Raw genomic sequence first — 83,392 nt, 5'->3', positions numbered from 1 at the left:
AGCGCTTTATACGCTTCGCTTTCAAATGTAATAACTTCCATAACAAACTTAATTTTCTGTGTTTGCAGCAAAGGAATAACAATAAAAGGCAGCGCATGGGATACTATACGTGTACTACACCATGTTTTTTCGGTTCAGCGAAAAGGAAGGGGAACTGACTCACATAAACGGCAGTATTGAGGCGGACGGCAATGCTGTAGGACTGATGCAGCATCCGCCCGGTGCAAGGGGCAAACCTATCTATATATAGGTTCGCCCCTTGCACCGGGAATCTTTTTTTAAAGATTTAATAATCAAATGCTTGGAAAATAAAAAGTAATATTCTATCTTTGCGACATCAGAGAACGGCTGACAAACGAATGCCTCACACTGACAACAAGCGTTCCTATAAATCGTTACTAATTCGTTACGGTACGATTTTTCAAGGTTTACAAGAGCTTAGAAATCAAAGAAATAGACTGCTGCGGTGAAAGCCCCAGGCGGATCACCAAGAAGCTGGACAAAACCAGACAAAGAAAAGACAACTCCTACAATATCAAGGTATTGCAGGAGTTTTTTCTTTGTATAAAGTCCGTGACCTAAGACACGAAATGGTCACAAAAAGACATACTTTCGTGACCAATTCGTGACCTGTCCGACCTTTCGGATTTTAGGTCACGGAATGTCTGAAATTGTCGGTTTGTTGTCTTGATTTGTCCGTACTGCAAATATCTCATTTTCAGTTCATCAATTTAATTTTGTAACTAAAAAAGAGATTATGAGAAGTACTTTCAAGCTACTCTATTTCGTCAAACGAAATGCAGTAAAGAAGAACGGCAACGCACCGATTATCGCACGTATCACTATCGACCAAGTTGTAGCCCAGTTCAACACCAAACTGGAAATAAATCCGGCTCACTGGAGCGTGAAGTTAGGCAAGGCTTCCGGCAGAACCGCAGAAGCCGTACATATCAATTCTATGCTGGAAAGCATCCACAGCACGGTACCCCAACAAGACTAAATGGTTGATTTATAATATTGAAGCAATATAATACTAGCGAAAAGAAAAACAGAAGTTTGTCATTTACTATCCTTCGTCCATTCGTTTGACTAAGCTGTCTTGCAAACGGCTAAGATATGCCGTCCAATCCTTCTTCCGTTCTTTCATGGCAATATAAGCGGCATAATAATCGCCTAACTCCATTTAGAGCACCGTACTGAGAAAATTCATCATTTCTTTTATTCCCACGTTGCCATTGTTAATGCCACCCGAAGAAACAAGGTTGAGAAATTCAGGTCTTTATCGAATTGTGCGCTATCGGTACATAGGCGTAAATCAAACTTTCCACGAACAACATAATATTCATCATACAAGGTCGAATGAAAACGATAATATTGGTAAAAGTCCAGATTACGGTTAAAGAAGCAGGTCAGGTTATCCAGTTCTTTACTTAATATAGTTTCTGATTACATCATTACTACCATCGGGGCATTGTGTTTCTATCCGATAAATCTTATAGAAGGAATGAATTTGCAGTTTTGTTTTTAAATCATTGAGAACCGCTTGCAAACGACGCACTATTGAAAGAAAAGTTTCAACAATATCATAACCGTAGAGGTCGATTTCAGATATATTGACCTCTATTTCAGCTAACATGTTATTAACCAGTTCTTTCATTTTACTACTTTAATAGTTTTGTAAATTTAGACTCAGTACAAATACTTAAATCCGTAGTTACAAACTTCCCATTGTAAAAAAGAGAAAATATAGTAGCTGGTGTAGGAGAGTTTTGTGCTTGCTCTCTCGTTTCCAATTTAATTACTTTCAAAGGAATATTTATTTCTTGCGCAAGAACACGCAACACTCCATTTACATAATAATCCGTATATGGGCAACGATTAGAATAATAAGCCACTATTCCCAGTTTGTCGGGGCATTCTCCACTTTTGACGCAATCATTAAAATATGGAACTGCACTATTCTCATGAAAACTCATTACCAACAATGAAAATCCATTTGGAAGTTTTTCTATTTCCTTAAAGCCATGTTGCAGCAACCATTTCGTATCACTCATAAAATGGTTCTTTTTTGTACCTACAACAGTAACCAATCCATTTTTTTGTTGCTTTTTTGCATCTTCAATCACAAATTGGAGCAAATTATATCCATGCCCTTGACCTTTATACTGCCCTGAAACCCAAAAACAATTAATCATTAAATAATTAGGGGCAGTAACCGGAAGCCACGCATATTCAGCAGGAACATATTCTATAAAAACTTTGGCTCGTGCATCAAGCCGCCTAAAAACATAGCCATTAGCAAATTCCTTTTTTAGCCATTCCTTTTTGGACTCATATCCTTCCAAGCATTTTTTGTCAGAGAATGCGCAGCAGATATGTTCTTTATCTATATTATCCTCTGTTAGAGTTATATATTTAGGTAAACTATTTTCCATGCTTTTATTTATTTTATCGGTATGTAGATTTTTGTGATACTCTCTTTTTTATTTTCTTTTGAATAATTGATATACTCCTCAAAAGACATCCCATGACGAAGTGAATATTCTTGGCTTACGTTAATGATGTTATACCAGTCCTGCAAATCTGTATAATACCCCTGCAACGTATAGACCGCATATTTACCTTGTGGTAGCCGGATTGTACCAAATTCACAAGTAGGCATAATTTCCTTTTGTACCGATGCACAAGCATAGAAACGACATTGATTAGGGTTTGTCACATTAGGGTCGTCAAAACTTAACCCAATAAAACGTGTATCGGGCAGAAGTAAGTCATTGCTCTTTAAGAAATGTATCAATTTACTCCATACTGTTTCATAAGGTTCTTCCTCTCCGTACTTACCCCATATACGGATATATACTAAATTTAATCCCTCGAAATTGTAGACTTCAGAATGCAATTCGCACTCCTTTCCATCATGTTCGCACTCTTTTAATCGCATCCTTAATCTGCTGATATATGTTTTGGGAGAGATACCAAATTGTTTCTTAAATGCTTTGGAGAACGATTGCGGATTATCGTAGCCGACTAACCCAGCCAAATTCTGTAAACTCATGTCTTCAGTTTGCATATATAGTACAGCTCGTTCTACTCGTTGCCTCGCCACATAAGAGTATAATGGTTCATCCAAAGCAGAACTCATCATACGGAGCAATTGCCGTTGAGACATATTTACTATGTCGGCTATTACATTCAATTGCAATGGCTGATGCAGATTAAAATTTATGTAATCAATTACTTGATTGACTTTCTGTTTGTATATATTTTCAGTGCTACTTTTCATCTATAACGATATAATTTGCAAATATATAGAGTTCATACAAATGTATGATTGTCCAATCTCGCCAATTTTAGAAATCTTAGGTTACGGTTTTAGGAGGTTATGTCAAAACGTTGGCACAACCTCGTTTTTTTAAAGGCATCTACGACGTAATGAGTTGGCTGGAAACTTTATAAGCATACCGATGCTTCAGAACAAAAAGCAGAATCACAATGATTGTCAAAGCCTCCGAGAGTGGCATTGCCAACCAGATTCCCGACACACCCAAGAACTTCGGCAACAAAATAAAACTCGGAATAAGGAAAACAAAGCCACGCAACAAAGCAAAAATCGTAGCTGGCTTTATTCTTTCAACACTCTGAAAATAACCTACCACAGCAATATTCACAATGAAAAAGACAAAGCCGCTTGCAAAATAGGGGAAACCGTGTATCGCTATCTTCGCCGCTTCACTGTCAAGACTGATGAAAAGGCCAACCAGCAGATAAGGATAAACAGTGAATGCCACCGTTGCAACCACACCGCAGACCACAGCCGTCAGCAACGCAATACGTTCCGCCGTCATCACTCTTTCCTTGTAGCCCAGTCCGAAATTATAGCTGATAATAGGCTGGGCAGATTGTGCAATAGCATTACCTACCATGAAAACAAAAGGAATATAATAGCACGCTATACCGAATGCCCCTACGCCATCGTCCCCCAGATAGGACATAAATACCTGGTTCCCGACGAACATAAGAACAGCAAGCGTTGCCTCTCCCAATAAGGCAGAAGGACCGATACGGCACTGGTAACCAATATTCCGCACGGAAAGCCGCAGGCTCTTGACACTCCATTTGAGTGGTTGTAAACGCAAATGCCGAGCATAAAACAGTAGATAGACCATCGCCACCAGTCCGCCGGCCATGATGCTGATGGAAGTGGCAAATGCTGCTCCCATGACTCCCCAGCCAAAAGGAAAGATAAACAGCCAGTCGAGCACCACATTGATTACAGCCGTAATCAGGCTGCACAACATAGCCAGCTTTGGAGCACCGTCCAGACGAATGACGAACAGCGGCACCGTTATCCATATCTGAAAGACCCATGACGGAACAAACCACAGCAGATAATCCGTCACCATAGGCAACAGATGTTCGGAAGAGCCGAGCATCCGGGCTGTTTCTGCCGGAAAAGCCATCATCAAAGCAGAGGGTATCAAAGCAACAATCGTTACAAACAGTAATGCTTGTGTCACATTCAACCGAGCAGACTTGCTTTTGCCTCTCGACAATTGGATAGAAGCGACCACAGAACACCCGGCACCAACCATAAGCCCGATTCCCGTAAGAAGCATCAGTAAAGGGACACAGATATTTACGGCCGCAATCCCGTCGCTACCTACTCCATGCCCGACAAATATCCCGTCAATCGCTGTTACGGCCGACATACTGAGCATACCCAGCAACGTAGGAACAAAATATTTCCGAAACAATGTAAACACATTCAGTGTACTCAAATCAATTGCATCTCTTTTCATGTTCAACTATATTTATAGGTTATTGTCTTGCCCAAAAGCAAAAAAATGCCGGATAAAATGATTGGTTTTACCCAGTCATCTTATCCGGCATTTTTACAGCCCTCCGATGAGGATTACAAAACTCTTTTGGTTTTCTAATTCGCGTGCAAAGGTGGGACTTCTTTTTCAAGTATCCAAATATTCATGATTTCTTTCACTGAAAAAGCAGCAAAACATGAACATTATCCACTACCATATCACTCTTTTGAAGGTAGACACACAGCCAATGAAAGACAGTCTATCAGTCTTTCATTGCTCTAACATAGGCTGTCAATACACTGAATAAATGATAGTTAGGCATGCGCACTATTGTGGTACGACTTCTCCACAAGCATGAAGAAGCCGTACCACAATAGTGAAGAAACTGCATCACAACCGTGCACAATAGTCATTAATAAGCTTTTAGTAGGAGAAAGAGCTGTTCTTTGCGGAAAGAAGACCAGCCATTTGCACAAGAAAAAACAGCATGCAAGCAAAGTTTGCCTACATACTTGCATGGCATCTGCTTACATACTGTAAAATGCGGTATAACAAACAATTAGAAAGCACCATGCAAGCATGTAAGCAAAATGTGTGGTAAACCTATTGTATCTCTTTTCATTTTGCGATGACTCCATAGTAAACCATGTTATCAATACGCTTCTGATAAATCTGGTTATTCTGCAGCAGATACCCCAAGGCCAAACACAAATCCACATCCCTGAACTTCGTCAGTTTCTGCAATTCAAAGATTGTACACTTCTTAAGATTGCACAAAATGGAATATACCATTTTCATATTATTGGTCGCCTTCTCAATACTCTTCATATTATTATCTTATTATTAGTCTTAAAATGATATCCTATATTATCTACTCAAATATAAGATAAAGACAGAGCAATGACAAACATTGCCCATTCTTTTCATTTCAGATAACATTCTTTGAACTACATATACCTAAAATCTGCAAAAAATATAGAACTTTATAAATATCAACACTTTATAGAAAGGTATATTCACATTATACTATATCCGGAAACGATTATGTTGGTATAATCAAGGTACTATTATATGCTTGCCTTCGGGAGTGACTACTACCGAGCCCATTTTGATGTAATGTTTCCCTTCCGGCGAAACTATTACCTTTGTTTCGCTACTCTTGTCGGAAGATTCTTTTTTCTCATTCATGAAACTCTTGTCCCGCGAAGTGGTAACCGGATAAGTATCCTCCAGATAGCTCTTCATTTCGTCCACTTTTCCGTCTTTGAACCACACCTTGACAGCCGACCACCCCGCAGGAGTATAAGCGCGGAATGTCCAAGCCTCTCCCTCCTTATTCAAATCTCTAAATGCAGGCTCTCCTAAAATGGTACACACCTCTTTAAAGCTCATACCACGTTCAATGCTGCTCAACTGCTTATAATCAAACCCGTAGCTTTCATAAATGCCACAGCCCATCACCAAGACAGCGAGTAACAAGCCTAAAACAACTGACATCTTTTTCATAATAGAAAGTTTTAGTATTTATCCATACAGCAAATGTAGTATGATAAAAACCTCCTTTTCCGTGATTCTCTCTATTTATACATAGGGATTTCCCTATCAGTTTATCTGTATCTTTACAACCTATAAAGAATATCATCCCAGCCCCGTTCCAATGAGCAATATCAAGTCGGAAGGGGCCACCACCGTATGGTTGGCAACCGGCAAAGACAGTCTTAAAACAAAGGTGCAGCCAATCCGAAAGCAGGTTTGTGCTTTCAGGAAGAAGGAAACAGCGTAGTGCTCACCGGTAAGGTGGAGATAAAGGCCCGGCAGCTCCCAATTATGTATTACTGAAATTCAAAGGACACCATGCCACCATTTGGATTGACGGACATTTTGTACGCAGAAATCTTTAAGAAGAGCATTCAGTTCCTCATCTGATGTCTTGCATGGGGGGGGATGAAAACTATAGCCCCTTCGTTATCACCGGCAATCCGAAACCTCCTTTCTGCAAAGTCAGGACTTTCGGTTTGCCTTTTCGTGCTTTGTTGTATGTGGCTGTGGAAACATGCAAGGTCTCTATCGCTCCATCCTCGAAAGCCACCTTTAAGTAATATTCCTTACGTACTCCGTCCGACACATAACGATGCTTGCCTACTTTACGTCTCTTTTCATGTTCTTTTATCAGCTTCTCAAGTACGGTAACCGTCACCTCCTTTGTCGAAGCAGGAGCCGCCATCCGATAATTCCCTACCAGAAAAAGCGAACAACTGATGACACCCACGCACACCACATGGCACAATATATTCACTGCCTTTTGCTCCATCGTTGTCAGCCATATCCATTTTTTATATAGAGGAAGTGTAACGACTGCCACCACAAGTCCTACCCCTACGGGTATCCACACAGCAGCCAACGTATCTTCATAGATGTTATATCCGATGCAGCCCAAAGCTACGACCAGTACAAACATCAGAAAACGGAGTATTTTTATAAACAGTTCTTTCATTGCCGCGTTTATATTTTTTGCAAATATAGGAAAAATATCATTCGACCGACTGTCAAATCTGTTCAATCTACATGAACTTACTTGCTTGATAGAATGTTATAACTACAATAACTAAAACAGAAAATATCATGGAAAAGAGCTTAATTCATAGTAATGAACTGCATTTTATCAGTAAGAAACGCATTCATCAAGCAGTAGAGAAAATGGTTGAGTCATTGGATTTGGCTGCGGGTTCCACAACCGGCTTCAACATCTATGCAGTAGTGGAGAGCTATTTCACGGATTTGGAAAAACGAAAAGAAATCAATCAGCTGCTCAACCTGGAGCAAGATGTCTGCGAAGAAATAGAGGCAGAATTAAGTTATAAATAAATTACGGAGTTACCGACTACTATTAAGTTACGGGCTACAAGTGTCCTGCAGTATGATAATGCAGTACACTTGTAGCCCGTAACTTATAGTAGCTGATAGCCAGTAAATTGAAACTTGTAGCCCACTCAGTCTTTCGCCTGATGCACCGTCAACTGCGGGAATGGGAAGTCGATACCTTCCTCATTGAATACGGAGTAAATCTTCTTGTTCATATCAAAATAAACGCCCCAGTAGTCTCCGCTCTTCACCCAAACACGAATCACCACATTCACACTGCTGGCATCCAAGGCATGAAGAGCTACAAACGGTTCGGGAGTATTCAAGATACGGCTGTCTTCGGAGATGATACGACGCACGGTGCTCTCTACCTTGTCATAATTCTCACCATATTCTACACCGATCACCCAATCTACACGACGCGTATCCTCACGGCTGTAATTAGTCACTGTACCACTGCTCAACGCACCGTTAGGGATATAGATTACCTTATTGTCGGCTGTGGTCAGAATCGTATGGAAGATTTGAATCTCACGTACCGTTCCGGACACTCCCTGGCTTTCAATCCAGTCGCCTACCTTGAAAGGACGGAACAACAGTACAATCAATCCACCCGCAAAATTCTGCAAGTTTCCGGAAAGTGCCATACCGATAGCCACACCGGCAGATGCCAACAAAGCTGCAAAAGAAGTAGTTTCCACTCCCAATTTGCCGATAACGGCAATAATCAGCAGAATGGTCAGCAAGATATTGACTAAACTTTTCACAAAGCTCTGGATACTGGCATCCACATGTCTTTTTGCCAATAACCTCGCCAGCATTTTCCTAAGAAAGGAAATCAAGAACCGTCCTACCACAAAGATGATGACAGCTCCAATAATACGTCCACCGGCACTTACGCCCCAATCTATCAATTGCTGAAGGAATATCTGCAGTTTGCTGAAACCATCGTCAGCAACTTGGGCAGCAAAGGCTGCCATGAATAAAGATGATAACATAACTATACTCTTTTTTTAAAATTAATGCTGCAAAATTAACAAATAACTCTGACTTTCGTTCACTTAACTTGCCACTTTCGACGAAAACTCCTACCTTTGCTCCCGATTTCAACTAAGGGGTGCCCTAATACGACGGGCTGAGATCATACCCATTAACCTGATCCGGGTAATGCCGGCGGAGGGAAAAGAAGAAAAGTTCCCCTTTTCTGTATTCATCTAAACGAAACAATTGCAAATGAAGAGACATGCAATGGCGACCTGCCTCCTTATGGCAGCACTGGGTGTCTGTGCGCAGACACAAGAGCAAGACAGTCTGCGGGTGATAAACCTGCAGGAAGTGGAAGTCATCTCCACACGTGCCACAAACAGCACACCGGTGGCATTCACCAATATAGGCAAAGAACAACTGAAAAAACAGAATTTCGGACAAGACCTGCCGTATCTGTTGAGTATGACACCCTCCGCCATTACTACCAGCGACGCCGGTGCCGGGGTGGGTTACACCACACTGAGAGTCCGCGGAACAGATGGCACACGCATCAACGTCACCGCTAACGGTATTCCCATCAACGATGCGGAAAGCCACACGGTATTCTGGGTCAACCTGCCGGATTTCGCCTCCTCCGTCAAGGATATGCAGGTGCAACGCGGAGCTGGTACCTCAACGAACGGTGCAGGAGCTTTCGGTGCCAGCATCAACATGCAGACGGGTGATTTCTCCATGAAACCCTATGCAGAATTCAACGGTTCCTACGGCTCCTTCCATACGCACAAGGAGACGGTGAAAGTGGGAACGGGACTCATCAACAATCATTGGTCGTTCGACGCGCGGCTCTCCAACATCAGTACAGACGGATATATAGACCGGGCGTCTGTGGGACTGAACTCCTATTACCTGCAAGGAGGGTACTACAATGACAACACCTCTATCAAGCTGATAACCTTTGCCGGCAAAGAGCGCACTTACCACGCATGGAACTATGCCAGCAAGGAAGAGATGGAACGTTACGGACGGCGTTATAATTCCTGCGGATTCATGTACGCCACCGACCGGGACGGCCATGTATACAACAAAGAATATTATAAAGACGACAACGGCGAGAAGCATTACCTCACGGACGAAGGAGGTGCACTGCATTTCTATGACGACCAGACCGACAACTATACGCAAAAGAATTACCAGCTGCTATTCAACCACAATTTCACCCCACAATGGAACCTGAATATCGGCCTGCACTACACCAAAGGCGACGGATACTATCAAGAATATAAAGGTGAACGCTCGTTAGCAGAGTACGGCATGTCTCCTTTCGAATACAATGGCGGCAAGGTAGAAGTAAGCGACCTTATCCGCAAGAAGGCAATGGACAACTGGTTTGGCGGTGGAATCTTCTCCGTAAGCTACAAAGCCGACCGTCTGCATGCCTCGCTAGGCGGTGCACTGAACCGCTATGACGGCGACCACTTCGGAAAAGTGCTTTGGGTAAAGAACTATATCGGCGAACTGAACCCCGACCACGACTACTACCGCAACAACGCCACAAAGAACGACGGAAATATTTATCTGAAAGTCAATTATGAACTGGTAAGCGGCCTCAGCGCCTACCTCGACCTGCAATACCGCCACATCAACTACAAGATAAACGGACTGAACGACAAGTACAACTGGACTGCCGCCACTCCGGGAATGCAAAAATTGGACATTGACGAAGATTTCGACTTCTTCAACCCGAAAGCCGGACTGTCCTGGCAAATCGACCGCAACCACCGCCTATACGGTTCGTTCAGCGTAGCCCATAAAGAACCTACGCGCAACAACTACACCGACGGCTACTTCACCGAACATCCCAAGGCTGAGCGTTTGTTCGACTACGAACTGGGATATACCTTCGCCAACTCATGGCTCCATGCGGGTGCCAACTTCTACTATATGGACTATAAAGACCAGCTGGTACTGACGGGAGAGCTGAACGAGATAGGCGAAGCCATGGCCAGCAACGTGCCCGACAGCTACCGTACGGGTATTGAACTGATGGCTGGCATCAAACTGGACTGCGGCTTGCAATGGGACATCAATGCCACACTCAGCAAGAACCGTGTGCAGAACTTTACCGAGACACTTTTTGAAAACGAGGAGGCTGGGTCGGAAGCATGGGTCATCAAACACGGGGATACCCCCATCGCATTCTCTCCCGACTTCATACTGAACAACCGCTTCGGCTATACGTTCAAGGGATTCGAGGCCTCGTTGCAGTCACAATATATCAGCAAGCAATACATGAGTAACGCCAAGCGAGAGGAGTGCACACTGGATGCTTATTTCGTAAGCAACCTGAATCTGTCCTATACCTTCAAGTTGCCTAAAGTAAAGTCGGTAACCATAGGGTGCACCATCTATAATCTGTTCAATGAAGAATACGAGAATAACGGATACGCAGGCAGCGGATACTATCTCGACGATAACGAAGGAAAAGTCCGTTACAACTATGCCGGCTACGCTGCCCAGGCGGGAACGAATGTATTGGGACATATAGCAATCAATTTCTGATGGAACATATTCTTGAGATTACAGGCACTGTGACCGGGCTCCTCTACCTCTGGTTGGAGTACCGGGCAAGCATTTATCTTTGGATAGCGGGCATCATTATGCCTGCCGTCTATATTTTTGTCTACTATGATGCGGGGTTGTATGCAGATTTCGGCATCAACATCTATTATCTGGGTGCTGCCATCTACGGCTGGATGATGTGGAAGTACGGAGCTGTACTACGACGTACTATCTTGAAACGGAAAGATGCCCCACAAAGGGGAGAGAACAACAGAACAGAAGAACAAAAGCAGGAGCTTTCCATTACCTATATGCCGACGCGCTACTTGCTGCCGCTTACAGCCGTATTCACCGCCGCCTTCCTCGGCATTGCCTGGATATTGATAAACTTCACGGACAGCAATGTGCCCTGGCTGGACTCCTTCACCACCGCACTGAGCATCGTCGGCATGTGGATGCTGGCACGGAAATATGTAGAACAATGGTGGGCATGGATTGCGGTAGATGCCGTCAGCTCCGGACTGTACATCTACAAAGGACTTGATTTTACAGCCGGACTATATGCCCTTTATACAATTATAGCTATCTTTGGCTACTTCAAATGGAGAAAAATGATGAGCAAAGACGAAGGATTAGAGATTAGGGATTAAGAAAGACATGAAAGACGAACTATCAACGAGCAACGAGCAATTATCAACTATTGATGCCGTAGTTTTGGCGAATGGGGAATATCCTGCCGGTCCCCTGCCTTTGAAGATATTGGCGGAAGCGCCATACGTGGTTTGCTGCGACGGTGGAGCGAACGAATACATCCGCCGGGGCCATACTCCCGACGTAATCATCGGCGACGGTGACTCCCTCAGTGATGAAAACCGCCGGAAGTTCGGACATATCCTACACCGTATCAGCGACCAGGAGACCAACGACCAGACTAAAGCCGTCAATTTCCTGCTGGCGCAAGGCAAACGCCGCATCGCCATCATCGGTGCCACGGGCAAGCGTGAAGACCATACACTGGGAAATATCAGCCTGCTCATCGACTATCTCCGTGCCGGAGCCGATGTACGTACCTATACCGATTACGGCATCTTCATCCCCTGCCGGAGTACCCGCACCTTCCCAAGCCATCCCGGACAGCAAGTATCCATCATCAACTTCACTGCACACGGTCTGCATGGCAAAGGACTGGTCTATCCCCTCAGCGATTTCACCAACTGGTGGCAAGGCACACTCAACGAATGCACCAGTACAGAATTCACCATCGAGGCGGAAGGGGAATACCTGGTATTCGTCACTACTTCTTCGCTTCCGCCACTTCAACAAAGTACACGCTGATACAAATCATGGCAATGGCAGCGGCTTGCGTCCAACTGAAACGGTCTTGCCCCAAGGTGAGGGAAACAACGGTAGTCACCACCAGTATCAGATAGCTGTACATGGCTACAACCGTCGTCTTGAGATACTTCAAGCCCACCGGAACCAGAAAGTAGCTGAGGTAAGTAGGGAAAACCAGCACAAAAGCCAGCACCGCCCACGGCACCCAGTGCCACTCCCCATGCAAGGCATCCGTAAGCAAGGGTGCATCCCAGCCTATAATGGACGACACAATCAATCCCGTTACTGCCGCACCGCCAAAGATGTACTTCATCATCGTCACTACCCCGACCTCTTCCAGCAGTTTCTTGCTCACAATCAGGTAAACGGCAAAGACCAGCGAGCTCACCATGCAGAGCATGTTGCCCGTAAACGCATCGTGCGCCAGGTCATCACTGCCTTGCGTAAGGATACACAACAACGCACCGCCAAAACCCAGCGCTATGCCGATTATCTTCATCAGCGTAGCCTTTTCGTGCAGGAAAAAGACAGATATCAGAAAGACCCAAATGGGCTGCATGGAGTTGAAGATGGCACTGGAAACCGGAGTCGTCTTACTGATGCCCAGCAGATAGCAGAACATGAACCCGTAGAGTCCGAAAGCTCCCAGACAGAACAGCCCTATCCGCTGCCGCCTTGTGACCGGTGCCTCCTTTACAAACCAGCTTGTTATCCAAAATGCCACGGCAGCAAAGACACAACGCACCGTGACACCTGTCAATGCACCCAGCCACAAAGGGAGCAGAAATTTCAATCCATTCATATTCAACCCCGCCATGACGCGCGATGCAACCATACTGAGATTGGCTTCCAGTTTCTTATCTTTCATCAGCTTCGTATTTTTCCCCTCAAACAATTCATTACTTTGAAATGTTTTAAGGAAAAAGGAGATAACGTTATGGCAAAAGTTAAAGAAGAGCAATCGTCCCAGCAAACAAAGCAAGTCCTCGCATTCTCCACCCGGCTACGCCATGACCTTAAGAAAGCCTGCCGGCAACTGGATGAGGGAGAAGGACAAGAGGATGTCACAATCAGTAAGGAGGTGGAAGCATGGCTAAACAAATAATCTGGTCGCCACTTGCCAAAGAAGCTCTGAAGGACCTGCTGATTTCCTCGCAAGAAAGAGATGGCAACAAACGGTGTGGCGGGACTCTGTACACCTTGTTCCAAAATGCATTGTACCGTGTCACGCTGAATCCGTTTATCGGACAGCCCACCGAAGCAGAGAACATACGGTACATCATTCCGCATCCCGACTATACGCTTCTTTACCGGCACAGTCTCCGGAAGATTGAAGTGCTTGTGCTATGGAACAACCATCATAAGTTGGGCAGCATGATAAACATCATCCGGGAAGAACCCGATACAGAATAAAGCAGCCAATCTTGTCAAGAGCAGATTTATGGAAGATTAACGGAACAGACGCATGATCGTCCGTTCATATAGCCGGAACAAACCATGTATCCGTCCCGAACATATCATCCGTTTATCCTCGACACACCATCTGTCAGCGCTGAATATATCATCCGAAAGCTCGGAGCTTTTCATCCGAAACATCCGGACTTTTCGTCAAAACCGCCGGAATTTTCCAAGCAAATGCCCACCATTCCGCTTGCTGAAGTGGAGGATTAAATCTGCAAAACACTGGTTTAGGAGAGTAAACCCTAAGCTTTGGCTAATGAAGTGACGGAAGAACACAACAAAAAAGGAGAAGCGACGCCTCTCCTTTTATGCTAATTTAAAATTGAATCTGAACTAAGATTGCAGTTACAAAGATACAACATCCGAAAGGCAATGTCAAGCAATCCGGTGTTTTTCTTTACTGACGTCCCATTCTTTATACATGCATCAGATATTGCTTGAAGTCCGCAAAGTCCTTCGACATTGGCAGGCTCTTCTTCTCGCCGCGCATAAAGGCCTGAAGCTTGGCAGGTATTTCTACGGCTTCACCGATAATCTTCTCCACTGTATCCTTGAACTTCGCCGGATGGGCCGTTTCCAAGAATACGCCCGTTTCGCCGGGTTTCAGTCCTTCGGCCAGGGCCCGGAAGCCGCAGGCTCCGTGCGGGTCGAGCAGGTAATGGTCCTTCTTCCACACTTCCCGCATGGTTTCGGCAATCTGCTCGTCGGTATAAGTGGCACCGCTGATTTCGGCAGAGATGGCGGCATGGCTGCCTCCGTAAAGGTCGAGTACGCGGGCAAAGTTGCTCGGGTCGCCCACATCCATCGCGTTAGCAATGGTAGCGATACTGGGACGCGGTGTATAAACACCCGTCTGCAAATATTGGAAGAAGATATCATTGCGGTTGTTGGAAGCGATAAAGCGTTCCACGGGTAGTCCCATACGCTTGCCGAAGAGGCCGGCAGTGATATTGCCGAAGTTACCACTGGGTACACAAATGACGGCATTGTCTCCCTTACCGGCACGCTTCAGTTGAGCATAGGCATAAAAGTAATAGAATGCCTGCGGCAAGAAACGCGCCACGTTGATGGAATTGGCGCTGGTCAGTTGCAGGTGCTCGTTGAGTTCCCCGTCCATAAAAGCGGATTTAACCAGAGCCTGGCAATCGTCGAACGTGCCATCGACCTCAATGGCCGTGATATTCTGCCCTAAGGTAGTAAACTGTTTCTCCTGGATTTCACTGACTTTTCCCTTCGGGTAGAGCACATAGACGTGTATGCCTTCCACACCGAGGAAACCATTGGCAACAGCACTCCCCGTATCACCGGAAGTAGCAACGAGAACATTGACTTGCTTCTTGCCCTCTTTCTTGATAAAGTATCCCAGCAAACGCGCCATGAAGCGACCGCCCACATCCTTAAAGGCAAGCGTCGGACCATGGAACAGCTCAAGCGAATAAATATTCTTTGTCACCCGGACCAGAGGGACATCGAAACTGAGTGTGTCATAAACAATCTGTTTCAGCGTATCGGCAGGAACATCCTCGCCAAAGAAAGCATCTGCCACGCGATAGGCTATCTCCTGAAAGCTGAGTGTATCGATGCTATCGTAAAACTCTTGTGGCAGAGTTTTGATTGTAAAGGGCATGAAAAGCCCCTTGTCTGCGGCAAGCCCCTTTACCACGGCCTCTTCAAGAGTGGCTTCGGGGGCTTGTTTGTTGGTGCTATAATATTTCATTGCGGTATTTTTTTATTCACCACAGAGTCTCACAGAATTCTCTATAAATAAAACCCCGTAAAACTCTGTGTTACTCTGTGGTGGAACTCATAAATTCATTAATAAACTCGTCTTCTTTCATCAGTCCGTAACTGCCTTCGCAGGCTGCCACTTCATCAAATGTCCGTACTTCGTCAGCCTCGATACCCGGATGCCAAATGAGGAACGGGATAGGTTCGGCCGTATGCGTACGGAGTTCGCAGGGAGTGGGATGGTCGGGCAATACGGAGATAGCAACGGGTTCCTCCCAATCCTTCACAGCCTCGTAGATAGGACCTACGGCACGGCTGTCCAGATTCTCAATCGTCATAATCTTCAAGGGGACATTTCCTTCGTGACCGGCCTCATCACTGGCCTCGATATGCAGGTAGACAAAATCATCCGTCCGCAATGCATCAAGGGCGGCAGCCACCTTATTCTCATAGTTGGTATCATAAAGCCCCGTCGCACCTTCTACGGTGATGCGCCGCAATCCGGCATAGTAGCCGATGCCGTTAATCAAATCCACGGCAGAAATCACAGCACCACGCTTCACCTGCGGGAACTTGTCTGAAAGGCGCTCCATCTGCGGACGATAACCGGGACTCCACGGCCAGATGCTATTGGCAGGGTCCTTACCCTCGGCCTTCCGCTTCATGTTGACCGGATGGTTTTCCAGCAACACTTGCGAACGGAGAATCAAATCATTAATCAAATCGGCAGTCTGCTTCGGAGTAAGCTCTGCACCGCCTTCGGGGACCGAAATATTCTCCGTACCCTCCATCGGCTTCACCATCAACGGACGGAAAGGCCTCAAAGGGACATCGTGGGGCGGCGTACAGTCAATGCGCTTGTCCCCTCCTTTTATTACCAGCAGATGGCGGTATTGCACGCCCGTATGGAAATGCACGCGGTCATCACCCAAATGCTCCTGAAGGTATTTTACCAACACATCCGCTTCCTCTGTAGTAATGTGTCCGGCAGAATGATTCTTGATATTGTCTCCCTCGATGCAGATAATGTTGCAGCGCATCGCCATCTCACCCGGCTGCAAGTCCACACCGATACTCGCCGCCTCCAATGGACCGCGGCCTTCGTACACCTTCGGCAGGTTATAGCCCAGAACGGACATATTCGCCACCTCACTGCCGGGATGAAATCCCTCAGCCACCGTCACCAGCCTTCCCACACGTCCCATGCGTGCCAGCTTGTCCATATAGGGAGTTGCAGCCGCCTGCAGCAAGGTTTTACCTCCCAGAGCCTTCACGGGCCAGTCGGCCATACCATCACCCAATATAATGATGTGTTTCATCTTTCTATATTACGATTTGGATTAAACGTTTGCAATGCTCATAATATCCGCAAATACCCCCGCAGCCGTTACACCCGCACCGGCTCCGTAGCCTTGTATCATCATCGGATATTCCTTATAGCGTGCCGTGGTCAGCAGGATGATGTTATTGCTGCCTTCCAGCCCGTAGAACGGATGGTTGGCGCCGACTTCCTGCAAACCGACAGATGCTTTGCCATTTTCCAGCTTGGCTACGAAACGCCAATGCTTGTTCTCGGCTTCCAACACCTTGCGGCGGGCTTCGAAATCGGCATCGAGGCTCGGCACTTTCTTCCAGAAGTCATCCAGGGAGCCTTCAAAGAAGTCATCGGGCACAAAGAGGTTCTTCTCAACATCGCTCTGTTCCAAACAGTAACCGGCCTCGCGTGCCAGAATCACCAGTTTGCGGATAACATCCTTTCCGCTGAGGTCGATACGCGGATCGGGCTCGGAGTAACGTTCCTCCTGCGCCATCTTAATGGTCTTGCTGAAAGGAATGTCGGCACTGATTTTATTGAAGATATAGTTCAACGTACCGCTCAGCACGGCTTCAATCTTCAATATCTTATCACCGCTATGGATAAGGTCGTTAATGGTATTGATGATGGGGAGTCCGGCACCTACATTGGTTTCAAACAAGTACTTCACACCGCGTTGGCGGGCAATCTGTTTCAGTTCACGGTAGTTCTCGTATTCGGAAGAAGCGGCAATCTTGTTAGCAGCCACTACCGAAACATTGTGCAGCAGCAAGTCCTTGTAAAGGGAAGCCACGCCTGCACTTGCCGTACAGTCCACAAAGACAGAGTTAAAGATGTTCATACCGATAATCTCATTACGCAGCGTTTCCAGAGAGCTGTCCTTTCCCTTCTCCTGCAGTTCTTCACGAAAACGTCCCAAATCGAAACCTTCGCGGCTGAACATGGCTTTGTTTGCATCGGCAATGCCCACTACATTCAGCTGCAGGCCGTTCTCCTGCATCAGCTTCTGGCGCTGGCTGTGAATTTGCTCTATCAAGCTGCCGCCTACGGTTCCTATGCCGCAGATAAAAAGATTCAGTACCTGATATTCCGACAAGAAGAAAGAATCATGGATGACATTCAGCGATTTGCGCAATGATTTGCTGTCCACTACAAACGAGATGTTGGTTTCCGAAGCACCCTGCGCACAAGCAATCACATTGATACCGTTACGCCCCAACGTACCGAACAGCTTTCCGGCAATACCCGGCGTATGCTTCATGTTCTCGCCTACGATGGCCACGGTAGCCAGGTTCTTTTCTGCCTGAATAGGAGAAATTTCTCCCATCTCTATTTCTTTGGCAAACTCCTCGTTCAGCACCTCGCAAGCCAGATCAGCATCCGCATTGCGCACACCGATAGACGTTGAATTCTCCGAAGAAGCCTGGGACACAAGGAACACACTGATGCCATTCTTTGCCAGCGCCTTGAAGATACGGTAGTTCACACCGATGACACCTACCATACCAAGGCCTTGCACTGTAATTAGGCTCGTATCATTGATGGATGAAATACCCTTGATGGCCTTGCTTTGCGGGTCGGAAACCTCTCGCTTGATGACAGTTCCCACACCCTCCGGATTGAAGGTATTCTTCACCAGAATGGGGATATTCTTGTGGCAAACCGGATAGATTGTAGGCGGATAGACCACTTTCGCACCGAAGTTACAAAGCTCCGTAGCTTCCACATAGCTCAATTCATTGATAGTGTATGCCCTGGAAATCACACGCGGGTCAGCTGTCATGAATCCGTCTACATCCGTCCAGATTTCCAGACTGTCGGCATCCAGTGCAGCAGCAATGATTGCCGCCGTATAGTCAGAGCCACCTCTACCCAGGTTCGTTACCTCTCCCGTCATTTTGTCTGTGGAGATAAAACCCGGAACCAATACGCGTTTGGGCAGGCTGCTGAATGTCTCGCGCACCAACGAATTTGTCAGCTCCGTATCCAGCACATGCTTGGAATGCTTCTTTTCCGTCTTGATAAACTTGCGTGAGTCAAACCACTCCGCTCCCGTCAACTGGGCAACGATGATAGATGAAAGACGTTCGCCATAGCTCACAATCGTATCGGACGTCTTCTGCGAAAGGTCCTTTATCAGATAAATGCCCTGAAAGATGTCCTTCAGCTCGTTGAGCAGCTCACCAATCTGGCGTTGCAAGGCAACCTGCGCCTCGCCTGCCGGAATCACTTCCTTAATCATTTCCACATGACGATAGACAATCTCCCGGAACTCATTCTCGTAAGAAGCATCACCGGCTGCCGCCATTCTAGAGGTGTTTATCAACTTGTCCGTGATGCCGCCCAATGCGGACACCACCACGATAACCGGTTCATCGACTGCTTCTACAATTCTCTTGACGCTCAAAATACTGTTCACGGAACCTACGGACGTTCCGCCGAATTTCATTACTTTCATTTCTCTTTATATTGTTGAGATGGTTGATACAATGTGTCGGAAACAAGCTGCTACGGCTTGCATTGACTTTAATTAAATGGAAAAACTGCTTGAAAATGGTGTAACACGTAGAAACACAAAATACTATCCCTAACCCCTAAGGGTCATGGTCCACATGGATGTGACTGTATGTTGATAGTACTTGTTCATAGTCTCTTGTTTCTATCATTTATGATAAGTGTTGCAAAAGTAACAATAAAAACATTCAATCTATCACTTTTTGCGACTTTTTTGCGATAAAAATGCAGAAAGCCTCTAAAAAGGCAAGAAATATGCACAACTTACGGCTTACACTTTCACACTTTCCATACCTTTTTTCTGTATATCCGTTTATTCTTTTCTAACATTTTGCTATCATTCTCAATATATATCATTATATTTGCATGGAAAACATGAAAGAAAAGTGCGCATGAACCCAGAAAACACTTCCGTTTTGCTAATATACACCGGTGGAACTATCGGAATGATAGAGAATGCAGAAACCGGCGCCCTGGAAAGCTTCAACTTCGAGCAGTTGCAGAAACATGTTCCCGAACTTCAGAGATTTGCGTTCCGTATCGACACTTATCAATTCGACCCGCCCATGGATTCCTCGGACATGGACCCCGATGCCTGGCGCAAACTGGTACGCATCATCAGCAACAACTACAACCAATATACAGGCTTCGTCATCCTGCATGGCACAGACACCATGGCCTACACAGCTTCTGCACTCAGCTTCATGCTTGAAGGGCTGAACAAGCCCGTCATCCTAACCGGCTCGCAACTGCCCATTGGCGTGCTCCGCACAGACGGCAAGGAAAACCTGCTGACCAGCATCGAAATAGCCACCGACCGCCACTCCAACGGACAGCCCATCGTACCCGAAGTCTGCATCTTCTTCGAAAACCACCTGATGCGCGGCAACCGTACCACCAAAATGAACGCGGAGAACTTCAATGCTTTCCGTTCCTTCAATTATCCGGTACTCGCTTCCGCCGGTATACATATTAAATATAATAATGTGCAAATTCATACGCACGGCACTCCCCACGAACTGGAGCCTCATTATCTGCTTGATACCAACATCGCCATACTGAAGCTTTTTCCAGGTATTCAGGAAAATGTCGTGGCAGCCATACTTGCCACTAAAGGACTGAAGGCCGTAGTCCTCGAAACCTACGGTTCCGGCAACGCTCCCCGAAAGGAATGGTTTCTACGCCGCCTGCATGATGCCTGCGAACAAGGCATCATCATTGTCAACGTCACCCAATGCAGTGCCGGCACTGTTGAAATGGAGCGCTATGAAACCGGTTACCAACTGATGCAGGCAGGAGTTGTCTGCGGATATGACAGCACAACGGAATCTGCCGTAACCAAGCTGATGTTCCTTCTGGGGCACGATTATCCGCCTGCCGAAATACGCGAACTGATGGGACGACCGCTGGCAGGGGAAATTACCGTGTGAAGCACAACTATCACTGCACCGGGGTCAATTCTCCCGTCACAGAATCTATTATGAAACCGCTGACATTGATATCATTCGGTATCAGCGGATGATTGATAATAGCTTCCACCGTACCTTTTACCGATTTCTCCGTATCTTCGAATCCATACAGCCAAGACTCGAAATCCACTCCGCAGAAACGAATCATATCAATCGTCTCTTGCTTGATGCCCCGGGCCTTCATATGCTCTATCATCTGGGCGCTGCTCATGTGGCACGCACCGCAATCGGAGTGGGCAATAACCATCACTTCCGTCACGCCCAACTCGTAAATGGCCACCATCAGGCTACGAATGACACTACCGAACGGATGTGAAATGATTCCACCCGCATTCTTTATCATCTTCACATCGCCGTTCTTGATGCCCAAGGCTGCCGGCAGTAAAGCGGTCAAACGGGTATCCATACAAGAGAGGATGGCAATCTTCTTATCCGGGTATTTATTCGTGATGTATTTCTCATACCCCTTCTCGGCTACAAAACGCTTGTTGTATGCAAGAATATCTTCTATCATGGCTTTTATAACATGTTATTGTTTTCTACTCACAAAAATAAAAAAACTCTATGGGAGTCTGCAAGCCCTGCATCGAAAAATTGTACCTTTGGGCAATCATTTTAGAAGAGAATGCACAACTATGGCTAAAGAGAAGACGGTTTATGTATGCAGCAACTGCGGACAAGACTCTCCCAAATGGGTAGGCAAGTGTCCGTCGTGCGGAATGTGGAACACGTATGTGGAAGAGGTGGTACGGAAAGAAGTGGTGAACAAGCGTCCCGTATCGGGCATAGAGACCGCCAAAGCCAAACCCATAACCCTCCATGAAATTGTAGCCGATGACGAACCGCGCATTGACCTCCATGATGCCGAACTGAACCGGGTACTAGGTGGTGGTCTTGTACAAGGATCTCTTGTTTTGATTGGCGGCGAACCGGGCATCGGGAAATCCACCCTGGTGCTACAAACCGTACTCCGCATACCGGAAAAACGCATCCTCTACGTCTCCGGCGAAGAAAGTACCCGCCAATTGAAACTGCGTGCCGACCGCTTGACAAGTGCTTCCAGTGATTGCCTCATCGTATGCGAAACTTCCCTGGAACAGATTTACGTCCATATCAAGAACATCCGCCCGGACATCGTCATCATCGACTCCATACAGACGATTTCTACCGAAACCCTTGAATCGTCGCCGGGGAGTATTGCCCAGGTACGGGAATGTTCCGCCTCCATCCTGCGCTTTGCCAAGGAAACGCATACGGCGGTCATCCTTATCGGGCATATCAATAAGGAAGGAAGCATAGCCGGCCCCAAGGTACTGGAACATATCGTGGATACCGTACTCCAGTTCGAGGGCGACCAGCACTACATGTACCGCATCCTGCGTAGCATCAAGAACCGCTTCGGAAGCACTGCCGAACTGGGTATTTACGAAATGCGGCAAGATGGATTACGGCAGGTGAGCAACCCATCCGAACTACTGCTGAGCCAGGACCATGAAGGTATGAGCGGCATAGCCATCGCCTCCGCGATAGAAGGCATCAGACCGTTCCTCATCGAAACGCAGGCATTGGTCAGCAGTGCCGTATATGGTAACCCACAACGCTCTGCCACAGGGTTCGACATCCGCCGCATGAATATGCTGCTGGCCGTATTGGAAAAACGTGTAGGCTTCAAGCTGGCACAGAAAGACGTCTTTCTCAACATTGCCGGCGGATTGAAAGTGAACGACCCGGCAATAGACCTTGCCGTCATCAGCTCTATCCTCTCCAGCAACATGGACACGGCCATAGAGCCGGAGGTGTGCATGGCGGGAGAAATAGGTCTGTCAGGTGAAATCCGCCCAGTGAACCGCATAGAGCAGCGCATCGGAGAAGCAGAGAAACTTGGATTCAAGCGATTCATACTTCCCAAGTATAATATGCAAGGACTGAACACGAAGAAGATTAAAATGGAATTGATACCGGTACGGAAGGTGGAAGAAGCATTCCGTGCCCTATTCGGATAATCATTATGATACAAGAATACCAACTGCGCGTATTGCCCGAAGTAGCGGCAAACGAGCAACGCCTGAAAGAGTACTTAGTACATGAGAAAGGACTGAATGCACGGGAGATAACAGCAACGCGCATCTTGAAGCGCAGTATCGATGCCCGCCAACGGACAATCTATATCAACCTCAACGTACGGGCATATCTGAACGAAATGCCGAAAGAGGACGAATATCAACATACCTTATATAATAATGTAGAAGGAAAGCCCCAAGTAGTAGTGGTAGGCGCCGGTCCCGGAGGACTCTTCGCCGCCCTGCGACTGATAGAGCTCGGTCTGCGCCCCGTCATTGTGGAGCGTGGAAAGGACGTACGGGAACGCAAGAAAGACTTGGCGCAAATCAGCCGCCAGCAACTCGTCAACCCGGAGTCCAATTACAGCTTCGGAGAGGGAGGTGCCGGAGCTTACTCGGATGGCAAGCTGTACACACGCAGTAAGAAGCGTGGCAATGTAGACAAGATTCTGAACGTCTTCTGCCAACATGGAGCCTCCACTTCCATTCTGGTAGATGCACATCCGCACATAGGTACAGACAAACTGCCGCGTGTCATCGAAAACATGCGGAACACTATCATCCAGTGTGGTGGCGAAGTCCACTTCGAAACACGCATGGACGCCCTACTCATAGAGAAGGATGAAGTCAAAGGCATTGAAACAAATACCGGCAAGACTTTCCTTGGCCCGGTGATACTTGCCACCGGTCACTCTGCCCGGGACGTATACCGCTGGCTTGCCGCCAACAATGTAGAGATTGAAGCTAAAGGCATTGCCGTAGGCGTACGACTAGAACACCCTGCCACCTTGATAGACCAAATACAATATCACAACCGGAACGGACGGGGAAAATATCTGCCTGCCGCCGAATATAGTTTTGTAAACCAAGTGGACGGACGAGGAGTATATAGCTTTTGCATGTGTCCCGGCGGCTTCGTTGTGCCCGCCGCCAGCGGTCCCGAGCAGATTGTAGTCAACGGGATGAGTCCCAGCAACCGCGGTTCCCGTTGGAGCAATTCGGGAATGGTGGTAGAGCTACGCCCGGAAGACATAGAGCAATTTACTATTGACAATCTACAATTTACAATTTCTATGCAGCACGACAGCGCGGCTAATTGTCAATTGCCAACCGTCAATTCCCAATTAAGCATGATGTATTTTCAAGAGTATCTGGAGCGCCTCTGCTGGCAACAAGGCAATATGAAGCAGACAGCACCGGCACAGAGAATGGCAGACTTCACTAAGAAAAAACTGAGTTACGACCTGCCGGAAACTTCGTATGCACCGGGACTGGTTTCCTCACCTCTCCACTTCTGGATGCCCTCTTTCATTGCAGAACGCCTGAGCAAAGGTTTCCAGCTATTCGGGAAATACAGCCGTGGTTTCTTGACGAACGAGGCGACAATGATTGGAGTGGAAACCCGTACTTCGGCGCCGGTACGCATAACAAGAGACAAGGAGACACTGCAACATGTACGCGTAAAAGGATTGTTCCCTTGCGGAGAAGGCGCCGGATATGCCGGAGGCATTGTTTCTGCCGGAATTGACGGCGAACGATGTGCGGAAGCGGCAAAGGCATTCTTTGATTAAGCTATAATATTTACATCCAAATTTTGATTTTTCACTTTTTCTCGTTTAATTTGTAAACTATTATCACATATATGTTGTTATATTGTATTTATTATGAGGTTCATCATAAACATTGTATGCTTTCTATTCCTTTTGCCTCTCATAGCTACGGCGCAAACATATAAATACATAGGGGTGGAAAACGGATTGAGCAACCGCAGAATCTTCGACATTCAAAAGGATTCGGTAGGTTACATGTGGTTCCTCACCAACGAAGGCATAGACCGGTACAATGGAAAAGACATCAAGCATTATAAATTAATAGAAGAAAACAAAGAGTCAAGTTTCCCCATCCATCTCGGTTGGCTATATTTTGAAGAGAAAGGGAAATTATGGGTCATAGGTAAAGCCGGTCGCATTTTTCAATACAACCAAGAACACGATGTGTTCAACAGAGTATATAAACTGCCCAAGACACCGGTCAATATCAGCTACGGCTATATGGACTGCAATCACAGGATTTGGCTCTGCAGCAGATACAGCATCGCTCTCTACGACACACAAACCGGAGAGGTCCATCAAATGTCCAATGAACTGAAAAGCAGCATTACAAGTATCGAACAAGTGGACAATAACCACTTCTTCATGGGTACCGACAAGGGATTGCGATATGTCAAACTCGAAAATGAGACATTGCAGATTGTCCCTCTTGAACCTCTTGACAAAATCCAGGCCCAAATCAGTTCACTCTATTTCCACCAAGAATCACAAAGACTTTTCATCGGTACTTTTGAAAAAGGCGTCTTTGCCTACGACATACGGCAACAACGGATTATACACTCCAATACGGATTTGAGCGATGTAAACATTGCCCGAATCAAGCCTCTGAACCAGACAGAGCTATTGATAGCGACAGAAGGTATGGGTATACACAAAATCAACATGAACTCGTGTATCTCGGAACCGTACATCGTCTCCAGCTACAAAAGCCACAATGAGATGAACAGCAATAACATCAATGACATTTATATTGATGAAGAAAAGCGGATATGGATAGCCAACTACCCGGAAGGAATTACCATTATAGACAACCGGTACAAAAGCTACAACTGGATAAAGCATTCTATCGGAAACAGACAATCGCTGGTCAACGACCAGGTACACTCTGTCATTGAAGACAGTGACGGAGACCTATGGTTCGGAACAAGTAACGGAATCAGCCTTTATCAATCGAAAACCGGGCAGTGGCATTCATTCCTGAGCTCCTTCGACCATCAACTGAAAAACAAGAATCACATCTTCATTACGCTATGCGAGGTATCACCCGGCATTATTTGGGCAGGAGGATATACTTCGGGAGTATACAAAATAAATAAAAGGACACTCTCGGTAGAATATTTCTCCCCTTACCTGCTCAATCCGGACAACATTCGTCCTGACAAGTATATCCGCGACATTGTAAAAGACTCCAAAGGATATATCTGGTCCGGAGGGTTCTATAATCTGAAGTGCTTCGATTTGTCCCTGAATTCCGTCCGTCTGTATCCCGGAATAAATTCCGTCACCGCCATTACAGAAAAGGACGACGGACACATGTGGATTGGGACAAGTGCCGGACTGTATCTGCTGGACAAAGAGTCGGGTAGATTCCAATATGTCGCCTTGCAGGAAGAGACGACCTACATCAACACACTTTACCAAGCGGAAGACCTCTCTCTATATATAGGAACAAACGGCTCCGGAGTGGTTGTCTACAACGCAAAGGACAGTACGTTCAAGCATTATCACAAGGACAATTGTGCCTTGATTTCAAACAACATCTACACCATACTCCCCGAGTCGGACGGGCATATCCTGATGAGTACCGAAAACGGAATCAGCTGTTTCCACCCTACGGAGAAGACATTCCACAACTGGACTAAAGAGCAAGGGCTGATGTCCTCCTGCTTCAGTGCCTCTTCCGGAACGCTACGCAAGAACAAGGGTTTTGTCTTTGGCAGCACAGACGGAGCCATCGAGTTTCCCGAAGGAACCCGTTTGCCCAAGTACATCTACTCTCCTATGATACTCAGCGATTTTCAGATACTCTATCAGACAGTCTTTCCCGGCAGTCCGAATTCCCCCTTGAAGGAAAACATCAACCAGACAGACCGGTTAAAGCTGAAATATAACCAGAACACTTTTTCCCTCAGTATTTCATCCATCAATTATGACGCGCCGGACAATGTCACTTTCTACTGGAAGCTGGAAGGCTTTTACGATGACTGGAACCGCCTGGGTGAAGAAGGGCATCTCCGCTTCACCAACCTTGCCTCGGGCGATTACAAACTTTACATACGGGCGGTATCCAAGGAAGAGCCTTATCTTTATTTTGAAGAGCGAAGCATCGACATCAGCATTGCGCGCCCCGTCTGGTTCAGTTTTTGGGCCATAGCCTGCTATGTCCTGCTGACAGTACTGATGTCCGTTGTCGGTTTCCGTGTCATGGCACTGAGAAAACAGAAAAAGATATCCGATGAGAAAACCCGTTTCTTTGTCAATACCGCGCATGATATCCGCACGCCATTGACACTGATAAAGGCACCTCTGGAAGAAATGCTTGAAAACAAGACACTGAACGAAGCCGAGACCAACAATATGCACATGGCACTGAGAAATGTCAACTCCCTCCTGCGCATGACTACCAATCTGATAAACTTTGAACGGGCAGAAGTATATTCCCCTCATCTGTACATAGCAGAATATGAATTGAATACTTACATCAAGGAGATATACAACAATTTCCAGACCTATGCCACCATAAAACATATCACTTTCAGATACGAAAGCAATTTCAGCTACATGAATGTATGGTTCGACAAAGAGAAGATGGACTCTATCCTGGAAAATGTCATATCCAATGCTCTGAAGTATACTCCCCAAAATGGCGATATACTCATTTCTGTTTATGACATGAAAAGCTCCTGGAGACTAGAAGTCAAAGATAATGGAATAGGAATTCCCGCCAAAGAACAAAGAAAACTGTTCAAGATGCACTTCCGTGGAACAAATGCCATCAACTCCAAAATAACGGGAAGCGGTATCGGTCTGATGCTGGTGCGGAAGCTGGTAAGCCTGCACAATGGAAAAATATACATTGAGAGCACCGAATGCCAAGGCAGTACTGTCAGAATCATCCTTCCCAAAGAGAAAGAACAGTTCAAGAACTTCACTCTGTCCGTTAAGGATAAGAAGACCTTCTATGAACCGGATGTCCCCACCGTTCCTTTGAAACTTGCCGGAGAACTCCGGACTGAAGACAATGACAAACTGCATCGCATCTTGATTGTAGAAGACAATGACGAGCTGCGCAACTATCTCTTCCAGTCGTTCTCTCCGATTTACAATGTACAAGTATGCAACAACGGCAAGGAAGCGCTGACCATTGTAAAACAATTCTGGCCGGGACTGATTCTTTCCGACATCATGATGCCGGAAATGCGAGGCGACGAATTATGCATCGCCATCAAGAACGATATTGAAACATCCCACATCCCGGTAGTACTGCTGACGGCACTGGGAGATGAAAAGAACATTCTCGAAGGACTCCATATCGGTGCGGACGAATATATTGTAAAACCTTTCAGCATAAACATACTGAAAGCCAGCATTGCCAATCTGCTTGCCAACCGCGCATTGCTGCGCAAGAGATATGCGGATTTGGAAATCAATACAGAAGAAGAGCCCTCCACAACTACCACTTGCTCCAACAGTCTCGACTGGAAATTCATGTCGAATGTAAAGAGACATATCGAGGAGAACATGGATAATCCCGATTTCACAGTAGACGTATTGTGCTCGCTCCTGAATATGAGCCGTACCAGTTTCTACAGTAAACTGAAAGCGCTGACCGGCCAGGCACCGGCAGATTTCGTACGGAATATCCGTTTGAAACATGCTGCCGAGCTATTGAAAGAAGGGAAATATTCCGTGACTGAAGTAGCAGAAAGAACCGGTTTCTGCGATGGGAAATACTTCCGGGAAGTCTTTAAGAAATATTTCAATGTCAGCCCCAGCCAATATGCGAAAGGAGACACTCCCCGCTCCCCAAAAGGAGAGGGAGAATAGTTCTGCATAGGAGAATTTTTCATTTTGCAGCCCCGCACAGACAAACCCTAAAAAATAATCCGTATTTTTGCAGAAACAAAAAAACGAGAATGACTCCTGAAATAGCAATCGTCGACTCCAACACCCTCTCCTGTCTGGGACTGCAGAACTTGCTGGAGGAAATCATCCCGACAGCCATCATCCGCTCTTTCCGTTCCTTTGGCGAACTGATGGATGATACGCCTGACATGTATGTGCATTATTTCATCTCTTCACAGATTTACTTCGAGCATACCGCTTTCTTTCTGGAGCGCAAGCCCAAAACCATTGTGCTGGTCAATGGTGAAACCGTCCCCCAACTGTCGGGCATGCCGACGCTAAACATCTATCAGGACGAACAAAATCTGGCAAAAAACATTCTGCAGCTGCGCCAATACGGAAACCAATACAGACAAAACCACGGAAAGCCGGCACCCGCCAGACACTCGGATATGGCAATAAATACAGCCGCCGGGCACGACCTTTCCGCCCGCGAAATAGAAGTGCTGGTGCTGATTACCAAAGGTCTCATCAACAAGGAGATTGCCGACAAACTGAACATCAGCCTGACCACCGTCATCTCACACCGCAAGAATATCACCGAGAAGCTGGGTATCAAGTCCGTGTCCGGGCTGACTATCTATGCCGTGATGCACGGATATGTGGAAGCGGACAGAGTATAATCCTACAACCGGATACATCAGAAGCGAAGTCTTTTCAGAAAGACTTCGCCCCAATTAGTGTGCTAATGTGCTAACATCTAATCGTTCCTCCGTGGGGTAAAAATCGTTCCACCATGGTGGAACGATTTTTACCCCACGGAGGAACGATATTTTTTGCATGATGGAACGATTTAAGATTAGCACTCCAGGAACGAAATCCTAATAAATGAGGATTGTCCCTTCCGCAAGAATCCCTTTACTTTGCAGGTGCTTAAAAAAACAGTTTATGAACAGATATAGAATCTTAGCCGGTATCTTCTGCCTCCTGGCAACCGGCAACGTACTTGCCGAAGAGGCAGACACCTTGAAAGTGGTGGATGTAGAGGAAATAACCGTCATTGCCGCCCCCAAAGAAAACCGGAAACTGCGCGAACAGCCCGCCGCCGTCACCCTGCTTTCGCAGCAGGACATGCAGAACGCACAGGTGAACTCCATCAAGAATCTGACATCCGTAGTGCCCAATATGTTTATCCCCGACTACGGCTCGCGACTGACTTCGGCAGTCTATATCCGCGGCATCGGCTCGCGCATCAACACTCCCTCCGTAGGACTTTATGTAGACAATATACCTTATATAGACAAGTCAGCCTTCGACTTCAGCTATGCCGACGTAGAGCGCATCGACGTGCTACGCGGTCCGCAGGGCACGCTCTACGGGCGCAATGCCATGGGCGGATTGATTAAGGTGCACACCAAATCGCCCTTCTCCTACCAGGGGACGGACTTCCGCATGGGGGCAGGTACGTACAATGCCTATAATACCTCGCTGACCCACTATCACCGCCTTTCGGAACGGTTCGCCTTTTCCACCGGAGGTTTTTACGATTATCAAGGAGGATTCTTCCGCAACACGGTGAGGGACGAGAAAGCGGACAAGGGGCAATCGGCAGGCGGACGCATCCGCGCCATCTACCTCCCCTCGGACAACTGGAAGGTGGACCTAAACATCAACTACGAATACAGCGACCAGGGTGGCTACCCGTATTTCTACCAAGGCAGCCTGGCCCCCGAAGCACAGAGCGAGCCGCTGAAGCCCTACATCGGAAAAATCTCCAATAACGCCCGTAGCAACTACTACCGCAACCTGCTGAACACGGGTCTGAACCTGGAATACCAGGCACAGCACTTCACGTTGAGCATGGTCACCGGCTACCAGTTTCTAAAGGACTGCATGGACATAGACCAGGACTTCACCGCCAACGACATCTATACCCTGCAACAGAAACAACGCTCCCACGCACTGAGCGAGGAAATCATCTTGAAGAGTAAAAGCGGTAGCCGCTGGCAATGGACCACCGGCGCCTTCGGCTTCTACCAATGGCTGAATACGGAAGCTCCCGTCACTTTCAGGGAAGCCGGAATGGGGATGCTGAATCAGATGTTGGGCAGTGTCATCCCATCGCAAATACAAGTAGAGATGGGACCATCCATGAGTATGAATATCCTGCCCTCACTGGGCATCAGCAGCCGGACCATGCCCATCGGGGGCAGTTTCGACACTCCGCTGCTGAATGGGGCACTCTTTCATCAATCCACCTTCAGAGATTTATTCGGGCTGAAAGGAGTGTCGTTCACTGCCGGGTTACGCCTGGATTATGAGCGTATGAAGATGGATTACAACTCCGGCACCAGCCTGGACTACAAGGTGGGCATCAAGGGAGAAATGAAGCGGGGCGACGTCGTCATCCGCGAAATAGAGATGATGCCGGAGACGGCGCTGACCGTAGAGTCGCGCTACCAAGGAAACATTGATAAGGATTATCTTCAGCTGTTGCCCAAGTTTGCTTTGCAGTATGACTTTGCGCGAAACAGAGGAAATGTGTATGCAACGGTCAGCAAAGGTTACCGTTCGGGAGGTTACAACGTGCAGATGTTCTCCGACCTGCTGCAATCCAGTTTGAAGAATGACATGATGCGGCAAAGCAAAGAGGCGATTATGCCCAACGTGCCGGATGCCTACAAAGAGCTGGTGGGTAAATACTTCCCCGATGCGGGAGAGAATCCGGATGCAAAATCCGCCACCGTCTACAAGCCCGAACAGACCTGGAACTACGAAATAGGAACACACTTGAATCTGCTGGACGGACGTCTGCATGCCGACGCCGCCATCTTCTGGCTGGAAACCCGCGACCAGCAGATTTCACGCTTCGCCCCAAGCGGACTGGGACGCGAAACGGCAAATGCCGGCAAAAGCCGCAGCCAGGGGGCAGAGGTTGCCTTGACGGCTGCCGTTGCTACGGACTTCACGCTGAATGCAAGTTATGGTTATACCTATGCCACCTTTAAGGATTACATCACCAACGAGAAAGTGAATGGGGAGCTTCAGGAAATCAGCTACAACGGCAAGTACGTACCCTTTGTTCCCAAGCATACCATGAACGTGGGCGGTCAGTACATCTTCCGCATCCGTCCGGGGCACTGGCTGGACTGCATCCAGCTGAACGCCAACTACACCGGTGCCGGGCGCATCTACTGGACCGAGAAGAATACCGTGAGCCAAGCCTTCTACGGCACGCTGAACGGACGTATCAGCTTCCAGAAAGGACATGGACAGATTGATTTCTGGGTGCGCAATGCACTGGACAAAGAGTATGCTTCGTTCTATTTTGAGAGTATGGGGAACGGATTTATGCAGAAAGGACGGCCTGTGCAGGCGGGAATAGAGTTGAGGTGCAGGTTCTGATTGGAGAGCTTTGTCCCTCCGAAAGTAAAGGAAAATAGAAACGGTCGTTCGGGTACTTACACATTGCATACCCGAACGACCGTTTCTATGTTTCTATCTGACAGAGGAGAAGTTATCCTCTATGTACCCAGTTTTCAATTTCAATATTAGGTATTCTTTCCAGATGTTTCTTGTTTTCAGTAACCATTATCATTTGGTTAGCCACCGCTGTACATCCTATAAATAAGTCCAAATCCTCAATGGGAGTTCCTTGACTATATAAGGCAGCCTTACTCCGGGCATAACAACATAAAGCCGAGGACAAAGGTATTACCTTGATATCTTGGCAGAAATCAGTAACAAGCTGCAAGTTTCTCTCCACATTATTACTTCGCTCTGCACCGAACAACAACTCTGCTACCGTAACCTCCGAAATGCAACAATGTTCCCAGCCCACCTTTTCAATATGTTCGTCTACTCCAAATTTCTGACGCATGAAGCGAACACAAATATTAGTATCAAGCAAATATCGTTTCATTCGTCAAAGGGGCTAAAGTTTTCTTCTTTTCGAGAAAGGCGTGATGCATATATATCATCATTGATTTCATCAGAATCACGATTGTCCTTCCAACTACCGGCATACTTTGCAAGCATACGCTTAGTCAGCAATTTGCTATCTGCCGCTGTCGGAATGGAATGACTATTCTTATTCAAAACCTCCTTCATATATTTTCTGAGGCTCTCCAATGCAGTACTGCTATTGATATTGACTATCTCACGAATCAACTCCAATTTTCCGGCTTCCAACTCCAAACTACTCATAATCAATTCCTCCTTTTAAAAGTTCAACTACAAAGTTACATTTTCCTACTGAATATGGAAAAGTTACAAAGCTTTTTTATTCATTGATAGCTCCGCAATGCGGGCAGACTCCCTTCTCCCTCAGTTTCTGCCCGCATCTGCCGCAACGATAGCGTGAAGCCAGCAGCGAAATGCGAAGCCTTTTGAGGAATACCCATACAAAAGCGGTCAAAAACAAGTATCCGACGTAGATAGATGTAGTCAGGATAAAGAAAAAATAACAGAAGATGCAGCAGGAGGCCAGCCCCAACAGATAGAATACGGCCGCCGCCGGACTTAACTGGCGAAACAAATCGTCGAGTACCGCCAGCAACACCACTATAAACAGCCAGATACCCATCAGAAAAGCAGAAAGCACAAGCGGTACCTTGAACGGCGACAAGGTAGGATTAAAATAGAAGTGTTGCCACGTCTCCGGCGCAAACACTTGTATAGATTCGTAAATAGTGGCACAGAACGCCATCAGCAGACATAGCAACAACGGATAGAGACTGTCTATATCATTAAAGTACACCATCCTCAACTGCTTGCGCCGAAAAGCCCGGAACAGCCAGACTGCCACAAACAAGGCAAAAATAATGATAAAATAAGAGGCATGGGTATCACTGAACAAGTAGATGGCCTGCGAAATGCTGTCTGTAGGAACAAAGGCATGCATCATTTCGGACTCCCGCAACCAACCCTGCACTTCCTGCGAATGGGCAAGCTTCACCCATACACTATCCACACTGTCGGCAGGATGGATGGCGAACTCGGCAACCACCACGCGGTCTCCCCGATAAAGCATATTATAGCAGTCCTTCACGGGCAGACAAGCCAAATTCACAGAATCTGCCAGCACTTCCAGATTGGTATTCCAAGTATAATGCCGCTCAAAAAGATAGGCCAGCGAATCACGCGTCTCCTTAGACAGATGTTCATCTTCAAGATTAGGACGGGAATAATGGCAGGAAACTAAAGCAATGAAGCATGAAAAATAAAGAATGCAGAATAGGAGGGAACGCAGTGAACGCAAAGGATGTTTGTCCCTGCCCGCTTCCCGGTACCGGTCATTTGCCAGCCTTTCATTATGTGCCCGTTCCTCACTCCTCATTTTCAAGTCTTTATTAGTAATTCCTCATTCTTCATCCTTCATTAAAGCGGCTCTTCATGAGCAATGACTTTCATCTGGCAATTCTTGCAATCAAAAGACAAGCGGAAACGCTTGCCGTCCGTCCCAACCAAATAATAAGGTTCCCTATAAGGAGAATGTCCTTTCTGATAGGTGGGACACCATCCCATACTGAAACGCAGGCAATGTTTGCAGAACATGAGTACAGCATCCGGAACCGCTTGTGCCTCGTAAGCAGGTGCTATGGACGACAACCCGTGCTCACGGTAGAAACTCCGGGCAGCACCGTTCATCACATTACCCAGATAGGTCAGCGAAGTAGCCGGGAAAGCATGGCTGGTCGGTTTCCAAACAGCCAGCTCACGACGATAAGTAACACGCCGAGCCGCAATCAGCTTATCTATCACCTGCCGGCGCCAGTCCGCCACCGCAGAAGCAGGAAGGAACCAGTTAGCAGAAAGATTGAGCCTGATGCCCGAAGCATCTTCAGACAAATATCCTGCTATCTCAAAAGGAGTATTCCCCAACTTGCCCAGCTGATTACGCAGATTATCCACCTGCGGTGTACGTGCCAACTCTTTCGGATAAGGGAAAGAGAGCGTCACGCGGTTATCATCCTCGTCCGCAGCCGTCAGGCTAAACCCGAAAGAAGTATCTGCCAACTCCCAACAAACACCGATTTTGCGTTCGGAGGATTTACGGGTAAGGATACGTTCAAACTCCTGGTCGAAATTGCGATAAAGCCGTGTACGAGGTTTGATGCGAGGCACTTCCCCTGCCGGATAGAGTTTGTTACCATCCACCCGGTTGATGCGGAAACCTTGCAAATGTCCCTGCTCATCAAGAAAACAGACACCGTCTCCGTTGTGGAAAGGCTTTACGCCTGCCACCGTGAGATATCCCCCGCGCTGTTCCTTCAAAGTGCCCATCTCCTCTCCCAAAGATTTGGGCGTATCGAACGAAGTGATCTCCCCTCCCCTTCCTTGCAGGAAATAATGGGTGAAACCGCGGCTGAAACTCTTGTCCAACTGTGGCTGGAAATCGAAACGGCAGGTGCCCGAAGAAGCACGGGCATATTCCTTGCGACGGGCAAAAATGGCATCGAGCTTCCTACGGTAAGCCGCCGTCACATTCTTCACATAGGTCACATCCTTCAAGCGGCCTTCTATCTTCAGCGAAGTGGCTCCGGCATCCAGCAGTTCTTCCAACACCTCGCTTTGGTTGAGGTCCTTCAAAGAAAGCAGATGCTTATTACGCACAATGGTCTTGCCATCGGCATCTACCAGACTGAAGGGTAAACGGCAGAATTGCGCACATTCCCCCCGGTTGGCACTCCGTCCGAAACAAGCCTGGCTGACATAGCACTGCCCGCTATAACTGACGCAAAGAGCCCCGTGTACAAAGACTTCGAGCGGCACGTCGGGACACGCCTCATGGATACCGCGTATCTCCTGCAAAGAAAGTTCGCGTGCCAACACCACCTGACGGAAACCGGCATCGGCAAGGAAACGTACTTTCTCCGGCGTACGGTTATCCATCTGCGTACTGCCATGCAACGGAATGGGCGGCAAATTCAACCGCGTAATCCCCATATCCTGTACAATCAGTGCATCCACACCGATGCGGTACAGCTCCCAAATCATCCTCTCCGTCTCTTTCAGCTCTTCTTCTTTCAGAATGGTATTGACCGTCACATAGATACGGGCATTATACAGATGGGCATGCTCCACCAAAGCGGCAATATCCTCCAAAGAGTTGACAGCAGCCGCACGCGCACCGAACTTGGGTGCACCGATGTATACCGCATCTGCCCCATGATTCACAGCTTCTATGCCACACTCCAAATTCTTGGCAGGAGCCAGCAGCTCTATTTTACGTTGCTTTATCATCGTTTAGTTACGAGTAACTCACCCTATTTCATTAATATTATACGGCGTCTCCTGATATACAAAATAATTCAGCCAATTGGAGAACAACAGATTGGCATGGGCACGCCAACGCACCAGCACTCCTTTGTCCGGGTCATCGTCCACATAGTAGTTACGGGGTATCTCAATGGGCAGGCCCTTATTCAAGTCACGGCGATACTCTGTATCCAATGTCAGCGGGGAGTATTCCGAATGGCCGGTCACGAAGAACTCACGCCCTCCACGGGCCACCGCCATATATACACCAGCATCCTCCGACTCGGAAAGCAGCGTCAATTCCGGAACCTTCTGTATATCTTCCCGGCGCACTTCCGTGTGGCGGCTATGCGGCACATAGAACATATCATCAAATCCACGGAAAATGGGATGCAACGGTTGCAAGGTACGATGTTCAAAGATACCGAACATCTTCTTATCCAGTGCATACTTCGGCACTCCATAATGATGATAGAGCCCTGCCTGCGCCGCCCAGCAGATGTAGAGCGTAGAGGTGACATGCGTACGCGCCCAGTCGAAGATTTCAGTAATCTCATCCCAATAAGTCACCTCCTCAAAATCCATCTGCTCTACCGGAGCACCGGTGATAATCATGCCATCGTACTTTTCACCGCGCATCTTGTCGAAATCCGTATAGAATGTTTTCATGTGTTCTATCGGAGTGTTCTTGGAAGTATGGCTTTTTATCTTCATGAACGAGATTTCCACCTGAAGCGGAGTATTGGAAAGCAGACGCACCAGGTCCGTTTCCGTTGTAATCTTTAGCGGCATCAAGTTCAGAATCACGATACGCAGCGGACGGATATCCTGCTGGGTTGCCCGGGAATTGTCAATGACAAAAATATTCTCCTCTTTCAGCAACTCGATAGCGGGTAGTTTATCGGGTAAATTTAAAGGCATGAGTTTATATCTATGGTTTAACTTATTACTGTCTACGATTTTAGCGTGTAAAGTTAGGCAAAAAATCAGAGTGTGATAAATAAATTATAAAAGTTTTATCGATTTATCCCTCTTCATTTAACACGTTTAATTACATTTGTACCCGAAACCTATTAAAAGTTATTAAAAATAAGATTAAAAAGCACTGCGGCATCAAGCGTGATACTGATAATTAGCATCCAAAAGCGTAAAAGACTTTTCCATACCGGTTATAGCTCTGCTAAATCCATATTTTTAAGACAAGGTTCATTGAGTATAATTGGGAAAGCGGAAAAACCGTTGCCCCACAATAATAATATAATGAAGAAACTTATTCTTGCAAGAGGAGTCTTGGCTGCCTCTTTATTCTGCTGCATGTCCTTAGGGAATACAGCTTGTGTGAACCGGATTGACGAAGAATCAGAAGCGGAAATCGAGGAAGGGACGACACCTATCACGTTCTCTATCAAAATGGAAAAGGCCAGTACCAAGGTCACAAACACCGCCTTTGAAAAAGGAGACAGAATGGGCTTGTTTGCAACCACTTCCTCCGGCTCCATCAAGGGAAAACGGTATATTGACAATCTGGCCCTGGAATATACGGAAGGCTCCACACTGGTTCCCAAAAAGACAGTATTCTATCCGGAAGGAGATGTGTCACTGGACTTTATCAGTTACCACCCTTACCAAACCGAAGGGGTAGCTGCCGGTACACCCGTTCTTCCCGTATCTGTGCAGATAGACCAGAGCAATGAGAAAAACCGCGCACAAAGTGACTTCTTGGTAGCTAAAGCGCAAGGAATCACCAGTAAAACCAAATCTGTAACCCTGGAGTTCCAACACAAGCTGTCCAAACTGGCAATCTCTCTGACACCCGACGCAAGCAACTCTGCCAATGATTTGCTGAAAGCCAATCCGCGTATCATCGCAACCGGGCTCAAGACCTCGGCCGATTATAATCTGGAAGACGGGACTTTCAGTAATCTTACGGGGACACAAGACATCATAGCCTCCGGCGAATGGAGCGTCAAAGACAACAAACTTACCGGCAAGGAATTCATCATCATACCCCAAACGATAAATGATGGCAAGCAATCCTTCATTATGGAGTGGAGCGGACGTATATACAGTTGTGCAATACCCGAAGTGGAAATGAGTAGCAGCACGCAATGTATCATTAACATATCAGCCATGCAGAGCAACAGCAACGTACTGAGCAGTTTTGCCGGAAAAATCAAGGAATGGAGCAGCCTCCCTCCCATCGACACCGACAATATGGAAGATTACACTGCCATACATATCTCCGCTCTCTCCTTTTCTCTTTCAAATGTGTACAGAATTTATCACGAAGGGATACCCATTGCAGAAGTCTGCAAGGAATATCTCAAATCAGCGTCATTGACTTCCAGAGCCGTTATAGCCTATCCCATAGGCGAAAATGAAAAGGCCGACCTGAGCAATGGAGTCATCCTACAGCTTGCAGACCGTAAAGACACCATCTGCGGAGGAAGAATAAGCTGGAATACAGACGACTATGGATTTACCTACACTAAAGGGGAATATACCGGCATAGACAAGCTCTATATAGACAATAACCATAAGCTACTTCTGGATAAACCGGAAAACGCCATCAAAGTGAATGTGGCATGCTACACCCTTCGAGACATCAGAAAAGGAGTGTCTACCGAATACCCCATTGTCAAGATTGGAGCCCAATACTGGATGGGTAAAGAGCTCCATGCCACCACCTACCGTGACGGAGCTCCCTTGAAAAAACAGAGTGACTTGGGAACAGACAAAGCCGGATATTACAAGCCGGACAAATATGACATTTATTTTTACAATGGAGAATCCATACTGGCAGGAGAGCTGGCTCCCGAGGGCTGGAAAATTCCATCGGATGCAGACTGGGAACAGCTGAAAAACTACACCGGCAACGATGCCTCCATACTAAAAGCAGGAGAATGGCAGGCAATGGTATCCGGTGAAGTTGCCCCCGTCAACAACCATACCCGGTTCAATGCTTTCCCGGTAGGAATGTGGTACAACAAAGGACACAACAGCCCCAATAAAATGACCGCCTTTTGGAGTTGGGATCATACAAAGCATACCCTTTCGGAAAGCACCATTTATTTTCTCGGCGAAAGCGACGAGTTTGTATCAAGCGCTGCCCATGTCACCGGTAAGCCCTACTATAAAGCTCTTTCCATCCGCTGTATAAAAGAATAGCCGGCAATTTCGGCATTTCTCATTTCTTTTTTGTATTTTTGTTCCCAATGTGCAAGATTTTTGCCAATCGGACAAAGATAACGAAAGAGAAATGAGAGTAATCGACCTGATAAACAGTAACGAAAAAACAGCTTTTTCCTTTGAAATATTGCCACCACTGAAAGGTACGGGCATCGAAAAGCTGTATCAAACCATAGATACGTTACGGGAATTCGACCCCAAATACATCAACATCACCACGCACCGCAGCGAGTACGTGTACAAAGACCTCGGCAACGGATTGTTCCAGCGAAACCGCCTGCGCCGCCGCCCCGGCACCGTAGCCGTAGCTGCTGCCATCCAGAACAAGTACAACATCACCATGGTGCCGCACATCCTTTGCAGCGGCTTCACCCGCGAAGAGACGGAGTACGTGCTGCTCGACCTGCAATTCCTCGGCATCACCGACCTGCTGGTGCTTCGTGGCGACAAGGCAAAGCACGAATCCTCTTTTATCCCCGTGGGCAACGGTTACCACCACGCCGTCGAACTACAAGAGCAAATCAACAACTTCAATAAAGGTATTTTTGTGGACGGCTCCGAGATGAAAGTTACCAATACCCCGTTTTCATACGGTGTGGCGTGCTATCCGGAAAAGCATGAAGAAGCCCCCAACATGGATACAGACATCTACTGGCTAAAGAAGAAAATGGAAATGGGTGCAGAGTATGCCGTGACCCAGCTCTTCTACGACAACCGGAAATATTTCGACTTCGTGGAACGTGCCCGTCAAGCCGGTGTCACCATCCCGATTATCCCGGGCATCAAGCCCTTCAAGAAGTTGTCACAACTCAGCATGATACCCAAGACGTTCAAAGTAGATTTGCCCGAGGAACTGACCCAAGAGGTTCTGAAGTGCAACACCGATGCGGAAGCTCAGCAAGTGGGTATCGAATGGTGCGTGCAGCAGTGCAAAGAGCTGATAGCCCATGGCGTCCCAAGCCTCCACTTCTACTCGGTAGGAGCTACAGACAGCATCAAGGAAGTAGCCAAACAAATCTACTAAACAATGGACAATCAACAGTTGACAATTGACAATAGGCAGTGTCACAAGTAATAACTTATAACTAATTAACCCGTGTTCAGTTTCAAGGACATAATAGGCCAAGAGGCAGCCAAGCAAAGGCTGATACAAGAAGTGCAGGAAGGACGTATCCCCCACGCACAACTCTTCTGTGGCCCTGCCGGAGTAGGAAAACTCCCATTGGCACTTGCCTATGCCCGCTACATCTGCTGTCCCAACCGGACGGAAACCGATGCCTGCGGTACTTGTCCCTCCTGCGTAAAATGGAATAAGCTGGTGCACCCGGACGTACACTTCGTATACCCTATCGTCAAGAGCGCCAAAGGGAAAAAGGAAGTCTGCGACGACTATATCGCCAACTGGCGGCACCTGTTGCTGAACAGCCCCTACTTCGGGCTGAACCACTGGCTGAACGAGATGGATGCCGAAAACGGACAAGCTATTATCTATGCCAAAGAAAGCGACGAGATAACCCGCAAGCTGAGTCTGAAATCCAGTGAAGGAGGTTACAAAGTCACCATCGTATGGCTACCCGAAAAGCTGCATGAAGTATGCGCCAACAAGCTGCTGAAACTGCTGGAAGAGCCACCCGAGAAAACGATATTCCTCCTCATCTCCGAAGCTCCGGAAATGATACTACCCACCATCCTCAGCCGCACGCAGCGCTTCAACATTCCCAAGATTGAAGAAGCCGACATAGCCGAAGCCCTGCAGCAGAAGTACGGAGTGCAGCCCCGCGACAGCGAGACGATAGCCCACCTGGCAAACGGAGACTTCATCAAAGCATTGGAGACCATCCATCTGAACGAAGAGAACGAACTGTTCTTCAACCTCTTTGTCAGCCTGATGCGACTCTCCTACCAGCGCAAGATACGGGAAATGAAACAATGGAGCGAGCAGCTTGCTGCCATGGGACGCGAACGGCAGAAGAACTTCCTGGACTACTGCCAGCGCATGACCCGCGAGAACTTCATCTACAACCTGCACCGCAAGGAGATGAACTACATGACGCTGCCCGAACAGAACTTCGCCACCCGTTTCGCCCCCTTTGTCAACGAACGGAACGTCATGGGTATCATGGACGAACTAAGTGAAGCGCAACGCCACATCGAGCAGAACGTAAACGCCCGCATGGTGTTTTTCGACTTCTCTCTCAAAATGATTGTTTTATTGAAACAATGAAAAGTGGCAAAATAATGAAATGCAAAGTATCAAATCGTAAATAGTAAATAGTCAAATAGTAAATAAATAGATGATGGAATTTAAACTACATAACGGAAGCGGAGGTCTCTGCTGCAAGAGTTGCGGCAGGCAGGACAAGCAACTGAACACCTACGACTGGCTGGCAGACATTCCGGGCAATGCCGATGAGAGCGAGCTGGTAGAGGTTCAGTTCAAGAATACCCGCAAGGGATATTTCCGCAACAGCAACAAGATACCCCTGGAGAAAGGCGACATCGTAGCCGTAGAAGCCACCCCCGGACATGATATCGGTGTGGTGACCCTGACCGGACGTCTCGTGCCGCTGCAAATGAAGAAAGCCAATATCAAGTCTGAGGCAGACATCAAACGCATCTACCGCAAGGCGAAGCCTGTGGATATGGAGAAGTACAACGAGGCAAAAGCCCGTGAACACTCCACCATGATACGCTCGCGTCAGATAGCCCTGGACCTCAACCTCAACATGAAGATTGGAGACGTGGAATATCAGGGAGACGGCAACAAGGCCATCTTCTACTACATAGCCGACGAACGGGTGGACTTCCGCCAGCTCATCAAGGTACTTGCCGACGCTTTCCGCGTGCGTATCGAGATGAAACAGATTGGTGCCCGCCAGGAAGCCGGACGCATCGGCGGTATCGGTCCCTGCGGACGCGAGCTGTGCTGCGCCACCTGGATGACCTCCTTCGTATCGGTATCCACCAGCGCGGCGCGCTTCCAGGACATTTCACTGAATCCGCAGAAGCTTGCCGGACAATGCGCCAAACTGAAGTGCTGCCTCAACTACGAAGTAGACTGCTACGTGGAAGCACAGAAACGCCTGCCCTCACGCGAGATTACCTTAGAGACCAAAGACGGTGAGTTCTTCTTCTTCAAAGCCGACATTCTGAGCAACCAGATAACCTACTCAAGCGACAAGAACATCCCCGCCAACCTGGTGACCATCAGCGGCAGACGCGCCTTCGAGATTATCGGTTTGAACAGACGTGGCATCAAGCCCGACAGCCTGATAGAAGAAACCCATCGTTCCGAACCCAAAAAGCCGGTGGACTTGCTGGAACAAGAGAGTCTCACTCGCTTTGACCGCAGCCGGAAAGGCAAGAGTGGCAGTGACGGCAACGGTGGCGAGAACAGCAACAACAGCCGTAACAAGAGAAAGAAAAAGAGTGGAAACGGTCGTCCGCAAGGAGGTGAGCAGCAGGGTGCTCCGCAATCCAACAACCAGAGAGAACAATCCAGGCAAGACCGGCAACCGAGACAGAAACAAGACCGGCAAGCACCCAAACAAGGTGAACAGCAACAAGGCGAACGTCAACAACGGAACAATAACAACCGTCGTCCGCCCCGTAACAATAAGCCCAAACCTCAAGGTGAAAGACCTGCCCAAAATGACAAACCGGCTCAAGAATAGGAATCTCTGCCTGAAAGGTATCATACTACTGTTTGTCGCAAGCCTGCTGAGCGCTTGCGACAAACAGACTGTATACCATTCCTTCCAATCCCTTCCCACCGAAGGCTGGCTGCGCGAAGACACGCTCTCTTTCGACGTGAAGGTCACCGACTCACTGACCTACTACAAACTGTCTTTGGAAGTTCGTAACCGAAGCAACTACCCCTATCAGAATCTACCTCTATCCATCTGCTACACCACCGCAGATTCCATTCCGTCACCCACGGACACCATACAGCTAATCCTCGCGGACAAAGAAGGAATCTGGAAAGGTGACGGCTGGGGAGGTCTCTATCAGACTGCCGTCTCCGCAGGAAGCGTTCGAATCGGCAAACCCGGCACCTACCTCTTTAAAGTGGCCTATACGCTACCGGACGAAAGGCTGCAAGGAATCAATGACATCGGCATCAAACTGAAGAGATAGGAACTCCCTATTGTTCTTTATTACCTTCTTCTAACAACCACCTCAGTCTCCCACTCACGTCTCCTTGAAGCGGAAACGGGCGGGGTATCATAACTTGCCCTCTTACCTCGTAGCGTTACGTCTTTTACGCCAGGATGTAACGACCGTTACACCAGCATGTAAAGGGCGTTACAATATAGCGTAAAAGTCGTTACGATACAGCGTAAAGGACGTTACAATGCGATGTAACGGCCGTTACATTACGATGTAAACAATGTGTAAATGCAATGTAATGATAATCAAGTCCATTCGTATGTCCCACAAGGAAACGGTCATAACTAAATTCGGCGATTACGTCCCGCATCAATCCGCAGAAAGATAAACAGCAGGATTGTGAATCCCCAGAGAGAAGAACCTCCGTAACTGAAGAAAGGCAACGGGATACCGATGACGGGGGTCAGCCCCAGCACCATGCCTATATTGATGAATAGATGGAACAAGAATATACTAAGCACAGAATAACCATACACCCGGCCAAAGGGAGATTGCTGCCGCTCGGCCACGACAATCAGCCGTAAAATAAGAATAAGGAACAGTAATAGTACAGCCGTAGACCCTACGAATCCTTCCTCCTCACCCACGGTGCAAAAAATGAAGTCCGTATCTTGCTCCGGCACATACTTCAGCTTTGTCTGCGTACCATTCAAGAAACCTTTGCCGGTCAGCCCCCCGGAGCCGATGGCTATCTTCGACTGGTTCACGTTATAGCCGGCACCAGCAAGGTCCTCTTCCATACCGAGCACCACCTTGATACGTATCTGTTGATGGGGCTCCAGCACTTTATTGAAGAAGTAGTCGCTGGAGTAGAGGAAACCTATCGAACCCAAAGCAAACAGCCCAATCAGAAAATAAGATAAATGGCGCTCGCTTAAAGAAAGAAAGACAAGATACCCGACAACAAGTGCACAAAGCCCCCACTGCACCCACACCAAGTTGAAGGGTACCACATATTCCGAAATCAGATAAGCCACGAGCAGCACTCCCAGCGAACCGCCGATAATATTCCGTGTGGGTTCCCAGCGCTTTTTATAAACCCACACCATACCTCCGGCAAAGAGCAGTACCATCAGCAGTACGGCAAATTCTCCGATAGGCGTCGGTGTATCGGCAATCATCACCGCATCAAAACGGATGCCCACCACAAAGTAGGCCACTGCACATATACCCGAGAACAGTACCACGCCCGGCATTCCCTCCCGATAAAGCATCAGGAAAAATGCAGAGTACACCAATGCCGAACCCGTCTCCCGCTGTAGGATAATCAGCAACATGGGGAAGAGAATCAGGAAAGCCAACATAAGGGAGCTTTTCCAATTCTTCATCGTAAACGAGTAGGCACTCATATACTTGGCAAGCGCCAGCGCCGTGGCAAACTTGGCAAACTCCGCCGGCTGCAAACTGACCGGCCCCAGGATGAGCCACGACCGCGACCCTTTCGTGTCGGGCGCAATGAATATCGTGACAATCAGCAACAGCATCAGCCCTATATATATAAGGTAGGAGAACATGTCATAGAGGGAATCATCCAGCATCAGCAGCACAAACCCCAGCCCGAAGGAACATATAATCCAGACAAACTGCTTGCCGGCACGCGTAGAGAAGTCCAGAAAGTCACGGTCACCATAATCATAACTCGCCCCACAGACACTGAACCAGCCGAATACAATCAGCAGCAGGTAAACGACAATCGTCACCCAGTCCAATGATTTCCATATGCTATCTCTCCTTGTCACCAATTTATTTACGATTTTACGATTTACTATTTACTATTGAAGTCACTCACCGTTCATCCCTAACCCCTAATCCTTAATCCCTAATCATCATCTCTCCTCATCTCCGTAAAGTATCACCCGGTTACTGAATTCTTCCGCCCGTATCTCATTCTCGGGCGACAGCTTTCCATGCAGATACTGGTCCATCATCATGGCACCGATAGGTACGCCATACGTGGCACCGAAACCACCGTTCTCCACATAGACGGCAATGGCTATCTTAGGGTTGTCCATCGGGGCAAAGCCCATAAAGACAGAATGGTCCTTGCCGCGGTTCTGTGCCGTGCCCGTCTTTCCGCAGACCTCCACACCCGGCAGGATGGCTCCCGCCATGCGGCAAGTGGCGCTACCCGTACTTCCGTCTACAGCGGCACGCATGCCTTTCACCACCATTTCATAATATTCGCGGTCGATGGTGGGATAACGGGGATTGCGATAGATGCTGTCCAGTTCATTGTCTTCTATCTCCTTCACGATGTGCGGAGTAATGAAATGCCCCCGGTTGGCAATGGTGGCACCCAGATTGGCTATCTGCAACGGGGTGGCAAGAATCTCTCCCTGCCCGATGGAGATACTAATCACCGTCAGACCGTTCCACGAACCCCGATAGGGCTTGTCGTAGAACTTTGCATTCGGTATCAGTCCACGCTGTTCGCCGGGGAGGTCGGTACCGAGCCGATAGCCGAAGCCCTGCGATACCATGTGGTCTTTCCATACGGTAATGGCATTCTGCGGCGAACCGTATTTTTTATCACCGAACATGCGATACAATCCCCAACAGAAATAGGAATTACAAGAGGTAGCGATGGCAGGAATCAGCGACAGAGGCGAACCATGTCCGTGACATCCCACATGAAGGCCTTTATGATTGAAACCATGCGCACAAGGGAAAGTCGGATAATCTTCGTGGATAATCTCTTCCTGAAGGAAAGTCAGTGCCTGCGCCGTCTTGAAGGTGGAGCCCGGCGGATAAGCTCCCATGATGGCACGGTTCAACAAAGGCTTCCGCTTGTCCATCTGCAGCAGGCGGTGGTTCTTTCCCCGCTGGCGCCCTATCATCAGATGAGGGTCAAAGGTAGGCGAGGAAACCATGCACAGAATCTCACCCGTAGCCGGTTCGATGGCCACAATGGCACCGATTTTGTGTTGAAGCAGCCGTTCGCCCAACATCTGGAGGTCAATGTCGATGCCTAGTGTCAGGTTCTTGCCGGGTACGGAGGAACGGTCCAACTGTCCGTCCATGTAGTGTCCCTGGATGCGCCCGTGAGCGTCACGAAGCAGAATCTCCACCCCCTTCTCTCCACGCAGATACTTTTCATAGGATTTCTCGATGCCTTGCTTGCCTATATAGTCTCCGCGAATATAATAGTCATCGTTCTCAATGTCTTTCTTGGACACTTCGCCGATGTCTCCCAGCAAATGGCCGGCAGAGTTATAGGTATATTGGCGGATAGTACGCCGCTGAATATAGAAACCTGGAAATTTGAACAGCTTCTCCTGAAACACACCGCACTCTTCGGCAGAAAGCTGCGTCATGAACACCTGATGGGTGTATTTGGAATAACCGGGGTTCATCCAGCGGTTCTTGACGTCCTTCATCCGTTTGTCAAACTGCTCACGGGTAATGTTCAAGGCACTGCAAAGGTCGAGTGTATCCAGCTGCGTCACCTCCCGAGGCACAAACGTAATATCATAGGCAGGCTGGTTAAACACGAGCAACTTACCGTTACGGTCGTAGATAGCCCCCCGTGATGGATATTGTATCTTGTTCAGAAAAGCGTTACTGTCCGCGTTCTTCTTGTAGTCATCAGTCATGATTTGCAGGTCGAACAGCCGGAACACGTAAATAAGAACGATGACAATAGCCGCCGCTCCAATTACATATTTCCGCTTTTCCAGTGTATAGTCTTTCATCAATTCCTAATCCTTAATCCCTTTATCCTTTCTTTCTTATTCCCTCAACAGCCATAATGCAGGTCACAGTAAGCAGGGTACTTGCCGCAATTCTCAACAACAGCGTACCAATATGGGCAAAAGAGAAGAATTCGAGGGTAAGCAACAAGCCGTGATGTATCAGCACACTCACAACCAGATATTTCAGGAAAGGAAGAATCCCCATTGTACGGATGGCCGGAACCAGTGTATCCAGCGTGTCACGAGGCACGAACAGCCGCAGGAAAGTGGGGCGCAAGAAAGCCAGCAACACCGTAGCGGCAGCGTTCATCCCCGGTGTGTCGGAAAAGACGTCGACAGCCAGCCCTAAAAAGAATGCCCACAACATCAACGCATTGCGGGGAGTGTCCGACTCAAACTTCAGTATCAAGTAGATATACAGAAATGGAGTGGCATATCCTGCAATATGCACATTGTTCAATATCAGCACCTGCAACAGTACCAAGCCTATGAACCATCCTATTTTATGCAGATAATTAATTAACAACGCTAATGAGTTATAAGTTACGAGTTACAAGTTATTGAGTGTATAAGTTATAAGATATAAAGATGATTAATCCCTAATCCTTAACCCCTAATCCCTAATTTCTTAGTCACTTCTCGTCTGCCCTCGACTCCAATGCCTTTTGTTCATCCTGCCCGTTGCGGGAAATGACGCGCACATTGCTCACCTTTCCAAAGTCCGTAGCCAGCTTTATCTTCAACAGATACGAAAGCCCGTCGTGCGAGTCAGACATGTCATCCACCGTCCCCACCATGACACCTTCTGGAAACACGGTGGAATAGCCGCTGGTCACTACTGTATCTCCCAGATTGAATTCGGCATGCCGGGGCAAATCCTTCAGATAGGCAAAACGGGAATTACCTCCCTCCCACTTCAAATAACCGAAATAATCACTGCCCACAATCTTACAGCTGATGCTTGACTTGCTGTTCAGCAACGGAATGACCAACGAGTAATGGGGAGAGGTCTTATACACAATACCCACCACGCCATTGGCATCTACAACTCCCATCTCAGGACGGATACCTTCTGTTGTTCCACGGTCTAAAGTGATATAATTGTCAGCCTTGTTCAAGCTGTTCTTTATGACATTCGCCTTGAATATCTGATACTCCGTAGGAGCAAGCCGTTCCATGCTGTACAACCTGGCGGAGTCCAATCCTTTCTCCTTCAAGACATTTTCCAGAAACGAAAGCCGCTGCTCCAGCCACATGTTGCGGTCGAGCAGGTCTTCGTTGGCCGTCTTCAAGTGGAAATAGGAAGTGATGCCACCCGATATTTCATAAACCTTCCCCGCCACGCCATTGGCAGAGGTGAAATACACACTCTGCTGGTAATGATTAAAGCGAAATAATAAAATAAAACTGGCAACCTCTAACAGAAGAAAGAGGAACCAGTAATTATATTTAATGAGAAAGTTTAATAAATTTCGCATTACCGCATCAAGAATGAGAAGCGGTCAACGTTCTTCAATGCCACGCCCGTACCTTTGGCAACGGCATGCAAGGGGTCTTCCGCAATGTGGAACGGTATGTTTATTTTATCAGTCAGACGCTTATCCAGTCCACGAAGCAATGCACCGCCACCGGCAAGATAGATACCGTTGTGAACGATGTCGGCATACAATTCGGGAGGCGTATTTTCCAATGCGCTCAAGATGGCTGTCTCAATCTTAGAGATAGACTTCTCCAAGCAATGCGCCACTTCCTGATAGCATACCGGCACTTCCATGGGCAATGCCGTGATGCGGTTCGGACCATGAACGATATAGTCTTCAGGAGCATCCTCACCGAGTTCCGTCAAGGCAGCACCCACATTAATCTTAATACGCTCAGCCATACGCTCGCTGACCTTCACGTTGTGCTGGCGGCTCATGTATTCCTGAATATCGGCAGTCAAGTCGTCACCGGCAATGCGGATGGAGTTGTTACTTACGATACCTCCCAAAGAGATAACGGCAATTTCCGTAGAACCACCACCTATGTCAACAATCATGTTGCCTTCGGGAGCCTCTACATCGATACCGATACCGATGGCAGCAGCCATCGGCTCGAAAATCAAATAAACGTCGCGCCCGCCGGCATGCTCGGCAGAGTCGCGCACGGCACGCAGCTCCACTTCGGTACTGCCCGAAGGAACCCCGATTACCATGCGGAGTGACGGAGAGAAGAGACGGTTACGGTTGTTCACCATCTTGATAAGTCCGCGTATCATCTGCTCGCAGGCATAGAAGTCGGCAATCACACCGTCGCGCAACGGACGGATGGTACGTATGTTTTCGTGGGTCTTTTCGTGCATCATCTTTGCCTTGTCACCCACGGCAATCATCTTATCGGTACGACGGTCCAAAGCCACCACCGAAGGCTCATCCACCACAATCTTGCCATTCGTGGTGATGATGGTATTGGCTGTGCCAAGGTCCATCGCTATTTCTTGTGTAAAGGAGAATAATCCCATTAATATTTACGATTTAACTATTTACGATTTACGATTGATATTCCTCTTGTTTACAATTTGAGATTCAGACTTACGATGTAACTTCAATCGTAAATCGTAAATCGTCAAATCGTAAATCCGAATTAGTGTTTAAAGTGACGGAATCCCGTAGTTACCATGGCAATGCCATGCTCGTTGCAATATTCAAACGAGAGTTCATCCTTGATACTTCCACCCGGCTGGATGACGGCTGTTACGCCTTCATTGCCGGCAATTTCCACGCAGTCGGGGAAAGGGAAGAATGCGTCACTTGCCATTACAGCGCCATTCAAGTCGAAACCGAAGTTTTTGGCTTTCTCGATAGCCTGCTTCAAAGCATCCACACGGCTGGTCTGACCTACACCACTTGCCAACAACTGCTTTCCTTTTGCCAGCACAATGGCATTCGACTTACTGTTCTTCACAATCTTGTTTGCAAAGAGCATATCCTCAATTTCCTGTGCAGTGGGAGCCTTCGTAGTTACAGTCTTCAATTCTTCAGGAGTTTCCACCTTAAGGTCGCGGTCCTGAACCAATACGCCATTCAGCAAAGAACGGAACTGCTTCTTAGGCAGAGCTGCCGGCTTGCGGACCAGGATAATACGGTTCTTCTTCTGACCGAGGATTTCCAACGCATCCACATCATAATCGGGAGCGATAATCACCTCAAAGAAAATTTTATTGATTTCTTCGGCAGCAGCCTTGTCAATCACGGCATTAGTGATGAGCACACCACCAAAAGCGGATACCGGGTCACCGGCAAGCGCATCGTTCCATGCTTCGAGCACAGTGGGACGTGAAGCCAGTCCACAAGCATTATTATGCTTCAGGATAGCGAAAGTCGTATCCTTGAATTCGTCAATCAAGTCAACGGCAGCATTGATGTCGAGCAGGTTGTTATAAGAGATTTCCTTACCGTGAATCTGGTCGAACATAGCATCCAGATTGCCATAGAAATAACCTTTCTGATGCGGATTCTCTCCATAGCGTAAAGTCTTCTGGCTGTTGGCAGAGCAACGGAAAGCGGAACCTTCCTCGCCATCGAAATAGTTGAAGATGGCAGAATCATAGTGTGAAGACACTCCGAACGCCTCTTTGGCAAACCAACGGCGCTCTTCGATGGTAGTAGTGGCACCATGTTCCATCAGCATGTCGCGGAACGGCTGATATTGTGCTTGCGAAGCGATGATAACCACGTCGTTGTAGTTCTTGGCTGCGGCACGAATCAAGGAGATACCACCTATGTCAATCTTTTCGATGATGGCAGGTTCTTCGGCACCACTGGCAACGGTAGCCTCAAACGGATAGAGGTCAACGATGACGAGGTCTATTTCGGGGATTTCATATTTTTCAATCTGTTGCATGTCTTGCTCCAATCCGCGGCGGCAAAGAATACCTCCAAAAACCTTCGGATGCAAAGTCTTCACGCGTCCGCCCAGGATGGAAGGGTATGTAGTGAGGTCTTCCACTGCCTTGCAGGGATAACCCAGGGATTCTATAAACTGACGGGTTCCACCGGTTGAGAGGAACTCTACACCTTCTTCATGCAGTTTGGTAATGATTTCGTCCAAACCTTCCTTATGGTAAACAGATACCAGAGCTGTTTTGATTCTTTTTGTTTCAGACATGGATTTGCGTATTAAAGTATGCGTATATTAGTATTTGATGCGCAAAGTTACAAATTTTGTTTATTCATACATACATTCATACACAATAAATTAGGTATAATTAAAAAAGGCGGCATCTGTTTCCAGTCTGCCGCCTTTTTTTAAGGGTTATTTTGTTGGTTTACCAAATAGATACACGTTTTTCTACCGGCAAGAACATCGGGTCTTTTTCTGTCACGTTGAATGCCTCATACCAAGCACCGATTTGCGGCAATGCACCGTTTACGCGCCATTCGCCCAATGAATGCACATCACTCTTCGTGCGGTTCAACACTTCTTCGGGACGGATATCATTGGCCCATACACCTGCGTATGCCAGGAAGAAACGTTGTTCGGGAGTAAGACCATCCAGCACCGGCAGCGGCTTGGCAGCCGTAGCTTTCTTGAATGCCTGATAAGAAACCTGCAGACCACCGTGGTCGGCAATATTCTCACCCAATGTCATGCGTCCGTTGGCATATACGCCCGGAGCAACCTCGATGCTATCGAAGAAGTTCACCATCACCTGAGCACGCTCGTCAAAGTTCTTGGCATCTTCAGCAGTCCACCAGTCTTTCAGGTTACCGTCCTTGTCGTACTGGCGACCCTGGTCGTCGAATCCGTGAGTCATCTCATGACCGATTACCACACCGATGGCACCATAGTTGAAGGCATCATCCGCATTCATATCGAAGAAAGGATATTGCAGGATACCGGCGGGGAAACAGATTTCGTTCGTAGTCGGGTTATAGTAAGCGTTGACGGTCTGCGGAGTCATCAGCCATTCGTCCTTATCCACCGGCTTGCCGGCCTTGGCTATCATTTCGGCATGGCTCCACTCGTTGGCACGTTCCATGTTTGCCCAGTAAGAGTCGTTTTTGATTTCCAGTGTGGAGTAGTCTTTCCAAGTGTCGGGATAACCAATCTTCACATGGAAGGTAGCCAGTTTCTCCAGAGCTTTCACCTTAGTGGAATCACCCATCCAAGCAAGATTCTGGATACGTTCGCCCAGGCTTTCCTGCAAGTTCTTCACCAAAGTCACCATACGCTCCTTGGCAGCAGCAGGGAAATATTTCTCCACGTACATCTGACCTACAGCTTCGCCCAGCGCGCTGCTTACAGTGCTTACCGCTCTCTTCCAGCGGGGCTGCATCTCCTGTGTACCGCTCATGGTGCGGCTGTAGAAGTCGAAGTTCTGTTCTGCCATAGCATCGTTCAGCAAGCTTGCGGCAGAATCAATCAATTTCCATTGCAGATAAAGGCTCTGCTGTTCAATGGGCAGCGTATCCAGAATATCGGCAGCAGCTTTCAGTGAAGCGGGCTGGCCTACGATGATTTCCTTCACATCCTTCAAGCCCATGGCAGACAAATAAGCATCCCAATCGAAAGTAGGATAATTCTTCTTCAACTCTTCCATGCTCATCTTGTTATAATTGGCATGCGGGTCACGCAACTCCGTACGAGAGCGGAAAGCCTTGGCAAGACGTGTTTCCACATCCATCACCACCTCCATACCTTTCTTGGCAGTAGCCTCGTCGAAACCAGCCAACTGATACATCTTCTGTACATGTGTACGGAAAGCATCACGAATTTTGGCAGTAGCCTCATCATTCTCCAGATAGTATTCACGTTCGCCCATGCTCAGCCCGGTCTGATAGGTCTGTACAGCATTCATGCTACTGTTCATTTCGTCAGCGCCAACATACAGCACGTTGTAGGCGATGATACCCTTCTTCTGCATATCGCCCAGCAAGGCATAAAGCTCCTTCTTGTCCTTCAAAGCAGCCAGCTGGTCGAGTTCAGCCTTGATGGGGGCTACACCGTCCTTGTTCAGCTTCACGCTGTCCATTACGATTTTGTACAAGTCACCGATTTTTTGTGCCACGCTGCCGGCTTCGTGCTGGGTGGCGGCAAGCTCTTCAATCAGTCCTTGAATCTGCTTGCGGTTGTTTTCTGCAAGGATAGTAAAAGAACCGTACTGTGAGTATTCAGCAGGAATCGGATTGTTCTTCATCCAACCGCCACATGCGTATTGGTAAAAGTCAGTTCCGGGTAGAGCCGTTGTGTCAAGATTGGCGAGCTGGATGCCTGCTGTAAGTTCAGCCTGCTGCTTGCCGGTGTTGCAGGAAGCCGTCATCAGACAGAATGCTGCAATGGGTAACAAATGATTTGCTTTCATAAACATATAAAATATAATAGTTAGTGATTCTCCAACTCTACAGTAGCCGCGTCCCACTCTTCCATCACGCGGTCAAGCTGCTCTTTCAGTTTTTGGTGCTGCTCATAAAGCGACATGTCCGAAGCACCTTCCGGTGTGGCCATCCTGGCCTCAAGAATGGCAATGGCAGCCTCCGTCTGCTCTATCTCCGCTTCACAATCGGCAACGCGACGTTCCAGTTTCTTGAGCTTCTTATTAAGCTCCTTCTGCTCCTCATAAGAGAGTTTGGCTGCCGAGGGTTGAACCGGTTCTGCACCAGCATTTCCCGATGCCGCCTTACCGGCAGTGGGCGAAGCGGAAAGTGAAGGGGATTTCTGTAACTCATTCAGGCTCTCTATCTGCTTCTTTTGCAGGAAATCATAAATTCCTCCCAGATGTTCCTTCACCAGTCCGCCACCAAACTCGTACACTTTAGTCGCAAGACCGTCCAGAAAATCACGGTCATGGCTGACTATTATCACCGTTCCGTCAAAATCGCGGATAGCCTCCTTCAACACATCTTTGGAACGCATGTCAAGATGATTCGTAGGTTCGTCGAGAATCAGGAAATTCACCGGCTCCAACAGCAGTTTTATCATGGCAAGCCGGGTACGCTCTCCACCGCTGAGCACCTTCACCTTTTTATCCGAAGCCTCACCGCCGAACATGAAAGCACCTAGAATATCACGGATTTTGAGGCGGATATCCCCTACGGCCACGCGGTCAATCGTATCGAATACAGTCAGGCTCTCATCCAAAAGCTGTGCCTGGTTCTGGGCAAAATATCCAATCTGCACATTATGTCCCAGTGTAAGCTTACCGGTATAATCCGTAATCTCACCCATAATACACTTTACAAGCGTAGACTTACCTTCGCCGTTCTTACCGACAAAAGCAACCTTCTCTCCTCGGTTGATAGTCAAATTCACATCGTGGAAAACAACGTGCCCACCGTAGGATTTCTCCATATCCTCGCAGATAACGGGATAATTACCGCTACGGCTACTGCAAACAAACTTCAGGCGCAAAGAGGAGTTGTCTTCCTCATCCACTTCGATGCGCTCTATCTTTTCGAGCTGCTTGATGCGGCTCTGCACTTGCACAGCCTTGGTAGCTTTGTACCGGAAACGTTCGATGAAATCTTCCGTATCTTGTATCTGCTTCTGCTGATTCTCGTAAGCACGTAGTTGCTGCTCCCGGCGCTCCTTGCGAAGCACCACGAACTCATCGTATTTCACTTTATAGTCGTAAATGCGTCCACAAGTTATTTCGATGGTACGCGTAGTGACATTATTCAAAAAGGCGCGGTCGTGGCTGACAAGCACCACCGCATTGGCACGGGTGGAAAGGAAGTTCTCCAACCACTGGATACTCTCGATGTCAAGGTGGTTGGTAGGCTCGTCGAGCAGCAACACATCCGGACGGCGAAGCAACAGCTTGGCAAGCTCTATACGCATACGCCAACCACCGGAAAACTCGCTTGTAGAGCGGTCAAAGTCCTCGCGGCTGAAGCCCAGCCCTTGGAGCGTGCGCTCTATTTCGGCACGGTAGTTGGTGCCGCCCATCATCAGAAAACGTTCGTTTTCGTGAGTGAAGCGGTCAATCAGTTTCTGGTAATCCTCGCTGTCGTAATCGGTACGTTCGGCAAGTTGCCGATTCATGCGTTCGATGCCCGCCTGCATCTCAAAAATATGCTCGAAGGCAAGTTCAGCCTCCTGCATTACGGTGCGCTTGTCACTGAGTATCATCACTTGGGGCAAATACCCGATAGTACATTCGCGAGGAACGGCAACAATGCCGGCAGTGGGCTGCTGAATGCCAGCCAATATCTTGAGCATGGTGGACTTACCGGCACCATTCTTGCCGACAAGAGCTATACGGTCTTTCTTATTGATAACATAAGAGACGTCTTCGAACAGAGGAGTGGCATTAAATTCTACCTTCAGTCCTTCTACAGATATCATAGTGTCAATGAATTTAGCGTTCAAGACTGCAAAGGTAGCGATTTTCAACGTTATACAATATCATACGCTCACATAATTACATCAAATATCCAAGAAAGAGAACACTACTCCCGCATTTCCTGCGGAAGGACAATTGCAAAGCGGCTCCCCTTGCCAAGAGTTGAAGCCACTTCTATTTTTCCATGAAACCTTTCAACGATAGTCCTGCAAATGGCCAATCCCAATCCCGTGCCCTGCACAAAAGCATCTCCCTTATAGAAACGTTCAAAAATGTGCGCCAGAACTTCTTCCGACATGCCAGTTCCCGTATCTTCCACAAAGACTTCCAATGTAGCAAAGTCCTTCAGCCTATACCCTATGGTTATGCGTCCTTCAGCAGTGAACTTCACCGCATTATTGATAAGATTGTTGACAACTTGCCCCAAACGCGTAGGATCTGTATAGATAACTGCCGCCCGGTCCGGAAGGTCTAGCAGTAACTCCACTCCTTTCCGAAGATTCATCTTCTGCGCACTGTAAATGCTTTCCAATATGCCATTTAAAGAAACCTTCTCAAAATGGAATTCCATCGTGTTCGATTCTATCTTGGACAAATCCAGAATATCTGAAATCAACACCATTAACAACTGGCTGTTCTTTTCAATCAAAGACGTAAATTCCATAATCTCCTGCCGCGACAAGTCGGCATCCCCACAAGCCAGCAGTGTAGAGAAGCCCACAATGGCATTTAGTGGCGTACGTATCTCGTGGCTCATATTAGCAAGAAATACGCTCTTCAACTCATCGCTACGTTGCGCTTTCTGCAAAGCCTCGTTCAATTTATTCTCCGTATCCTTGTATTTCTGCGTACTCATGCAAATACCGATGATACGGAACGGCAAATCCGTCAATTGCCCCACATAGGTAGATTGCGCCTCAAACCACTCCCACTTGCCGTCTCCCCTCCGTAGACGGTATTCCACTGGGCGTTCGTACAAATTACCATGCAACTGTAAAGCCAAAGCATCAAACACTCCCTTCCGGTCGTCCGGATGAATCAGAAATGCGAATTCCTCAGGCGTCAGCGTATAGTCACGCGTAGGAATCCCCAAATATTCAAAATAACGCGGTTCTATAATCATCAGATTATGTTTCATGTCGAAAGACCATTGAAATATCTGGGTGCGGCTCAGCGCAATATTCAGCAAATGCTTCTGTGTCCGTTCTTCCAACACATTCCTGAAATAGAGTACAATCCTCACCAATTGTCCATCTTCATGAATTCCCACCATAGCACCTTGTATCAGAAAACTGATACCACTCTTCAATTCACGTATAAAGCAATTGATATCTAAGGGAATAATCCGCACATCCCTCTCCCGAAGTTGCAGCAAAAGGTCTTCTAACACATTCTTTTTATCACATACCACTTCCAATAAGTCAGTGATACGCCGCCCTATCACATACTCATTCAAATGGAGTTCATTCATCACCTGCTGATTCAGACGCCAGATACAATCTTCCAAATCAATCATAATAATGCTGACGGGCCATGAGTTGAACAACTGCTCGGAGATGGCATTTATTATACGTACTTCTTGAGGAACATTCGGATTCATCAGAATTGTTTTATCATACAAGGAGCAAAGTTCGGGCTAAAATGCTTATGCCACAAACAAACCCTTATAAATCAATATTCCGTTTTAGCATGTATATATTCTATTATTCACAACTTTACCTTATTTAACAGAGACAAATTGAGCGTAATATTGATTTTAACTGTTATCTCTGTCATTTATACATTATTATCCCCCATTTTTGTGTCTTAAAATCTCCAACATGAATATATCCGAATTCAATATAAATGCCGAGTTCATTGCCTGCAATCATATCACAACCAATGAACTGAATCCGCTAGTGGAAAAGCCATACCACACCAAGGCCAGTATCTTCGCTCTATGCACCAAAGGAGTTCTGAAAACCATCATAAACCATACTCAATTCAGGGTTGAAGCTAACACCCTCCTAGTTATTCCTCCCGAGACCTTCGTACAATTGCTACACACGTCAGACGATGCTGAAATATATGTCGTCATATTTTCCCAACAACTTATCCAGAGTTCAGGGGCCGGCAAGGTCATGATGGATAAGTTTCACATTATAGGCAAACACTATATTTTTCCTCTATCGAAAACGGACTTCCAGCTTTATGCCGAGTTCATGACCTATTTGTCACACCTCTACCAAAGAACAGAAAGCCCCTCAAGTCTAGTTTCATTGCAAACTCTACTGACCTATCTGTTACAAGGTATATCCGAACTCTGTCCGGAACGCCCTAGAATAAAAGAGACTCCGGGCAGCAGGCATTTCAACCAATACCGCATTTTTATCCGATTGGTACACACAGACTATGTCCGGGAGCATCAAGTGTCCTATTATGCATTGAAAATGAATATGAGACCGGCAGCTCTTTGCCGCCTTGTCAAAAAGGAATCAGGACATACAGCCATGGAAATCATCAACAATACTATCATCATGGATGCCAAAGCACAACTTTGTACCGCCAACACTCCGATAAAGGATATAGCCGTGAGTCTAGGTTTTAATAATGCGGCCTTCTTCAACAAATTCTTTAAACGTCATACGGGAATACCTCCTCAGAAGTTCCGCACATCCTCAAAACAATAAAATCCACTCAAAACACAAAATGCGGATATTCTGCCATGAGAATACCCGCATTCCTCAATAAGAGAAGTCTGCCATCAATCTACCTTCTTAGCAATAAAAAACACATAACCGTAGAATTCCTTATATTTGCCGTATAGTTCATCCTCAATCATTTGGAGTGAGCTGAACTCTTCGGCAATTTTATTACCGGCATATTTCTTACGGAAAATCTCCTGGGCCGCAACCTTTGAAGCAAAGTAATGCTCTGTCCAGCAATTCTCCGGCAGAATGAATGTAGCAACGGGGAGATAACCCGCCTTGTACAACTTGGTCACCTGATTGGGAAGTGTATCCATTTCAGAGTAAGCGTCCATCCAGAAGTCATTGATTTCCGCAGGGCGTTCGTCCGTAAACCATGAACTCTCGGAGACGGCAATATACCCTCCCGGTTTCAGATACTTACGCCACTCCTTCAAGCCACGTTCAAAGCCAATGTTATAGATAGCACCTTCACACCAAATCATATCCAGCTCCTCCTCACCGAAAGGAAGGGCATCCATTGAACCGACAATTCCTTTTACTCTGTCCTGCAAGCCTAACTGCCTTGCATTACGGTTGAAGATATCAATAAAGCCGGGAAAAAGGTCAATTCCTGTAATCCGCCCCGGCACATGGCCAGCTACTACCATTGTCTGGCCACCCGTTCCACAGCCGATATCGGCAATAAAGGATTCATCGGTAAGACCGTCTACAAAGCTCAATGCCTTCAACGTCGCTTCAGGACTGCCAGGGCCTTGTCGTTCCATATTGGAGAAAAAGTCACAGATTAAATTAAGTTCGAAATCGTGGATAGTTTTATTTTCGTTACTCATTTTCTTACTATATTTTGCATATACGGAAAGTATCACAATACCTTCAGCATAATATGCGGATTAAACTTGAATTATAACAATAAAAAAACACTCTCGAAAGAAGTTATCCGAGAGTAAACGAAAGGGGGACAATCTGTGCAGGGAACACAGATTGTTTACAAAACCAAATCCGATTTAAATGTCTTTGTCATACTGCAAAGATACGCAATATTTTATTTAATCAAAGATTTTACGGTTAATAAAGATTTTCCCTTGCACCGGGCGCATGCTGAAGAACCGCACCTACCACCTGGCAAGTATCCAGTTCCTTACAGTCGCCACAAGTATTGAAACCTTTTTCGTACACACATTTGCGGATAGCACAATAATCGCTGCAATAGGCAAACTTCACCCCGTCTGCACGGCACCCCATACAATGGATGGTTTCCGGCGTAATTTCCGGCGTATTGTTCAGCACACTCCACTCTTTGGCAGTTTTCTCTCTCAGCTCATCGTCATTATTGACAGTGGCTATACGGGCGGCGCAATTTTCGCAATCCAACCCGCAACATGCAATTAATTGTTTCATCACTTGGTTATAACGATTTATGTTTGAGGATATAATGCCCTTTTTCCCGCACATCGATTCAGTAAGCCCAAAACTCACCCCATACCTCGGAACAGACACTCATTTACCGACAGTCCTCAGCGCTTTCTTAACGATATACTTGGTCTCTTTCGTTTCACTTTCCCAACGCCTGCAAAGCTTCCTTACAAATCCGGATTGCGTCTTACTTGCATCATTTAACCAATTCCCTACGCTGTTCCGGACATACTTGGAGTAATCTGATTTCAAAGGTTCCAATATCGGTGAGCCCAATGCAGGGTTCTGTTCCAACATTTCAGTATGCTTGCACCAGACACCTCGTGAACAGAAAACAGAAGAACAAATATAGCTCTGGCAAACGCCTTCCCCATATTTGTCCTTTTGTTCTTTTACCCAAATAAATTAATGCGAATCAAGTTATCCTTCCGTCTTACTTTAGAACAGCTTCGCAGGATACTCACCCGCATCCACCAAAGCCTGAATCTTGTCGACTACACTCTGACGGTCTTCGGGATAAGTCACACCGAACCACTTGCTGGTTGTATCGAGCACTTCGCAGGTAGCAGTGCCATTGTTAATCAGCTTATCCACCATCAGCGGGATGAAGAATTCGCTTTTCAGATTCTCCATATTCTTCGGGTCGCTCAGGAAGCTCTTGAAAAACTCTGCACTGTAAGCAAAGTAATCGGGAGTAAAGCCCCAGAAGTTCATGCTGACCGGAGTCGTCTCGGGAGTGGCAGTCCATTCACCGTTATCATCGATGTACTTCACCTCGCCGTCCATACGCTGAATCTTGGTACGCTCTACTACAGAAGTCAACAAGTTGTTTGCATCCGTTCCGCACAAACCACGGGATACGGTACCGCTTTCGCTCAATGTATTACCGATGCGGAAGCCTACCATGGAATATACATTTTTGGAACCTTCGGGAAGGGCTGCAAGAAATTTGCCCATTACCTGGAAGGAATCACGACCGTAGAAATCGTCGCAGTTGATAACAGCAAACGGTTCCTTTATTACATCGGCACCCATCATTACAGCATGGTTGGTTCCCCAAGGTTTGGTACGGCCTTCGGGGCAGGTGAAGCCTTCGGGAAGGTCATCGATGGACTGGAATACCAGTTCGCAGGGGATATGGCCTTCGTATTTGGAAATAATCTTGTCGCGGAAATCCTGCTCAAAATCTTTACGAATTACGAAAACGAGCTTTCCAAAACCGGCATTGATGGCATCGTAAATAGAATAATCCATGATAGTTTCGCCATTCGGGCCTAGTCCGTCCAATTGTTTCAAGCCACCATAACGGCTGCCCATGCCGGCTGCCAATAAGAATAAAGTTGGTTTCATATTTAGTTATTATTTAAAAAGGTTAGTATATCACAGTTGATAACGGCTGCAAATGTACAAAAATTTATGGCTGACAGAAGGGAGTTTTAGTTCATTCTTTACCACTATCCGTTCAAAAAGGTACATTTAGAACGGATAACCGATGGCAAAATGCAACGCCATGCTGTCCTTGAACTTGGGAATATTATAATACCCCGACTTCCCGGTATCATACGGATCATGCAGCCCGATACCCAAGTCCAGACGAAAAACAAGAAAGTCCAAATCGTAACGCAAGCCAAATCCCGTGCCCAAAGCAATCTGTTTCGGGAAATTCTTCAACGTAAATTCACCATTCGGGCGGTTTTCATCTTTACGCATCAGCCATACATTGCCGGCATCCAGAAACACCGCTCCATGCAAGTCGGCAATCATACGGAAGCGATACTCGATATTGGCTTCTATGCGAATATCACCCACGTGGTTGATATAGGTATATTTCCTATCCGTCTCGGGAGGATAGCCGCCCGGACCTATACTGCGTGCAGAAAAGGCGCGCACACTGTTGGCACCGCCGATATAGAACTGTTCCGTATAAGGTGCGGTCGTAGCGTTGCCATACGACCATATCACCCCTCCGGCAATACGCGAGGCTATCATCTGGTTCTTGTCTATCCGGTAATGGTACCTGAATTCCGAGTTCAGCTTCAAGAACTGTGCAAAAGGTACCCCGAAAAGCTTCTTTCCTTCCTCACTGAACGGCTTGCCGAAAATACGGTAGACGGCAGAAGTCAGGTTACCGGCCGACGCAACGGTGGTCTGCCACCAGATGGGGTTACGCTTGCCGCGCACGGAAGCGTTGTCATAAGTATAGGTGTACTCCATGGCAGGAATGAACTGGTCGCGCAAACTAACGTAGAGTGCCGGATTCTCGGCACGCAACGTATCGAAAGCGGCAGTAGGATTGCGCAGTACATTGAATGTCAACCGGAAAGGAGTTATACTGTGCCTGGAAGTCGATTTGGGCTGGAAGTCATAAGTGACATTACCGCCAAAAGCCAACAGCTTATAATACTTGGCACGGTTCATCTGGTCGGCATATAAACGGAAAGTCGTTGTAGCCGGGAAGTCATACTCACGGTCGCCCATCCTAGGAAACACCACGCGCGGAAAGATAAGCGAAGTGGAGATACCCAGTTCATAACTGTTCATCAAGGAAGAACTTGCCTTGCCCGTCTGCCATTCGTACGAACCGTTCAACTTCACATTCCAGCTTTCACCGCCACCGAAGACATTGTTCTTCGTCACCGTAAAAGCGGCACCCGGTCCCGTCTGGTTATTGCTCTTCATGGTGACATTAAAATCCAACTCCGCATCGTAGGGTTTATCGAGCGCGGCAATGACCCTCACATCCAATGTATCAGACACAAACGCCGTATCACGCGGTATATACTGCATCTCCGCATAACGGAAAATACCGACGCTTGCCAGACGCTCCTGAATACGGGTCTGACGGTACAAACTATACAAACTCTGCATAGAACGCTGGCGGGCAATACCTGCGCTGTCCTGTATCTGACGTTTCCGCCGATAACCTTGATAGTTCAACCAACGGTAAAGCATGTTGGGACGTACCGGAGGTTTGTTGTAGTAATGTATGGTCAAGCCTTTGTAATCCATGCTGTCATTGGGTTCCTGCCCCTGCTTTCCAAGAAGATAGACGGATTTACGCCCCACACGGAACTGCTTCTCGGCTACCTTTGGCATACCGGGAACGGGAATCAAGCGCATCTGGACATGCCCATTGGGAACCATCATGGTATCGGCCTGATAGGTCAGGTAGTCGGGACGGAAATAATAACAGCCCACATTACGCAGCAGGGTACTGATACGGGTACGCTCCCCATCCAAATCAGCCACATTGAATTGTTCTCCCGAACTGATAAGGGAACGTCGGCGTCCCAGCTCCATAATGCGAGTGGTACGCTCGCTGAAACCACGATAATATACCGTATCTATAAAGTAGGGGTTACGCATGTTCACCGTATATTGCAACTTTGCCTTCAGCGAGTCCTTCGGGTCGATAAATGTCTTGTAGCTGACGCTTCCGTTGAAATAGCCATAATCGCGCAACAAGTTAACCGCCGCCTTCTGGCGTATATCGGGATTCACCGTAGACATAAGCACCGGAGTGGCGGCAAATTTATTGAATATCCACTTTCCGAATCCCTTCTCATACTTCTGGAAACCATTGTAAATCCACAGTCCGAAAGGAAAGGGATAGCGGATAGTAGAGCTTCCCAGCAACGAATTGTTCGGTGCCGTAGCAAGGGCGGCTTCCACCTCTTCCATAGCAATCTCACCAACAGACGTTTCACTGCGGTTCAATACAATCATCGGCTTTTGGCCGGTATAGAGTATCTCCCCCTCGGGCAAGTGCTTCGTGGTGGAGCAACCTGCCAGAAATATCAATCCTGCAATATATAATATCAGTCGTTTCATATCACATTCCTACTTTTTCATATCGCTATTTTCAGCCTCCGGTTTTATCTTTTTCTTCCTGAAGATGAAGAGTTCACTCAATCGGTCCATCTTCCGGCGCAGCACAAGGCCGACACCCGTTTCGGTTATCTCACCGTCGAGTATGCTTTCGTAGTTTTTATTATGGAATACACGGACATATCGAGTACCCGACGCATCAAGACGGTATTCCAGCGATATATTGTCAATGAATGATTCCGCATCGTTCGTGGCATTGGCCCCGGTGGACACTTTTCCACCGATGACTATCTGTACGCGGTCGTTGAAGAAACGCTGGGAATAACGAAAACTGAAGTTTTTCTGCGTGTCACCCGTTTCAGCAGAGGTACGGTCTTCCACACCTACACTGATATTGGCCCCTTTTATACCTCCCGCCAAGGAGTTTATCTGGCTCTGAAGCACTGAGTTCAAGGCGGCTCCCATTGACAAACCTCCTCCTTTGGCACCACTGTTCAGGTAAATACCCGTGGCAAGCATGGCAATGGCCTGCTTGCTACGCTCTTCTGCACCCATTGCCTGCAGCTCATTCTCTACTGCGGCATCTTCGGGCGCCGAAATATCGAATATCAAATCGGGAGCGTCAAGCCTGTTCTTGATGGAAATGGAAACATCGAAGTTCACCATGCGCGAACCGTCCCCGTCACCATCGGCCACAGAAGCACGCATACGTTCCGTAGCCTTCAGACTCAGCGTAGGATTCATAATATTCCCCCGCCAATCCACATAACTGCCGGGATTGAACTGGAACTCCTTCAACGGGATGATAGGCAGCGAATATTTCATGACGCCACCCGAAAGGGTATAGCGTCCGGTAAGGCTCATATCCCCTTGGGGAGTATACTGCATATTCAAATCACCGCCACCTTCCAGTTCGATGTATTTGCTGCGGTCGGGACTCAAGTCAGCACGAAGACGGACAGCATCGTCAATATGGACGGACATATACATTTCCAATCCTCCCAAAGACATGGCAGGAACCTCATCTGCTTTTACCGACGTCGTATCGGTGAACGAGGTAAAGGTAACCAGCCCACTGAGACGGTCTTCCACCGTTAAAGGGGAATCGGTCAACACGTAGGTTACGTTGGTATTGCCCAGCAAATTCATGTTTCCACGCATCGTGAGCCCGTCAAGCGGCCCCTTCACCGTGGCATGCAAGTCGACGAACACCTTTCCATACACCAGACTTTCGCGGGTACGCGGTGCATCCAGCAACGTATAGTTCTCTGCCAGCAGATTGAGGTTGGCAGTAGGACGCTCCATATTCCGGAAATCAACCTTACCGTCAATCGTAAACGGATTCTTGCTGGTGGTATAAATGGCAAACTTATCAAATATCAACTGATTGTCCTTTATCTGTACCGGACGGTTGTCGAACCAGTAACGTGCTCCCGCCTGGCGTGCATAGACAGACACACTGTCCAAAACAATATCACCATGCATTTGAGGCTTGTCCAGCGAACCATAAATATAAAGCCCTCCATCAATATCTCCGGTAAAGGCCACCGTTTGGTCAGGGATGAATGCATTGGCCATCTTCAATGGAAAATGCTCGAAACGGGTGGACACTTCCAGGGTATCCTTTCCGTTCTTCTGCGTCAAGATACCGTCGGCGGTCATCACTTCTTCATTATCATATGTAAAATAGGTATTCAGATAGTGCGTATTCTTGTCGCCCGGCAACCAGGTAGCCCCCAGGCCGATGTCTCCAACCGGTTGGCGTTCGTAGGTCAGTTTCTCTACATTGGCTTCGGCAGACACCTGCAGGGAAGTGGCAGTCTGTATATAATTTGCTTCGGCAGAGAACAATCCCGTAAGCCGGGGCATATAAGGAAGTACCTCCGTAAGTTCATCCAGGCGCAATCGGCTCAGTTCTACGTTTATATTCTGCAAGGAAAGGGTATCATTCTTGTCGGATTGCATACGGAAACACAGACCATCGTCGCTGTCCATATCAATATTGGCATAGACGCGCATATTCTTATGCAGATAAATCCAGTTACTATTGTCCGCAAAGTGGAATTTACGGAAAGCGATAATCGGCTCGGCAGGAATAAGGTTCAGCAGCACACCATTACCGCGACCGTGTCCTTCGGTCAACGGACGGGCATTAATACCGAATAGAACACCGGTCTGCCCTTTTCCATTCACATAATCCACAGTCAGTTCCGCATCTTCATTACGGACTTCACCCGTCAGTGTGCTACGGAACACAAACTGCGGGTTCTTGGGACCGTTTATGACACCACCTTGCAACTTCATGCGGGCAGTATCCTGCTTCACTGTAAAAAATATCGTATCGAGCTGCAAGGAGTCCATGCGCAATCCGTGAACAGCTGTACGTCCATTGATGCCGACTTGCGGAGTAAATCCGAAGCTCAGTTTGAAATCATTATAGGAAATACCCTTTGCAGCCAGGAAATAGCTGACGGGATTCTGGTTACCGGCTTCCAGATGCATGCCCGCTGAAGGAAGGACTTGGCGCAAAGCGGCATGGTCCAAACGCCGTTCATCAATCTGCTTTGTCAGGATAGAGACAAATTTATCCGACTGTTCCATCAACTTCTTCAACGTGCTGTGAGCGCGGAAACGCAGATTCAAGTCACCGGCATCAAGCCTCAACTTGAGAGAATCATGACGTGCCTCCGCTCCCATTGTAAAGGCAAACGGGTGTTGCAATGGTCGGGGCACCAAACCCAGCTTATGCAGATTCACCTCTTCCACATTTAAATCCAAAGCGCCATCCAGATAGTTGCGGTCAAGACGCATATCCGCATTTCCCTGCATCTTGAGAAGGACATTATCGCTGGCAAGACGGACGGTAGCAACGGATGACTTGAGTCCGGCATGCACATCTACACCGGAAATGTCCCAATGGCCATACTGTAGTTTTTCCAAGGAGGCATTCAAAGCGGCCACAGTTTTTCGTGATGCCACATCCACCCCTTGCCCCTTAGCGGACATCTTTGCCGTAAGAGTATAGATAGAGTCCTTGGGCAGGAAGTGATGCACCTGCAAGTTGTTGATGGCAAGGTCGGCATGGTAGGCTTCCGTAGCAAGATTATAGGCGGCGTCCAAATTCAAGGCGCCTTCCTTCTCCTTCAGTTTCAGGGCGGCAGTGCACTGCGCCCCCTCCATACCGAGACGTGCCGCAAGGTGCATACTGTCCGGCACAATGATGGAGCCATCGGGAGCAATGTCAGCTAGTCCGGTCAGGAAGTTCAAGTTCTGCGTATGCATTTCGAAGTCCATGCTTCCATTACGTTTCACACTGTCGGTCAAGCTCCAGAATTCTCCTCCCCCACTCAACGAAAAGGCTCCGGGCAGCTCAGCCGTAAAACGGGAAATCTGCATCTGCTTCAGGTTTCCTTCCGTACCGGCATGAATCACCAACGGACGGAACGGATAGGCTTCCTTGAAAGCTTCCGGCAAGCCACCGGCAAAAAGCAGTACATCCTGTTTGCCGATACGGGCATTGAAACGGGCTGTCAGACGGCCGGTGGTAGGTATATTTATCAGTTCCCAGTAAGTCTGTGCCGTAAGGTTCATCTCACTATGAGGTGTCAGCAACTTCAAAGAAGGGATACGGATAACGGTAGAATCGGCAAACAACCGCCCGGTCAGGGAAGTTACACTCAAACCGGAACGCTCATACATGGAAAATTCCCGGATAACGGCATTCATATCTCTGCCGTAGTACATCACAGAATCAATGCCCAGGCGAATGTCGCGAAGAGCAATGTGCGAGGGGTCGAAGCCTATCGCACTCCCCGGGCCACCGGTATCATAATTGACAGAAGTTCCAGTCAGCAGGAATTTTCTCCAGCCATAGAACTGGTGTTTCAGGTCGGCAGCAGCGTCCGCAATCTCAGCATCTCCTATATGGGCTTTCAGCCCCATGGAGTCCAATGGCATCTGTAAATCGACCGAGACGTTCTTCAACTTCAGAGTATGGAGTGTGACTTTCCAGTTTAACGCAGTGTCAGTAGTGTCTTTGGGAGTCTCAGTGGTATCTGCAAGCATCACCTGCACATGGGTATCGCTCAATTCTATATTATTGAGGATGGCATCTTCTTTTGTAAGGTCTATGCCATGGCTTTCGAAAAAGAAATGCCCCAGTACTCCTTTGATACACATACCTTCCATTAAATTGGAGGAGTTGACAGCAACTTGTTTCAAGGTAATGTCATCCACCTCCACTTTCCCTTTGAGTAAAGGCCATGCCTGTACCCGTACGTTCAAACTTCCAAGATTCAGCAAGGTATCGGGATGCTGCACATCAACAGCACTGTCGGCAGGCTGTACCACCAATACACCGCGGACCAACAAATTCAAAGGAAAGCGAAGGTCAATCCGCTCCACGGATATGTCCATACCCGTAGCATCTGATGCAATTGCCGTAGCCTGCTTCCGTATCAAATTCTGTACGGGAGGCACATAAAGCAATATCATCAATATTATAAACAGTATAATAGGAGTAAGCAACACCCACAGTGCTGTTCTCAACCATTTTCTTCTCATCGGAACGTCAATCTTTCATCGTATTTAAAAGTCTTACAAAGTAAACAATTTCTTTCGACATTTGGTTCCCGACAGAGAAAAATCACGTATTCTTCTCTGTTCCCCCATTACGGAAAAGCTGTTGCCTGAGTAATGACATCCTCTATCAAAACGAGGGCGGCAAGGGCGTGTTCTTTCAACTCTCCGGTAAAAGGCACTCCATGAGAAGTTTCCAACAGTTTCAGCAATGCAACCAGTTCCGCTGCTCCAATTAAAGTAAAGAGGGGAATCATTTTGTGGGAGACAGCAGCCATCTCGTCCACATCCTCATTCTCCACAGCCTTCTGCAAACGCTCCGCATTGAGGCGGGTTTCAGCCACAAAACTTTCCAGAATGGACTTTGCCGCCTCGGGGTCATCGACCGAAAAAGCAGTGAGCGAAGAGAATTTATACCCCGGGCAAGCCGAAGTTTCCGAAACTTCCGTAACCTCCATCCCTTTGTCCTCCATATTCAATTCATGTAGCAATTCACTGACGGTAAACGGCTTATGCAGGCATCCGGCAAATCCATGCACCGTAAATTCCTCACGCTGCATGTCACTGCGGGCAGTGACAGCAATCACCGGAACAGACTGTGCCTGCGGTATGTTCGAAGCACGAAGCAGTTTCAGTAAATCAAAACCATTAATAGCAGGCATCTGCACATCAGTAAGCAGAACATCAAAGGTTGCAGTGCGCAAGGCATCCAGCAGTTCATCCAGTTGTAAACAAGAGACAGAATTTATACCACTCTGCTGAAGCATGGCGGCAGTAAGGGTAAGCTGAATACGGTCATCATCGATAAGGAGGACATTCTTCAGTGAAGAATGAGGAACGGGGAATGAAGAATTGCCATTCGGCGTGGCAGCACATCCCGATTCTTCATCCTTCATTCTCCGTCCTTCACTCCTTACGGGATAGATAGGAATATATATGGTGAAAGTGCTTCCCTTGCCTGGCACACTGTCTACATCAATCGTGCCTTCAAGCAACTGTACCAGCATACGGACAATGGAAAGTCCGAGTCCAAACCCCTCTTTACCCTGAGCACCCGGTAAGCGGGTAAACTCCTGGAAGATACGTTCCCGGTCGGCAGGTTCCATACCTTTACCGGTATCAGCAATGGCAACTACCAGTCGACGGTCCTCGTAACGGGCAGTCATGGTAACATTGCCTTGATCCGTAAACTTCACGGCATTGGACAGCAAATTGTTGATAATCTGGCGCAGACGCAAGGGGTCGCAAATATAGGTACCGCCCAGCTCCGGGGCAATGTCGCAATGAAGCGCCAGTCCTTTGGCAGCCGTAAGTGGTTCAAAACTGACGTGTATCTCTTCAAGCAGGCGGGAAGGATGAAAGGTGACCCGGTTGATTTCGGCCTTGTTCAAATCAAGACGATGGAAGTCGAGCAAATCAACGACCAGCTTCAGCAGATGTTCCGATGAGGTTTTCATATTGTCCAGATAGAACCGCTGACGCTCATCCACCGTCAGACGGGAAAGCAAGTCGGCATAGCCCATAATAGAACCGAGCGGGGCTTTGAAATCATGGGTAATGGCAAGCATCAGTTTTTCACGGACAGCGAGTAAATCCTCGGCACGACGACGGGCCTCTTCCAACTCACGACGGTAACGGTTGCTTCGGGTTATGTCGCGGCCGATGATAATAAGAAAAAAAGCGGAAAGCAACACCGCACCTACGGCAATGCCACTGATAATCTTGGCCGAACGGCGTCGGACCGCTTGTTGATACTCGGCTTCCGTCCGTGCACGCAGCAGAGTTTCCGTCTCGTAATCTTTCAGCAAGCTGTCAATACGAGCGGTCAGCATATGGTCCAAGCGTTGCAGATAGCGTTTACGTCGCTGTATAACAGTGTTTACAGCTTTTTTCTGCTGGGCCACGGCACGCAGTTTCTCATGCAAAGAATCGGCCGGATTATAGGGTTCAATCACCGTATCCGTTGCAAATTCAAGGGAGGTCTTTACCTGGATAGCCGTATCTTTCTTTGGGGGGACAAACACTTCACCCAAACGACGGAAGAACCCCTTCTTCCGAAGACGTGTCACGACGGTATCCCGATGTGTAATGATACGGTGCTGCACACGCTGCTGGGTCACTACCGAGTCCTGCTGGGCAATTATCTGCTCAATGTCACTGGTGGATACCATGCTGTCATTCGCCTCACTCAGCGTGCGCAGCATTTTTATCGTATTGGTATCCTTCTCGCGTATCAAGGCAAGCACGCTGTCTGTCCATTGTACATCGCGGTCATCAGTAAGAATAAGGTTCTCCATTTCCCGGTGTACGAAAAACAAGGAAAAAAACAATACCGCCAGCAACAAAGTGTAGCCTACGGCAATCTTTACTTTGGAGACATTATTCATACTATCAAATCCTTTCCCTGGTCTGTTTACGGAACCTCAACCACAGCATCACTCCCGCACTGGTCAGTCCGAACGGGAAAGCCATCCAGACTCCCGTCAGCCCCCAACCGAAAACGAAACCGCAAAGGTACCCTACGGGCAAAGATATAATAAAATAGGATATAAATGCAATAATCATCATCGGTTTCACATCCGAGATGCCGCGCAGGGCATTGGCAAAGTTAATCTGCAACCCATCGCCGAACTGGTAAATCAAGAACGGGAAGAAGAGAGCGGCAACCATGCCGGACACTTCCGCATTGTCCGTAAACCATCCCCCTACCTGACCGCGAAGCGCAAAGACGATACCCAGCAACACCACCTCCATACACAGGATGATGTGAAGGCCGGCATACGCCGAGCGGCGCACATTCTGCCCGTCTCCCTGCCCCTTGAAGTTGCTGACACGCACGGCAACCGCAGCGCCCATGCCATAATACATCATGAAGGTGAACTGAGAGATAGTAAGCATTATCTGATGCGATGCTAGGGCAAGTGTCCCCAGCCAGCCCACCATGACGACGCTCAGACTGAAGGAAGCGGTCTCCATACCCATCTGCATACCCACGGGCCAGCCCAGTGCATTGAGCTTCCTGAACATCGGCATCGACCACCCCAGCCGCATGAAGCCGAGCCTGTAACGGATAAACCGGCGGCCGCGAAGCACAATCGCCGCAAAGACCACCACCATCACAATGCGGGAGAACAAGGTGCTGATACCCGCACCAAGCAGTCCCATCTCCGGAAAGCCCAGCTTTCCATTGATAAGTATATAGTTTCCTACGATGTTAAGCGCATTCCCTCCGAGCAGAATCCACATGGCCGTCTTGGTATCGGTGATGCCGTCCGTAAACTGTTTGAAACCGTTGAACAGCATGACAAAGACCAGTGAAGCAAGCAACACCAGATAGTAAGGCTTGATTAGAGGCAGCAATTCTCCGGGCTGTCCCAGCCGCTCCACATTGAAATAGAGAACAGCCATGACAAGAGTCAGCAACAAAGTCACCAGCACATTGGCAACCAGGCTACACCGCAACGCCTGCCCTGCCTCGGCAAAGCGGCGGTTACCGTAGAAGCCCCCTACAACCGGTGTCAGCCCGTAGCTGAAGCCCGTACTGAAAATAATGCAAAGAGTAAACAGATTGTTTACGAAAGAAGCGGCACCCAGTTCCTCCGTGCTGTGATGCCCAATCATCAGCGTATCGGCAAAACCAAGCACAATGACTCCCAACTGCCCCACCACAATGGGTAGCCCCAGGAGAAGCAATGCTTTATAGTGCTGCTTATACGTATCAAATAATTTTTTCATACTAAAGGTTTTCTTTTTGGTAATAAAGCACAATCCCGTTTTCATCGCGGAAGGTCTGTTGGGCGACCCTATGAAGCTGTTCTGCCGTCACAGAGCGGTAATTGTCCACTTCACGGTCTATGTCTTCTGCCTGTCCGGTCAGTTCAAACCAGGCAAGATTCGTGGCAACATTCAGATAATTGATGTTGCCGAATATCTGTGTAGACTCAAACTTGTTCTTTACTTTCTCCAATTCTTGTTCTCCAACAAACCCGGATTTCAACTCTTCCAACTCTTTCCGGACAGCAGCCTCGGCTTGCTCCAAAGATACGCCTGCAGATGGTTTTCCACTGATATGCAGCAGTCCGGCATCCCGTGTACCAGAGATATAGGCATCGAGACTGGAAAAGAGCTTTTGCTCCTGCACCAGCCTGCGGGTCAAGCGACTGGAACGTCCATTGCTCAGAATATCCGACAGAATATCGAAGGCATAATAATCGGCATCCTCACGGCTGCACATGTGATAAGCCATGAACAAAGCATCCAGAGGAACATTCCGTTCCACCGTCTGCCGGCGTTCCGCCGTCTGCACAACTTCTTGCGGTAATTGCCTTACGGGCACATTCCTACGGGGAATGGGAGCAAACCATTTTTCTGTCAGCCTAACCGTTTCTTCCCACGAAATATTTCCGGTAACGGCCAGCACTGCATTATTAGGTGCATAAAAACGAAAAAAGAATTCCTTTACCTCGTCCAGCGTGGCATTGGCAATGTGAGAGAGGTCTTTCCCGATAGTAGGCCAGCGATAAGGATGCGTTTGATAAGCCAAAGGACGAAGCAGATGTCCCACATCACCATACGGCTGGTTCAAGCAACGTTGTTTAAATTCCTCCATCACTACCGCACGCTGCACTTCAAGACTTTGCTCACTGAATGCCAGTTCCAGCATGCGGTCGGACTCCAGCCAGAAGCCGATTTCCACATTCGATTTTGGAACCGTCAGGTAGTAATTGGTTATATCATTATTGGTCCATGCATTATTCTCCCCGCCTGCCAATTGCAAAGGAGCGTCATAATCAGGAATATGCACCGAACCTCCGAACATCAGATGCTCGAACAGATGGGCAAAGCCCGTATGCTCGGGATGTTCGTCACGGGCACCCACGTCATAAACAATATTCAAGGCAACCATCTGCGTGCTGGTGTCCTCATTGTGCACCAACCGCAGACCGTTGTCAAATATCTTTTTGTTTATTTTCATAAAATGGAATGACAGAATCTATCATCAATCTATCACTGTCACTTTTTTAATAACCACATCCTCTTCGGGACGGTCGTTACGGTCAGTCTTGACCTTCTGTATTTTATCAACAATATCCATACCTTCCAGCACTTCACCGAACACGGTATATGCACCGTCCAAATGTGGAGTACCGCCCACGGTAGTATAAGCCTTCACCTGCTCGGGGGTAAACTTGAACTCCGGTTCCTTGGCAACCTGAGCCTCTGCCTGCGCAATCAAGGAATCTTGCAAATCCATCAGACCGTCCTGGTCATTATTCTTGCGCATCTTGTAGATTTCCTTCATGTGTTTCTGCGCCAACGCGTTGAAAGCATTGTTCAAGCGCATCTGATTCATCTGCTGTTCCATCCCCAGCAAGGTAGAGTCATTATACACTTTTCCGGTCACAATGTAGAACTGGCAGCCGGATGATGCCTTGTCAGGGTTCACCTCATCACCCTGGCGTGCAGCCGACAAAGCACCTTTTTTGTGAAAATACTTCGGATAAACAAATTCGGCAGGAACGGTATAACCCACGTCGCCTGCCCCCAGCATCTTGCCTTTCGGAGCCTTCTTCGATTCCGGGTCACCTGCTTGTATCATAAAGTCCTTGATGACACGGTGGAACAGCGTACCTTCATACGTGCCGTCTTCCACCAGCTTGATAAAGTTATCACGATGTTTCGGGGTTTCATTATACAGTTTCACGGTGATGTCACCCGCACTTGTTTCAATCTTCAGCTTCGTTTCTTTTTCCATATCTTCCTCTTTCTTTTGTCCCGGCTTGCAAGCAGTCAGACTGCAAACCAGTATAGTTAATAATACAATAAGATTTCTTTTCATTTTGTTTTTTATTTAATTTAAGTTTGCAAATATACTAAAATCAGACAAAAGCACTTACCTTTGCCTACATAAAAGAGATAAAAGGCTAAAGCAATGACATCCATATTAATTGTAGAAGATGATATTACTTACGGCATGATGCTAAAAACATGGCTCGGCAAAAAAGGTTTCCAAGTAACCTCTGCCAGCAACATTGCCCGTGCTCAAAAACATATTGAGTCGGAAACCGTAGACTTGATATTGTCTGACCTGCGCCTGCCCGACAAGGATGGCATTGACTTATTGAAATGGCTGGGCGAACACGGCCTGCAAATACCGCTTATCATCATGACAGGATACGCTGACATACAGTCGGCCGTCCAAACCATGAAACTGGGAGCCTGCGATTACATTGCCAAGCCTGTGAACCCGGACGAATTACTGAAAAAAATAGGCGAAGCCTTGAATGCATCATCCTCCGCTTTGAAACAGATGATGCATTCGTCCCGAACAGATGATGCGTTTACCCCAAACAGACCATCCGTTTCACCCAAACAGACGATGCATTCCGACAAGATGAAAAATCAGCCTCTGAAGGGTGCAGAAGGCTCATTGTCCTCCTCCGACTTCCTTGAGGGAGAGAGCGACGCAGCCAAACAACTCTACAATTATGTGAAACTGGTTTCACCTACCAATATGTCTGTACTCATCAATGGTGCCAGCGGAACGGGCAAAGAATACGTAGCTCACCGCATCCACCAGCTCAGCAAGCGTGCCGACCAGCCGTTTGTAGCCATCGATTGCGGTTCTATTCCCAAAGAATTGGCCGCTTCGGAGTTCTTCGGGCACATAAAGGGCGCCTTTACCGGCGCACTGACCGACAAAACGGGCGCTTTCGTCGAAGCCAACGGCGGTACCATCTTCCTGGATGAGATAGGTAATCTGAGCTATGAAGTGCAAATACAGTTGCTGCGTGCTTTGCAAGAGCGCAAGATACGTCCGGTAGGTTCAAACAAAGAGATAAGCGTGGACATACGTCTGGTATCCGCCACCAACGAAAATTTGGAGCAAGCCATCGAAAAAGGGGCGTTCCGTGAAGATTTATATCACCGTATCAATGAATTCACCCTACGCATGCCGCAACTCAAAGACCGCCGTGAAGACATCCTGCTCTTTGCCAATTTCTTTCTGGATCAGGCCAACCGCGAAATGGACAAGCAACTGACCGGCTTTGATGACAAGGCATCCCGCGCCCTATTGGAATATCCCTGGCCCGGCAATCTACGCCAAATGAAGAATATGGTACGCCGTGCAACCTTGCTGGCACAAGGCAAATTCATTACTATCAACGAACTGAATGAACTGAAAGAACCCGCACCGGCCATCATCGGTATCCCTCTCCGCAATGAGGAGGCAGAGAAGCATCAAATCATCGAAGCCTTGCGGCAGACGGGAAACAACAAGAGCCGCGCTGCACAACTGTTGGGCATTGACCGCAAAACGCTGTACAACAAGTTGAAGCTTTATAACATATCCGACTAAAGGGTGTGGAATTATTCCACACTCTCCTCCACACATTCCACACTTTTCCACACTATGCCACACTTTGCATAGAAACATATATCGCTAATTATCAGAGTATTATCCAGTATACACTCTTTCTGGCACACCATTTGACCTATATCAGACGTAAGCAACAAGCGCTACAACAAGCAAGCACTTAGACTTAACAATAAGATATACCAACCTAAAAGCAAATGAATTATGAAAAAATTAGTATTAGTAGCAGCCCTGTTTATGTTTGTTTGTGGTGGAACGTTCTTGGCTCAAGCTAAGGCTCCGGTAGAACAGCCGAGTAAGACAACAACCTTGTCTAACGACACTGTGGTAACGGATACTTTGCAGAAAGCCGAGAACGTCCAAGACACAGCAAAAGTGGCCCAATAACAGTAAGCACACTACAACAAAAAAGCCGTTTCCTCCTTGTCTATTCTGGGAAACGGCTTTTTAAATTGATAGTTGACAGTTATCAACTAAGAAATCACCAATGTCTTTCCGGATAAAGGTCATTCCACCATGCCGGACTATCCTGCAGCCAGCGGGCAAACCAAGCCATAATTGAATTGTGCCACAATTCACGTTTTGCATAATCAAGTACAAAATGGTTTTCACCGTCCACGGTAATAAATTCCACCGGCTTGCCCAATATCTTCAGCGCATTATACAACTGGATACTTTCACCGATAGGCACGTTTGTATCTACCGTGCCATGCAGCAACAACAGAGGGGTATTAATCTTGTCCGCATTGAACAATGCTCCATACTTCGTAAACAAATCGAGATTATTCCAAGGATAGCTATCGGCTGCCGCAACAGAGTTATAGGAATATCCCCAATAACCCTCGCCCCAATAGCTCGTTACATTGCTGATGCCAGCATGCGAGGCAGCGGCAGCAAACATGTCCGTCTTAGTCTGCAGATACATCGTCATGAATCCTCCATAAGAGGCACCCAGGCATCCGATACGTTTATCGTTGACAAACGGATGGGCTGCACAGAATTTCTTCGTACCTTCAATGATCTCATCGGCCGTACGCTCACCCCATGCATTGACATGGCGTGCAGAGAACTCCTGGCCGTACCCGATGGCACCACTGGGCTGGATAACATAAACCACATAGTCACGTGACGCAAACAACTGTGCACAGTACGGGGAAGTTATACCGCGGGTTGTAGGAGTCGTTCCTCCATAATAGTATACGATAAGCGGATACTTCTTGTTCGGGTCAAAAGACGGCGGCAGACAAACCATTCCCTTTATCTCCGTACCGTCCGAAGCTGTAAAGTTCCACTCTTCCATCTGTCCCAGCTCAATCTTATCGAGGATGGGCTTCATGGGATTGGCAAGCAGGGTAGAAACTTTTTTCTTCGTGTCGTACGTATAAGCTACGCCCGTGCTGGTGTTTCCTCCGCCCACATAGGCAGCCACAACCGGATTGTCATTGGCCAGCGTGAAGGAAGTAATCACATCTTCTTCAAGCGGAAGCATTTCAAAGCCGCCCGTCTTCGGAACATAACGGTAGATATGCCTGCAATCCCCATCAGTCGTATCGAAATAGATACATCCGTCCACACGGTTCCACTGCACGAGAGACACCGTAGGATTGAAATCGCGCGTGATAGCCTGCACTTTCTTTGTAGCCAAATCCATAATGAATGCTTGGGTATCAAAGTCATTGGCTATGGGATGTTCACCGCAATTCTTGCCAATGCCTCCGAAAGCAGACGGACTGCCCGTCACCAGAAGCTGCTTCCCGTCCGGAGAGTAAGAAGCACTTCCCAGATAAGCATCCCAGGCGACCAGCGTATCTGCCTGCAAGGTGGTCAAATCAATCTCGAAAAGAGAAGAGAGGGAGAAAGGGCATCGAGTGATGTCCGGCTTGGAAGTGCTGCACAACAGTTTCTTGCCATCCGGGGAAATATCATTCAGATAGACGTTGTGACTACCGTAGGTCAGGCGCTCGGAAAGTCCCGTCGCCACATCGTATTTCATGAGATAATAGCGGTCACGAGAATTGGGGATACGGTCGTCCGGATGCAAGAGACGTTTCAACGGGCCACTCACCTTTTCGCCCTCGTCCGTGAGCATATAGATAAGATAGTCTTCTGTAGGAGACCAGCTGAAATATCCTTCGGGAACATTCTTCAGCAGCACTTCCTCACGCATCGTGGCGGGATCGAACACAACCAGGTCATTCTGCTCCTCGCCCATAACCGTATAATAGAGCTTGTTGCTGTTGGGCATCCAGTTCATCTTTTCATTGGCATTGGGCAATATCACCCGGCCGGTCTTTACCTCGGTCAGCTCACAACGGGTCCTGGAACGCTTCACGTCGTAATTGTCCGAATAGCGGGTCAGCAGATACTTGCCGTTGGGCGAAAGAGAAACCCTGCTCGCTCGGGAGCCGAAATTGGTGTTGAACAAAGAGAAACGTCTCTTCATGTCCGGTGCCATCCGGCAGGCTACATCGGCAAAGTCCTTTTCCTTTTCAAATTCGCATTTCAGCATCGGCTGCATCTTGTCGTCCGCGCTTGAAAGCAACTTGATGACAATCTCATAATCCGCTTCGGGGTCCATACGCAAACTGACAGCCGTAGGACGGACCTGCGACAAGCTGTCCTCCGCTGTCTCCTTGACTTGCTTGGATTCACCGTTTACAAACACCTCAAAACGGGCAGGAGAATATACATTCAGCTTGCCCTTCATGAAACGCTCCGCACGCAGATTGGTAGCAAACAGATAGAACAGATTGTCCTTGTCCGCCTTTGCCACAGTTACATATCCAGCCGTATCAGCAACCATACGTTCGTACCGACCTCCGTCGAAGTCGAGACTGACCTTCGTCTTCAGAAGATTGCCGGTAGTAAACTTGTCTCCCTTGAAGTTGATACTATCGCCCTGGAGGGGAGTGCGCACCGTAACGGCCGGACGCACGTTATACTCAGCAACTCTTTCCTGAGCTTGGGCAGCCAATCCCGCAAGGAGCAGCAAACCCGACAAAACTGTGATTTTCTTCATTACTGTAAGATTAAATCGTTTCAAAACCATTCCATAAATTTCCGGGAGGAACGGGCGCCTCCACTTCTATCAGTTCTTTGGACACCGGATGCACAAAACGGATATACCGCGCATGCAGACAGATGCTGCCGTCGGGATTGGAGCGGGGCGAACCATACTTCAAATCTCCCTTGATGGGACAGCCCATCTTTGCCAACTGACAACGTATCTGGTGATGGCGTCCGGTTTTCAAATCTATTTCCAACAGATAATAGTTCTGCGACCGCCCGATGAGCCGGTAATGCAAAATCGCTTTCTTGCTGCCCGGCACCTCCTTGTCGTATGCATAACTCTTGTTCTGTTTCTCATTTCGCACCAGATAGTTCACCAATTCCCCCTCTTCCTCGCGGGGCAAGTTCTTCACTACTGCCCAGTAAGTCTTCTTCACCTCGCTATTCTTGAACATCTCGTTCAGACGCGACAGTGCCTTACTGGTCTTGGCAAAAACAACAAGACCGCTCACGGGGCGGTCCAGCCGGTGAGCGACACCGATAAAGACATTTCCAGGCTTGCTGTACTTCTCTTTCAGGTACTGCTTTACAGTTTCCGAAAGCGGTGTATCACCCGTTTTGTCTCCCTGAACTATCTCGGAAGCGGTCTTGTTGACTATAATGATATGATTGTCTTCGTATACGACAGTCATCGGTTGTTAATGTTTAATGATTAGTGATTAATGATTAATGACTAACACCCAACTTCTCATTAAACATTAATCACTAATCATTAATCATTAAATTACATATTCATCCCACCATCTACCTGAATAACCTGACCGGATACATAAGAAGACATATCAGAAGCCAGGAAAGTAGCGATATTTGCCACGTCTTCGGGTGTGCCGCCACGACGCAAAGGAATCTTCTTGCACCATTCAGCCTTCACCTCTTCAGACAAGGCGTCGGTCATGGCTGTCATGATGAAGCCCGGAGCAATGGCATTGGCACGGATTCCACGAGAACCCAGCTCCTGAGCGATAGACTTGGCCAAAGCAATCATACCGGCTTTGGAAGCAGAATAGTTGGCCTGGCCGGCATTGCCGTGAACACCTACCACAGATGCCATATTGATAATGCTACCCGCCTTCTGGCGCATCATGATGGGTGTGCAGGCATGGATAAAGTTAAATGCCGATTTCAGGTTGACATTGATAACCATATCCCATTGCTGTTCGCTCATACGCATCATCAGACCGTCACGTGTGATACCGGCATTGTTTACCAGAATATCAATACGTCCAAAGTCCTTATGGATTTCTGCCACTACATTGGCAGTGTCTTCAAAGTTTGCTGCATTGGAGGCATAAGCTTTTGCCTTTACTCCCAAAGCTTCCAATTCTTTTGCCGTAGCCTCGGCATTTTCATCAATCACCAAGTCAGTGAATGCAATATTTGCTCCTTCTTGAGCGAACTTCAAAGCGATAGCCTTGCCGATGCCGCGTGCAGCACCTGTCACAATGGCTGTTTTTCCATCTAATAATCCCATATTATTTTAAAATTATTTATAAAATGTATTCTTACTTCTTTCCCAATGCACCAAGTACCAGACGGGTCACGTAAGTATCGCGTACCGCATCGTCCAGATTGGCCCCTATATGGCCGCGGATATAAGGTGTTTCAATACCTTTGACACTGTAATGCACAATCTCGGCAGTCATATCCAAGTCATCTATCTGGAAAACACCCTTCTCCATACCTTCACGCAGAACCTCCTTGAAAAGCTGGGTCTCTGTAGCATCGAAACGTTTGCGCACTTTCTCCACTCTCCAAATATCCCGAAAGAAATTGGCACGAAGAGTACCATTCCGAAAGACAACCTCTTTTACCGCATCCAGATGAGTGTAAATCATTTCCATCAGTTTCTCGTCCGGCTGAATATCTTTCTCTACCACGTGCTTCATCATATCCGAAAGAATATCCAGCTCCGACTCAACAACAGCCAAGTAGATATCTTCCTTGCTCTTAAAATAGGTATAGAGCGTTCTCCTACCTTTCTTTGAAGCGAGGGCAATATCATTCATCGTGGTATTTTCAACACCCATCTTTGCAAACAGCTGACGGGCAACGTCCACTAATTTAGCTTTTGTCTTCGATACGGTCATAGATTAATTGCACATTGCTTTATTATTTGAGCAAAAGTAAGACATTTCCGCATATCTTACAAGAAAACATTCATTTTATTAATGAACAGCCCTAAAAAGGAAGAAAAAAAGTAGGCTTATTATCGTTCTATTTATCAACATATTACTCATTAAAATCCACTTAACCTCAAAAATATCATGCATTTTATTTGCATATTAAATAAAAAGCCGTACCTTTGCACCCACAAAACGATAACATCGCGGAGTGGAGCAGTTGGTAGCTCGTTGGGCTCATAACCCAAAGGTCATTCGTTCGAGTCGGATCTCCGCAACTACAATGAGGATAAAAGGTTTAAAGGCCGTTTATCCTCATTTTTTTTAATTCCCATCAAGGACAGAAAAAAATGTTTGCGCAAATAATGTTTGTGCAAATTGCTTCCACACTTCCACCTCCTCTCCACATCCCTTTATTCATCGGCATTACAGATGCGGTGGAAGCAACTCAAAAGTGTGGAAGCAAAATTTGCTTCCACACCGTTTCACAAACAGAAATACTGACACACAAGAAACTAACATGAAGTAACACAAGTCATTAATTTCTTGTATCACATCTTATTTAAATCATACCTGCACGAAATCAATATCCTGCAAACACGGTATTAATTCCATCTCCTCCCCCTTCAAATGCAATCAGAACAAATGCGTACAGCCACACAAAGCCAAGACTTCAATACTGTTTTCCTCTGTGCTTTATTCAGAGAATGAAGGTATTTATTACGTCGGACATAAGGAATCAACAGTATGCAACGGCCATGATGCAATCGCCTAACGGCCATCAACAACTCGCTTAACAGCCGTCAGCAGATTGCCGCACGACCATTAGGCGCTGATAAGGCAATGAGTAAAAGGGAACACTCCCCTATACACAAGTAAACAAAGCCCTATATACAACGGATTGAAAGCAGCGGTTTCCCTTAGAATATCCTGATGAAAAGCAACCCCAGCCCGATGGCAACGCCAGTCGAAACAAGTCCGGGAAGCATGAACGAGTGGTTCAGCACATACTTGCCGATACGGGTAGTTCCGGTACGGTCGAAATTAATGGCTGCTACTACGGTGGGATAGTTGGGAATAAAGAAGTAACCGTTTACGGCCGGGAACAGAGCAACCAGTATCATAGGCGAAATGCCCAAAGCGATGCCCAAAGGCATCAGTGCGCGCACAGTGGCGGCCTGGCTATAAAGCAGAATCGACATGGCAAACAAGGCTATCCCGAACAGCCACGGCATTTGCCTCACCACTCCCTCGATAGACTGGGTCAACTGAAGCATGTTTCCCTGAAGAAAAGTATCTCCCATCCAGGCAATGCCGAATATGGCAATCACCGCCTGCATGCCTGCCGGGAAGACGGAACCTTGCGTTGCCTTCATGCCGTCGGTGCGAGTCAGCAGCAAGATGAGGGCGGCGGCAGAGAGCATCACGATTTCGATAATGGCAGACATGCCGAGTCTCACCGTCTCGCCGTCTATCACGAAGGCAGGACGCAAACTGTCGAACGAACCAAAGAACACGATAAAAACAGTGGCAAGGATAAAGATAAGCACAGACAAGACGGCATGCCGTTTATTGTGTATATCCTTTATCTCCACCTTCTTGACATCAAGATAGCCTTCGGTCAACCTCTTTCTGTACTCCGGGTCGTCTGCCAACTCCTTGCCCACCTTCATGGAGAACAAGGCGCCCACAAGTACCCCGATAATGGTAGCAGGAATCGTTATTTTCAGAATATCAAACAAGGTGACATCAAATCCCGCCAGCAACCCAAGCAGTGCGACGGTGGCAGCCGAAATGGGACTTGCCGTAATAGCCTGCTGCGAAGCAATCACCGCAATGCCCAGTGGCCTCTCGGGACGAATCTTGGTCTCCGTGGCAACCTCGGCAATCACGGGAAGCACCGAATATGCCACATGTCCCGTGCCGGCAACAAAAGTAAACAAATAGGTCACAATAGGGCTCAAGATGGTGACCTGCGAAGGATTCTTCCGCAACAACCGTTCCGCCAGCTTTACCATATAGTCCAGTCCGCCAGCCGCCTGCATGCAGGATGCGGCAGAAATGACGGCGGCTATCATCAACATAACGTCAATGGGAGGTGATGTAGGCTGTAATCCGAAACCAAACGTCAGAATTGCCAGACCTATCCCTCCCATTACACCTAGTCCAATGCCGCCCAAGCGGGCGCCTATAATGATAGCTACCAATACGAATACCAATTGCAAGGCCATATACTCTACACTTTTTGATTCATGTGCAAAGATAAGTCATTTCGTATTATGGCTACTCACCTACTTCTATTTTAACTGCTTGTTTTAACTCCACACTCAAAGAGGCATCATCCTTTAACGGTGTCCAGAACACCCGGCGGCATTCATTCTTCTGCAAAAGACAACGATGATAGCGACTGCCGGACAGATGCTCCGTATCGATATGGAAGGAACCGGTATTGACATCCCAGTCGGCTATCTCGTCCAGATTCAGATAAAGGTTGCGCACTGTGCCGCTGTTGAGATGCAAGCTCTGCGCCTGCGCCGCAAGCGCAGTGACATGGCAATCTTCCAGCCGGGCAAGGTATCGCGTGCGGAAAGAGAGCGTATCGCAACGGAGTCCGTAGAAATTGGCTTCCATATCTTCCACATCTACCACAACCGCTTGTACCTCCGCAGGCAACCGCAATTCCATCCCTTCTGAACGAACCCTTATCCAAATGTCATTCTGAAGATGCTGTTCCAGCTTATCCTCCGGAAAGTCAAAGGTGACGAGCAGGGTATCGCCAACGGAAGTCATCGACATAAAAGCCTCCATATCCCCTGCATAGGAGAAACTGCCCTGCTGCAAAGAGTCTCCGGCAGTTAACTCCAACGGCACTTCCCCGAACGAGAACATACGCTCTGCCT

61 protein-coding genes, 1 tRNA gene, 3 pseudogenes and 1 riboswitch are annotated in these 83,392 nt (G+C 47.6%); of the genes and pseudogenes, 23 read left to right on the top strand and 42 right to left on the bottom strand.

Features of this window, described 5'->3' with window-relative positions:
* Nucleotides 1-757: 757 nt before the first annotated feature.
* Nucleotides 758-991, top strand: a pseudogene (locus ABUA47_RS00810) (Arm DNA-binding domain-containing protein); the annotation flags it as partial.
* Between the two features lie 75 nt (nt 992-1,066).
* Here the strand turns inward: ABUA47_RS00810 and ABUA47_RS00805 are convergent.
* From ABUA47_RS00805 to ABUA47_RS00780, 6 genes and pseudogenes are all read right to left on the bottom strand, one after another.
* A pseudogene (locus tag ABUA47_RS00805) lies at nt 1,067-1,657 on the bottom strand (RteC domain-containing protein).
* 4 nt (nt 1,658-1,661) lie between these two features.
* A complete protein-coding gene (locus tag ABUA47_RS00800; RefSeq protein WP_005828455.1) occupies nt 1,662-2,435 on the bottom strand; it encodes an N-acetyltransferase in 774 nt (257 codons plus the stop codon).
* An 8-nt stretch (nt 2,436-2,443) separates the two neighbouring features.
* Nucleotides 2,444-3,283: a GyrI-like domain-containing protein gene (locus tag ABUA47_RS00795; RefSeq protein ID WP_005828457.1), complete on the bottom strand. Its 840-nt coding sequence runs from the start codon at nt 3,281-3,283 to the stop codon at nt 2,444-2,446.
* Between the two features lie 139 nt (nt 3,284-3,422).
* Complete coding sequence (locus tag ABUA47_RS00790; RefSeq protein WP_035450256.1) at nt 3,423-4,799, bottom strand: MATE family efflux transporter; 1,377 nt, start codon at nt 4,797-4,799, stop codon at nt 3,423-3,425.
* 636 nt (nt 4,800-5,435) lie between these two features.
* Entirely contained in the window at nt 5,436-5,645 is a 210-nt protein-coding gene (locus ABUA47_RS00785; RefSeq protein ID WP_005828467.1) for a winged helix-turn-helix domain-containing protein, read from the bottom strand.
* 228 nt (nt 5,646-5,873) lie between these two features.
* Entirely contained in the window at nt 5,874-6,323 is a 450-nt protein-coding gene (locus ABUA47_RS00780; RefSeq protein WP_005828472.1) for a hypothetical protein, read from the bottom strand.
* Between the two features lie 103 nt (nt 6,324-6,426).
* Between ABUA47_RS00780 and ABUA47_RS00775 the strand changes: the two are divergent.
* Nucleotides 6,427-6,718: pseudogene (locus ABUA47_RS00775) on the top strand (pyridoxamine 5'-phosphate oxidase family protein).
* Nucleotides 6,719-6,768: 50 nt separating this feature from the next.
* Here the strand turns inward: ABUA47_RS00775 and ABUA47_RS00770 are convergent.
* A complete protein-coding gene (locus ABUA47_RS00770; RefSeq protein WP_005828477.1) occupies nt 6,769-7,311 on the bottom strand; it encodes a hypothetical protein in 543 nt (180 codons plus the stop codon).
* A gap of 128 nt (nt 7,312-7,439) precedes the next feature.
* Between ABUA47_RS00770 and ABUA47_RS00765 the strand changes: the two genes are divergently transcribed.
* Nucleotides 7,440-7,682, top strand: a complete 243-nt coding sequence (locus ABUA47_RS00765) for a hypothetical protein (RefSeq protein WP_005828479.1) — start codon at nt 7,440-7,442, stop codon at nt 7,680-7,682.
* Nucleotides 7,683-7,807: 125 nt separating this feature from the next.
* Here the strand turns inward: ABUA47_RS00765 and ABUA47_RS00760 are convergent, their stop codons facing one another.
* Nucleotides 7,808-8,677: a mechanosensitive ion channel family protein gene (locus tag ABUA47_RS00760; protein ID WP_034528887.1), complete on the bottom strand. Its 870-nt coding sequence runs from the start codon at nt 8,675-8,677 to the stop codon at nt 7,808-7,810.
* 105 nt (nt 8,678-8,782) lie between these two features.
* A riboswitch (TPP riboswitch) is annotated at nt 8,783-8,879 on the top strand.
* A 33-nt stretch (nt 8,880-8,912) separates the two neighbouring features.
* On the opposite strand from ABUA47_RS00760, the gene ABUA47_RS00755 reads away from it, so the two are divergent.
* Genes ABUA47_RS00755 through ABUA47_RS00745 form a run of 3 tightly spaced genes read left to right on the top strand, consistent with a single transcriptional unit; the run spans nt 8,913 to nt 12,560 of the window.
* Nucleotides 8,913-11,225 carry a TonB-dependent receptor gene (locus ABUA47_RS00755; protein WP_035450260.1) on the top strand — a complete coding sequence of 771 codons (2,313 nt, stop codon included), beginning with the start codon at nt 8,913-8,915 and terminating at the stop codon, nt 11,223-11,225.
* Nucleotides 11,225-11,875, top strand: coding sequence for a nicotinamide riboside transporter PnuC (pnuC, locus tag ABUA47_RS00750; RefSeq protein ID WP_035450261.1), 651 nt, complete (start codon nt 11,225-11,227; stop codon nt 11,873-11,875). Before ABUA47_RS00755 ends, pnuC begins: the two co-directional genes overlap by 1 nt.
* Before the next feature lie 7 nt (nt 11,876-11,882).
* Nucleotides 11,883-12,560 carry a thiamine diphosphokinase gene (locus ABUA47_RS00745; protein WP_035450263.1) on the top strand — a complete coding sequence of 226 codons (678 nt, stop codon included), beginning with the start codon at nt 11,883-11,885 and terminating at the stop codon, nt 12,558-12,560.
* Here the strand turns inward: ABUA47_RS00745 and ABUA47_RS00740 are convergent.
* Nucleotides 12,520-13,428 (bottom strand): DMT family transporter, encoded by a 909-nt coding sequence (locus ABUA47_RS00740; protein WP_005834988.1) that lies wholly within the window; start codon nt 13,426-13,428, stop codon nt 12,520-12,522. The genes ABUA47_RS00745 and ABUA47_RS00740 overlap by 41 nt on opposite strands.
* Nucleotides 13,429-13,497: 69 nt before the next feature.
* Between ABUA47_RS00740 and ABUA47_RS00735 the strand changes: the two genes are divergently transcribed.
* Nucleotides 13,498-13,665, top strand: a complete 168-nt coding sequence (locus ABUA47_RS00735; RefSeq protein ID WP_165860120.1) for a hypothetical protein — start codon at nt 13,498-13,500, stop codon at nt 13,663-13,665.
* On the top strand, nt 13,650-13,973 hold the full coding sequence (locus ABUA47_RS00730; RefSeq protein WP_005834986.1) for a type II toxin-antitoxin system RelE/ParE family toxin: 324 nt from the start codon (nt 13,650-13,652) through the stop codon (nt 13,971-13,973). Before ABUA47_RS00735 ends, ABUA47_RS00730 begins: the two co-directional genes overlap by 16 nt.
* Nucleotides 13,974-14,436: 463 nt before the next feature.
* Here ABUA47_RS00730 and thrC read toward each other — a convergent pair whose 3' ends face one another.
* The 3 genes from thrC to thrA all read right to left on the bottom strand — a co-directional run bounded on the left by thrC (nt 14,437) and on the right by thrA (nt 19,522).
* Nucleotides 14,437-15,738, bottom strand: a complete 1,302-nt coding sequence (gene thrC / locus ABUA47_RS00725) for a threonine synthase (RefSeq protein WP_035450267.1) — start codon at nt 15,736-15,738, stop codon at nt 14,437-14,439.
* A gap of 70 nt (nt 15,739-15,808) precedes the next feature.
* A complete protein-coding gene (locus ABUA47_RS00720; protein ID WP_008665992.1) occupies nt 15,809-17,068 on the bottom strand; it encodes a cofactor-independent phosphoglycerate mutase in 1,260 nt (419 codons plus the stop codon).
* Nucleotides 17,069-17,089: 21 nt separating this feature from the next.
* Nucleotides 17,090-19,522 carry a bifunctional aspartate kinase/homoserine dehydrogenase I gene (gene thrA, locus ABUA47_RS00715; RefSeq protein ID WP_005828504.1) on the bottom strand — a complete coding sequence of 811 codons (2,433 nt, stop codon included), beginning with the start codon at nt 19,520-19,522 and terminating at the stop codon, nt 17,090-17,092.
* A 448-nt stretch (nt 19,523-19,970) separates the two neighbouring features.
* On the opposite strand from thrA, the gene ABUA47_RS00710 reads away from it, so the two are divergent.
* A complete protein-coding gene (locus ABUA47_RS00710; RefSeq protein ID WP_005834979.1) occupies nt 19,971-21,008 on the top strand; it encodes an asparaginase in 1,038 nt (345 codons plus the stop codon).
* A 10-nt stretch (nt 21,009-21,018) separates the two neighbouring features.
* Here ABUA47_RS00710 and ABUA47_RS00705 read toward each other — a convergent pair whose 3' ends face one another.
* Nucleotides 21,019-21,561, bottom strand: coding sequence for a beta-class carbonic anhydrase (locus ABUA47_RS00705; RefSeq protein WP_005834976.1), 543 nt, complete (start codon nt 21,559-21,561; stop codon nt 21,019-21,021).
* Nucleotides 21,562-21,682: 121 nt separating this feature from the next.
* Here ABUA47_RS00705 and radA point away from each other — a divergent pair, with 121 nt between their 5' ends.
* From radA to ABUA47_RS00680, 5 genes are all read left to right on the top strand, one after another.
* Complete coding sequence (gene radA / locus ABUA47_RS00700; protein ID WP_005834974.1) at nt 21,683-23,050, top strand: DNA repair protein RadA; 1,368 nt, start codon at nt 21,683-21,685, stop codon at nt 23,048-23,050.
* 5 nt (nt 23,051-23,055) lie between these two features.
* Nucleotides 23,056-24,678 (top strand): NAD(P)/FAD-dependent oxidoreductase, encoded by a 1,623-nt coding sequence (locus ABUA47_RS00695; protein ID WP_005834972.1) that lies wholly within the window; start codon nt 23,056-23,058, stop codon nt 24,676-24,678.
* A gap of 93 nt (nt 24,679-24,771) precedes the next feature.
* Nucleotides 24,772-28,764: a two-component regulator propeller domain-containing protein gene (locus tag ABUA47_RS00690; RefSeq protein WP_055288502.1), complete on the top strand. Its 3,993-nt coding sequence runs from the start codon at nt 24,772-24,774 to the stop codon at nt 28,762-28,764.
* Nucleotides 28,765-28,853: 89 nt separating this feature from the next.
* The gene (locus tag ABUA47_RS00685; protein ID WP_347774710.1) at nt 28,854-29,465 is read left to right on the top strand and encodes a helix-turn-helix transcriptional regulator; all 612 of its coding nucleotides are present in this window, start codon (nt 28,854-28,856) and stop codon (nt 29,463-29,465) included.
* 265 nt (nt 29,466-29,730) lie between these two features.
* Entirely contained in the window at nt 29,731-32,187 is a 2,457-nt protein-coding gene (locus ABUA47_RS00680) for a TonB-dependent receptor (protein WP_005828519.1), read from the top strand.
* A gap of 112 nt (nt 32,188-32,299) precedes the next feature.
* Here ABUA47_RS00680 and ABUA47_RS00675 read toward each other — a convergent pair whose 3' ends face one another.
* The 5 genes from ABUA47_RS00675 to metA form a co-directional block, all read right to left on the bottom strand.
* On the bottom strand, nt 32,300-32,704 hold the full coding sequence (locus ABUA47_RS00675) for a type II toxin-antitoxin system VapC family toxin (protein ID WP_005828521.1): 405 nt from the start codon (nt 32,702-32,704) through the stop codon (nt 32,300-32,302).
* Nucleotides 32,701-32,988, bottom strand: coding sequence for a hypothetical protein (locus ABUA47_RS00670; RefSeq protein ID WP_005828523.1), 288 nt, complete (start codon nt 32,986-32,988; stop codon nt 32,701-32,703). The genes ABUA47_RS00675 and ABUA47_RS00670 overlap by 4 nt, the downstream gene beginning before the upstream one ends.
* 76 nt (nt 32,989-33,064) lie before the next feature.
* Complete coding sequence (locus ABUA47_RS00665; RefSeq protein ID WP_005828525.1) at nt 33,065-34,120, bottom strand: hypothetical protein; 1,056 nt, start codon at nt 34,118-34,120, stop codon at nt 33,065-33,067.
* 41 nt (nt 34,121-34,161) lie between these two features.
* Nucleotides 34,162-36,027 carry a peptidase U32 family protein gene (locus tag ABUA47_RS00660; protein ID WP_005828527.1) on the bottom strand — a complete coding sequence of 622 codons (1,866 nt, stop codon included), beginning with the start codon at nt 36,025-36,027 and terminating at the stop codon, nt 34,162-34,164.
* 18 nt (nt 36,028-36,045) lie between these two features.
* Nucleotides 36,046-36,963 (bottom strand): homoserine O-succinyltransferase, encoded by a 918-nt coding sequence (metA, locus tag ABUA47_RS00655; RefSeq protein ID WP_005828529.1) that lies wholly within the window; start codon nt 36,961-36,963, stop codon nt 36,046-36,048.
* A 339-nt stretch (nt 36,964-37,302) separates the two neighbouring features.
* On the opposite strand from metA, the gene ABUA47_RS00650 reads away from it, so the two are divergent.
* The 5 genes from ABUA47_RS00650 (at nt 37,303) to ABUA47_RS00630 (ending at nt 43,368) form a co-directional block, all read left to right on the top strand.
* Entirely contained in the window at nt 37,303-39,210 is a 1,908-nt protein-coding gene (locus ABUA47_RS00650) for a fimbrillin family protein (RefSeq protein ID WP_035450273.1), read from the top strand.
* A gap of 91 nt (nt 39,211-39,301) precedes the next feature.
* Nucleotides 39,302-40,255 (top strand): methylenetetrahydrofolate reductase [NAD(P)H], encoded by a 954-nt coding sequence (metF, locus tag ABUA47_RS00645; RefSeq protein WP_016274213.1) that lies wholly within the window; start codon nt 39,302-39,304, stop codon nt 40,253-40,255.
* A gap of 72 nt (nt 40,256-40,327) precedes the next feature.
* Nucleotides 40,328-41,455: a DNA polymerase III subunit delta' gene (gene holB / locus ABUA47_RS00640; protein ID WP_005828533.1), complete on the top strand. Its 1,128-nt coding sequence runs from the start codon at nt 40,328-40,330 to the stop codon at nt 41,453-41,455.
* A 73-nt stretch (nt 41,456-41,528) separates the two neighbouring features.
* Nucleotides 41,529-42,905, top strand: a complete 1,377-nt coding sequence (gene ricT, locus ABUA47_RS00635) for a regulatory iron-sulfur-containing complex subunit RicT (RefSeq protein ID WP_181981456.1) — start codon at nt 41,529-41,531, stop codon at nt 42,903-42,905.
* Nucleotides 42,883-43,368, top strand: a complete 486-nt coding sequence (locus ABUA47_RS00630) for a gliding motility lipoprotein GldH (RefSeq protein ID WP_009037256.1) — start codon at nt 42,883-42,885, stop codon at nt 43,366-43,368. Before ricT ends, ABUA47_RS00630 begins: the two co-directional genes overlap by 23 nt.
* A 317-nt stretch (nt 43,369-43,685) precedes the next feature.
* Here ABUA47_RS00630 and rodA read toward each other — a convergent pair whose 3' ends face one another.
* The 9 genes from rodA to ABUA47_RS00585 all read right to left on the bottom strand — a co-directional run bounded on the left by rodA (nt 43,686) and on the right by ABUA47_RS00585 (nt 57,016).
* A complete protein-coding gene (gene rodA / locus ABUA47_RS00625; RefSeq protein ID WP_009037257.1) occupies nt 43,686-45,143 on the bottom strand; it encodes a rod shape-determining protein RodA in 1,458 nt (485 codons plus the stop codon).
* An 84-nt stretch (nt 45,144-45,227) separates the two neighbouring features.
* The gene (gene mrdA, locus ABUA47_RS00620; RefSeq protein WP_034523063.1) at nt 45,228-47,096 is read right to left on the bottom strand and encodes a penicillin-binding protein 2; all 1,869 of its coding nucleotides are present in this window, start codon (nt 47,094-47,096) and stop codon (nt 45,228-45,230) included.
* Nucleotides 47,097-47,115: 19 nt separating this feature from the next.
* Nucleotides 47,116-47,619, bottom strand: coding sequence for a rod shape-determining protein MreD (gene mreD, locus ABUA47_RS00615; protein ID WP_005828540.1), 504 nt, complete (start codon nt 47,617-47,619; stop codon nt 47,116-47,118).
* Nucleotides 47,620-47,725: 106 nt separating this feature from the next.
* Nucleotides 47,726-48,571 (bottom strand): rod shape-determining protein MreC, encoded by an 846-nt coding sequence (mreC, locus tag ABUA47_RS00610; RefSeq protein WP_005828542.1) that lies wholly within the window; start codon nt 48,569-48,571, stop codon nt 47,726-47,728.
* Entirely contained in the window at nt 48,571-49,593 is a 1,023-nt protein-coding gene (locus ABUA47_RS00605; protein ID WP_005828544.1) for a rod shape-determining protein, read from the bottom strand. The genes mreC and ABUA47_RS00605 overlap by 1 nt, the downstream gene beginning before the upstream one ends.
* A gap of 122 nt (nt 49,594-49,715) precedes the next feature.
* A complete protein-coding gene (purH, locus tag ABUA47_RS00600; RefSeq protein ID WP_005828546.1) occupies nt 49,716-51,239 on the bottom strand; it encodes a bifunctional phosphoribosylaminoimidazolecarboxamide formyltransferase/IMP cyclohydrolase in 1,524 nt (507 codons plus the stop codon).
* Between the two features lie 160 nt (nt 51,240-51,399).
* The gene (locus ABUA47_RS00595) at nt 51,400-53,436 is read right to left on the bottom strand and encodes a M13 family metallopeptidase (RefSeq protein ID WP_117689267.1); all 2,037 of its coding nucleotides are present in this window, start codon (nt 53,434-53,436) and stop codon (nt 51,400-51,402) included.
* Nucleotides 53,437-53,456: 20 nt separating this feature from the next.
* Complete coding sequence (gene abc-f / locus ABUA47_RS00590; protein WP_035450317.1) at nt 53,457-55,418, bottom strand: ribosomal protection-like ABC-F family protein; 1,962 nt, start codon at nt 55,416-55,418, stop codon at nt 53,457-53,459.
* 104 nt (nt 55,419-55,522) lie between these two features.
* The gene (locus ABUA47_RS00585; RefSeq protein ID WP_347774707.1) at nt 55,523-57,016 is read right to left on the bottom strand and encodes an ATP-binding protein; all 1,494 of its coding nucleotides are present in this window, start codon (nt 57,014-57,016) and stop codon (nt 55,523-55,525) included.
* A 220-nt stretch (nt 57,017-57,236) separates the two neighbouring features.
* On the opposite strand from ABUA47_RS00585, the gene ABUA47_RS00580 reads away from it, so the two are divergent.
* Nucleotides 57,237-58,085: a helix-turn-helix domain-containing protein gene (locus ABUA47_RS00580; RefSeq protein ID WP_005828555.1), complete on the top strand. Its 849-nt coding sequence runs from the start codon at nt 57,237-57,239 to the stop codon at nt 58,083-58,085.
* 74 nt (nt 58,086-58,159) lie between these two features.
* Here the strand turns inward: ABUA47_RS00580 and ABUA47_RS00575 are convergent, their stop codons facing one another.
* The 9 genes from ABUA47_RS00575 to ABUA47_RS00535 form a co-directional block, all read right to left on the bottom strand.
* Nucleotides 58,160-58,936: a class I SAM-dependent methyltransferase gene (locus ABUA47_RS00575; RefSeq protein ID WP_034528898.1), complete on the bottom strand. Its 777-nt coding sequence runs from the start codon at nt 58,934-58,936 to the stop codon at nt 58,160-58,162.
* A 235-nt stretch (nt 58,937-59,171) separates the two neighbouring features.
* Nucleotides 59,172-59,504, bottom strand: a complete 333-nt coding sequence (locus ABUA47_RS00570) for a DUF3795 domain-containing protein (protein WP_034528899.1) — start codon at nt 59,502-59,504, stop codon at nt 59,172-59,174.
* Between the two features lie 453 nt (nt 59,505-59,957).
* A complete protein-coding gene (locus ABUA47_RS00565) occupies nt 59,958-60,869 on the bottom strand; it encodes an NDP-sugar synthase (protein ID WP_005828584.1) in 912 nt (303 codons plus the stop codon).
* Nucleotides 60,870-60,995: 126 nt separating this feature from the next.
* Entirely contained in the window at nt 60,996-63,350 is a 2,355-nt protein-coding gene (locus tag ABUA47_RS00560) for a BamA/TamA family outer membrane protein (RefSeq protein ID WP_009037264.1), read from the bottom strand.
* Nucleotides 63,351-63,359: 9 nt separating this feature from the next.
* Nucleotides 63,360-67,910, bottom strand: a complete 4,551-nt coding sequence (locus ABUA47_RS00555; RefSeq protein ID WP_035450285.1) for a translocation/assembly module TamB domain-containing protein — start codon at nt 67,908-67,910, stop codon at nt 63,360-63,362.
* Between the two features lie 107 nt (nt 67,911-68,017).
* The gene (locus ABUA47_RS00550) at nt 68,018-70,312 is read right to left on the bottom strand and encodes a hybrid sensor histidine kinase/response regulator (protein ID WP_035450286.1); all 2,295 of its coding nucleotides are present in this window, start codon (nt 70,310-70,312) and stop codon (nt 68,018-68,020) included.
* Between the two features lie 4 nt (nt 70,313-70,316).
* Nucleotides 70,317-71,660 carry an MATE family efflux transporter gene (locus ABUA47_RS00545; RefSeq protein ID WP_039161509.1) on the bottom strand — a complete coding sequence of 448 codons (1,344 nt, stop codon included), beginning with the start codon at nt 71,658-71,660 and terminating at the stop codon, nt 70,317-70,319.
* Between the two features lies 1 nt (nt 71,661).
* Nucleotides 71,662-72,900: a M16 family metallopeptidase gene (locus ABUA47_RS00540; RefSeq protein WP_005828590.1), complete on the bottom strand. Its 1,239-nt coding sequence runs from the start codon at nt 72,898-72,900 to the stop codon at nt 71,662-71,664.
* A 24-nt stretch (nt 72,901-72,924) separates the two neighbouring features.
* Nucleotides 72,925-73,764, bottom strand: coding sequence for a peptidylprolyl isomerase (locus ABUA47_RS00535; protein WP_035450289.1), 840 nt, complete (start codon nt 73,762-73,764; stop codon nt 72,925-72,927).
* Nucleotides 73,765-73,857: 93 nt separating this feature from the next.
* Between ABUA47_RS00535 and ABUA47_RS00530 the strand changes: the two genes are divergently transcribed.
* Both ABUA47_RS00530 and ABUA47_RS00525 read left to right on the top strand, forming a co-directional pair.
* The gene (locus tag ABUA47_RS00530) at nt 73,858-75,285 is read left to right on the top strand and encodes a sigma-54-dependent transcriptional regulator (RefSeq protein ID WP_008665943.1); all 1,428 of its coding nucleotides are present in this window, start codon (nt 73,858-73,860) and stop codon (nt 75,283-75,285) included.
* Between the two features lie 222 nt (nt 75,286-75,507).
* Entirely contained in the window at nt 75,508-75,690 is a 183-nt protein-coding gene (locus ABUA47_RS00525; RefSeq protein ID WP_005828596.1) for a hypothetical protein, read from the top strand.
* Between the two features lie 94 nt (nt 75,691-75,784).
* Here the strand turns inward: ABUA47_RS00525 and ABUA47_RS00520 are convergent, their stop codons facing one another.
* The 4 genes from ABUA47_RS00520 to ABUA47_RS00505 form a co-directional block, all read right to left on the bottom strand.
* Entirely contained in the window at nt 75,785-78,322 is a 2,538-nt protein-coding gene (locus ABUA47_RS00520; protein WP_035450290.1) for a prolyl oligopeptidase family serine peptidase, read from the bottom strand.
* Between the two features lie 10 nt (nt 78,323-78,332).
* The gene (locus tag ABUA47_RS00515; protein ID WP_005828600.1) at nt 78,333-79,004 is read right to left on the bottom strand and encodes an RluA family pseudouridine synthase; all 672 of its coding nucleotides are present in this window, start codon (nt 79,002-79,004) and stop codon (nt 78,333-78,335) included.
* Nucleotides 79,005-79,096: 92 nt separating this feature from the next.
* Nucleotides 79,097-79,843 (bottom strand): 3-oxoacyl-[acyl-carrier-protein] reductase, encoded by a 747-nt coding sequence (fabG, locus tag ABUA47_RS00510; protein WP_005828602.1) that lies wholly within the window; start codon nt 79,841-79,843, stop codon nt 79,097-79,099.
* A gap of 31 nt (nt 79,844-79,874) precedes the next feature.
* On the bottom strand, nt 79,875-80,459 hold the full coding sequence (locus ABUA47_RS00505; protein WP_005828604.1) for a TetR/AcrR family transcriptional regulator: 585 nt from the start codon (nt 80,457-80,459) through the stop codon (nt 79,875-79,877).
* 238 nt (nt 80,460-80,697) lie between these two features.
* Here ABUA47_RS00505 and ABUA47_RS00500 point away from each other — a divergent pair.
* Nucleotides 80,698-80,770, top strand: a tRNA-Met gene (locus tag ABUA47_RS00500).
* A 642-nt stretch (nt 80,771-81,412) separates the two neighbouring features.
* Here ABUA47_RS00500 and ABUA47_RS00495 read toward each other — a convergent pair.
* Entirely contained in the window at nt 81,413-82,723 is a 1,311-nt protein-coding gene (locus ABUA47_RS00495) for an anaerobic C4-dicarboxylate transporter family protein (protein WP_035450292.1), read from the bottom strand.
* A gap of 52 nt (nt 82,724-82,775) precedes the next feature.
* The coding region (locus ABUA47_RS00490) for a hypothetical protein (protein WP_349831369.1) at nt 82,776-83,392 on the bottom strand (617 nt) is incomplete at its 5' end.

Source organism: Bacteroides sp. RTP31139st1_H2_RTP31139_211217, from assembly GCF_040227615.1.
GTDB classification, from domain to species: domain Bacteria; phylum Bacteroidota; class Bacteroidia; order Bacteroidales; family Bacteroidaceae; genus Bacteroides; species Bacteroides uniformis.
The sequence above is the reverse complement of the archived record's forward strand: the minus strand, read 5'-3'. Positions and strand labels throughout refer to the sequence as shown.

Bases quoted from the DNA above. Each gene is read 5' to 3' on its own strand.
- ABUA47_RS00580 (WP_005828555.1), top strand. From the start codon at position 57,237: ATGAATATATCCGAATTCAATATAAATGCCGAGTTCATTGCCTGCAAT.
- ABUA47_RS00740 (WP_005834988.1), bottom strand. From the start codon at position 13,428: ATGAAAGATAAGAAACTGGAAGCCAATCTCAGTATGGTTGCATCGCGC.
- ABUA47_RS00505 (WP_005828604.1), bottom strand. From the start codon at position 80,459: ATGACCGTATCGAAGACAAAAGCTAAATTAGTGGACGTTGCCCGTCAG.
- ABUA47_RS00730 (WP_005834986.1), top strand. From the start codon at position 13,650: ATGGCTAAACAAATAATCTGGTCGCCACTTGCCAAAGAAGCTCTGAAG.
- ABUA47_RS00660 (WP_005828527.1), bottom strand. From the start codon at position 36,027: ATGATAAAGCAACGTAAAATAGAGCTGCTGGCTCCTGCCAAGAATTTG.
- thrA (WP_005828504.1), bottom strand. From the start codon at position 19,522: ATGAAAGTAATGAAATTCGGCGGAACGTCCGTAGGTTCCGTGAACAGT.
- ABUA47_RS00570 (WP_034528899.1), bottom strand. From the start codon at position 59,504: ATGAAACAATTAATTGCATGTTGCGGGTTGGATTGCGAAAATTGCGCC.
- ABUA47_RS00675 (WP_005828521.1), bottom strand. From the start codon at position 32,704: ATGAAACGATATTTGCTTGATACTAATATTTGTGTTCGCTTCATGCGT.
- ABUA47_RS00760 (WP_034528887.1), bottom strand. From the start codon at position 8,677: ATGTTATCATCTTTATTCATGGCAGCCTTTGCTGCCCAAGTTGCTGAC.
- ABUA47_RS00685 (WP_347774710.1), top strand. From the start codon at position 28,854: ATGACTCCTGAAATAGCAATCGTCGACTCCAACACCCTCTCCTGTCTG.
- thrC (WP_035450267.1), bottom strand. From the start codon at position 15,738: ATGAAATATTATAGCACCAACAAACAAGCCCCCGAAGCCACTCTTGAA.
- ABUA47_RS00785 (WP_005828467.1), bottom strand. From the start codon at position 5,645: ATGAAGAGTATTGAGAAGGCGACCAATAATATGAAAATGGTATATTCC.
- ABUA47_RS00595 (WP_117689267.1), bottom strand. From the start codon at position 53,436: ATGAAAGCAAATCATTTGTTACCCATTGCAGCATTCTGTCTGATGACG.
- ABUA47_RS00555 (WP_035450285.1), bottom strand. From the start codon at position 67,910: ATGAGAAGAAAATGGTTGAGAACAGCACTGTGGGTGTTGCTTACTCCT.
- radA (WP_005834974.1), top strand. From the start codon at position 21,683: ATGGCTAAAGAGAAGACGGTTTATGTATGCAGCAACTGCGGACAAGAC.
- ABUA47_RS00605 (WP_005828544.1), bottom strand. From the start codon at position 49,593: ATGGGATTATTCTCCTTTACACAAGAAATAGCGATGGACCTTGGCACA.
- ABUA47_RS00710 (WP_005834979.1), top strand. From the start codon at position 19,971: ATGAACCCAGAAAACACTTCCGTTTTGCTAATATACACCGGTGGAACT.
- ABUA47_RS00780 (WP_005828472.1), bottom strand. From the start codon at position 6,323: ATGAAAAAGATGTCAGTTGTTTTAGGCTTGTTACTCGCTGTCTTGGTG.
- ABUA47_RS00650 (WP_035450273.1), top strand. From the start codon at position 37,303: ATGAAGAAACTTATTCTTGCAAGAGGAGTCTTGGCTGCCTCTTTATTC.
- pnuC (WP_035450261.1), top strand. From the start codon at position 11,225: ATGGAACATATTCTTGAGATTACAGGCACTGTGACCGGGCTCCTCTAC.
- ABUA47_RS00550 (WP_035450286.1), bottom strand. From the start codon at position 70,312: ATGAATAATGTCTCCAAAGTAAAGATTGCCGTAGGCTACACTTTGTTG.
- ABUA47_RS00520 (WP_035450290.1), bottom strand. From the start codon at position 78,322: ATGAAGAAAATCACAGTTTTGTCGGGTTTGCTGCTCCTTGCGGGATTG.
- ABUA47_RS00630 (WP_009037256.1), top strand. From the start codon at position 42,883: ATGACAAACCGGCTCAAGAATAGGAATCTCTGCCTGAAAGGTATCATA.
- metF (WP_016274213.1), top strand. From the start codon at position 39,302: ATGAGAGTAATCGACCTGATAAACAGTAACGAAAAAACAGCTTTTTCC.
- ABUA47_RS00495 (WP_035450292.1), bottom strand. From the start codon at position 82,723: ATGGCCTTGCAATTGGTATTCGTATTGGTAGCTATCATTATAGGCGCC.
- ABUA47_RS00665 (WP_005828525.1), bottom strand. From the start codon at position 34,120: ATGAGGAGTGAGGAACGGGCACATAATGAAAGGCTGGCAAATGACCGG.
- metA (WP_005828529.1), bottom strand. From the start codon at position 36,963: ATGCCTTTAAATTTACCCGATAAACTACCCGCTATCGAGTTGCTGAAA.
- ABUA47_RS00770 (WP_005828477.1), bottom strand. From the start codon at position 7,311: ATGAAAGAACTGTTTATAAAAATACTCCGTTTTCTGATGTTTGTACTG.
- ABUA47_RS00535 (WP_035450289.1), bottom strand. From the start codon at position 73,764: ATGAAAAGAAATCTTATTGTATTATTAACTATACTGGTTTGCAGTCTG.
- ABUA47_RS00565 (WP_005828584.1), bottom strand. From the start codon at position 60,869: ATGAAACCAACTTTATTCTTATTGGCAGCCGGCATGGGCAGCCGTTAT.
- ABUA47_RS00515 (WP_005828600.1), bottom strand. From the start codon at position 79,004: ATGACTGTCGTATACGAAGACAATCATATCATTATAGTCAACAAGACC.
- ABUA47_RS00680 (WP_005828519.1), top strand. From the start codon at position 29,731: ATGAACAGATATAGAATCTTAGCCGGTATCTTCTGCCTCCTGGCAACC.
- ABUA47_RS00745 (WP_035450263.1), top strand. From the start codon at position 11,883: ATGAAAGACGAACTATCAACGAGCAACGAGCAATTATCAACTATTGAT.
- fabG (WP_005828602.1), bottom strand. From the start codon at position 79,843: ATGGGATTATTAGATGGAAAAACAGCCATTGTGACAGGTGCTGCACGC.
- purH (WP_005828546.1), bottom strand. From the start codon at position 51,239: ATGTCTGAAACAAAAAGAATCAAAACAGCTCTGGTATCTGTTTACCAT.
- ABUA47_RS00690 (WP_055288502.1), top strand. From the start codon at position 24,772: ATGAGGTTCATCATAAACATTGTATGCTTTCTATTCCTTTTGCCTCTC.
- ABUA47_RS00800 (WP_005828455.1), bottom strand. From the start codon at position 2,435: ATGGAAAATAGTTTACCTAAATATATAACTCTAACAGAGGATAATATA.
- ABUA47_RS00735 (WP_165860120.1), top strand. From the start codon at position 13,498: ATGGCAAAAGTTAAAGAAGAGCAATCGTCCCAGCAAACAAAGCAAGTC.
- ABUA47_RS00560 (WP_009037264.1), bottom strand. From the start codon at position 63,350: ATGAAACGACTGATATTATATATTGCAGGATTGATATTTCTGGCAGGT.
- ABUA47_RS00530 (WP_008665943.1), top strand. From the start codon at position 73,858: ATGACATCCATATTAATTGTAGAAGATGATATTACTTACGGCATGATG.
- ABUA47_RS00720 (WP_008665992.1), bottom strand. From the start codon at position 17,068: ATGAAACACATCATTATATTGGGTGATGGTATGGCCGACTGGCCCGTG.
- ABUA47_RS00695 (WP_005834972.1), top strand. From the start codon at position 23,056: ATGATACAAGAATACCAACTGCGCGTATTGCCCGAAGTAGCGGCAAAC.
- ABUA47_RS00755 (WP_035450260.1), top strand. From the start codon at position 8,913: ATGAAGAGACATGCAATGGCGACCTGCCTCCTTATGGCAGCACTGGGT.
- ABUA47_RS00790 (WP_035450256.1), bottom strand. From the start codon at position 4,799: ATGAAAAGAGATGCAATTGATTTGAGTACACTGAATGTGTTTACATTG.
- ABUA47_RS00585 (WP_347774707.1), bottom strand. From the start codon at position 57,016: ATGAATCCGAATGTTCCTCAAGAAGTACGTATAATAAATGCCATCTCC.
- ABUA47_RS00765 (WP_005828479.1), top strand. From the start codon at position 7,440: ATGGAAAAGAGCTTAATTCATAGTAATGAACTGCATTTTATCAGTAAG.
- ABUA47_RS00545 (WP_039161509.1), bottom strand. From the start codon at position 71,660: ATGAAAAAATTATTTGATACGTATAAGCAGCACTATAAAGCATTGCTT.
- ABUA47_RS00670 (WP_005828523.1), bottom strand. From the start codon at position 32,988: ATGAGTAGTTTGGAGTTGGAAGCCGGAAAATTGGAGTTGATTCGTGAG.
- ABUA47_RS00795 (WP_005828457.1), bottom strand. From the start codon at position 3,283: ATGAAAAGTAGCACTGAAAATATATACAAACAGAAAGTCAATCAAGTA.
- mreC (WP_005828542.1), bottom strand. From the start codon at position 48,571: ATGCGAAATTTATTAAACTTTCTCATTAAATATAATTACTGGTTCCTC.
- ricT (WP_181981456.1), top strand. From the start codon at position 41,529: ATGGAATTTAAACTACATAACGGAAGCGGAGGTCTCTGCTGCAAGAGT.
- ABUA47_RS00540 (WP_005828590.1), bottom strand. From the start codon at position 72,900: ATGAAAATAAACAAAAAGATATTTGACAACGGTCTGCGGTTGGTGCAC.
- abc-f (WP_035450317.1), bottom strand. From the start codon at position 55,418: ATGATATCTGTAGAAGGACTGAAGGTAGAATTTAATGCCACTCCTCTG.
- ABUA47_RS00705 (WP_005834976.1), bottom strand. From the start codon at position 21,561: ATGATAGAAGATATTCTTGCATACAACAAGCGTTTTGTAGCCGAGAAG.
- ABUA47_RS00525 (WP_005828596.1), top strand. From the start codon at position 75,508: ATGAAAAAATTAGTATTAGTAGCAGCCCTGTTTATGTTTGTTTGTGGT.
- ABUA47_RS00575 (WP_034528898.1), bottom strand. From the start codon at position 58,936: ATGAGTAACGAAAATAAAACTATCCACGATTTCGAACTTAATTTAATC.